Raw genomic sequence first — 115343 nt, forward strand, 5'->3', positions numbered from 1 at the left:
AATCACTCGGCGGTATCGAAACCAATTTATCGGAAGGGGCTTATAACGACGGCAAGCTTGATCTTGTAATCGTTGACGAAGTGAATTTGACGACGATCCGTGATGTCATCTTACAAAAAATCGGCTTAGCGACGGAACCGTCGTTTACGCATGTTTTGACAAGCGGCTTCACTCTGAAAACCGATTCTCCGAAAGTCATTGATACGGATGGAGAAAAGGCGATGCATTCGCCGATTGAGGTCAAAGTATTACCGGAATATTTAAAGATGTACAGTGGTCGAATCGATACATTAGTTTGAGGATATCCGTCAATTGAAATGATTCTGATCGAAGTCCACCATACGGACTTCGATTTTTTTAGCTGAAAAATATTTTAATTTACTGCGAATATGCGGTTATGCTTTGACGCTTTAAAGAAAATGTTTGATAAAGGATGACTTCCCGTACGAACTTTTGTACAATGGAAAAGTATTTTTGAAAAGGAGGTCGAGTGCCATGAAAGGAAATGCATGGGCTTCGAAGATTGGATTTATTTTAGCAGCAGCTGGATCAGCGATTGGACTAGGTGCCATTTGGAAGTTTCCCTATACGACGGGAACAAACGGGGGTGGGGCATTTTTATTATTATTTTTAGCCTTTACGCTCTTGCTTGGATTACCGGTCTTGATTGCAGAGTTCTTAATCGGTCGGACGAGTGGAAAAACAGCATTACAGGCTTTTTCAGAGCTTGGTCATAAAAAATATACGTTTATTGGTTGGCTCGGTGTCATCGCTTGTTTTCTGTTGCTCTCATTTTACAGTGTCATCGGTGGATGGGTACTGATCTATATTGTTCTAGGGTTTTCCGGTAATTTAACCGCGATGAGCGGAGCAGATTTAGGTGAATTATTTGCCACGGTTTCTAGTTCTCCAGGCTATGCCATTACGGGTCAGTTGATCTTCTTGCTCATTACGTGTGTGATCGTCTTACGCGGAGTACAAGCCGGGATTGAAAAAATGAGTAAAATCATGATGCCGTTACTATTTCTGTGTTTCATCATTCTAGTCATCCGTTCGTTGACGCTTGAAGGAGCAGGGGCAGGCGTCCGCTTCTTTATCGAACCGGACTTTGCGGCCTTAAACCGGACATCAGTCCTCAGTGCTTTAGGACAAGCGTTCTTCTCGCTTTCATTGGGGGTATCGGCTATGTTGACCTATGCTTCTTACATGAAAGAAAGAGGACAAATTAATCGATCCGCTATCTGGATCGTTTCGTTAAATGTGATTGTCTCATTGCTTGCTGGATTCGCCATTTTCCCGGCTGTTTTCGCATCGGGTCTCGATCCTGCGGAAGGACCGTCCTTGTTGTTCATCGTCTTACCGACGGTGTTTAGTCAAATTCAGTTTGGTTCACTGTTCTTGGTCCTGTTTTTCCTCTTGTTTGCTTTTGCATCAATCACTTCTTCGATTGCCATGCTTGAAGTAGTTGTCTCCGCTATTACCGACCGCAAAGAAACAGCGACGTTTCGAGATAAGAAACGCAATACGATTATTGCTACAGTGTTAATTGGTGTGATTGGTATTCCGTCTGCTCTTTCGTTTGGTTTAGCATCTGACATCACGTGGATGGATAAAACGATTTTCGATTGGATGGACTTTACCGTTTCAAATATCCTCATGCCGATTGGTGCATTGTTGATTTCATTTTTTGCCGGATTTAAATTGGACCGTACCTTGGTTGAACAAGAACTTGTGACGAGTCCGATGATGAAAAAAATACTTCCATTCTGGCGTTTTAGTATTTGTTATCTGAGTCCAGTCGCGATTTTGATTATCTTGGTTTGGCCGCTGTTCGGTTCTTAAGCGGCATATAGCGGCTACCTTACTTCTGTAAAAAAAGTTCGTCTGCAATTTTTTTGTGGACGGATTTTTTTGTTGCCGGTAAGATTGCAGAAATCAAACTTGAGGCGGATGTAACGGGTAATAGATTATGGTGAAATAAGAAATACAGAGGACTAACATTTCGCTAAAACGGGAAACTTTTTGTTATATGATTCGTAATGGTAAGATATAAGTAATAAATGACTAACTTGAAGACAGATAGAGGAACAATCAAAAGGGGTGGTGATGAGATGAAGTCTTCTACATGGTGGGTCCTTGGTTCAATCGGTCTGATGTTTGTATTTCTTCAGGTGGCGGATGCCTTGAATTTTTCCGGCATCTTCATTGCATTAGGTCTTTGGTTCATCTGGAGCGGCTATCGTGCTAAACCGGGTAAACGGTATCGGACTGAACGGAAATCAACAGAATTAAAACGAAAAAACGTTAAAAAGAAACTGCTACTCGATGATGAAGACGAGTTTGTCGGGAGCGTCATCTTAAAGCCGGAACAAGCAACACGCAGATTTGATGAAACAGATGATTTAGAGCTTCAGGTCTTACAACGAACAGTCGAAGAAGGATTTGTCAAACTTCAATCCTTTGATCAAATCATTCCGACGATTCGTGATAGTGAAATCCGATCCGAAATGCGGATCGTTTCCCGTGAAGCCCACGTCTTGTTTGAAGAGCTATTTACGGCGCCACGTGAAGTCAAAAAAGTCCGTGATTTCTTTACATTCTATTTGGATTCCTTGCTCTCGATTTCGGAAAAATTTGCGGATCTCGAACGACGGGGGGCGCAAGTTCAAATGGAGACACGAGAACAATTACAATCCAACCTAAAACTCATCGCTGAAAAATTAAAACAACAGCAATCACTGTTGTTAGAAGGCGATACGGTAGACCTAGAACGTGAATTGCTGACGATTGAGAAGGTTTTGGCACAAGAGTCAGAACAACGAAAACAGGAGGAGAGTTATAAACATGACCCATTCTGATAACAATAGCTGGCAACAATGGCCGGAAGAAGAATCAACGACACAACCGACGATTTCAGATCCGTCTGTTGATCTGAATCTTGCAGAAACTTCATCTATACCGGTCCGACCAGTCGAAGACATGATTCCGAGTGACGTTCCGGCCGAACAACGCCAAAAAATTGAACGGTTGCTTCAAGTCATCGATTTAAAAAAATCAGATGCCGTCATGCAGTACGGGGCACCGGTTCAACGCGAATTATCACAGTTTTCAGATCAAGTGTTGAGTGAAGTGAAAATGAAAGACGGCGGCGATGCTGGAAAACTCTTGTCGGATTTAATGCAGCGTGTGCGTCAGATGGACCCGGACACGTTACAAGAAAAGAAGAGTTTTTGGTCAAATGTTCCTGTCATTGGTCGAGCGAAGAAAAAAGCAGAAACGTACTTTTTACAGTATGAAAAAATGAGTGCTTACCTTGAAGAAGTCGTTCACAATTTGGATCGTTCAAAATTCGGTTTGATGAAGGATATTACGTTGCTTGACCAAATGTATCAAAAAAATAAGCGGTACTTCGAAGAACTGAATCTCTACATTGCGGCAGGAGAAACAAAAGTTGCACACGTCAGAGAACATGAAATCGAACCGTTGCGCATGGAAGTCGAACGCTCACAGGATCAGACCCGGTTACAGGAGTTGAATGACATGATTCAACTGGCTGATCGGTTCGAAAAGAAAATTCATGATTTAAAACTATCACGGACGATCAGTCTTCAAATGGCTCCACAAATCCGTGTGATTCAACAAAACAATCAAATCTTAGCGGAAAAGATTGAATCAGCGGTCGTCAATACGATTCCGCTCTGGAAAAACCAAGTGGTTCTTTCGCTGAGTCTATCGCGGCAAAAAACAGCCTTACAGATGCAAAAGGATGTCACGAATACGACCAATCAATTATTGGAACAAAATTCACGGCTCCTAAAAGATTCATCCATCGAGATTGCAGAAGAAAATGAAAAAGGAATCGTATCGGTCGAATCCTTGAAAGTGGCGCATCAAAACCTGATCGAAACGTTGGATGAAACGTTACGGATTCAACAGGACGGAAAACAAAAACGTCGTGATGCGGAACATGAGCTCGAACGAATGGAAAATGAATTGAAACAAAAAGTCATGGAAGTAGCTTCAAAAAATCGTGAATTACCAAACCGCCCTTACTAAGGAACACATTTATGTGTTCCTTAGTGGTTTATTCAAAAGGAGAGACGGATCATGAAAAAACAACATCAATGGGATACAACATGGCTTTTGTTTGCAAGGATGATGGCGGATCGGCATTCGAAATGTGCTTCAAAGTCCGTTGCCTGTGTCATTGTCAAAGATGAAAAACCGATATCAATCGGAATTAACGGAACACCCAGTCAACATGTGAACTGCAATGAAATTTATTTAAAACAAGATAATATTCTGTATAAAGCCGCAGCAGAAGGACGTAACCAGGAGCAGTCTGACGCTGTATCTATCGTACATAACGGTCAAGTATTTTTCCGCTGTGACAATCAAGAAGAACACCACGAGTGGTCGAAGATGAACGAGATCCACGCTGAAATCAATGCGTTAGGAAAACTTGCAGCAGACTCGACCAGCGCCCGGCATGCGACAGCATACGTAACCCACAGTCCTTGTCATGCCTGCAGTTTAGCCTTGATTGCCTCGAAAATTGATCGTGTCGTCTATTCGACGGGTTACGAATATGGGGATGGATTGAAGCTGATGCGACAAAGTGGGATTGAAGTTCTTCATCGTCCATTAACAGAAGAATATTTTCTTGAAAGAATTTTCGATAAAGACTTGTAAACGCTTCCATCGCATTGTATTATGAAATTAAGCATTGCCATGGTAATTATTCACTCTTCCATTCGGGATAACTTCAATCGAGGTTATCCCACTTTTTTTTGAAAAATAAATTGACATATTTCCAATATTCTGCAATGATGTATATAGAATATGACGAAGCGGAATGCCGCATTTTCATTAGAAATATCCATCAAGGAGCTGGAATGCCAGGTCGTTGAAAAAAAGTCCTGACTCATTTGAGTCAGGACTTTTTGTGTGGTTAGTGCAGGATAGCCCAAGAAGTCTGAAGCCGTTCGGCTCGAACGAACACCTTTTTGGCCGTCGCGCCAGCTAAAACGGTCATTAAACGTTGGCAAAGAATATCCGCTTGTGTTTGGTGCAGAAATAATTGTTGGATGAAGCGCGAGAAGACGACGTCATTGGTTGCAAGTTGCCGTTTAAGTGTCGCGTTGGACATCCGATTGATTTCATCCGCATCGAAACCCGCTCCCGGATTAAATGAGGAGATAATCAACAGCTTAACAGGGACAGCATCAAGTGATAAACCAAGTGCTTTAACCTGTTGGCATGCTAAGACCATTTCTTGATAAATGAGTTGATGTAATAAACAAGGATCCTTCAGAACAAGCGGATCATAAATCGAAACGGCTTGACGAAGTTGTTCACGTGTTACGGTAGATGGATCCGACTCCAGTCCTGAAACTTGAACCGTATCATAACAAGTCGATAATGAAAAAATCATCCGGTAATCCTCCTTATCATGGATAATTTGTCTTCACTTGTCATTTTAAATCATAAATGAAGCGCTTACAATGAATGTTTTAACGTATGCAGGAATAGAGAAGATTTGTTATCATGAAAGGCAGAGTAAATGAGAGGAGTGTTGACGATGATTCGATTATTTAAAGCCATTCCAGAGCTTGAGATGCCGGTTTATAGCGGAGAAGACTATCCACTTGAAGGAACCGAGACGGCGACAGGATTTCTGATTTCCAATCATGTTCCTGGAGAACAGGTGGAAGAAACCCTGCTCGTCGCATCGGCTGAAATTAAAATAAGCCAGACAGGTCGTGAATGGTTACAATTTACCTTCAACTCTCCGAGTGGTACATGTAAAGGGAAACAATGGTTGAATCAGGGAACAGCGGAAGAAGCAATGCGTCCATACCTTGAAACAGGTATCGTTCATGTCGTTGCCAAAGTGGAAGAATATCCTGTTGATTCAGGTAATAAATCATTGACCGTCCAGCGGGTGAAAGCCGTTCACAATCAATCGGGCACGGCATTTTTACCACAAATGCCTACTGGCGAGTCTGCAAGCGGCTACCGGGATCAATTGATTGGTCTGATTGGCAAGATGGAGGCACCGCTCCGGCAAGTGGCACATCGTGTGTTATCGTCATATTGGGAAGATTTCTCGACCCGTCCAGCGGCTTTGTATCATCATCATGCCTATATCGGCGGTCTGTTGAAGCATACGACCTGTATGATGACGATTGGTTTTGGAATCTGTCAATCGGAACGTCCGGACTTGACGCTTTTACAATGTATTCAAGAAGCCGAGGCGGATCATAAAAACGATTTGTTCCAAGCGAGTGAACGGGACATGCGTCAGTTTGCCTGGGATGACAGTTTTGATGCCTTGTATCAGGCAGCACGATCGATTGCATTATTAAACGACCGTCCACACCAGGATGAATTACTGTTGGGGATTTTGTTGCATGATATCGGAAAAATCTTTGAATATACCCATCTCGGAGCGAGCAACGACCGCTTTTCCCGCTTGGTCCAAGTGGAACCGGCCGATGAAAAGCTGTCCGGTATTACCTTAGATCCGAACGGTGTGTTAGTGGGACACATGCCTTATGGATGTTTTGTCCTGGAACAAGCGTTACAAAAAGAAGCAGTCCGCCTACCGGTTGATCAGTACCACCGGTTGATGCATATGATTTTATCCCATCATGGCAAAAAAGAGTGGGGATCAAGCGTCACCCCGCAGACGACAGACGCCTGGTATTTACATGCCATTGATTTACTGGATGCACGAAAAGAAAAATGGCGGCAGTCGCAGTTAACATAAGGAGTGAACACATGTCAGCACGTATTCAAACATCCCTTGTCACAGGTTTTTTAGGGGCAGGGAAAACAACATTATTGAACCGGATTGTTGCGAATCCGATTGAAAAAGTAGCATTACTCGTCAACGAAGTCGGCGCCGTAAACATCGATGAAGCGCTCATCGAACGAAGTGATGAAGAGGTCATCGAACTGACCAATGGTTGCATCTGCTGTTCGATTCGTGGTGATTTGCGGGATGCGTTACTCCGGATTGCTAAAAAAAGACGTGACGGTGAGATGGCCTTTGATCGTTTAATTGTTGAAACGACAGGGATTGCCGATCCGGGTCCTATCTTACAAACGTTTTACTTTGAACCGGCGGTCGAACAACAGTATCAAATATCGAGTGTCATTACGGTCGTCGATGCCTATCAACTGGAACGACAATTGACATTTGAAGAAAATGTCCGTCAAATCGGCTTTGCGGACACTTTATTGTTAAATAAAACCGATTTGATTTCGGCAGACGAGGTCACGGCGGCAGTCAAACGGATATCCGAACTGAATCCAACGGCGTTGATTCTACCGACCATCGAATCGGACACGCCGATTCAACAGTTATTCGAAACGTTTCATTTTCCAAAGCAGGAAGAAGAACGGTTGGCACAACAAACTGACGGTTTACAGAAAGCGGCGGAGTCCTTCACAGCGTTGACGATTACAGAACAAGTTCCGTTGCACCGTCAACGCTTTGGTGCCGTTTTGCGAGAAATTCTTGAAGCATATGCCGAAGATTTATACCGCTATAAAGGAATCCTTTATTTTTCGGATACGGATCGAAAAATCATTTTACAAGGAACTGGTATGATTTACGGAACGGCAACACGTGGTGAATTTGAAGGACTAAAACAAACAACGCTGGTTTTCATCGGAAAAAATTTAGATGAACAAGCGATTCGAAAAGGTATAAAGGCGGCGAGAGAACATGGTTGAACTATATTTTGACGGAGCAGTCCGTCCCTCGAATGATGATGCGGCAGTCGGGATTTTTTGCAAAAATTCAGAAGGTCAGGTCATCGAACGGACGTTTAGAATTACGGCTGAGAATAATCACGAAGCTGAATTTCAGGCATTTTTAAAAGCTGTCGAATTAGCGGAAGAATTATTGGCACAAGGGGAAAGTGTATTTTCTTTCCGTACGGATTCAGAAGCCGTTTCGTTGGCAGTTGAACGCGAGTTTGCCAAAAACAAGCGGATTCAAATCTATTTTGATCCGGCATTTGAGCGGTTTTCCCTTCTACCGCTTGCGTTCGTCAAGTGGATTCCACGGTCAGAAAATAAAGCCGACCGTGTAGCAAAAGATGCGTTAAATGAATATTGATCTAAAAAACTGACCGGGTCTCTGAGACCGGTCAGTTTTTTGGTAGAGACGTTTCGTCGACAGGTTCCTCCAGTCGTTCGATTAAGATTTGGTCAATCCGTCGACCATCCAAGTCGACGACTTCGAACCGGTAGCCGTCGCTCGTGACATGACTTCCTCTTACCGGAAATTCGCCGAGCAGATATAAGACGAGTCCAGCCACCGTATGATAACTATTTTTTTCTTCGCCTGGTAAGTCTGTTTTAATACCGAGGACACGCTTTAAATCATCAATATGCAGTAAGCCATCCGCCAAGTAAGACCCGTCCGCCCGTTGCACCAGTTCCGGCTCCTCTTCGACAGTCGAGATTTCACCGACGAATGCTTCGAGAATATCAAACAACGTAATCATTCCTAAAAAGCCGCCGTACTCGTCCAGTACAAAAGCAATCGAGACCGTTTCTTTCCGCATCCGTTCGAGCAAGACAGTTGCTTGTAATTGTTTTGGAACAATGAGCGGTGTGTGGATCAAAGATTCAATGGCAACAATCGGTTGATCAGTAGCCAGAATTTCCTTCGCATCGATGTATCCGACAAAGTGATCCAAATCACCATGACCAACGGGAAGGTTCCGGTGTTTTGCGCTGCGTAAGTCAGCTAGAATCTGTTCCGGTGAATCTGTCAGATCAATCCATTCCGTCACCGTCCGCGGCTCCATTAATTCATATGCCAGCTGATCATGGAAAGCAAATACCCGCGAGACTTGTTCCGCTTCTGACATGGCGAATGTTCCTTCCTTCGTCCCACGAATCAATAACTGTTTGACCTCGTCTTCGGTCTCATCTTCCGTTTGAAGCCGATCGAGCCCAATCATCCGAAAGATGATACTTGTTGATTTACTTAAGATGAAGATGAACGGTTTTAATAGACTCGAGAATAAACGCATCGGTTGTGCCAAGACCATCGTGACACGCTCCGGACTGACGAGGGCGATACGTTTCGGGACCAGTTCACCGACGACCAGCGATAAATAAGTGATGATAGTGACGACGATGATATAGCCGATCGTACTGGCGTAAGGTGCCAACCACTCAAAACGGGCGAGCCAGTCAATTAACGGAGCGGATAAAGCAGCACCGCCAAAGGCCCCGTTGATGATGCCAATCAAGGTAATGCCGACTTGAACGGTCGACAGCAAATCCGTCGGACGTTCCAAAAAGTCGAGGGCTATTTGAGCGGATTTTTTTCCGTCGTCCGCATATTGTTGCAGCTTGGATTTTTTGGAGGACAGTAAAGCCAGTTCCGTCATCGCAAATACTCCGTTCGCCAGAATTAAAAGTAAAACAATTGTTAAGTTAATCAACCACATCAAGCATTCACTCCTTTTCGTTGAACTACCCCCACCTACGCTACGCTAAGAGGTGGAGGATTCCTGAGTTATCCGACCTATCGGTCGAAAAATGATCAGGCTAACCCCGTCGTCCCGACGGTTGAAGAAGCTAAGAGGCGTTCAGCTTCTTGTTTGAGATTCAGTCCTGCGTTCACATCTCGGTCATGATGGATCCCGCAACTCGGGCATGTCCATTCTCGCAAGCCGAGATGTTTCACGTCCTTGTGTTGATGACCGCAACTCGAGCAGAGTTGGCTCGAAGCGAAGGTCTTGCCGACCTTCACGACGGTTTTCCCGTACCAGCCCGCCTTGTATTCCAACATGCGGAAGAACTCCGACCAGCTGACGTCCGAGATGGACTTGCTCCACTTGCGGTTCTTCTGCATGTTCTTCACCTGCAAAGTCTCGATGCCGATGACGTCGTGGTTTTGGACAATCTCGATCGATACCTTGTGCAGGAAGTCGGTTCGCTTGTTGGCAATCTTCTCGTGGATGCGGGCGACCTTCCGCTTCTGCTTCTGATAGTTCTTCGACTCGGAAAGTTTCACTTTCCTGTTCAATGCGATGCGTTGACGACGAGACAACTTACGCTGTTCGCGCGCCAGCTTTTTCTCGAGCGAACGGAAGTAACGGTCGTTCTTGTATATCGTGCCGTCTGACAGGGTGGCAAAGTTCTTGAGTCCGACATCGACGCCGACGGATGAACCGGTCTTCGGCAGTTCGTTAATTTCCTGCTCGACGAGCAGGGAGACGAAATATTTCCCTGAAGCGTTGCGTCGAATCGTGGCGTTCAAGATACGGCCTGTGATCTGTTTTGAATGGGCGAAACGTACCCATTTCAACTTTGGAAGTTTGAGCTTGTTTCCGACGATTGACACTGCAGGAAGCTGATTTTTGCCTTGGATGTTGGTCTTGTACGATTGGACGGGATTACGCTTCGACTTGAATCGAGGACGTTTGTTCTGCTTGTTGAAGAAGCGGTCAAACGCATCGGCAAGATGTTTGACGCTGATCTGAACAGATGTGCTATCGACTTCCTTCAACCAGTCGAACTCCTGCTTCAACAAAGGAAGCTCTTTGGAACAAGAGCCGTAGGACAGTCCTTTTCCAGTGGTCTTGTACCTTTCATCCCACTTCGCCAGGAAGTGGTTGAAGACGAAGCGCGAACACCCGATCGTCTTCGCGATCAGAATTTCCTGCTCTTTTGTCGGGTAGATTCTGAATTTGTAGGCCTTGTGTTTCAACACCATTTTTCACCTTCTTCAAAGGAAATATACCCTGAAAGTAAGCTGGCGATTCATCTCCCACTTTCACTTCGTTTAGAAGTGGGCGTATTCTCGCCTGATTTTTGATAACAAACTATTCCCCAAACTGGCCTCTATCATTCCCATTCGTGACGGTTTCCGTTAAACTATTAATGTATCAGCAGATAAAGGGGGAAATTAGCATGGAATACCGTTTAGAACACGACACGATGGGGGAAATTCGTGTCCCGGAAGCACAAGAATGGGGAGCACAAACACAACGGAGCTTGGAAAACTTTAAGATTGGAACAGAAAAAATGCCGATTGAAATCATTCGGGCATTTGCGGTTCTCAAAAAAGGAGCGGCTTTAGCCAATCGTGATTTAGGTGTCCTGGATCAAGAGAAAGCCGAAGTGATTGCCGAAGTATGTGACGAAATCATCGCCGGACAATTCGACGCAGAATTTCCACTGGTCGTTTGGCAAACCGGATCCGGTACACAGTCGAACATGAACGTCAATGAAGTCGTCGCACGTGTCGCGACACGGAAACTTGCCGAACGGGGAAGCAAGCAAGTCATTCATCCAAATGACGATGTCAACAAATCACAGAGTTCGAACGATACATATCCGACCGCGATGCATATCGCAGCGAAAACGATTGTCATCGATCAACTGTTGCCAGCGATTGATGCCATCCATGCGACGCTCGACGAGAAAGCAAAAGCCTTCTCAGACATCGTTAAAATTGGCCGGACACATTTACAGGACGCAACACCAATCACACTGGGACAAGAAATCAGTGGGTGGGTCCGTATGTTACAGCTTTCGAAAAAGATGATTGAGTTGACGTTAGAGCCATTGACGGAGCTAGCCATTGGCGGGACTGCAGTCGGAACCGGAATCAATGCCCATCCGGAATTCGGAGACCGGGCAGCTGAGAAAATGAGTGAAGAAACCGGGAAATCATTTGTCAGCGCTGAAAATAAGTTCCATGCCTTAACGAGCCATGATCAACTGGTCTTTTCTCATGGCGCCATCAAGGCGCTTGCAATGGATGCGATGAAAATCGCTAACGATGTCCGCTGGTTGGCATCAGGTCCTCGTGCCGGAATTGGCGAAATTACGATTCCAGAGAATGAACCGGGGAGTTCCATCATGCCTGGAAAAGTCAACCCGACACAAAGTGAGGCACTGACGATGGTTGCAGCCCAGGTTCTTGGGAATGATGCGACAATCGGATTTGCAGCAAGCCAAGGGAACTTTGAATTGAATGTCTTTAAACCGGTCATCATGTATAACTATATCCAGTCGGTTCGTTTGTTGACGGATGCCCTGCATTCCTTTAATGACCACTGTGCGGTCGGAATCGAGCCGGAACAGACCGTCATCGCGGAAAACGTCGAACGTTCGTTGATGCTTGTAACGGCACTCAATCCACATATCGGATATGAAAACGCAGCTCGGATTGCTAAAGCTGCGCATAAAGAGGGTACAACTTTAAAAGAGGCTGCACTCGCAACCGGTTTATTGACAGAAGAACAGTACGATCAATGGATTGTTCCAGCTGACATGGTTCATCCGAACTTAAAAGCATAATCGAAAACGAGGGTCTTCCCTCGTTTTCTTTTCAGTCGAACGGATGAATTCGGCTGTATAGAAAGAGAGGGAAGACTTGTGGAAACAACAAAAAAACAAATTGAAAAACAAATCGATCAAACGATTCTGATGGTCGAACGTTTACTCCGGATGGATTCGGTCCCGAAGTCGGAGTTACTTGTTTTCGCACAGTGGCTCAACCGGTTTAGCGAACACGATCAAGCGGAATTTTTCGAACGGCAGACCGCACGCTGGGTGAATGAGTTAGACAGTGTGATAGAAGAAGTGACGCATGATCAGATCTTGACGCTGCTCGCACCGGTCATCGATCATCTGTCAGAACGGGGACGGAAAAAAGTTGTCCGAAAAGAAATGATTCTTTCAGTCACAAAACGATTTTTAGATAATATTCAATGGAAAAAAGCATTGGAACACGAACGATATATGACCCGTTTCTTTGGCTCAATCGAAGATACATTAGAAGTCGGGTACGATTTGCATGTCGATGCGATGTTGATTGACTACGAAATCATCCGAATGACGGATGATGCATTGATTGTGAAGTTGTTTAAAAAATTGGAAGCATCGTTTATTCCGCTGATTTTGATTGGACCAAATGACCCGGCTGTCCGTCAGGCTTGTTATGCGCTCGGGACAGACGACTATTGGGATGAAACCGTCGGAATCGATGAACGTAAAATTCGCCTGAAGCGTTTGCTACGAAAATTACGAACGGTTTCTTCTTCGATTTTAGTTGATGAATTGACAGGAGCCTTTAACCGGAAGTACCTTCAAAATGCTTACCGAAGACGGACATCCCGGTTAGAACGTGATCATCAATTGTTTGCTTTGGCCATCTTTGATTTAGATCACTTTAAACGGATCAATGATTTGCATGGTCATCCAACGGGAGATCTTGTGTTGACTGAGCTGGCTGCCTTGACGAAACAAGCCCTTCGACAAGACGACGAATTGATTCGGTTCGGTGGAGAAGAATTCATGGTGTTGTTTAGCGCGGATGATTCGAATCATGCTACAGAAATGATGGAGAAAGTTCGGGCTCGGATTGAACGTCATACATTTCCAAATGGATTGAAAGTAACGGTTTCAATCGGATTAACGGTCATTGATGATGTAATGATGGATTTAGAGGAAATGACGTCTGAAGCGGACGAAGCGCTTTATCAGGCCAAACGAAATGGCAGAAATCAGGTTATAGTCTATGCAATGGCAACTGTTAAAGAGAAAGTGAAGGCCGTCATTAAAATCGAAAAGGCGATTCTTCCATCCCTTTCGCGTATAGAAATCCCGATTCATCCGAAATATGATTTTGATCTCGTAGCTGACGATCAAAAAACATCCGGCTCGATTCAATTATATGTAATGCCGCTTGAACAACTGGCAGCATCAAATTTTAAGCGTGTCGATGAATGGAAGCAAACACGAGATAAAATCATTGACGTGATCGCAATTGCCGACGAAGAAAGTCAATTGCTTGGACAAGCGCTTGAACGGGGGGTTACGGATTATTGTTTGTCTCCTCTCGATCCACATCAAGTAGAAGAACAAATTCGACAATGGGTAATTCGTCTTCCGTGACGTCAGTAAACTAAAAGACACCTCGACTTTTTAAAAGTCGAGGTGTCTTTTTAAAACGGCTTTTGAAAACAAAAGGATATTAATGAAGAGGACGATCAAATTGTTTAATTGTAAAGGCTTCTGAATGTTGTGGGTCAACGGGATGGAACGTCTCGGACGAACAAACGAAGTCATCCGGGATCTCGGGATAATAAACATCCCCTTCGATGATGGCATCGATTTCCGTCGCATAAATCCGCTTGGAAAGAGGCAGTGTTTGTTGGAACAGTTCGCCACCGCCAATCAAAAAGACTTCCTCTGCCGACTCTGCAAAAGCAGCCAGTCCGTCTAAATCATGCCAGATGGTAATTCCTTCTGCATGGAAATTTGGATCACGCGTAATGACGATATTTTCGCGACCCGGTAATGGACGACCAATCGACAGAAATGTTTTTCGGCCCATGATGACCGGTTTGCCGTAGGTCGTTTTCTTGAAATGGGCCAAATCAGCGGGGAGATGCCACGGCATCTCGTTATCCCGACCAATGATCCGGTTTTTTGTATAGGCAACGATATGCGAAATCATACGGCGACGACTCCTTTAATATGCGGATCAGGATCGTATCCTTCAATGATGATATCGTCAAACGTAAAGTCTTCAATGCGTTCTACTTCCCGGGCAAAACGAATCGTCGGTAAAGGTTTTGGATTCCGGCTCAATTGGAGATTGACTTGATCCAAGTGATTCGAATAAATATGGGCATCGCCTAAGGTATGAACAAAATCGCCGACCTCGAGTTTACACACATGAGCAATCATATGGGTCAACAAGGCATAGGAAGCAATATTGAACGGTACACCTAGGAAGACATCGGCTGACCGCTGATAGAGCTGACAAGAAAGTTTCCCATCTGCTACGTAAAATTGGAACAACAGATGGCAAGGCGGTAAAGCCATCTCCTCCAGTTGACCCGGATTCCAAGCACTGACAATCAAACGACGTGAGTCCGGATTCACTTTGATCTGTTCAATGACGTCCGCTAATTGATCGACTGTCGTTCCATCCGATTTAGGGAACGAACGCCATTGGGCACCATAGACCGGTCCGAGATTGCCGTCTTCGTCAGCCCACTCATTCCAAATGCGGACACCATGTTCTTGCAGATAGGAAATGTTGGTTTCACCGGAGATAAACCAAATCAATTCATGAATGATGGACTTCATATGTAACTTCTTCGTCGTTACCATTGGAAAACCATCTTGTAACGGAAACCGCATTTGATGACCAAAAATACTGATGGTGCCGGTTCCCGTCCGATCTTCTTTTTTGATGCCATGCGTTAAGATTTCCTGACAAAGTTGATGATACTGTTTCATGAATAATGTCCCCCTATTAAAGCTATCTTCCTATTGTAGCCGAACCCCCTGGACCGAATCAACCGTTGGAAGAGGTCGGAAGATGGCGCCGGAACAAATAACTGAACAGACCAAACAATGGCACGATGTCCCGCCAGCCAAGGCGTCCGTCTTGTCGCGCCCGTATTCTGTGTAACATGAACAGCTGTAAAATATAAAACATCACCAAATCGACAGTCATCGTCCGAACGAATTGATTTGTCATGAAATAGACTTGGAAAATAGACCAGTCTGAACGTGCTAAAGCTAACCAGATGATGACGGCTGACAGAACAGCCAGCAGTGCGACAACGTAAGGGATGAACTTCCGACGTCGAAACGGCAAAAACGTTTGACGCGGGATGGCGAGTGCTAGATACGGCATGAGGATAAATGATCCTAACGCAAAGGCGCCAAAACTTGCTAACATCGGGGAAGGTTTCAAGAAGCGTTTTTCATCTAAAAAGAGCATGAAAAAGGCTGCTGGATAGATACCAAGTAATGTGAATAAACTGAGTGCAGACGTATCAAACTGGCTTTGATCAAACCGTAAAAAGGATAGGAGAAAACCGGAAGGAAAGACTCTGTTATTCCCAAACAGTAAGATGAAGACAATGGCGATAGCCCAAACTAGAAACAATAAGTAACGACGATACATGTTGGTACGCCTCCTCTCATAAATCATTTTCCTCAATCGGAAAAATTCAAACGTGAAACGCTAAGTCCAGTATACCGGAATCCGGATGAGGGTATCCTCTTGTTTTGATTACAATATTCGTGATACGCTAACGATGAAATAAATGGAAGCGCTTTTATCAGAAGGTGCAATCGCTTGCATAAATTGTTCACAAGAGGAGTCGATTAATCACATGGAACGTAAATGGTGGCATGACAGTGTAGTCTATCAAATTTATCCGCGCAGTTTCAATGATTCAAACGGAGATGGAATCGGAGATCTTGTCGGTATCATTGAAAAACTGGATTACTTAAAAGAACTTGGAATTGATGTCATTTGGCTGAGCCCTGTCTATGACTCACCAAATGATGATAACGGGTACGATATCCGGGATTATGAGGCTATCATGGCCGAATTCGGAACGATGGCAGACTTTGATCGTCTACTCGATCAGGCGCATGAGCGGGGTATCAAAATCGTCATGGATCTTGTGGTCAATCATTCTTCGGACGAGCATGCCTGGTTTGCAGAGTCACGAAAGAGTAAGGACAATCCATACCGGGACTATTACATTTGGAGAAGCGCCAATGAAGACGGTACGTTGCCGAACAACTGGGGATCTATTTTTTCCGGACCGGCTTGGGAACTAGATGAAACGACAAATGAATACTACTTACATCTATTCTCTAAAAAACAACCCGATCTCAACTGGGAAAATGAAAAACTCCGTCAAGAAGTCTACCGGATGATCACCCGCTGGTTGGACCGTGGGATTGACGGCTTCCGGATGGACGTCATCAACTTAATCTCGAAGACACCGGGTCTTCCGGATGCGACGGTTCCTCCCGGTGCTTTATACGGGGACGGCGGACAACATTATATTAACGGACCAAGAATTCATGAATTTTTAAAAGAAATGAATGATGCTTCTTTCGGTAATTATGATGTCTTGACGGTTGGCGAAATGCCGGGGGCGACAACTGACGACGCCATTCTTTATACAGATCCGGAACGAAAAGAAGTTAACATGGTCTTTACATTTGAACATATGGACTTGGATTCCGGCCCCGGTGGCAAATGGGATGTCCAACCGTTCAATCTTCAAAAACTAAAAGAAAACTTCACGAAATGGCAAGTCGCCTTACACGAAAAAGGCTGGAACTCGCTATACTGGAATAATCACGACCAGCCACGGGTTGTTAGTCGCTTCGGAAATGATACGATGTATCGCGTCGAATCCGCTAAAATGTTAGCGACCCTGCTTCACTTGTTAAAAGGAACACCTTACATTTATCAAGGGGAAGAAATCGGTATGACGAACGTTGCCTTTGAATCGATTGAGGAATATGAGGATATCGAAATTCGGAATATGTGGAAAGAGCGGACCGATCAAGGGGCTTCACCGGCAGAGTTACTGCGCGCTGTCCATGTGAAAGGGCGAGATAATGCGCGGACACCGATTCAATGGGATGCGACCGAGCACGGCGGCTTTACGACAGGAACACCATGGTTGAAGGTCAATCCAAACTATCCATTGATTAACGTCGAACAAGCTTTGGCAGATCCCGATTCAATTTTCTATTACTATAAACAGCTGATTGCGTTACGTCATCAGCACGATTTAATCGTATACGGCGAATATGCGTTGATTTTAGAAGATGAGACTGATGTCTATGCCTATACCAGAACGTATGAAAATGAAACATGGTACATTTACTGCTCATTCAGTAAAGAAGAAGTAACGATTCCATTGTCACACGATACCTCTGATTCAGTCATCGGTAATTACAACGAATCTCCAATGGTCTCGAAAGAAGAGTTAGTCCTTCGACCATATGAGGCGATCGTCTACCGGACGGTCCAGTAAAAAAGACCAACTTCTATAAAAGAAGAATGAAAATAAGGATGGCGGACATAAAATCCGCCATCCTTATTTTTAGTTGTTGAAGTCCGCTTGTTAAACAAAGGCAGAGAAGGAACTTCTGTTTCCAGGAACTTCGATTTCAAAGTAAAACACATGTCATTCAAGAGGTCGTTTTAACGAATTGTTTGATTGTGTCTATAATCTGTTGTTGCTCGTCTTTGGTCGTTTCGAGTCGTATACCATACAAACGCTGAGCATCAAGCCATTTTTCATGTAAAATAAGTCCGTTCAACTTCAAAGGTTCGAGACCGCGTATAAGAGAAAACTCGACGACAATTGACATCGCACGATCAATCGGTAGTTTCAGCGGCGTTGCAATGGCCATACCACTAGGTGAAATATTATGAATTTTCATCAATCCAACCGGTGTCTGCCGTCCATCTTTGACAAGATAAAATTCACCAGCAATCGGTTCATCGAAATGATACCGGAATGATTCGTTGCGTTTGACTTTCAAGATGAACACCTCCTGATTTCCATTATCCGTTAAAAGAGGACAATCTTCTAGAGAAATGTTGAAAATCAGGAAGGTGATTGTATCAAGCTGCTACATCCTTAGATGGAGTGGTCGGATGAATACGTTTAGCAATATACATGAAGGGAGTTGCGACCCAGGCAATAACAAATTTAGCGAGATAAGTGGTAATGAAAATCTGCCACCAGATATCAAACGGTAAATTATGAAAAGCGATCGCACAAAACGTCAATGTATCAATCAATTGGCTGAGGACCGTCGAGCCAGTTGTGCGTAACCAAAGTTTCTTTTCTCCGGTCTTTTGACGGATTTTTGAATAGATAAAAACATCAAACAATTGCGATACAAGATAAGCAGACAAGCTTCCAAGCGCAATCCAAGGAAGTAAACCAAATAAGAGGTTCAAAGAACTCGACATGTCTTTCGCCAGTGTGTCATTAAGTGGCGTATACAATAAGCTGTATTGCATCAATAATGTTGTCGTAATCAACGAGAAAAAGCCCATATAGACGCCTTGACGTGCTACTTTCTTCCCGTATTTTTCATTTAAGATATCGGTTGCCAAGTAACAACTCCCGTAGACGACGTTCCCTAATGTGAAAATATAAGAATATAGTTCAACTTGTTGTGTGACTTGGATATTGGCAATGATCGTCGCGATAGCAATCCACATCATCAGACCGGTTTTGCCAAACAGACGATAACTGAGTAATAATAATCCCATCGTAATTAAGATGGAAGGAAACCATAACCATTCGTTCATGTGAGAACTCCTTTCTGAATCATACAAACCAGAATTTTACGCTTTTTTTGGATTTATGTCAAAAAAAAACCGACGCCTGGCTGCGTCGGTCGAACTTCAAGGGCGTTGTAAAGAGTAACGTTTACGCCGACCCTTACTGAAATAATCGTCTTGTTTGACGAATCCGTTCGTCTTTAAAATCTGAGAAGCGATCTCTTGATGGGGAGACGTCGGTAAGACGCGGGCGCGTACTTCATAAACAGCCAATACATCTGATTGCTCGAGTGCCTGTTGTACAGCCTTCGTTCCAAAACCTCGTCCGCTGTATGAGTCGAATATCATCAAATCAAGTTGGAAATAATGTCCCATCTTTAATAAGAGCACACGACCGATCAGTTGTTCGTCGACGAGAAGATCAAAGTAGAAATCTTCGGCATAACTGTGTTCAACAGAATCGAAGGCGCGCTCGACCCCGAGCTCATGGTCGTATCCTTGAATTTCCTGACGAGATAATCCGTAAGCCTGTTCGCCGTACTTTAAAAAATGTTCGAATTCAGTCTGATCTACATGACGTAGTGTCCGACGTTTTAAATCCATGACGGTGTCCTCCTCTGATCGCAATTCACTCTGCTCATTTATTATAGCGACTTCGGGAAACAAATTGCAAAAGATAGCTGGAGTGAGGACTAGAGAAGTCAGTAACGGTAGGGAAGCGAAAAAGTAAGTTGTAAACGGATTGTGATTGTTTCAATTAGTGATGAATATGGTAAAGTAATGATGTAGACATATGTATGCTGGAAGGGGTTGGAAAATGTGTTCACAGAACGGGATGGAATCAAATTACGCTTAGAACAAATCGAACGCTTATATTCTGATTTGAATCGGGAAGCGAAACAATTGACGGAGCGGTTACGCCAACTTGATGAACAAGGTGACGAAGTCCGTCACGATCTTGCATTAAATAAAGAAGATCGCGACCACTTGAAATCAAGTATCGATGAGACATTGCAGGCGTTGTTACAACGGACGACTGTTGATGCCAAAGTCGAACAGGAAAAACAAGAAGATTTAATTTCTAAAAAAGCACTCATCGAAGACATCGAAGGGTTATTGAAGAAAAAGAAATAAGCTAGCCTGCGCTAGCTTATTTTTTTCTGGGAGTGAAACGGATTGGATAAACAAAAAGTTGTATTGACGACATGCTTAAGACTGACTGATGATGTGAGGACCAGATTACAGCGGCTTTCTGAAACGGAACAAACCATCGACTTCGAAGTCATCGAACGAAAAAAACTGAGTCTGCCAGCACTTCATGATCAGTATCAGCGTTCCATCCTTGTCGTGGATAAAAATCGATTGGAATATTATCCGCAAGGAGCGGATAGTTCTTTTTTCTTTCATCCGTCTAGTGCAGTTTTTCGAATTAAACAATTTGACCGCAACGGTCATGATCCATTAATTACGATTGCCCGTTTGCAAGAGGGAATGACCGTCCTTGACTGTACGTTAGGCTTAGGGGCGGACGCAATCGTCATGAGTCATGCGGTCGGACGGTCGGGTCAAGTCATCGGTCTAGAAAGCAACCCGGTGACAGCCTTGATCGTAAGGGAAGGGTTGCAGCAGTGGATTGAAGGATACGAACCAATCGTTGACGCGATGCGTCACATCGAAGTTCAATTGGCAGAACACTTAACGTATCTCAAAAAATGTGATAGCAAGACGGTGGACGTTATTTATTTTGATCCGATGTTTGAAAAAACCGTTTCGGAATCAACGCATCTAGACGGACTGCGACAACTGGCAAACTATGAACCGTTGACTGAACAAGTAGTAGCCGAAGCCAAGCGTGTCGCACGACAAAGAATCGTCTTAAAAGCTCATTTTGAAAGTGATTTATTTGAACGGTACGGATTTGAGCGGACGAAACGAAAATCATCCAAACTGCATTATGGCGTCCTTGAATTATGATGACAAGAAACCCCTCTGAGTCAGACTCAAAGGGGTTTTACTTATTGGTTGAAATTATTCGACTGCTTCTTTTAATTCTTCTTCCATATCGTCAAATTTCTCTTGAACCGATTCAACCGGTTGTTTCGTCAAGAGACTGACGACGACCGTGAAGAGTAAGCTCGTGAAGAATCCAGGTACCATCTCGTAAAGTGTCGTACTGAGACCGAACTGGACCCAAAGAATGACAGTGATGGCACCGGACAACATACCGGCTAAGGCACCTTGTTTCGTCATCCGTTTCCAGTAAAGCGAAAGCAGGATGATTGGACCAAAGGCTGAACCAAAACCAGCCCAAGCATAACCGACCAGTGATAAAATCGTAGCTGACGGATTCCAGGCTAAAACGGAACCGATGACAGCGATGACCAATACGGCAATCCGTCCGGTCAAGACCAACTGTTTATCTGTCGCTTTTTTGTTTAAGAACGTTTTATAAAAATCTTCTGTTAAAGCACTTGATGTGACGAGCAACTGCGACGAAATCGTTGACATGATGGCGGCAAGAATCGCTGCCATCAGGAATCCTGTAATGTAAGGATGGAATAAGACATCAGAGAAACGGATGAATACGGTCTCCGGATCGCCCAGTCCATTGCCTTGCCCTTCAAAATAAGCAATCCCGACAAGTCCTGTCATCATGGCACCAAGAATCGAGATAAACATCCAACCAATCCCGATACGGCGTGCTTTTTTCAAATCTTTGACCGAACGAATGGCCATAAAACGAACAATGATGTGCGGTTGTCCGAAATAACCAAGTCCCCAGGCTAGGAATCCGATGATTCCGAGGAACGTTGTGCCTTTTAATGGATCAAACAATGTAGGATCCAGGTTTTCTGCATAGTTGTAGGCACCATCGATGCCACCGACGTCCGTTAAGGCAACGACCGGCACGAGGACAAGGGCGATGAACATGATACAACCCTGGACGAAGTCGGTCCAACTGACTGCGAGAAAGCCACCAAACAGTGTATAGGCGACGACGACCGCAATCGTCAAGAGCATACCATAATGATAATCAAAGCCGAATGAGCTTTCAAACAATTTACCGCCAGAGACGATACCAGCTGATGTGTAGAAGGTGAAGAAAACGATAATGACGACTGCAGAAACGGTCCGTAAAATACGTGAAGTATCTTTGAAACGATTTTCTAAGAAGTCGGGAATCGTAATTGAATCATTGGCCATTTCCGTATAAAGACGAAAACGTGGCGCTAAAATCAAATAGTTAACGTAACAACCAATCAATAAACCTAAAGCGAGCCATAAAGCGGATACACCAGTTGCGTACATGGCACCGGGTAATCCCATCAACATCCAGCCACTCATATCGGATGCTCCGGCGGATAGAGCTGTGACACCTGGCCCTAAATCTCGACCACCTAACATGTAATCTTCTGTGTTTGTCGTTCGCTTGTATGCAATGTAGCCGATGGCAAGCATCATGACTAGATACAAGCTGATTGAAATCCATTCCTGCGTCATAAAATAAATCCTCCAATTAAACTTTTTTTGCGCTGTTCATGCATTTGTCAAAATAAGCACAATCGATTTGTTCCCCACCTTACAGGGTCTAAAACGACAACGCAAGTCTTCAAAATGTCTAAAAAAGTGGCTTCAACCCTCATCTGTCAAGGGGTTGGGACGTTTTTAGTCCCTCTAAAAGTTTAAACTTTCTGATTTTGGTTGTGACAATGTAACAAGAAAGAAAAACTACTGAAATGAAAAGCAGACTAAAAAAAGATATAATTAAAAATTTGTTTGCATAAAAAAACGATCCAAGTGATATAAAAATCACTTGAATCGCAGGCGTAAACGTAACTTAATCTGTAAAGACAATCGTCTGGTAAGCCGTTTGAAGACGGTCAAGAGCTTCGTCCAACTGACTGCGCGGGCATCCGAAATTCAGGCGTTCAAACGTCGAAGCATTTTTTCCGAACGGTTGTCCGTGTGTCAGGGCAAGCCCGGCCTGCTCGACTAACCAGTCAGCCCGCTCTTTCGAATCAAAAGGAAGAGCGGCACAGTCAATCCAAAGCAAGAAAGTGGCGTCCGGTGTTACGACGGTGAGACGAGGCATTTCCGTCTGAATCCTTTGTATGGCATAGTTACGGTTCTCCTCAAGGTAAACCAACAACTCCTGTAACCAATGCTCACTTTCCGGGTCCTCATAAGCAGCAATGATGGCCGTTGCCGCAAAAGCATTCGGATGCACGAAGTTCGCCTGCTGCACCTGCTCGATTTTAAGACGTAAGTCAGCGTTCGGTACAATCAGATAAGAAGCATACAGTCCCGGGATATTGAATGTTTTAGACGGAGCACTGACTAGTATTACCTGATCGTAATCAAACGCGATAATCGGATGATGCGTTACATTTGAAAACAGCAAGTCGGCATGGATTTCATCCGACAAGACGTAGACGCCGTATTGTTTAGCAAGTGCGACCAGTCGTTTCAATTCATCGAAGCTGAACACGCGACCGGTCGGGTTATGCGGATTACATAAAATGATCATGCGTGCTGTCTTCATCTGTTGTTCGAGCAATGTAAAGTCGATTTCATACCGGTCATTCTGTAAACCAAGTGGATTTTCGACTAAACGTCGTCCGTTCGCTTCTATGACGTGATGGAAAGGCGGATAGACAGGAGTCTGGATGATGATTTCATCGTTTTCTTCGGTCAGGGCCAATACGCTGTGCGCAAGTGCAGGAACGACGCCGCTGGAATAGAGGATCGTCGCCGGATCGACCGATTGATAATAACGTTTGTCAAACCAATGCTGAATGGCATGTTTTGCTTTTTCTTCAAACAGAGAATAACCAAAGTTGCCGCTTGCTGCCCGTCTTGTCAAAGCTTTTGTTATCGAGTCGGCAGGGCGGACATCCATATCTGCCACCCACATCGGAATCAGTTGATCCGATCCGAACAGTTGTTTCAAACCATCCCATTTGGCGGACCCGGTTTGTCTTTTCTCCAACACTTCATCAAACATATGCTCATTCATTTTGTTCAGTCCTTTCGATATAAACTTAACTCTATCTTCACAGTACCGAACGGGTCTCAATTCGGCAAGTTAGAAAAATAGAGGTTTTAAACAAAGGACGCATGGGAAAACTCAATATCGTACACAAAAAAAAGGACGGGGTGGATTTTATGTTACATTCAAAAGTGTTAGTAGGACGATCACCAGAAGAACTCGAAGAACGACTTAATCATTTCTTTGAGGAAAATGGTGTCGGTTCAAATTCAATCATCACACTTAAATTCTCGACATTCGTCGCATCGAAAGCGGATGAACATTATTCTGTGTTGATTGTCTTTGATAACTCATTAACTAAAACAGTCCTTTAATGCATCGTCAAAACAGTTAGGGGAGCAGAGTTTCCCTTAACTGCTTTTTTTGTATTTTCCTGAAAAAGTTGATATTCATTTAGGCTTACGTTATACTAATATTAGAAAAAACAGGCTTCCGTAGGTTAATGGCAGACCTCAGCAATGGTAATGCTGCAGTGCGAGTTCGATTCTCGCCGGAAGCATCAAAATAAACAGGTCTTCCGTCACAAGTCAATCACTTGAACGGAGGACCTGTTTTTTGTTTAAAACAGGGACTGATCTTGAAGGAGACATCCATGAATCAATTAAATGTTTCGATTGGCAACGAAATTAAGCGGATCCGACAAGAACGGAATTGGACACAAGCCGAACTGTGCCAGGGAATTTGTAGTCAGGCAGAAATCAGTAAAATCGAGAATGGACGAAATTCACCAACGGTTGATTTATTACAACAAATCGCGGATCGACTTGAGATACCTGTTTCTTTCTTACTTGAAAACCAAAAGCAGCAAGAAAGTGTAAAAAAAATAGATCATATATTGCTGCAATTAACTAGAGAAGGAAGTTATGAACAGATTCGGTTGTATGATATTACTACCGATGATAGATTTGACGAGACAATGATCTTGCTCAAATATTATCAGATTATCAGCGAATACCGTTTGAATAATTTTGACCACAGGACGACATCTGTTCAGCTTTCTCGATTAATTGAATATTATGATATTAAATACAATTATCCGGATTTGTATTTAAGAGTAAAAATGGCAATAGCTATTTTGTACGCAGAAAATCAGGAGTATAAACAAGCTGAAAAGCTATATAAAGAGTTAGAAGAGACACATTTTGATTTTAGTAATGAAAAAGTGATCGAACAGCAGTTGAAAGTTATATATAATCATGCAAAACTATTGTTTAAAATCGGGGACTATGAAGAGAGTCTAAATGTTGCATCAAAAGGTATTCATTCTAGTGTGCTTTTAAAGAATACTTCTTATATCGCACATCTTCATTATCAAATGGGGGAAGTCTTAGAAGCAATATATGGAGATAGTGAAGAAACCCGTCAAAGTTATGTTATCGCATATGAATTATTTACGGCATTTCATATGAATCGATATGCAAATATTGTTAGAGAAGTAAAACGAAATTTCTTTTTGCCAATAGGATGAATATTGATTATAAAGGGCTGTTTAAAAAATGACTTCACTTTCAAATTCAATCGGAAATCAATTAAGACGAATCCGTCTTGAACAACAACTGACACAAAAAGAAGTTTGCCAAAATATTTGTAGTCAAGCAGAATTAAGTAAAATTGAACAAGGAAAAGTATCCGCGACGGTTGATACGATTCAAAAAATCGCTAACCGATTAAATGTCTCAATGTTACAATTATTCGAGGAAGACACACAGGCGATATCGTTTCAAAAATACGATCATGAGTGGACGCAACTTTTTCGCAATCAAAAATTTGATGCTGTTATTGATTCTGTCAAAGAAATTTTTTCTGCTCCGATAAATACTTCGATATATCTACTTGCTAAATATTTTGAATTGATTGCATTAGAAGGTAAAAAATCTTTAGATTATCGATCCTGTATTTCGGAGTTATCATTTCTAGCAGATCAAGAAGAAGTGTGGTACGAGTCACCATTAATGTATGTAAGAATTAAGTTAGCAATTGCAAACTACTATTATTTGAACCATCAGTTTGTACATTCAAGAAAGATTTACGAAGCAATACTAGCGATGGATTACAATACGGAAGAATTTAAAAACTTACGAATTAAAATCTTATATAACCATGCGCAACAATTATTTTTTCAAGGGGACTATCAAGAAGGGGTGAAAGTGACGGAACTAGGTATATCTGAAAGCATAGACCGAAAGAATTCTTCTTTTTTAGGGCATTTTTATTATCAACGTGCTAATTTTAAAGAAAAATTAAATTTTGATCTGCAAACAGTAAAAGATGATTATTCGATGTCGTATACTTTGTTTACTGCATTTAACTTAGATCGTTACGTCGAGATTGTTGAAAAAGGAAGAAATGATTATTTATTGTTTAAGTTCTTATAAGGTTTTATCAAGGGAGACAGTTAATGAATTCACTACCTGTATCAATTGGAAATGAAATCAAGCGCATTCGTAAACAAAAAAAAATGACACAAAAAGAATTGTGTGACGGGATATGTAGTCAGGCAGAAATCAGCAAGATTGAAAATGGACGGAACTCACCAACAATTGACTTGTTACAACAAATCGCTAAACGCTTACGTATTCCGATGTCGATGTTATTTCGCGATCAATATAAAAGTGAGGAATTCCGTGAATGTGACCGACTTCTTACAAGTTTATTCCGAAGCCAACAATTTGATGAGTTAATAAATCAAATTGAGCAAATAAGAAGTCAGTCAACAAACAAGGAAATCTTACTCCTGTTGGAGTATTTTGAAATAGTATGCAATGAACGTACTAAAAAATTAGATTTTCGATCGAGTATCTCCCAATTAGCACATTTAACGGATACGGCAGAAGTTTGGTTTGAATCACCTCAAATGTATCTGCGGATCAAGATGGCGATTGCAAATTTTTATTTTGAAAACAAACAATTTGTTCATTCGGAAAGTGTTTTTGAAGACGTCTTACGTCTGAAATTTGATACGATTGAATTAAAGAAAGCCAGAATTAAAATCATTTACAACCACGCCCAGCAACTGTCATTTCAAAAGAATTATGAAAAAGGTCTACAAGTAGTAGCGACTGGAATTCAGGAAAGCCTTGCTTTGGATGATGCTTCGTTCTTGGGACATTTTTATTTTCAACGCGGTTATTTCACTAAAAAAACAAATGGTACCATGGATGATATTAAGCGAGATTTTACACTTTCCTATAGTCTGTTTAAAGCCTTTGAGATGCCAAGTTACGAACAACTTGTCATAGATAGCCATGAAGAGTTTTTACTGTACAGATTTTAAAATGTTTCCCCGGCCTTCTCACATGCGGAGAGGGCTTTTTTGACGAGTTCCTCCGCGCGGTCCGGATACTGTTGGTGTCCTTCTAAAATGATGGTCTGAACATCTTCAATGCCGAAGAAACGGAGTATGTCGAGCATGTAGCGAACGGCATGCTCGGAATCCGCTTTATCTGCAGTCGAGTAGTCCCCGCCGCGTGAATGCAACAACAATACTTGTTTTCCCTTCACCAATCCGATCGACCCTTCTGCTGTATAACGGAATGTCTGACCTGCTTGCGCAAGATAATCCATATAGTTATGAAGGGGTGCCGGGACGGTCAGGTTCCACATCGGGAAAGAGAAAACGATTTTGTCCGACTCGAGAAACCCGGTCAGATACTCTTGTAATTTGTCGAGCGGGACATGTTCATCGGTCTCTACGATTTCCCCGCGAAACAGTTTGGCGGCAGCAGTTGCGAGACGTAAATCAAAAAACGGTAACCGTTCCTCGAATAAATTTAATACAACGACTTCATCGTCCGGATGATGTGTCCGGTAACGCGATAAAAAGGCTTCATTCATGTGGGAGCTGATTCCTTTCGTTTGATGTGTACTATCATTCGCTTCGATAAATAACAGACGGCCCATGACATAACACTCCTTTCGATCTTTATTAGTCAAGTACCCGATTAAAGACTTCTTTAGACCTGACACGAACACCACTGAAGCAGTTGGCTTCCTGGCCTTAAATTCTGTGATGAATGAAAAGCAAACTGATGGAGTATTTAGGTTTTAATTCCAACTTAAGAAGGAAAAGGAAAGAATGAATTTACGGAAAAGAGGGGATGATATGAAGGCGCATACCCGTCCTTCATCGGAAAATCTTCACTATCATCGCGAAGTAAAAGCAAATTACCGGCTGTTCGGGATGATTATTTTTGTGCTGACGAGTTGTGGTTCCCTTTTATATGTTTTTTCAAGCAGTATGAGCCGAACCGGGCTGGATTGGTCTATCGGATGGCGTGCCCTTATAATTTTCAGTGTGGGAGGAATTCAGTTTTTGATTGGGAAAAGTGATTTGACTGATCGTTGGAAACCGCATGTGATGTCGAGCGTCTTCTTATTAATCCCTTTCATCAACTATCCGTATATCAATAATGGGGCACAGACGGTTTGGGCAGCCTCGCTACTATTCGTCTTGACGTCCTTAGTCGTCATCAATCGAACGATGTTACTGTATGCGACGGGGATCAGTATCCTGTCCCTGTTGTATGTCTGGTTAAAAGCACCGACAGGCACATCGGTTTTTAGTTCAACCGATCATATCGCACGCATTGGATTGATTCTTATCGCGACACTGATTAGTCTGTTGATCCATAGGCAATATGTTACGCGCTTGGAACGAAATATCGACTACTTGAAACGATTAAAGGAACAAGCCTTCTTCGATTCGGTCACGGAACTGGCGAATCGGTCCTTTTTTGTCATTGAAACAGAGAAAAAAGCAGTGACAGGAGATATTATCTGTCTGATCGACCTGGATGACTTCAAGACAGTCAATGACGCTTTCGGTTACCGGACGGGAGACAGGACGCTTCATATTATCGGAAAACGGTTGATGACACGTTTTTCTGATTGCATCGTCGCAAAAGCGAGTGGAAGTGCCTTTTTATTACACGCGACATCTTCGCAACCGGATCGATTATGCGATGAGATTTTAGCGAGTATTTCTGAACGTGTCCAGATTGATTTTAAGCAAATCAATGTGACGGCGAGTATCGGGGTTTCATTCGTCAACGGAGAATCGATTGATCACGTCATCAATGATGCCGAGATTGCTTTATTTACGGCAAAATCAAATCGGAAAAATACGTTCGCCATCACGGATCAAGTAACTCAAAATGAACGTAAACGAGCAATGCAGTTGACGCGTGACTTATATGATGCCGATCTTGACCGCGATTTCTTTGTCTTGTTTCAGCCACAAGTCAATTCTGGTAATCATCGCATCACGGGAGCGGAAACTTTAGTCCGCTGGAATCATCCGAAATATGGGCTGATTTCACCACTGGAATTCATTCCATTGGCAGAACGGACGCGATTCATCGAGACACTTGGAGGATGGGTAATGCGTAAAGCCTGCCTGCAAGGACAGAAATGGTTAGACCAAGGACGAAAACCAATAACGATTGCCGTCAATGTTTCGCCTTGGCAGTTGCGACAAGAAGACTTTACCGAAAAGGTTTTGGAGATTCTACGAACGACCGGTTTTCCGCCCTACTTATTGGAGATTGAAATGACGGAACATATCTTTATTGAGGGAACGGTACAAATCATTGAAACCTTAAATGAGTTGCACCTCCATGGAATCCGGATTGCGCTTGACGATTTCGGGACAGGATTTTCGTCGATGCAAACCCTCGTCGAATTACCTTTCGATCAGTTAAAAATTCCGAAAGAGATTGTTCGTGCTGCAATCGATTCGGAAGAAAAACGAGCTATCGTCGAAATGATCATCCAACTAGGAAATCGTTTGAAGATGACGATTGTCGCAGAAGGAATTGAAGGAATGGAAGAAGCGGAACTCTTGACAGAACTAGGGTGTCAGACGCTTCAAGGTTATTTATTCCATAAGCCGCTGGAAGCATTATCTGTTGAACCATTACTCGACCAAGAAGCCTAATACAAAAGCTCAACCATGTTTCACTTTCGTCACGTGACGTCTGCGAAAACGGTTGAGCTTTTGCATGTTATAAATAGCGGGCGAAATGACGTTCGAGCATTTCTTGTCCGGCAGCGATGACGGCACAGATACCCCAGTAGATAAAGGCGATGACAAAATAAACTGTCATGTAGTCGAACTCCCGTCCACCGACAATCTTCGCCCGTTGGAAAATCTCCGGGACCGTAATCATGGCGGCAAGCGAAGAGGCTTTGACCAAATCAAGAAGAACGTTTGACAGCGGAGGAATCGCCAGTCGAACAGCCTGAGGCAAGATGATTCCTGTGAACACACGGTATCTGGAAAGTCCGAGCGATTGTGCGGCCTCCTGTTGACCGCGGTCCACCGATAAGAGTGATGACCGAATGATTTCAGCCATATAGGCGGCACTGTTCAAACTAAAACCGGCAATGGCAGCCGTCAATGCATCCAGTTGAATGTTTATAACCGGCAAACCAAAATAAAACATGAATAATAAGACAAGAATCGGAACACCACGCATGAATGAAATATAGAGAGTGGCAATTGCTCGTAACAGACGTGATGTGGATAAACGAGCCAAAGCAAGTAACAAACCGAGACCAAGGCCAATCACCATGCTGAGCAACGAGATCCAAAGTGTATGACCGAGACCACCTAAGATATAGGGAAAGGCTTCTCGTGCTAATTCTGGATTAAAGACGGACCGCCATTCAATCTCAAAGAAGCTGTTCAATTCACGTCAACGAGCGTCGTCTTGATGTCAGGCATTTTCGAGACGTCTTTATTGGCATAGAATGTCTTCGACAGTTTAGCAAGCGTCCCATCTTTCTTCATCTTGTCGATTTCAGCATTGATGTTCGACTGTAACTCTTTGTTGTCTAAATCCATGATGAGTCCGACCTGACTTGGATTGTAGGCGATATCAGGGTGAATCGTAATGTCGAAATCTTTAAAGAAATCGACAGCCAGGCTCTGCAGGTAATAATCGTTTAAGATGACATCTGTCCGTCCGTTCGAGACATCACGCAAATATTGATCATTCGTCGCATTATCATAAGTGACTTCTTTTGCACCAAATTTCTTGGCCACTTGCATGTAAGTCGTCGTTGCTTCTCCGGCTGCTTTTTTACCTTTTAAATCTTCGAGGGATTTAATGCCAGATAAATCACTTTTACGGACAATCGCCGTCCCATACGTATATTTGTATGGTTTAGAGAAGGCAAACTTTCCTTTACGTTCATCCGTAATCGTAATGTCGTTGGCTGCTAAATCCACTTGACCGGTGTTCACGCTTGTCAGCATACCGTCAAAAGACATTTCTTTAAATGCTACTTTTAAATCAAGACGTTTAGCGATTTCTTTGACGACTTCGACATCAAATCCGGTTAATTTATTACTTTTTTCTTCATGGAATGAGGTCGGATAAAGTGTACCAGCCGTTGCTACGGTCAAGGTTCCTTCTTTTTTAATTTTATCGTATGCGGTCATTTGTTTTTCTTCCTGACCACATGCACTAAGGACCAGGGCAGTTCCTGCAATCAAGAGACCCGTCCATTTCACAGAGTTTTTCATCGTTTAAATTCTCCTTTTCCTAACAAGCACTGATAATTTACTTTCTATTTAAAAATACCACGGAAAAAGGAATTGGCGCAAAAATGAATAGTCTCTTGAAAAATATTTTATTCAAAAAAATTATTCATCTATATGTAAGCGTTATCATCATGATGATACGGTCTATCAAGGAGTTGGAGTGGTTAATTTTTGGAAATATACATAGTAGCGAATAAACATAAAAAAGTGTAAAGTATATTTTAACAGAATATACAGAAAATTTTGAACGGTTAGGAGCGTGGTAATATGTCATTTCATCAAATACCGCAACGGCAAGGACTTTATGATCCGAGACAGGAACACGATGCATGTGGAATCGGAGTTTATGCTCATCGGACCGGACGAGCAAGTCATGAAATCGTTCAAAACGCCTTGAAGATGTTGTGTCAGATGGAACATCGGGGGGGACAAGGGAGTGATGCGAAAACAGGCGACGGAGCCGGCATCCTCACGCAAATACCGGATCGTCTCTTCCGCCAAACGTTACGAAATATCAACTTACCGCAAAGTGGGGACTACGGGGTAATGATGATGTTTTTACCTCGAGAAGACCGGTTACGTCAACGATTGGAACGTGTTTTGGAATCGATCATCTTATCGGAAGGACAACGGTTGATTGAGTGGCGAACTGTCCCGGTTACGAACACGGTCATCGGAGATAAAGCACGTCAAACGGAACCTGTCATCCGCCAATGTTTTATCGAAGCGAAGAACGTGGAGGGATTAGCGTTCGAGCGGACATTGTTCTTGATTCGTCGACTGTTTGAGCGAGAGGCGGAGCAACACGGCATTGAACAATACGTCTTAAGCAGCTCAAGCGAGACGATCGTCTACAAAGGGCTTGTAACGACGGATCAACTCGGTTTGTATTTCGATGATCTGCAGGATGAACGGTATCAGTCCGGTTTCGCAATCGTCCACTCGAGATTCAGTACGAACACGTTTCCGAGTTGGAAACGCGCCCATCCCAACCGCTATTTAATCCATAACGGAGAAATCAATACATTACAAGGGAACGTTCGGGCGATGCGGAGCCGGGAAAACGGGTTGGCCAAGACGACATACGGTCGTCGGGCGAAGGATGTGTTACCGATTTTGGACGAATCGGGCAGTGATTCCTCGATGCTTGATAATGCGTTTGAGTTTTTATATCTATCCGGATTGACGTTGGCGGAAACGGCATTGATGCTCGTGCCGGAACCGTTTGAACATGCAGAAGTCCGCCCGGCAAAACGGGCCTATTACGAATACCACAGCAGCATGATGGAACCGTGGGATGGTCCGTCAGCGATCGTCTTCACGAACGGGAAACAGATTGGTGCGACACTCGACCGCAATGGTCTGCGACCTGCTCGGTATATGATGATGCGGGACGGTCATTTTATGTTATCTTCCGAATCCGGTGTTCTACCGATTGCGGAACACGATATTTTATTTAAGAAACGCCTTGTTCCGGGAGAATTGTTACTTCTTGATTTTGCATCTGGTCAATTGATTTCAGATGAAGAGGTCAAGCGTGAACTCGCGATGCGTCATCCGTATGCCGAGTGGTTGGCGGAAGAGATGATTTCTTTACCGACGGACGTTAATACGGAAGAGGTATCGAATCTCGGAACGTTACAACGATTATTTGGTTACACACGGGAAGACATCGATCAATATTTGATTCCGTTGGTGGAAGAAAAAAAAGACCCGTTAGGTGCGATGGGAACGGATATCCCGCTTGCAGTCCTAAGTGAACGACCGCAATCACTGTTCCGGTATTTTAAACAATTATTCGCACAGGTGACGAATCCGCCGATTGATGCGTTGCGGGAACAAATCGTCACTTCGACGATGACATGGCTCGGTCAGCAAGGGGAATTGCTGACACCGAACCGGCAAAATTGCCGCCGGATTCGTCTCGCATCACCGGTTCTCACGCCAACGGAAGCAACGGCTTTAAAGCAGACGAAACTCGTTCATAAGACGCTTTCGACGGTATTTGACGGTCCGCTCGCGGAAGCACTCGAGGCGTTACTCGAGCAGGCTGTCCATGCTGTCCGGGGTGGCTGTGAACTGTTGATTCTTTCCGACCGGAATGTCCGGCCAGGTGCTGTCCCGATGCCGATTCTTCTCGCTACGAGTGCCGTTCATCATCATTTGATTCGGGAAGGTCTACGAACGAAAGTCAGTTTGATCATCGAAGGTGGCGAAGTCCGGGAAGTCCATCATTTTGCTGCCTTGGTCGGATACGGAGCAGATGCCATTCATCCTTATCTTGTCTACGCGACGTTACAGGATGCAATTGCCGAAACAATGCCGGACTATACGGAGCGATACCGGTCCGCGGTGACGGAGGGTGTGGTCAAAGTCATGTCCAAAATGGGCATTTCGACGGTATTCAGTTACCGGGGTGCACAAATTTTTGAGGCTGTTGGTATTTCCGAACAGGTCATCGACCGTTACTTCACCGGAACCGTTTCGCAACTCGACGGTTTGACCCTACCATTGATTGAACAAGAAGCTCTTCGTCAACACGAAGAGGGAATCAAACGGACACGCCTCGAGTCCGGCAGTGTCTTCCGCTATCGGCACGACGGAGAACATCATGCGTTTAATCCGGCGACGATTCATTTGTTACAACATGCGTGCCGGACCGGCCGGTATGACTTGTTCAAAATGTATTCATCCCGGATCCAGGAAGAACCGGCGACGTTTTTGCGTCATCTGATGTCTTTCCGGGAAACGGCACCGATTCCACTTGAAGAAGTGGAACCTGTCAGTGAAATCGTCAAATATTTCAAGACGGGTGCGATGTCTTACGGTTCACTATCCAAAGAGGCGCACGAGACATTAGCGATTGCGATGAACCGGCTCGGCGGGAAAAGCAACAGCGGTGAAGGCGGCGAAGAAGAGGACCGGTATCATTTGGATGAAAACGGTGACTCCCGGATGAGCCGGATCAAACAGATTGCGTCAGGACGATTCGGTGTCACGAGTGATTACCTCGTCCATGCCGACGAACTGCAAATCAAGGTTGCGCAAGGAGCGAAGCCCGGAGAGGGCGGGCAGCTGCCGGGAGAAAAGGTGTATCCGTGGATTGCCCGTGTCCGTGCCTCGACACCGGGTGTCGGATTAATTTCACCTCCGCCTCACCATGATATTTACTCAATCGAGGATTTGGCGCAGTTGATTCATGACTTGAAACGCGCGAATGATCGGGCGCGGATCAGTGTCAAACTGGTCGCAAAAGGCGGTGTCGGAACGATTGCTGCCGGCGTCGCCAAAGGGTTGGCCGATGTCATCGTCATCAGCGGTCACGATGGCGGGACCGGCGCTTCACCGAAAACCAGTATCCAACATACGGGTTTACCATGGGAACTGGGCTTGGCCGAAACGCACCAGACGTTGGCCTTAAACGGATTACGGGACCGTGTCGTTCTGGAAACGGACGGAAAGTTATTGACGGGACGCGATGTCATCATCGCTGCGATGCTCGGTGCCAATGAATACGGCTTTGCCACGGCACCATTAATTGCCGTCGGCTGCATCATGATGCGGGCCTGCCACCTCGATACGTGTCCGGTCGGTGTTGCGACACAAGATCCGAAATTGCGTGAGAAATTTACAGGATCGGCGGATCATGTTGTACATTTCATGGAATTTGTCGCCGAAGAAGTCCGTGAATATTTAGCACAACTCGGTGTGAGACGTTTAGCCGATTTAGTTGGTCGGACGGACCTGTTACAAACATCGGACCGGTTAAAGACACATTGGAAGGCATCCAGTCTCGATTTATCCCGTTTGTTCGTCATGCCGGGATATTCAGCAGAAAACCGGCAGTTCCAAGAGCATCACGTCTCGGCTTCCTTTGACGGACGTGAACTGGAAACTGTCATCACGGATCAATCCTTCGTGGAACAACAAACCTTCAGCTTCCCGGTTACGAACACGGACCGGGCAATTGGGACGAACACCGGATCACGCTTGACGCGACTCTACGGAGCGATGGGTCTTCCGACGGATCGTCTGACACTGAATCTGACAGGTTCTGCCGGTCAAAGTCTTGGGGCGTATATTCCACGCGGCATGACATTGAATGTGTCAGGAGATGCCAACGACTATGTCGGCAAGGGATTATCAGGGGGTGTCATCGCCGTTCGTCCGCAAGCAAAATCGAGTTTTGTCTCTTCGGATCAGGTCATCATCGGAAATGTCGCACTGTACGGGGCGACAAGCGGCGAACTTTACGTCAATGGTCAAGCGGGGGAACGATTTGCTGTCCGGAACAGCGGGGCAACGGCAGTCGTTGAAGGGATTGGAAACCATGGTCTCGAGTATATGACGGGCGGAAGTGTCGTCATCCTGGGCGATGTCGGACTGAATTTTGCAGCCGGAATGTCAGGTGGTGTCGCGTATGTCTTACCAAAAGACGTCATACGTTTTAAGGCCCGGATCAATCGGGAACTCGTCGTGACGGGAGCCGTTTCTGATCCGGAAGAGGCAACGCGGTTAAAAACATTCATTGAACGGCATGTCGCGCGGACGAACAGTGAACAAGGTCATGCCATCCTGGCAAACTGGGATCATGTCCTCAGCTCGTTCATCCGTGTCATTCCGACGACCTACCAAGCTGTGACGACTTTGATGGCAGGCTACGCGCAACAGGGGCACAATACGGAAGAAGCGATGTTGCTGGCATTCGAGACGCATATTGGACGCGGAACAGGAGGGAAAAAATGAAGAGACGGGATCAATTCATGAACGTTCCTCGCCAGGCAGGCAAGGAACGTGACAGCAGGGAACGAGTCGGAGATTTTAATGAGTACAAAGAACGTTTTTCTGAAGCGGAAGCGTCGGAGCAGGCCAGCCGTTGTATGGATTGCGGGACACCGTTTTGCCATGTTGGTGAGACATATGGACAAGTCAAAATCGGTTGTCCGGTCTACAACTTAATTCCCGAGTGGAATGTACTCGTCGAACAAGGGAATTTCCATGAAGCTCTTCAGCGGCTCCAAGAGACAAATAACTTTCCGGAATTCACAGGCCGGGTCTGTCCCGCGCCTTGTGAAGGATCGTGTACGCTTTCCATCAACGAACCTGCCGTCACAATCAAGCACATCGAACGGACCATCATCGATATCGGTTTTGAAAAAGGATGGGTCCAACCACGTATTCCGTCGGTCAGAAGTCAACACCGGATTGCAATCGTCGGTTCAGGGCCGGCCGGCTTAGCGGCAGCCGATCAATTGAACCAAGCGGGGCATCACGTGACGGTGTTTGAACGCGAAGATCAAATTGGCGGATTATTGACATATGGGATTCCGGCGATGAAACTCTCGAAAGAGATTGTCGCCCGTCGTGTCCTCCTGCTTGAGACGGAAGGGATCACGTTCAAAACCGGTGTCAACATCGGTCTTGATCTATCACTGGATCAGCTGGAAGCCGATTACGATGCCGTCATCCTCTGTGTCGGCGCAACCGAACCACGAAAAATACAAGACGCGCCGAGTCAAGGTGTCGGATACGCAATGGATTATTTGACGAGCGCGACGCGGCAACTTCTGACAGGACAATCGTTAATCGACCTGCATGATACACGAGGAAAAGATGTCCTCGTCATCGGAGGCGGTGACACGGGAGCGGACTGTGTGGCGACGGCACTGCGGCAAGGCTGTCGATCCGTCGTCCAGTTCGGGAAACACGAGATGCCGGGTTCGGAACGGACACCGGACAACATGTGGCCGGATACACCGAATCTGTACAGCCTCGATTATGGTTATGAGGAAGCGCTTGTTCAATTCGGCCGTGATCCACGAGAATACTTGATTGCGATTGAGCGTTACACGACGGATGAAGTCGGACGATTAACCGGCGTTTGGACGATTCATAATGAAAAAATCCGCCATGCCGACGGACAGATTGAGTTTCAGAAGCTTCCCGGCACCGAAAAATATTATCCGGTCGATACGATGTTGATTGCAATCGGGTTCAGCGGCGTCGAGCAGGATGTGTTACGGCACTTACCGGTTGAGACACGAAACGGCAAGATAAAAACGCAGTCGTACGCGACTGACCGACCGGGTGTATTTGCTGCCGGCGATGCCCGGCGTGGTCAGTCCTTGATTGTTTGGGCCATCCGGGAAGGACGGGAAGTCGCTGAAAAAGTTGAGCAACATCTCTTGACCTTGCACCAGCAAACCGGTTAAACGGTACTAAAAATCAAAAAACGTTCGAGACTCCTCTCAGGGAGATTCGAACGTTTTTTGGTTTGTCATGAATGTTGGACAATCTAAAAAAAAGAAAATCGATAAACCGGTTTATCTTCTACCCATTTAGAAGCGCTTTCAGCTAGGATGAAAGAGGAGGAGTGATCAGGATGGATGCAATCAATATTATTTTTGTCTGCGAATCAGGGTTGGTCAGCAGTGTCATGGGGGCAAAAGTCTTACGGGATCGATTACAAAAAGAACGGCTGCACGTGACTGTCGAGACGTGCCGGGCGAAAGAAATTCCGAGGGGTACCAATTTTTTAATCGGACCCCGACAAATCGTATCCCATCTCCAACTGGATTCCGCGTGTCGGGTATTTGCCGTCGATCATCTGTTGGCAGCGGCGTCCTATGATGATTTAATTGACACCATTAGAAACGAGTTGATGCAAAGTGACTGATTTTACGGCCCGTGAGCGGGAAATCTTATTTTATTTACTGACGAAATCAGAACCGGTTCAAATTCAGGAAATCGCAGAGGCACTCGAAACCTCGGAACGAACGATTCAACGGGAACGTGAGCGGCTCGGACAAACAGTAGCGCCGTTCCGACTAGAAATGATTTACGTCCGGGGACGGGGCTTACAGTTGAGTGGCGATGAGGGGCATAAGCGGGAACTTCGTGAAGCGTTACTGTTATCGCATCGCCAGTTACCTTCGGCGGAAGATCGGCAGGTTGAACTCGCATATCGCCTCTTACAAGAGCAAGGAATGATCAAACTGCAGGCTTTGGCACATGCCATGTACATCGCTCCGAGTACCATCAGTCAAGATTTGGAACGGATTGATGAATGGTTTTGTCAGTATGCGCTGGAGTTAAAACGTAAAAAAGGATTAGGAGCGGAAGTCATCGGTGAAGAAATCAGCAAACGACGGCTGATGGTATCGTTGATTTTCACCCAATGGGATGTTTTGTCCTTTTATCGCTTTCTTCAGGGGCATATCGATCAACTGCCTCATTTACTTCATACCCAACAGAGGGAGTGGATTGAGGCGATTAATCAATCGTATGCCGTCATTGCTCCTTTGACGAAACAACAGGATATCAGTGATCGCCTTCTGATGCGGGCGGCGCTGAGTTTAGCGGTTCAAGCAATCCGGATGGACCAGTTTCCGATGGTCTATGAACTGAAAGCTTATCCGCTCGAAGTCCTGCATCATGTCGATACGCTTCAACGACGGTTGCCGTATGCCTTATCGATTGCCGAGCGGCAGTGGATTTCTGAGGAATTACGGAATTTTCAACAAGATCAGCTGGAGACCAGCGAAGAGTTGGTCATTCGATTACGTGTCAAACGACTCATCGAACAAGTCTCTTTATTGTATGGAGAAGCATTTATGGAAGACCAGGCACTCGAACACGGTTTAGTCAGCCACATCATGTCATATACGAAACAAAACATCGTTAACCCGTCCTATGTCATTAAACAAATCGAACGGGAGTATCCTCGTTTGTTTGATGCTGTCAAACAAGCGGCTGAATTCGTCTTCAACGATCAAACGTTTGCGGATTATGACTTAGCGTTCTGGGTGATGCATTTTGGTGCCGTTTTAAGTAAACCGTTACCGAAAACGCCCTATCGTGTTCTTGTCGTCTGTTCGGCGGGACTGGGGTCATCTAAATTATTGATGAACCGGTTACGGCAAGAATTTACTGAACTGGAGCAAGTCGAAAGTTCGTCCCTCTTTGGAATCGGCCGTCTCCAGTTGAAGGATTACGATTTCGTGTTATCGACGGTGCCGTTACCGGATATTAGTCAACCGCATCTGCTCGTGAACCCCTTACTGCCAAAGGAAGAGGTTGATCGAATCCGGAAATTGCTCGTTTCCTTACCTAAATCCTTTCAATCCGCTCCCCGTAAGGAGTCATCAGGCTGGCTGGATTTGTCCCGATTGGAAGAATTGGTCAAGACGGCAAGGCAATTAAGTGACGCCTTTTCCATTGAAACGATTTCCGCACAGACAGAAGGGTTAGAAGAAATTCTCCTCGAAATCAGCAACGGACTGGTCGATAAAAACGTGACCTCATCGGCCGTTCAGTTGTCGGCGCAACTGTTACGACGTCATGAAATGTCCGGACTCGGGATTCCAGGAACACGACTGGCCTTGTTCCACGGCCGCGATCATTCCATTCACCGGGGAGGATTCTTCATCTATGAGCTCGAGCAACCGGTTGAGCTGCTCGGGATGGATCAAGCGATTCAACCGGTCGAACGGATTTTAGTTCTGGCAGCACCGGAAGAAGCGACGGATCAGCTGTTGCAACTACTGAGTTCGATTAGTGGCGCCATCATTGAAAATGATGCGCAAACCCACCAATTCGAGTACGGGGATGTCCATCAACTCGAGCAGGTCTTGAACCGGACGTTCCGGAAAGTCATTGAAAGAGAATTGGAGACGATCGAGCAAACGATTGATTTTTCATTGTGACCGCAAATCGGAAGAACCATTCGTTGATACGGATGGTTCTTTTAGTCTTGTCCAAGAAGGCTGCCAAAACGTGAACTAGGAAAGATTGAGTAAGCGTTTCCAAAGCGCATACAATAAGGGCATAGCAAAGCACTTATCATACGATGCAAACGAAATGGAGGGTACACCAATGACAACAACACAAGCAGGAAAGCGCGGATTGCGTGTCCAGGTTCAACGGTTCGGAAGTTTCCTCAGCGGGATGGTCATGCCAAACATCGGCGCATTCATCGCCTGGGGAATCATTACGGCGTTATTCATTCCAACCGGGTGGGCACCGAATAAAAGTCTGGCAGAATTAGTCGGTCCGACGATCACGTATCTGTTACCGCTGCTGATTGGATTTACCGGCGGGAAATTGATGCATGATGTCCGGGGAGGAGTCGTCGGGGCACTGGCGACGATGGGCGTCATCGTCGGAACCGAAATCCCGATGTTCCTTGGCGCAATGGTCATGGGACCACTTGGTGGATTTACGATTAAGAAATTTGATCAGCTGATTGAAGGGAAAATCAAACCGGGTCTTGAGATGCTCGTCAACAACTTCTCGGTCGGGATTATCGGCGGTTTGTTGATGATCGGCGGATTTAAACTGTTCGGACCACTGATGACAGGACTGGACGATATCATGGCAGCGGCAGTCGGAGCCATTGTCAGTGCACACCTGTTACCGCTCGCCAGTCTGTTCATTGAACCGGCTAAAATCTTGTTCCTGAACAATGCAATCAACCACGGGATTTTAAGTCCGCTCGGGTTGGATCAAGTCAGTGAAGCCGGAAAATCGGTTCTGTTTTTACTCGAAGCCAATCCAGGTCCTGGTTTCGGTTTGTTACTTGCATATTCGGTCTTCGGTTCCGGAGCAGCGAAAAAGACGGCTCCAGGGGCAGCATTCATCCAATTCATCGGCGGGATTCATGAAATTTACTTCCCGTATGTATTGATGAAACCCGTCCTCTTGCTCGCGATGATTGCCGGAGGAATGAGCGGTATCCTAACATTCGTCTTATTTGATGTCGGTCTTGTCGCACCTGCTTCACCGGGAAGCATCATTGCGGTCCTCGCGATGGCATCCCGCGGTTCATATATCGGACTCGTTGCCGGAATCCTAATTTCCGCATCGGTGACATTCGTCGTATCAGCAGTCTTACTGAAAACAAGCAAAGCAAAAGAAACATCACTTGAAGAAGCGACGGCTAATGTCAGCGCGATGAAAGGCAAGAATTCAATTGCTTCCTCGCTCGTCTCTGCTGAATCGGCCACTTCGTTAGCAGAAGTAGAACACATCATTTTTGCCTGCGATGCCGGAATGGGATCGAGTGCGATGGGCGCATCCGTCTTACGTAACAAAATCAATAAAGCCGGACTGCCGATCAAAGTGACGAACACGTCAATCAGTCAACTTCCGAAAGATGCCGAGTTCATCATTACGCACCAGGATTTGACGCAACGGGCGAAGGAACAAGTGCCGCAAGCCGAACACCGTTCCGTCGAAAACTTCTTGAATGCGGGTTACTATGATCAACTGGTTCATGAAATCGAAACTGCACGAAATAAAATTTCTTAAAAAAATAGACAGGAGTGGATGAATGATGGCAACAGCGATGAAACTAGAAAAAGAGATGGTTTTACTAAATCAACATTTTAGTACAGATGAGGAAGCGATTGAAGCAGCTGGAGCGTTACTTGTCAATCACGGCTACGTCCGTCCGAACTATATCGAATCGATGAAAACCCGGCACCGGTTGTCGACGGTTTATATCGGAAACCATGTCGCAATTCCGCATGGCACGGAAGAGGCAAAAGAAGAAGTCCTGAAAACGGGATTATCGATTCTGCAAGTTCCGAACGGCGTGTCGTTCGGAACAGAACAGGCGAAGCTGATTATCGGTATCGCGGGTATCGGCGACGAACACCTTGAACTGCTTTCGCACATTGCCATCATCTGTTCGGACGAAGACAATGTCGAACGGTTGGTCGAAGCGGAGACGGCCGAAGAAATGATTCAATTGCTGTCTGTGGAGGTGTAAGGCATGAAAGCGATTCATTTTGGAGCAGGAAACATTGGTCGGGGATTCATTGGCTTACAACTGGTTAAATCGGGTTATGATGTCTGTTTCATTGACGTCAACGCCGAAGTCGTCGAAGCGTTAAAGTCACGCCGGGCGTATACGGTTGGCTATGCGGCAGAAGATGCGGCGGTAGAAGAGGTATCAAACGTGACCGCCCTGAATAGTCAGACCGAAGCCGAGCGGGTGATTGAAGCGATCGCCACAGCAGATGTTGTAACGACAGCAGTCGGGCCGACTTTGCTAGCGAAAATCGCTCCATTACTGGCTGAGGGAATCAAACGGCGGGGGACAATGAAAAATGTATATGTCATCGCTTGTGAAAACATGATTGAGGGATCCAGTCATTTGCAGCAAGAAGTGATGCACCATCTCGATATGATACCGAGCAACGTCTTTTTCCCGAATGCCGCCGTCGACCGGATCGTTCCGTTACAACACCATGACGATCCGTTATATGTCGAAGTCGAACCGTTTTTCGAATGGGTCATTGAGACGAAGGCATTACCGGACGGTTATCCGGTGTTCGAAGGGGTAACATACGTCGCGGACATCATACCGTTCATCGAACGAAAGTTATTCACCGTCAACACCGGCCACGCAATCGCTTCATACCTCGGTGCTCTATTTGGAAAAGAGACGATTGCCGAAAGTCTGCAAGACGTCCGTGTCCGACGCGGCGTACAGACTGCTTTATACGAGACCGGCTGGCTGTTGCTTGAAAAATACGGCTTTGATCCAAAAGATCACAGTGCATATATCCAGAAAAACATTAAACGATTTGAAAATCCTCGGATTCATGATGAAATCGTCCGGGTTGCCCGTTCGCCGATCCGTAAACTCGGACCACGCGACCGCCTGGTCAAACCGGCTCGTGAATTAATGGACCGCGGTATCGAAGCGAATGGGTTAGCCCAAGGGATTGCAGCCGCCTTAACCTATTCCGATCCAAATGATTCGGAATCTTCTGAATTAAATACTTTTATTGAAGAACATGGAATTCGACAGACGGTCACAACCTATCTTGGTCTGGAAGCGGAAGAACGTCTCAGTCAATTGATTGTCAGTCAATATGAACAGATGCATCCGATGAGTGATTCGATTGCATGATCGAGTTCGACTTCAACCAGTCCCGTTTTTACGGAGACTGGTTTTTTCTTGTATGAGGACATGAGAATTCTGCGGAAGCATTATAAACCTCCGCCTACTGTTGAAATTTCCAAATCTTTAACATAAATCAGTAGCTTTGTGTATAACAGATTTAGAATATTCGTTATCGAATATTTTTTGTGGTTTTTGCGATGTACGCTATAGAAACGGAACTATTCTCCGATCCGATTCTTAGTTAAGAGAAGGTGGAATTATGCAAAATTACAAAGTGAACGTATATATGGCAAAAGGCACACGATTAAAATCCAATCATTCTTTAACAGCCAAACACTTGATTTATACCAGTCAGTTTTCTTCACATACACCGGTTGAACTGCTTCATCAATTGCTGTTAAATCGTCTGAGACTTGAACAGGAACAGAATCAACACTTGTTGATGTATACGCTCGAAGTCAACACGGTCGTCGACCAATACGTCATCGATGTCCGTCTTTCTTCTGAGGGGGATGTGTCGGAAACAATGGAACGCGGACTGATTGAATTAATTGAACGAGAAGAAGTGAGACATATTCAAGCGCTCGAAATCGGAAAACCGGATTATGCCGAATTTGCTCATTTGGTCTTGCATGTCAAACCGGGAGCTCTCCGTGTCGATCAAGAAAAAATGCAGCGCATCTTCGATGGGTCTGGTGTCAACGGTCAAATCATTTTACAAAAAGAGCGGATTGACAGCCGGGAACCATGCCATTCAATTCAATTGTTGATCGGTGGGATGGAGAAGAGTTTATACAGTCTATCGCATTACCAACTAGATCCGCTGTTCCGGAAGTATGGTTTAGTCATCCAGTCCTTGAATCTGTTACCGTTTGATTTGTTTTTAATTCGTGATAAAGTGGCGATGTTATCGTCTGCTGACGCTACACGGTTGTGGATTGATGACATTACGACTTCTAAAAACGGTAGAAGCCACCAAATTTGCTTTAAGGACGGCCAAGAATTCATGACGGTCATCTGTGATTTACACGGTTCGATTCGTTCTTATAAATGTTCTTAAGACAGTCTTTGACGTTTAACATGGTTTCATTTCGGTTAAATCCTTTAGAGAAGAAACTGAAGCTAAAGAATTGGAGATGAAGGATATGTTATCAGAAAAGCAAATTGAGACATTTAAAACACGTTTGTTGAAAGAAAAAAATAAAACGGAGACGAACATCGAAAATCGTGAAGTAGATTATGATACGGGTGAACTGTCGAGCTACGATAACCACCCAGGCGATTCAGGAGACGAGCTGTTTTTGCGTGAACGTGATCAAGCAATGACGGATATGCAGGAAGAAATGTTATCAGACGTCGATTTAGCGTTAAAAGCAATTGAAGATGGAACGTACGGTGTATGTAAAGTATGCGGAAAAGATATTGAAATCGAACGTCTCGACATCATTCCAGAAACGTTGTTATGCATTGAAGATGCAAAAAAAGAAGAAGAAAAGGTCGGAAACGATCCGATGTCCCGTCCGAGCGAAGAAGCGGTTCTCGATCCGTCCGTCACGGCAACCGGCAAAGATATCGACGGTGCAACCGATGGATTCAGTAAAGTCGGTGAATTCGGAAACTCGGACACACCTTCAGACAAAGAAGACGGCATTGATCCGACGCGCTAAGTCAAATCATCAACACGTCCATCCAATTCAGGATGACGTGTTTTTTACTGTAATAAATTCCAAATAAAAATATCGGAAAATTTTGACTTTTTCTAAACATTTGGTACGATAGGAACGAGAAGAGATTTCGATAGGAGTAAAATGAAAGCGGATACATGAGGTAGCTTCTCGTCGATTGACCATTTTATTTGAGGGAGGAACAATCAGATGATTTATGAGATTCCAAACACGCAAGGGTCAAAGGTACAGTACAAGGATCGTTATGAAAATTTCATTAACGGAAAGTGGACGGCACCGGTCGGAGGAGAATATTTTGAAAACGTAACACCGATTACCGGGAAAGTGCTGTGTCAAGTTGCTCGTTCCGGGAAAGAAGATATTGAATTGGCACTAGACGCGGCGCATGCGGCTAAAGACGCGTGGGGTAAGACATCGGTTGCAGAACGGTCGAACATCTTAAACAAGATTGCGAATCGAATGGAAGAGAATCTGGAGATGCTTGCTTATGCGGAAACACTCGAAAACGGTAAAGCCGTACGCGAGACGCTGAATGCCGATCTTCCGCTCGCTATTGATCATTTCCGATACTTTGCAGGGGTCATCCGGGCGCAAGAAGGATCAATCGGGGAACTCGACAACGATACGGTCGCCTATCATTTCCATGAGCCGCTTGGCGTCGTCGGTCAAATCATCCCGTGGAACTTCCCGATTCTGATGGCTGTCTGGAAACTGGCACCGGCCCTTGCGGCAGGAAACTGTGTCGTCTTGAAACCGGCAGAACAAACACCAGCGAGTATTCTGTTGCTGACAGAGCTGATTGAAGATTTATTACCTCCGGGTGTGTTGAATATCGTCAACGGTTTTGGACTCGAAGCCGGAAAACCGCTCGCCTCGAGCAAACGGATCGCTAAAATTGCCTTCACGGGTGAGACGACGACAGGACGGCTCATCATGCAGTATGCATCTCAAAATATCATCCCGGTTACACTCGAGCTCGGCGGGAAATCACCGAATATCTTCTTTGCCGACATCATGGATGCCGATGATGCCTTTTTCGATAAAGCAATTGAAGGATTGTTGATGTTTGCCTTGAACCAAGGGGAAGTTTGTACGTGTCCTTCACGTGCCTTGATTGAAGAATCGATTTACGAGCCATTCATGGAACGTGTACTCGACCGCGTCAAAGCCATCAAACTCGGAAATCCGCTGGATGGTGACGTCATGATGGGTGCCCAGGCGTCTAGTGAACAAATGGAAAAAATCTTATCGTATCTTGAAATCGGGAAATCCGAAGGGGCAGAATGTCTGATTGGCGGCGAACGGAATCACCTTGACGGTGATTTGGCGGATGGTTATTATATCCAGCCGACAATTTTCAAAGGACACAACAAAATGCGAATTTTCCAAGAAGAGATTTTTGGTCCTGTCCTATCGGTCACGACGTTTAAAACAGAAGAAGAAGCACTGCAAATTGCAAATGACACACTGTACGGATTAGGTGCAGGGGTCTGGACGCGTGATATGAACCGGGCATACCGTTTCGGACGGGCGATTGAAGCAGGACGGGTCTGGACAAACTGTTACCACCAGTATCCGGCACACGCAGCATTCGGCGGTTACAAAATGTCAGGAATCGGTCGTGAAAACCATAAAATGATGCTCAACCATTACCAACGGACAAAAAACCTTCTCGTTAGTTACAGCCCGGATAAACTTGGTTTCTTCTAATCGAAGAAAGGATGTGGCGACATGGTCGAACGTGTACTTGCGACCGATGCCGGCTTGGAGTTGATTGAACAGCTGAAAGCAAAACACGGACCGTTGATGTTTCATCAATCGGGTGGATGTTGCGACGGCAGCTCCCCGATGTGTTTTGCGGAAGGCGATTTATTTTTAGGCGATCAAGATTTATTGATTGGTACAATCGGTGGTTGTCCGTTTTATATTCATGAGGATCAGTATGAATATTGGAAACATACACAACTGATCATTGATGTCGTCAATGGTCGAGGCGGAATGTTTTCTTTAGAAGGTGTCGAGGGAAAACGATTTTTGACACGTTCTCGCGCTTTCACGACTGAAGAATATGCAGAACTCGCGGCATCAACCAACTCATGAATCAGTAAATAGCACCTCGCTCGAATGTTTAAGGAATCACCCTTAAACATTCGAGCTGAAGGTGTTTTTTTCTGTCGTAACAAGCCGAAAGAGAGGTCACGTTTTATTTATAGGCGGCGTCACGTTATAATTGAAAGATATTTTACAAAAAAGAGGAGGGTGAAATATGACAACCTTTCAAGAGTTGACGTCAATTGAAGACGTAAGGGACTTTTATCTTCAAAAATCGGCGAGTTTCATTTATATTTCCAGTCCGGGGTGTGGCGTTTGTGCCTCGCTGTTTCCGCAAATTGAACCGATTATAGCAAATCATCCCGAATTTCGGTCTGGCCATGTCGACTTGAGTACAGTCCCGGAAATTGTCGGAGAATTTTCTGTATTTACCGCGCCTTCTTTGTTGTTTTTTGTTCAAGGAAAAGAATTACATCGGGAATCCCGGATCGTTCCAATCGAACCGTTTACCCGGAAAGTCGAACAACTCAGCCGATTGGTGGCATCGATGAACTGAAAAATCCAACATCGTCAGGAGGAAACAATCATGCGCTATCCCTTTTTAGGCTGGACCGGTCAAACAATCGGTGTGACGGCCCCGTCTTCCGGAGTACCGGAAAACTTACATGCAATGCTCGAAGAAGCAACGTTGCGTCTGCAGGATCGACAAATGGCAGTTACGATCGGACAAACGGTTCGGACGCAACATCAGGCGGAAAGTGCTCCAGCTCAAACACGAGCGGATGAATTGAATGAGATGCTGCAAAACCCGGAAATCGATGCAATCCTTCCACCTTTTGGAGGGGAACGGGCGATTGATGTATTACCGTTTTTGGATTTCGGACGAATCCCGGTAAAATGGTTGCTTGGCTATTCGGATATTAGTACGGTCCTGTTTGCCATCACAGTCAAGACGGGCATCGCGACAGCCCATGGACCGAATTTTGTTGACATGCGTAGCGAAGAATGGGATGAAACGACGACAGCCTGGCGGCGAGTGCTGGCGACGCCTGCCGGAGGGACCGTCACACAGTGGACATCTGATCTGTATCAAACTAAATGGAACCATTCAGAACGACCGGACCGTTATATGTATCATCTCGATGCGACGACAGAGTGGAAAACACTGGATCCGACACAAAAACAAGCATCCGGGCGGTTGCTTGGCGGATGTCTTGAGACAATTCGTCATCTCGTCGGGACACCGTATGGAGACGTGGCCACGTTTCAGGTAAACCAGATGAACGAAGAACCGATTCTGTGGTACTTCGAAGTATCGGAAGCAAGTGCTACCGACGTTCACCGTTCATTGATGCAGATGTATCTCGCCGGCTGGTTCGCGCAGTCATCTGGAATCGTGTTTGGACGAACGGCAGCCGGACGGACGGTTGAGGAATATTCGATCCTAGATGTCTATGAGACGTTTAAAAGACTGTTGGACATTCCGGTGTTTTATGATCTAGACATCGGACACCAGCCGCCGCAAATGACACTCGTCAATGGAGCATCAGCAACCATCACGATTCAAGGAAAAGATTCTAGATTAGACATGACGTTTGATTAATCTAGAAGAGGAGGACAGATATGGCGAGTCGGAAGTTTCAATCGTTAGCAGCGTATAAACGGGTGCACATCAATCCGGAAACACGTCGAATGACCTTACCCGAACCATTTTATGATGCGTTACAGTTAAAAGATGAACTGATGCTGGCCCAAGTCGGTCAGGTGTTGATTATCCGCAATCCGCTAGAAATGGTAACGACGGAAACGGATTTGCTGTCGGACATCGTCGATGAAGGCTTCACGGGACAAGAATTAGTTCAGGAATTTGCTTACCGAAAGGCCCAACACGAACATCGTCTGCGGCAACAAATTTTACAAGAAGAAGATGCCGAGTCTTCGGCACAATTACAAATTGATCTATAAGAGCAGATGAGGAGTGGGAAGCAATGCGAACACGAACAAAAATCGGCTTAGGCGTAATCGGTTCAGGAATGCTCGCGGCGAGTTATTATTTTTATGAAATGGCAATTGCGACCAACCCAAAACCCTTTTTATCCAATAACCGTGATCTAAGCGACGAGATGGTCCGCCTGATGCAACCCGGTCAAACATGGATCAAAGAACAGCCGCTGGAGCTGATTGAAGTAAAGGCGCATGATGGATTAACGTTGCGCGGGCATTACTTACCGCCGCTTGTTCCATCCGACCGTGTCGTCATTTTAGTGCATGGATACGGTGGAGTCGGAACAGACTTAGCCGGATTTGCATATCTGTATCATCAAGCCGGTTTCCACGTCATGATGCCGGACAACCGCGGACATGGAAAAAGTGACGGGAATTACATTGGGTTTGGTTGGCATGACCGGGAGGATTGTCTTCGGTGGACCGAGTACCTGGTGGCCCGTCTTGGACAAGAAAGTGCGATTTTCTTACATGGTGTCTCGATGGGGGGCGCGACCGTTCTGATGACAAGTGGTGAAGTTTTACCCCCGCAAATCAAAGGAATTATCTCTGATTGTGCCTATACGTCGGTCAATGCGGTCCTTGCCTATCAAATGAAACGGATGTATCGTCTGCCACATTTTCCATTTTTGACGATGACCAGCATTTTGACGAAAATGAAAGCAGGTTATTTTTTTAGTGAAGCTTCTGCACTCAAACAAGTGAAGCGGGCGACAGTTCCGATTCTGTTTTTACACGGCGGTGCGGATACGTTCGTTCCAACTTCGATGGTCTATGAATTGTATCAAGCCTGCCCGACAGAAAAAGAATTGGTCGTCATTCCGAATGCCGCCCATGCGATGGCGTATTTCGAAGATCCGGACACATATGATGCGGTCGTCGAAAAATTTGTCCGGCGGATTTTAGGCGAACCGATGGAACGCGTGTAAAAAAAATGTATGAAACCGTTGACATGAAAACCGCTATTTAGTATTCTAATAACATAAATAGAAGTCGTCGTGGCGGAACTGGTAGACGCGCTAGACTCAGAATCTAGTGGTGGCAACACCGTGGAGGTTCAAGTCCTCTCGGCGGCATTTGTAAGTGAAAATAGGAGTACTCTTCGCTAGAAGGGTGCTCTTATTTTTTTGTGAAAAAAACTTTTGATTCATGACCTTAACAAGTTTGTTCGTAAAATTTGAATTTTTCTGATAAAATATGTGTTAAGGAAAAGATTTTAAGGAAATTACAAGGGAGAAGGCATTTGTCTTCAAGAGAGGAGTAACAACATGAAAAAGCATTTATCGGTTTTATTTTTACTGCTCAGCTGTTTAATGGTATTGAGTGCGTGCAGTATCGGATCACAAGATGAGGTCTCGAAGGACAAGACGTACAAGGTCGGAATCGATGTCACGTATCCACCGTTTGAATATAAAGACGGGGACACATACAAGGGAATCGATATCGATCTCATCAAAGCCATTGCAAAGGATCAAGGGTTTAAAATCAAGTTTGAAGCAATGGACTTCAGCGGAATCATTCCAGCTCTTCAAGCGAACCAGTTGGATGTTGCAATTGCCGGTATGAGTATCACACCGGAACGGAAAAAAGTCGTGACGTTCTCAGATCCTTACTTCAAAGCCGGATTGATTTTAGTCGTCAAAGATGACAACAATAAAATTAAATCGGTCGATGATTTGAAAGGACAGAAAGTAGCTGTCAAAAAGGGAACGACAGGTGCAAAATATGCGACGGACAATGCAGATAAACTCGGTATCACAGTTACGCAATTCAATGACAGTCCAGCGATGTTCCAAGAAGTCAAAAACGGAAATGCTGCGGCATTGATTGAAGATTATCCGGTCATCTCGTATGCGAACAAACAACAAAATCTTGGTCTGAAGCTCGTCGGAGACCGTTTGAATGGTGATAATTACGGAATCGCCGTCTTAAAAGGTGAAAACGAAGAGCTGATGAAAAAAATCAACAAAGGATTGGCTAACCTGAAAGAAAGCGGCGAGTACGATAAGATCGTCGATACGTATTTGAAATAAGCCATTTGAACGAATGACAAGGGAGTTGAGTCACTGATGGAAGTCGCAAAAACGGCGTTTCCGTTTTTCCTCGAAGGGTTACAGATTACCCTTTATATCTTTATCATCGCGGTCATCGTCGGATTTTTAATCGGCTTGATCGTCGCATTGATGCGTTTATCACCACTAAAGATTTTAAACGGTATTGCCATCGTCTACATTGATGTTATTCGGGGAACCCCGTTTATTGTCCAATTGTTCTTTATTTATTTTGGACTCAATTCACTCGAGTGGTTGTCCATGGACCGGATGTATGCCGGAATTCTGACAGTTGCGATCAACGCCGGAGCCTATTTCGCTGAAATTATCCGGGCAGGGATTCAATCGATTGATAAAGGTCAAACCGAAGCTTCGCGATCACTCGGGATGACGGGACGTCAAACAATGACGCAAATCATTTTGCCGCAAGCATTCCGCCGAATGTTGCCAACGATTACAAATCAATCGATCATCAGCTTAAAAGATACATCGTTACTCTCGATCATCGGCATTGCGGATTTGACGCAACAGGGACAAGTGCAACAGGCGACGACGTTTGAGCCGTTCATCGTTTGGACGGTTGTCGGTCTGATGTACTTCGTCGTCATCTATCTCCTTTCATTGTTAGGGAAATTCTTGGAACGGAGGTTTACACTGCGATGAGTATCATTGAAGTTAAACAATTGAAAAAGTCATTTGGTTCAAACGAAGTGTTAAAGGATATTTCGGTTGAGATTCAAGAAAAAGAAGTGGTATGTGTCATCGGTCCTTCAGGGTCCGGGAAAAGTACATTTCTCCGCTGTTTAAACCGACTCGAAGATATTACAGGAGGGACCGTGATCGTCGATACACACGACATCACGGATTCGAAAGTCGATATCAATAAAGTACGGGAAGAAGTCGGGATGGTGTTTCAGCACTTCAACTTGTTTCCGCATAAGACGGTGCTCGAGAACGTGACGCTTGCACCGATGAAGGTCCGGAAAACAGATAAAAATCAAGCAAAACAGCGGGCTTTTGAATTGCTGGATAAAGTCGGATTGCGCGAAAAAGCGGATAATTATCCGGGTGAACTGTCCGGTGGTCAAAAACAACGGGTCGCCATTGCCCGTGCTCTTGCCATGAATCCAAAAATCATGTTGTTCGACGAGCCGACCTCTGCGCTTGATCCAGAGATGGTCGGAGATGTTCTTGCCGTCATGAAGCAATTGGCACTTGAAGGAATGACGATGATTGTCGTCACGCACGAGATGGGATTTGCCCGTGAAGTTGGTGACCGGGTACTTTTCATGGACGGTGGTTTCATCGTCGAAGAAAACATCCCGAGTTTATTGTTTGATGCTCCACAACACGAACGGACCCAGTCTTTTTTAAGTAAAGTCCTGTAATTTATGAAATCGAGCAGGAATGACCTTCAGGAAGGTCATTCCTGCTCTTTTTTGATGAAAACATCAGTTTTCGCCTAGAGATGTTTCAATCATAAAGAACACAGGGTACAGTCATAAGAAAAACTTATACATTTATGACTGAGAAATTGGGAATTCGAAACGCACTAACCTAAAAGAAGTAGTAATATAATAACTAAGGCAAACACTTTTGACATACAGGCCTTCGTTAAGAGTTGTGTTCGCACTGGAAGGAACATGACAATTACCGAATTTTTATGTCATACGATTTGAAAGCGCTAACAGGTAGAGAGCTGGAAAAGTACAGATTTTTTGTACAAAGGGTGAAATGAATGAAACGGGGGGAACCGTACATGGCAAGCCGGGAACAGGAAACATTTTATGGACCAAACCTTGGATACATCATTGAATTGTATGAACGCTTTTTAGAAGATGCTTCTTCTGTTGATGAAGAAACACGGGCCTATTTCGAGCAAAATGGTGCTCCGGTCGCAGAATCAGTGACTCAGCAACCGATCGAAACGGGAGATTTCGAAAAGTATTTGTCAGCGAGTCGCTTAGCGGATCAAATTCGAGCGAAAGGTCACCTTGCGGCTGACATCTATCCGCTGAAAGATCATCCGCGGGAAACAGAACTGCTCGAACTTCGTCAGTTCGGATTGACAGAAGCCGATTTACGCGGCATGCCGGTCACGCTCGTTTGTCCGGAGCCACCGGGACATCTGTCGGATGCCTATGAAGGGATCGAGCATTTAAAAGCCCAGTACACAGGGGCTGCGGCTGTTGAATTCCAACATGTCGACGATTTGGAAGAAAAGAAATGGTTACGCCAAAAAATTGAACAAGGTGCGTTGACGGCACGTTTATCAATTGAACAAAAAAAGCAGCTCTTTAAAAGATTGGCTGAGACGGAATTATTTGAAAAATACCTCCATAAGACGTATGTCGGACAGAAACGGTTCTCGATTGAAGGACTCGATGCGATGGTCCCATTGCTCGATACGATCGTTGGACATCTGATTGCGAATGGGTCGGAAACGATTAACATCGGAATGGCGCATCGGGGACGATTAAATGTCTTAGCGCACGTTTTAGGCAAACCGTATGAAATGATTTTTGCAGAATTCCAACACGCGCCAAACCATGACTTGGTTCCTTCGGAAGGTTCGATCGGGATCACATATGGTTGGACAGGGGACGTGAAATATCATTTAGGGTTGAACCGGAAAATGGAGCAACAATCGAGTAACGTCCGGATGACGCTTGCCAACAACCCGTCTCACCTCGAGTTCGTCGATCCTGTCGTTGAAGGATTCACACGGGCAGCGCAAGATGACCGTTCGCAAAAAGGGGCACCTCGTCAGGAGCAGGGAAAAGCCGCTGCCATCCTCATTCATGGAGATGCCGCCTTCCCGGGGCAAGGAATCGTCGCTGAAACGTTGAACCTGACGAATTTGAAAGGATATAACACAGGCGGAACGATTCATATCATTGCCAATAATACGATCGGCTTTACGACGGAACCGACGGATTCACGGTCGACCCGTTATTCAAGTGATTTGGCGAAAGGGTATGAAATTCCGATTTTCCACGTCAATGCAGATGAGCCGGAAAGTTGTTTAGCCGTAGCATTGCTTGCCAGCGAATACCGGGCGACATTCAACAAAGACGTCTTGATTGATTTGATCGGATACCGTCGTTTCGGACATAACGAGATGGACGAGCCGATGAATACCAACCCTGTACTCTATGATTTAATCCATAAGCATGATTCAGCACGTGTCTTATATGCGAAACAACTGGTTGAACAAGGGGATGTCTCAAAAGAAGATGTCACGACAATTGAAACGGACATCAATGACATGATGAAAGCGGCTCGTGAGAAGGTCCCGAATGTCGAAAAAGAGTACGGTGGAGTCATGCCGGATGTCGTCTTCAAGGGCGTTCCTCACGTCGAAACCGGTGTCGCAGTTGAAAAATTGACGGCTTACAACGAACAGTTGCTCGAATGGCCAAGTGGATTCAGTGTTTTCCATAAACTTGAAAAAGTGTTGAAACGCCGGACCGATGCGTTGACGACGAAAAACGGCATCGACTGGGGTCATGCGGAAACATTGGCATTTGCTTCGATTCTTTCCGATGGCACGCCGATTCGACTCAGTGGTCAAGATTCGGAGCGGGGGACGTTTGCACAACGAAACATCAATCTGAATGATGTGAAGACAGGCAAATCGTTTTCACCGATGCACAGCTTGACTTCAGCAACAGCATCGTTTGCCGTTTACAACAGTCCGTTATCAGAAGCGGGTGTTCTCGGATTCGAATACGGCTATAACGTCTTTGCACCGGAAACACTTGTTTTATGGGAAGCGCAGTACGGTGACTTTGCGAACTCCGGTCAAGTCATCTTTGATCAGTTCATCTCGGCAAGCCGTGCCAAATGGGGACAGACATCTGGACTTGTCATGCTGTTACCGCATGGTTATGAAGGACAAGGACCGGAGCATTCCAGTGCCCGTCTCGAACGTTTCTTGACACTGTCAGGTGAGAAGAACTGGACGGTCGCTAATGTCTCAAGTGCAGCCCAGTATTTCCATCTGCTTCGCCGTCAAGCTGCGATTCTTGGGAAAGAAGAAGTACGTCCGCTTGTCGTCATGACGCCGAAAAGCTTACTCCGTCATCCACTCGCAACCTCTGATTTATCCGAACTGACAGACGGTTCATTCAAACGAATCGTCGAACAAAACGGACTGGGACAATCACCGGAACAAGTTGAACGGATCGTCTTCTGTAGCGGTAAGGTCGCGATTGACTTAGCAGAAGCTGTCTCGAAATCAGACGATGATTTCAACTGGTTACACATCGTCCGGATTGAAGAAATCTATCCGTTCCCGGCTAAGCAGTTAAATGCTTTGCTCGAACGTTATCCGAACGTCAGTGAATTTGTCTGGGTTCAGGAAGAACCGAAAAACATGGGCGCTTGGACATACATCGAACCACGTCTTGAATCGGTTGCCATCAATGGGATTACAACTGTTCGTTACATCGGTCGTCGTCGACGTTCGAGTACGGCGGAAGGTGATCCGACTGGCCACAAAGTCGAACAAGCGCGGATTCTAACAGAAGCCTTGACACGAACGACAGTCGATCAACCAAGCACGTCGGCTACTTCCGAAACAAATGTCTAATCTAAAATCAAGTGGGGTCAAACACGAAAAGTCTTAGGGGGACGAATTAACATGGAAATCAAAGTGCCAGAACTTGCAGAATCGATTACAGAAGGTACAGTCGCATCATGGTTAAAACAACCAGGCGATCAGGTAGAAAAAGGGGAAGCCATCGTCGAACTGGAGACAGATAAAGTCAACATCGAAGTACCGTCAGACGAAGCCGGAATCCTGTCTGAAGTAATGGCTGCTGAAGGTGATACAGTCCGCGTCGGAGAAACGATTGCGATCATTACAGCAGGTGGAGAAGTGACACAACCGACAGAAGCAGCTCCGGCACCTGAACAGAAAGAAGCACCTGTTGCACAAGAACCGAAAAAGGAACAACCGGCAGCCGTCGCAGCAACAGAAGCTACGTCACGTGCCGATCGTCCAATCGCTTCACCTGCTGCCCGGAAAATGGCACGTGAAAAAGGAATTGATTTAGCACAGGTGGCGACACAAGATCCACTCGGTCGCATTCGCGTGCAGGACGTCGCGACATTTGAAGTCGCACCACGCGAACAGGCAAAAGCACCACAAGCTCCGGCACCGAAAACAGCACCGCCTGCTGCTCCGGGGAAACCGGAAGAACGGATTAAAATGTCGCGTCGCCGTAAAACGATTGCGAACCGTTTAGTAGAAGTGCAACAAACAGCAGCCATGTTAACGACGTTCAATGAAATTGATATGTCTGCCGTTATGTCGTTACGGAAACGCCGTCAAGAAAAATTCGTTAAGGACAATGAAGTTAAACTCGGTTTCATGTCGTTCTTCACGAAGGCAGCTGTCGCCGCTTTGAAAAAGATGCCATATTTGAATGCCGAAATTCAAGGGGACGAAATCGTCCTTAAGAAATTCTACGATATCGGAATTGCGGTTTCCGCACCAGACGGTCTGGTTGTACCTGTCGTTCGTGACGCCGATAAAAAGAATTTTGGTGAAATCGAAAAAGACATCATCAATCTTGCGGTCAAAGCGCGGGATAATAAACTCGGACTATCTGATTTGACAGGTGGAACATTTACGATTACAAACGGCGGAACGTTTGGTTCATTGATGTCGACACCGATCCTGAACGGACCACAGGTCGCGATTCTCGGGATGCATGCAATCAATCTTCGTCCCGTTGCGATTGATGCAGAACGGATGGCCAATCGTCCGATGATGTATGTCGCGCTTTCATATGATCACCGGATCGTTGACGGGAAAGAAGCCGTGACGTTCTTGAAGCACATCAAAGATTTGCTCGAAGATCCTGAATCATTGATTTTTGAAGCATAAGTCGATTTGATAAAGAGGCGTTCTTCCTACGATAGGGAGAACGCCTCTTTTCGTCTCTTCAGATAAGCTGGTGATTCGTTTGATTACAAGTCTGTCATCGATTCTAAAAACTTCTTCACCTCAACTATATGTTTCCTTCACAGTCGTCACGTAAGATTCAGTCTGTAAGTTACTTTTAAGGGGGAAATACAACATGATGAAACAGATTGGCGTTACCGTACTTACAGGAGCAATAGCCGCAACTAGTTTCGGGAGTATCGACGCTTCGGCACATGCAAAACATGATCTACTCGACCCAAATCATGTCGTTAACATTGCCCACCGAGGTGCTTCCGGGTATGCACCGGAACATACGATGACAGCGTATCAACTGAGCCATAAAAAATTAAAAGCCGACTACATCGAAATCGATTTGCAGATGACGAAGGACGGTCAATTGATTGCGATGCACGATGAGACGGTCGATCGGACGACAAACGGAACAGGTGCCGTCAAAGACAAGACATTAGCTGAAATCAAACGCCTCGATGCGGGGAGTTGGTTCAATACAGCGAATCCTGATTATGCGAAGGCTGAATATAAGGGACTCCAAGTTCCAACGCTCGATGAAATTTTTGATAAATATGGCAAACATGCGAACTATTATATTGAAACAAAATCACCTGAAGTTTACCCGGGAATGGAAGAAAAACTACTGAAAACATTAAAAGATCATGGTTTATCCAGTGACCGTGTTAAACCGGGACAAGTCATGATTCAATCGTTCAGTCAAGCAAGTCTATTAAAAGTTAAAGCACTTGATGAAGGTTTTCCACTCGTCCAGCTGATGGAAGCACCAACAGTCCAATCAATCACGCCTAAGGCACTTGACGAAATTCAGACATACGCAGTCGGAATCGGTCCCTCATTTAAAGGACTGACGCGCGAAAATACGGCAATGATTCGGGAACGTGGTCTGTTGCTTCACCCCTACACGGTGAACGAGAAAGTCGACATGGAACGGATGCTCGATTATGGAGTGACGGGAGTTTTTACGAACTATGCGGATCGTTTCAACGAAGTATTACATGACATGAAAAAGAAATGAATCGTTTAAAAGTCAGTTTCCTATTCAGGAAATTGGCTTTTTTTGTTTAAACGACATCTAAATCCATCTCCGTTACGTATACTGATAAAAGCACATCCTTTATTTTCGATTAATATCGAACATGATACGATGAAACAGCAGTGTGAAATGGGATTTACAACTGGTTCCATGAACAGGGAATGGAGAGGAAAGAAATGCGAATCACTCAATATACAGACTATGGACTCCGAGTTCTGATTTATTTAGGTCTTCACCGGGAAGAAGTGACACCGATGCCGGCCATTGCCAATCATTACGGTATATCTTCCAATCATTTGATGAAAGTCACGCAACAATTGACGAAGCTTGGTTACGTGGAGTCGACACGTGGACGGACAGGTGGACTCCGATTGATTCGTGATCCGGAAGAAATCAATATCGGAAAAGTCGTTCGTGAGATGGAGCCGATGGATATCGTCGAATGTTTTTCGGCAGACGGTCATTGTGTCATCGAACCGCAATGTCATCTTAAAGGGATTCTCGGTCGTGCCTTACGCGCATTCATCCGCGAATTAGAACAACATACATTAGCCGAATTACTGAAAAACCCATATGAAATGAATTTGTTATTTGCAAAAACGGATGCGAACCCTTCACGTTAAGTGAACGGTAGCATCCGTTTTTTAATCGACTAACTGGATAAGTGATCTTATTTTAATTTTGGGGTGGGTCGCTTTTTAGGAGCAACGTGTTCCGGGTTTTTGGCAAGGTCATCTTGAACGGATCCTTTCCATAGCGGAACATCACTGTAATATGCGGCACGGGCAATTAAATGTCCGCCGATTGGTGCCGTAATCAGAACGAACAGGATTCCGAGCAGGACGCGGGAGGAGAAAACTCCATCTTCTACGACGAAATAGATGATGACACCGATGAGGATACTCATGACACCGAGTGTCGCGCTCTTAGAAGCAGCATGGGCACGCGTATAGAGGTCAGGCAAGCGGATAAGGCCAAGTGCCGTCACAAGGCTGAAGAACGCCCCGATCAATGCAAAGGCGGCTACGAAAATATCACTGATTGCGGTCACGTTCGATGATCTCTCCTTTCTCAATGAATTTAGAGAAGGCGACGGTCCCGATGAAGGCCAAAATCCCAATCAATAAAATGACTTCAAGATAGTCACTTGTCCGAAGGATGATGGATACGAGACCGACGACGGAAATCAAGCTGATGCCAATCGAGTCGAGGGCGATGACCCGGTCAGCAACGGATGGTCCTTTGATGACGCGATAAAATAAACCGAGCATGGACAGAAAGACGCCTCCTAAGGCAATGAATAATATCGTCTCTAACATCAGCGGCTCACCTCCAAGATGGCTTTCTCAAAACTGTTTCGGATCGAGGCGACGGCATCCTCCGCCTCCGGCATGTGCAAGGCATGAATGTACAACGTCTTGTTATCATCCGAAATATCGACGACCAATGTGCCCGGTGTCAAGGTAATCAGCATCGATAGCAATGTGATTTGCCAATTGTGTTCGAGTTCTGTTTCATAGGCAAAGATACCAGGCTTAATGTCGAGGCGCGGTTTCAGGATGATGGACAGCACCTGAAGGTTCGCAACAATAAGTTCATATAAAAAGCGAATGAACAGTCGGATCAAGGCGATGAACGGTCCAAGATAAAACCGGCTGCTGAAACCCCGCCGCATCGCAAACATCGCAATCAAACCTAATAAATAGCCGATGATAAACGATGACGTCGAGAAGGAGTTAGCAAGAAACATCCAGAGGAACGCAAGCAAAATGTTGAGTAATAACTGAAATGGCATGGATTAATCCTCCTTCAGTACAGCTTGAATATAGATTGAGGGATCGACAAGTGGATCGACCGCTTGCGCGATGAACGGTCGGACCGCTTCCGTCCCGACACCGTACAAAACGGTAATCGCAACCAACACGAGCGCCGGTGCAAGTAATTGTTTCATCAGGTGACGTTTCGGACCACTGTAGGTTTTCGGTGTTCCCCAAAATCCGCGGATGAAAATCTGCATCACGGAATAGAGCACGAGCAGGCTTGAAATCAAGACGATGAACGGACCAACTAAATCCCCGGCTTCAAAACCGCCCCGGACGATAAGAAGTTTTCCGATGAAACCGCTGAGTGGGGGAATTCCGGCGAGTGACAACGCAGCGATGAAATACGTCCATCCGAGTAAGGGATAGTCTTTGATCATTCCGCCCATGTCTTTTAGGCGACTTGATCCGGCAATACCGATCATGACGCCGATCAACAAGAACAAGGCAGCCTTGATCAACATGTCGTGGATCAGGTAGAATACTGCTCCTTCAAGTGACTGACGGGTCATGACGGAAACACCGTATAAAATGACACCGACCGCGACGATGATGTTGTAGATTAAGATCTGTTTCACGTCGCGTGTCGCCAGTGCACCGATGACACCGATGACGATTGTTGCCAGTGCAAGCCAACCGAGAATTTGGTGCGTGAACTCTTGCTGATGCGAGAAGAACAGGCTGTATGTCCGTAAGATACCGTAGACGCCGACTTTCGTCAGTAATGCACCAAACAGCGCGAGAACGGGTGTCGGAGGCACTTGGTACGAGCCGGGAAGCCAGAAGTACAACGGAAAGATGGCTCCCTTTAGTCCAAAGACAATCAAAAACAGAACCGCGATGACACTGAGGATACCGGGCTGGTTGATGTCTGTGATTTTTTGTGAAATATCGGCCATGCTCAGAGAACCGATAATCCCGTATAAAAAGGCGACGGTCATGACGAACAAGGCGGATGAAATGACGTTAATCAGCAAATATTTCAGTGACTCCCGCAATTGAGCCGGTTTTCCGCCAAGGACGATCAGGACGTAAGACGAAATCAAAAAGACTTCGAAAAAGACGAACATGTTGAAAATATCACCTGTCGTGAAGGCACCATTCACACCGACGACTAAAAACTGGACGGCAATGTAATAATAAAACCGTTGATGCAGATCCGACAAATAATAGATCGAATACCAGACGACAAAAAAGACAAGTAAGCTGGTCGTCAGGACAAGCAGGGCCGATAACATATCCGATACGAGAGTGATACCGAACGGAGCCGGCCAACTGCCGAGTGTGACGGTCAGAATGCCGTCTTGGCGGACACGGTAAACGAGATAAACTGCTGCAACGATGGTCAAAAAGGTCGAAATGAGCGAAAAGGTCCGTTGCAGACGGAGCCGATTCGGAAACAGCATCAAGATGACGCCGGTAATCAGCGGAATTAAAAGCGGTAGTAACGGTAAATTAATCATGCGTATCGGTTCCTTTCATTTCCTCCAGATTATCTGTTCCTAGTTCCTGATAAGCCCGATAAGCAAGTACGAGGAAAAATGCGGTCACCCCAAAGCTGATGACGATGGCCGTCAAGACGAGTGCTTGCGGTAGTGGGTCCGTATACTGGGTGACACCGTCTTTGATGACGGGAGCGGCACCTGTCTTCAGACCGCCCATCGTCATGACGAGCAAATGAGCGGCGTGACTGAGTAGGCCGGTTCCAATGATGATCCGTAAGATACTTTTTGAAAGAATGAGATAAACGGCACACATCGTCAGGATGCCTGCAGCAATCGCCATGATGATTTCCATGTGTTAATCACTCTCCCCAATCGTTTGAATAATCGTCATCGTCACACCGACGACGACAAGATACACCCCTAAATCGAACAGCATTGCCGTGTGTAAAGACGTTTTTCCGAACAACGGTAAATTGAAATAGTCGTGGGCATGTGTAAAAAATGGTTTGTTGAACAACAGGGCACCTGACGCCGTCAGGACGGAAATCAACATCCCGATGGCGGTCATCTGTTTATAATCGACGGGCAGGATTTGCCGAAGCGTCTTAATATCAAAGGCAAGCAAAATCAAGACGAGCGCGGAAGCTGTCACAAGACCGCCGACGAAGCCGCCGCCCGGTGTGTAATGACCGGCAAAGAACAGGTAGACGGCAAACAAAAAGATGATGAACGTAATGAATGTCGTGGCAGATTCCAAGATGACATCATTCGTATGTTTTTTGATCGGATTTTTCATTTGTCGATTCCTCCTGTCTTCCGGAAATTAATCATCGCGTAAATACCAAGACCGGCAATTGCTAGTACACTAATCTCGAACAACGTATCAAAACCACGGAAGTCGACGAGGATGACGTTGACCATGTTACCACCAGCGGCTAAGTCAGCCACGTTGTCGATGTAATACTGGGCAATCGAAGCGAATGAGCGTTGGCTGAGCGAAGCGAGTGCGACCAACGTGACGCTTAACCCGACGAGTGCCGAGATGGCGGCATTGCCGAGTTTAAACTTAATTCGTTCCTCTTTCCGGCTGATTTCCGGCATATGATAAAACACAAGCAGGAACAGGGCGACGGATACCGTTTCGATGACGAGTTGCGTCAAGGCCAAGTCCGGTGCCCGGAATAAGACGAAGAACAGGGCGACCGTATATCCGACGACACCAAGCAGAATGATTGATGTCAAACGGGACCGAGCAAATGTAATCGATAAGGCGCTCCCGACGAGGACGAGGACTAAGACGACTTCATAGGTGTGAACCGTACTGAGTGGATTCACATCAAACCGGAAGGCATCAAGGAAATAGAGACTCGATAAAACCAAGACGACGATGAAACCGAAGATGTAGACCAAGTAAGACCGCATGTAGCCGGTCATGACGGTATCGTGGATAGCAGATGAAGTTCGCTCACCCCGACGCAATAAGGTGTCATACTGATGGTTGAGTGAAATCTGTTTTGGCATCCGATGATACAGCGAACGCCATTTCGGTAAGGTCAGGAATAAAATCGTACCGACTGAGATGATCAGAACGGTTAAAAACAGTTCCAAGTTGAACCCGTGCCAGAGCTTGATTTCAACCGGAATCGATCCACCGCTTGCCACCACCTTCGGTAAAATCGCTTCAGCAGCCGGACGAATCAACGTATTCGATAACAGGTTCGGGAACAAGCCGATCAAGACAACCAATGAAACGAGGAAGAGTGGCGGAATCAACATGCCAATCGGTGCTTCATGCGGTTTTTTCGGCAACTTGTCGATTTGTCTTGGACCGAGGAACGTCCGGTAAACAATTAAGATACTGTAGACAAACGTAAAGATGCTACCGATGACCGCAACGAAAGGGAACAAGAGACCGAATGTATCCAGATGGAATAATCCTGACTCCGATACTTCGAGCACACCGGTCAAAAACATTTCCTTACTTAAGAAACCATTGAACGGCGGCACACCCGCCATCGATAACGTCCCGATCGTCGCAATCGTAAACGTCACCGGCATCAGTTGTGATAAACCGCCAAGTTTTCGAATATCACGTGTACCGGTTTCGTGATCGACGATTCCTGCCATCATAAAGAGACTGCCTTTAAAGGTAGCATGGTTGATCAGGTGGAAGACCGCTGCGACCGTTGCGGCTGTATAGAGACTATCCGGTAAGGCTTCGACTTGTAACGCAGCAGCTCCGAGTCCGAGCAATGACATGATCAGACCGAGTTGTGAAATGGTGGAATACGCTAAAATGGCTTTTAAATCGACCTGTTTGACGGCATTCAATGATCCCCAGAAGAGTGTGAACATTCCGACAGACGAAACCAGATAAAACCAGAGCGGTGTTTCAGCAAAGATTGGACTCATCCGGGCCACGAGATAGAGTCCGGCTTTGACCATCGTTGCCGAATGCAGGTAAGCACTGACCGGGGTCGGAGCCTCCATCGCATCCGGTAACCAGATATGAAACGGGAACTGAGCCGATTTTGTAAAAGCTGCCAGTAAAAACAGGACAAGCGACACGGTGAAAAGCGGATCATTTGAATAGGTTCCGACCGTTGCCAGTGATTCCCGGATACTAAACGAACCGGACAGCAGTGACAGCAGGGAAATCCCGCCAAGCATCGACAAACCACCGAAAACGGTGATGAGCATCGACTTTTGGGCGCCGTAACGGGAGCGTTCGCGTTCGTACCAATAACCGATCAAGAGGAAGGACGAAATCGATGTCAATTCCCAGAACAGATACATGACGATCATGTTGTCGGATAAGACGATTCCGAGCATCGCCGTCATGAAGAGAAGCAGGTAGACATAAAAATTATGAAGGGCTTCTTTTTTGGCATCGAGATAATAGATGGAATACAGCACGACGAGCGAACCGATGCCGGTAATCAACAACGCAAACAACAAACCAAGACCGTCGACGTAAGCGATAAAGTTGATATCGAGTGAAGGAATCCATTTCATCGTCGCGACTACTGTCTTTCCGGCCATCGTCTGGCTGAGGAACTGACTGAAGTAAGCAACGAGCGTCAGTGGAACAAGCAGGACGAACCAGCCTGTGTGCACCGTTCGAATCTTTTTATACAGTAATGGAATGAAGAGACTTACAAGTAACGGCAACAAGATTGCCAAATGAAGCAATGACACATGATTCCCTCCTTTTCATATCGTTCATTTCATCGAAAAAATGAAAGAAGGACGTAGTACGCAAGCGAGCAGTCGTGCTTGTGACGTGTCCTTTTTAATCCAATCATTCGATTCTGATGAAGCATCTGTTAAAAGTATAACGTAGATTTCGGCTCTCTGCATGACCCGAACCTTTTTGAGGTAGCGCAGGAAAGCAGTTTTTGAGTAAATTATTAAATATGTAGGAACACGGCAGAAAAACATGAAAAAAAGTCCGAAAAAAATTTTTTAAGGCGGCTAAACATTGATTACAATCATCTTTTTCAGGGAAAACCATCTAAGTGTAAAAAATTCAGCGGACAGAGGGTGTCGTCATGAAAAAGTCATTTAAACAAGGGTTAGTTATTGGTGGAATCGCAGCATTATCTGCGTTAGTCATTAAGCGTTATAAGCAAGCAGGAGATTCATCAGAAGGGTTTAGTGATCCAACTGCACTTGATCGTCAACCAAGTGTCGACGCAAAAAAAGATGAAACAGAAGTCGGATTAACGCAACTCGATTCGATTCATCGGGCAGATTGGCAAGCTAATGGTTTTCCGCAAACTCACGCTGAACTAGAGCGCCTGGAAAAAGAAGAAAATCAGTAAAAAACACGCTCTCATCTGAGAGCGTGTTGTCATGTAAAGAATTAAGCGCTTGTCGAAACAAGTGCTTGAATTCGTTCGCTGTGTGCAGCATAGGAAGAAAGATGTTCGAATTGATGGAGTGTAAGAGTCGTCATCCGACTGTGACCGGTGCTAGATTCAAGAAACAGGTACGCTTCATTTTGATCTTGACCACCACCGTCAAAACGAATTTTTGCTGTAATCGTTCGTCCATCACTCGCTAGCATATAGATATCGTAACCGCCGAAATCGACTCGGTTGAAGCGGTTGGCTTCGCTTACGATTCGTTTAAAAGTTTCTATTAATGAATATGACATGCTGTTTCCTCCTTATGTGAAAAACACGTGACCTAACAAGCAATCACCAATCAGTATCGATTATGTCTTTTCCCATTAAATAGAAGAAATAAACCTTTTAAAAGAATCTTTTTTTGTAAATAAGTTTTAATTGCTATGAAACGCGTTTCATACTTTATGATAAACCACGTCAGCGCGTGACTATCGCAAACGATGGGCGTCAGCTGAGTAGTGGTGGTGGAGTCCAGTCTTTTTCTAAACAGATGCCTTAAAACGCATCAAGTGTAGCTAACAATGGAATACACAAAAAGGAGTCGGACTTAAATCCAACTCCTTTTCGTGTGTAAAAACCGGTATTAAAGCCAATTTGTTAATGAATCGATGGTCAAAGTTCGACGTTATGATAGACTTGTTGCACATCTTCCAAGTCTTCCAACGCATCAATCATTTTTTCGAACTGTTGGACGTCTTCGTCAGATAACGTCACTTCGTTTTGTGCGAGCATGACCAGTTCAGCGACTGAGAAGTCAGTGATTCCTGCCTCTTTCAGCGTTTCTTGAACGGCATGGAACTGTTCCGGTTCAGCGTAAATGATAACAGACTCTTCTTCTTCCAAAATATCACGGACATCGATGTCCGCTTCCATCATCAGTTCAAGAACATCGTCTGCTGTTTTACCTTCAAAAGCAAAGATGGCTGTCGCATCAAACATGTAAGCGACCGATCCGCTGACGCCCATGTTTCCGCCGTTTTTACCAAAAGCGGCCCGAACGTCTGAAGCTGTCCGATTAACGTTGTTTGTCAGTGTCTCGACGATGACCATTGACCCGCTTGGTCCAAATCCTTCGTAACGTAAAACGTCAAAGTTTTCTTCCGCGCCGCCTTTTGCTTTTTCGATGGCACGATCGACGATGGCGCGGGGGACACTGTACGTCTTAGCGCGCTCGAGAACCACCTTTAACGCCTGGTTTGATTCAGGATCCGGCTCGCCTTGTTTAGCGGCAACATAAATCTCCCGGCCAAACTTCGCATAGACGCGACTTGTATTTTTGTCTTTCGACGCCTTTTTTTCTTTAATGTTATTCCATTTACGACCCATCAGAATCCACTCGCTTTCACATGACTTCGATTTAGTTAGGAACTTACTGGTTCCTTCTGCCTCATCAGTATACCGCATAAGCGGTTGATTTCTAAACTGAAAAGATAGTGAAACACGTGTTTTTTCGCGAATAACGTTTACATCTGGTCTGAAATCGGGAAGTAACAGAAGATGAAATCTAGTGTGTGAGAGGAGATGGACTATGAATAAAGCAGCTGTGTTTCACCGTGCCCTGTCTCCGTATGTCTATACGTACGATCGAGATACGGTTCATATCCGCCTAATGTCGGCAAGGGGAGACGCGGATCGTGTCGAATTGATTCACGGGGATCCTTATGAATGGGATGCGGAAAAAGAAGAAGATCGGGATTGGAACTTTGACCCGAATAAAGAAAAATTTTGGAAAACGGCTACTGCAGAGATGACGTTCGCGGGATCGGATGCGACACACGATTTTTGGTTTATCGCGATTCAGCCGAAAAAGAAGCGGGTCCGTTACGGTTTCAGAGTTCATGCAAGCGGTGAATCCGCCGTTTACACCGAACGTGGATGGTACGATGAGGTGCCGCTTGATCACCCGGGCTACTATTTTGCCGTTCCGTATATGAATGCGGTTGACGTATTTGACGCTCCGGCGTGGGTGAAAGATACAGTCTGGTATCAAATTTTTCCGGATCGGTTCGCGAACGGGGATTTAACGAATGATCGTCCGGACACGACTCCGTGGGGAGCAGAGGCACCAGCCTTTGATAATCATTTCGGAGGCGATTTTCAAGGGGTGATTGATCATATCGATTACTTAAAAGCACTCGGTATTACCGGCATTTATTTTTGTCCGGTCTTTGTTGCACCGTCTAACCATAAATACGATACCCTGGATTATTTACGTCTCGACCCGAGTTTCGGGACAGAAGAAAAGTTTCGGGAAATGGTTCAATTGCTTCATCAAAATGGCATTCGGATTTTACTGGATGCGGTCTTTAATCACGTCAGTGTCGATCATCCGGCATTTCAAGACGTTTTAGCTCATGGGAAAAAGTCGCAGTATGCAAATTGGTTTATGATTGATTCATTCCCGGTCCAATCGACACCTGTACCGAACTATGAAGTGTTTGCTTTTGAAAGCAATATGCCGAAACTCAATACGGCGCACCCGGATGTAAAAGATTATTTATTAAAAGTAGGCCGTTACTGGGTAGAAGAGTTCGAGGTCGATGGATGGCGACTGGACGTCGCGAGTGAAGTGGACCATGCTTTTTGGCGCGAATTCCGACGGGAAGTGCGGGCTGCCAATCCGGAAGCATATATTGTCGGGGAGTGTTGGACGGATTCGCAAGGGTGGCTGCTCGGTGATCAGTTTGATGCTGTCATGAACTACGGATTGACGGAAGCCTTTTTAACATTTTTTGCGACGAACGAGAGTGTTGCCTCTGAATTCAGTCATGCTGTCGTAAGGAATTTAAACAGTAACACAATGAATGTCAACGAAGTGATGTTTAACTTAATTGATTCCCACGATACACCTCGTGCCTTAACACGGGCAAACGGAGACCGGAATCGGATGAAATTATTGATGTTATCGCTGTTGACGTTCACGGGAAGTCCGGTCATCTACTATGGCGATGAGATTGGCTTGACGGGTGGTCAGGATCCGGATAACCGGAAGTGTATGGTCTGGGATCCAGCCGAACAAGATACGGAGCTCTTGGCGTATATTACACGGTTGGTTGATTTAAGGAAGCAACATCCGGGGCTTGCCAATGCCAGCGGCTATCAGTTCGAACAATTGAATGACGCGTCGGCAAGTTTCCTCATTCGTCGTCAGTCTGGTGAAGCGACTTATCTGATTTTGTTTAACAATGGTTTGGAAGACGTCCATTTTGATTTGACGGAACCAACCGTTGATTTGATTGACGGACAACGTTATACAAAATCGGTCACTGTAGGCGGGGTGTCCGGGAAAATTCTCCAATTAGAACAAGTATAATTTAACAAAAAAGCGTGGCTGACTCAAAAGCCGCTTTCTACACAAAAAAGGGTGACAGATTACAATCTGTCACCCTTTTTGATTTGACTATAAAAATTCAGAAAAACGGATGAATGAGCAGGCCACTTCTTAATTTGGGTTCGAACCAGGTCGATTTCGGCGGCATGACTTCACCGGCATCAGCGACTGCCATCAGCTCGGTTAAGCTTGTTGGATGGAGATGAAACGCAACAGCCATTGTGCCTTGATCGACGAGTTGCTCAAGCCCGGCATAACCTCTGACACCACCGACGAACTGAATCCGTGCATCCGTCCGGGGATCTTCGATTCCGAGGAAGGGCGTTAACAATTCATCCTGAAGAATCGCGACATCAAGGTCCTCCTTGACGGAGGGACGGTTTTTCTCATAATCGAGTGTGTACCAAGTCTGCTTCACATACATTTCAAACCGATGTTTTTTTGTTTCTGTCGCGCGTCCCTCGGTAATGGCGAACCGCTTGCTGATTCTTTCGAGCAGGTCATCGACAGACTGACCGTACAAATCTTCGACAACGCGATGGTAACCTTGGATGTTCAATTGATCACTTGAAAAAGAGACGGCGAGAAACAGTCCGGCATCCTCGTGAGGATTCAATCGCGCGACTTGTGAGGCTGCTTCCGCCCGGTGGTGTCCATCAGCGATATACAGATGATCATGACGGGCGAACTGACTGCCGATCGTCATCATGGCATCACGGTCCGTGACTTTATAGATGGTATGCTCAATCCCGTCTTCCGCTGTAAATTGATAGAGCGGGGATTGTTTGGTCTGTTCCGAGACCACTCGATTCAGTTCATCATCCGGATGATGGGCCAGTAAAATCGGACCGGTATGAGCAGCAAGCGACTGAACGTGCCGGACGCGGTCCCGTTCTTTATCAGGTCGTGTGAATTCATGTTTCCGGATGATGCCTTGGTCGTAATCCGTGACAGAGACACAGCCGACAAAACCGGTCTGCGTATGCTCACCGTCTGTCAGGCGATAGAGATAATAACTCTCGACATCATCTGTTGTGAGAATACCCCGTTCCATCGCCTCCTTGAAATGAAGAGCGGCTTGTTCGTAAACACGGGGATCATGGTCATCAATCAAGTCCGGTAACGTCACTTCTGCTTTATCGATCCGCAAGAAAGAAAGCGGACGTCGGCGGACTTCCACCCGTCCCTCCGCCCGATTGAAAACATCGTACGGGAGGGAAGAAAACGCTTCTGCATATTTAGGATCAGGGCGCAAAGCGTGGAAAGGTTCAAAAGTAGGCATGATCATCGCTCCTTAAAGTAGTCTTGTTTTTAACACACCGGGAATGGTATTTAATTGTTGTAATGAGATTGCTTCATCCAAATGGTTATCGATATCGATGATCGTGTAGGCGATACCATCCTTGCTGCCATTGATCATGTTGGCGATGTTGATTTGTTCTGTCGCAAGGACGGAAGCGATTTGACCGACCATGTTCGGGATGTTCTGATGCGCGATCGTGATACGTCGTTTACCGGAATAGGGTAACTCGACGGACGGGAAATTGACTGCGTTCCGGATATTACCGGTTTCGAGGAACAGCTTTAATTGATCGACAGCCATGATGGCACAATTTTCTTCGGCTTCCGCTGTCGACGCACCGATGTGCGGCAACGGAGTGACACGAGGCAGAGAGAGAATGAAGGCATTCGGGAAATCAGTGACATAGTTGGCCAGACGGCCGGACTTCAAGACAGTGGCCAAAGCCTGTTCGTCGATTAATTCGCCGCGGGAGAAATTAAGCAAGGTTGCCCCTTGTTTGATTTTCCCAAGCAGCCGTTCATCAAGCAGATGTTGGGTCGCGTCAATCAATGGCAGATGCAACGTAATGTAATCGCTTGTCGCGAGCAACTCTTCAAGGTTGGTGACACGGTGCACTTGATTCGAGACACGCCATGCCGATTCTACAGACATGTGGGGATCGTAGCCGGAAACCGTCATACCGAGTTCGTGAAGCGTATTCGCTAAACTCGCTCCGATGGCGCCAAGGCCGACGATGCCGATTCGTTTCCCGAGTAATTCGGTACCGGCAAATTGTTTTTTATTCGCTTCAATCCGCTCCGGGATATCCGGTCCGCGCAGATTGTTTGTCCACAAGATGCTCGGAATTAATTTCCGGGCAGTCAAGAACAGGCTTGCGATGACAAGCTCTTTGACGGCATTGGCATTCGCACCAGGAGTCGAGAAAACGGGAATACCCCGATTCGCCAATTGATCGAGCGGGATGTTATTGACACCGACGCCGGCACGGGCGACAGCTTTCAAGGAAGTTGGAAATTTCATGCCGTGTAAGTCTTTGCTGCGGACAAGAAAGGCATCCGCTGTTTCGATGTCTTGTTTAACGACATATTGATCGGTGAAGCGCTTTAATCCTTTTTCAGACACGTCATTCCAAAGTTGTACATGATACATTTAACGTTCCCCCTGTTCGAATCGTTGTAAGATGGCGATAAGGGCATCGACGCCTGCGGTTGGCATCGCGTTATAGAGACTTGCGCGCATTCCTCCGACAGAACGATGTCCTTTTAAATTCACGAGCTGATGACGTTCTGCAAATTGCAGAAATTGTTTATCCAAATCCGTTTGACCGGTAGTAAAAGGAATGTTCATTCGGCTCCGGTCCGGTAAGGCGACGTGATTTGAAAACAGGACGGATTGGTCCAAGTACGCATAGAGGGAAGCGGCTTGCCGGTGATTACGCGCGACGACCGTATCGAATCCCTGCTCCTTGATCCATTCGAGGACCAGTTTCGTCAAATAGATGCTGTATGTGGGCGGTGTATTGTAAAGTGAATGATGGGTAGCGTGTGTATCGTACCGCAAATAGGAACCTAAGCGGTCCGGCGTACGCTGTAACAGCTTATCTTTTATGATGACAAGCGTCATTCCGGCTGATCCGAGATTCTTTTGAGCCCCCGCATAAATTACGTCAAACTGACTGACATCAATCGGTTCCGATAAGATAGAGGAAGAGAAGTCGGCTACTAATGGAACATCGACTTGTGGGACTTCGGTAAAAGTCGTCCCTTCAAGCGTATTGTTCCATGTGATATGCAGATAATCCGCCTCAGAACGGATGGGACCGGTCGGAATCGAACGATAGCTGTCCTCTTTAGATGAAGCAACGATGTTTGTCTTTACAAAAGCCTGGGCATCCTGCATCGCTTTTTGTGACCAGCTGCCCGTATCGATGAAGTCCACGTGACGCCGATCCGTTGCTAAGTTCAGCGGTAACATGGAAAACTGAAGTGTCGCACCGCCTTGTAAAAACAAGACACGGTAATGATCCGGAATCTGTAAGAGTTCCCGAAGCAGAGCCTCTGTATCCTGAAGGATGTTTTCAAACAAGGTGGAACGATGACTTAATTCCAAAACGGATTGTCCAGAACCTTGGTAATTCAGAAGCTCTGATTGAGCTTTAAGTAAAACAGGTACCGGTAGGACTGCCGGACCAGCTGAAAAGTTAAAAACCGTCATCACATTCCGCCTCCAATAATTTTCAGAAAATATTCACAACTAAAGTGTAACGGAATGAAAACAGTTAATCAAACTTCATTTCAAATGGAACTTGAACTTTTCAGAACAGAGGGGAAGAATCGTTCAACAGAAAAAGACCAGTTCTCCTGTAGAGAGACTGATCTGATCGATGTATCTGAAGAAGGTATTGAATTCAAGACGGGTCAAGCGGCGTAAGTTGGTGAAAGTGCCATTTCCAGCCCTCGTTCGTCCAGTGATAAAGTGAAACGCTCCGGAAGCGACCGACGTACATGCTGCGACCGTATGAGAAATGATCTTCCACGATTTCCTGCACCAGGGCCGTCGTGTCGAAGACTTCGACCACCATCGACTCGCTGAGTTGATCGCTCCATTGGATTTGATCCGGGTCGACATAATGATCGAGATACGTCTCGGCATCGAACTGCCGGCCTTGTCCATCAACAAAAGAAAAATCGGGTGATAACAACTGATGCATCTCTTTTCGGTTGCCCTGCATCAAATAAGCATGTCGATTTGTCAGGAGAAGCTGAAGCTGTTCATGTTTAGCTGAAGTTTCCATGAGAATCATCCTTTCGTTCTTACATGAATGATGAGATTTCAAAAGATAAAACAAAAAAAGACTCTGCAACAGCAGAGTCTTGGAAAATTAAAGTTTAGTAACGTTAGTTGCTTGCGGTCCGCGTTGGCCTTCTTCAACTTCAAACGAAACTTCTTGACCTTCGTCAAGTGATTTGAAACCGTCTGTTTGGATAGCTGAGAAGTGAACGAAAACGTCGTCGCCGCTTTCACGTTCGATGAAGCCAAAACCTTTTTCTGCGTTAAACCATTTTACTTTACCTTGTTCCATGTGTGTTGCCTCCTGCGTATGACTAAGTCACACTGATTATTACTACTGTGATCAATTTCATCGAGTCGAAAGTGTAAACTTTGTATCTCCACCGAACAACAATAATTACTTAATAATATAACATGGTCTCTAAGAAAAAGGAAGTAATAAACAAAATAAATGATATCTCGCCTAAAATTTATCAGAATCCATTAAGTAATGGAGCGTTAAAAGGAATTGGCGTCTCGTGGTCCGAATACATGAATCTAAGTAAATAAGTAGAAGGATTCAGTCAATTGTTTATCCGACCGGTTCACGTTGAGACCTGGCTTGTTTCACTGCACTGATTAAATAACCATGAATCGATGCGTATCGTTTAGGATTTGTCCAGACATCATGGAAAATTTGTTTTAGAGTAAGTTGGATGCGCCGTTCATCGGACAACATTCGTGTTAATAACAGATATAACGATTTTTCATACCGGTCATATAACAATTCGAGAGCGTATCTATTTTTTAGTTCGATTTGTTGGAATAACTCTTTATCAGTTCGCATGCTCTCCTCCTTGTAGTCGTTTACATCTTATTTTGTAAACACTTTGTTACTTGTTTGTTGTTGTAATTTTCCCGATAAAAAAAATATCAAACACCTTAACTCTTTGATATTAAGATATTTAAGGAATAAGTTAGTCACAAAGAAGGAGAATGACGCCATGAATTCGATTTATTTACGTGTGTATACGAAAGAAGACGCACAGGCATTGCTCGATCTCAGCATTCGAAACCAAGGACATTTTGAATATTGGATGCCGGTCAAACCCCCAAAAGATACCTATACGTTGCCGAAACAACTTGAGCGAATTCAACAGTTGGAAGAGAACCAAAAAGCAGACCGTTCGTATGCGTTCGGGATATTTTTAACAGAAACGAATCAACTGGTCGGAGAAGTGTCTGCGGCGTTCGTCGAACGTTTCCCGACAGAGACGTGTATGATCGGGTATCAACTTGATCAGCAGTATAACGGGCAAGGGATCATGTCAATAGCTGTCCGCCAAGCTGCGCGTCTCTTGTTCGATGAGTACCAGTTCCACCGTTTGCGGGCCGAAGTCATGCCTGAGAATATCGGATCGATCCGCGTCTTGGAAAAAGTAGGATTCAGACAGGAAGGGGTCGCAAAAAAGAGTTTGTTCATTAACGGTGCCTGGGAAGACTTCGTATTGTTTGCACTATTAAAAGAAGAACTCGATTAAAAGAAGAACTCGAATGAAGAGAAACGCTTGAGTACAGTCTTTTAGTCATACATCAGGATTGTCAAAGGAGAAAGATTTATGCCCATGTCGACTTATTACCAGAATCTGCGTCAAAAAATAGGAAATCAATTGTTGTTCACGCCGTCTGTCGGTGCAATTATCCGCGATGCTTCCGGGCGAATCTTATTCCAAGATCCGGGAGGTCCATTCTGGAGCCTTCCGGCGGGCGCGATCGAACCGGGCGAGCCGCCGGCAAAAGCGGTAATCCGTGAAGTATATGAAGAAACTGGATTGATTGTCCGTCCGGTCCGCCTGATCGGCTGTTTTGGAGGAGAGGCGTTTCGCCTGACCTACCCGGATCAAAACCAGGTGGAGTATATCGCCTTTATTTTTGCGTGTGATGTGTTGGAAGGAACGTTAACAGCGATTGACGGAGAATCCAAACAACTGTGTTATTTTGACAGGAAAGATCGTCCACCCTTAGCGTTTCCTTATCCCGAGCATATTTTTGAAACAGGAACGAAAAGTAGCTTTTTTGAATGGGAAGAAGCATGGATTGATCAATTAAAGATGGAATACTCTATAAAAGACGAACATTAAAAGTTTTTTGAATAAAAAAATATGCTTTTTAGTGATTTTATTTTGACAAGCTTCCTAATGTTCGATATAGTATCCAAGTACGAACGTTACTATTTAATTAATAAAAAATATTCGTTATTTGGGGTGCTAGTGATGGATGTAGTTTTTGATTATGAAGATATTCAATTAATTCCTGCAAAATCAATCGTAGGAAGCCGGTCGGAATGTGATACGACGGTTGAGTTTGGTGGACGACGCTTTAAGTTACCGGTCGTTCCGGCCAATATGCAGACGATCATTGACGAAAAAATTGCGACTTATTTGGCAGAGAACGGTTACTTTTACATCATGCATCGTTTCGAGCCCGAAACACGACTGGATTTTGTCCGGTCGATGCAAAAACGCCATTTGATTGCATCAATCAGTGTTGGCGTAAAAGCGGAAGAATATACATTCGTCGAGACGTTGGCACAAGAAGGCTTGACGCCAGAATATATCACGATTGACATCGCTCATGGTCATTCGGAAGCGGTCATTCGGATGATCCAACATATCAAACTGCTGTTACCGGACAGTTTTGTTATTGCTGGAAACGTCGGGACACCGGAAGCCGTTCGTGAATTGGAACACGCAGGAGCAGACGCGACAAAAGTTGGAATTGGTCCAGGTAAAGTATGTATTACGAAAATTAAAACGGGATTTGGTACGGGAGGCTGGCAATTGGCGGCATTAAGATGGTGTGCCAAAGCTGCCAGTAAACCAATTATCGCTGATGGCGGTATCCGGACCCACGGCGACATTGCAAAATCGGTTCGTTTTGGGGCGACGATGGTGATGATCGGTTCACTGTTTGCGGGACACGAAGAGTCTCCAGGTGAGACGCACGAAGTTGATGGATTACGCGTTAAAGAATATTTTGGTTCGGCGTCCGAGTTTCAAAAAGGTGAAAAAAAGAACGTCGAAGGAAAAAAAGTGTTTGTTGAACATAAAGGCAGCTTGTCAGAGACGTTGATTGAAATGGAGCAAGATTTACAGTCTGCGATTTCGTACGCGGGCGGTAACAAACTGCAAGCAATCAGGACTGTCGATTATGTGGTCGTCAAAAATTCAATTTTTAACGGCGATAAAGTGTATTAAGCTGGAGAAAGCGGCATCCTTACAAGGTGTCGCTTCTTTTTTTATTTCATTGAGAGCGCTTACTTGAAAGTGGAAAGGGTAAAGAGAATGGTGCATATTTTCAGAAAAATCCATTTAAAGGAGTGCTTTGAAGTGAGACTGGAAACGACGACTTACTTAGTAGACAAGTTTTCTGCTGTCCGCAATCAAACCTTAGCATTGATCGAACCGCTCGAACCGGAGGATTTTATTATTCAAGCCAGCCCGGATGTCAGCCCGCCGAAATGGCATATCGCGCATACCACATGGTTTTTTGAGCGGATGATCCTCCAGGAATATGATGACCAGTATACAGTGTTTCATCCAAAGTATAACTATTTGTTCAATTCCTACTATAATTCGATTGGACCTTACCAACCGCGTCACCAACGAGGTGTTCTGTCTCGGCCAACCGTCGAGGAAATACTTGCTTACCGAATGCATGTGGACAAAGCAATCTTGTCCCTGTTGCAACAAAAGCGAGAAACTCCCGTTCAGCAAAAACTGGAGCAACTGATTGAAATGGGGCTACAACATGAACAGCAACATCAGGAATTAATCTTGATGGACGTTAAGTACAACTTTTTTGCTAACCCCTTACTGCCTGCTTATCAAAATAAAACAGAACCTGAACGTACTTTTGGCGTTGACGGTTCACCGACATTTAAACGGTTTGAAGGAGGACTCGTTGAAATCGGTCATGATGGTCAAGGGTTTGCCTTTGATAATGAAAATCCAGTCCACAAAACCTGGCTCAACCCGTTTGAGTTGGCAAGCCGACCGGTCACCAACCGTGAGTTTCTGGCCTTCGTCGAAGCAGGCGGGTATGAACAGTCAGAGCATTGGTTGTCTGACGGGTTTCATGTCGTTAATCAACAAAGTTGGAAAGCACCTTTGTACTGGATGAAAAACGAACAAGGTGAGTGGTCCGTCTTTACATTAAACGGAATCAAACCGTTACACTTGGACGAACCTGTTTGTCATGTCAGTTTTTATGAAGCCGACGCCTACAGCCGCTGGTGTGGAAAACGATTACCGACCGAAGCGGAGTGGGAGTACGTCGGACGGCAGGTTGAACAACGAGGAAATATGATGGGAGAAGGGTCCTACCATCCTCGACCTGTCAGTTCTGATCTGCAAGAGATGACCGGCCTGTTCGGTGATGTCTGGGAATGGACTGCGAGTGCCTATGCACCGTATCCGGGAAGCCGGCCGCTAGAAGGCGCGTTAGGGGAATACAATGCGAAATTCATGTGTAACCAGATGGTGCTACGAGGAGGGGCATGCGTAACGCCGGATGATCATATCCGCGAGACGTACCGTAATTTCTTTCCTCCGGATAAACGTTGGCAGTTCAGTGGTTTTCGGTTGGCAGGTGACCTTTAAATGAGTCAGCAGGTCAAAAGTTATGACATGTATACGAATCAACACAATATGCGTCAGGAAGTGTTGTACGGGTTATCGCAAGACAAGAAGACGCTCCAGGCAAAATATTTTTATGATCAAAGAGGGTCTGAATTATTCGAGCAAATTACACAACAACCGGAATATTATTTGACGAGAACGGAACTCGAGATTTTATCGCAGCATCAAGTGGCGATTGCCGATTGTATCGGACCGGTCCATACGCTGATTGAGTATGGAAGCGGCAGCAGTCGGAAAATCAAAAGTCTGCTCAGCTCATTACATCAGTTGGAGGCATATATGCCAATTGATATTTCCAAAGAGTTTTTGATTCAGTCCGCGCATCAACTTTCGCAAGACTATCCGACTTTGGATATCAAAGCCGTATGTGGTGATTATTCGACGCCACTGGTTCTGCCGATTGAAGACAAGCTAAAAAAAGTGATTTTCTTTCCCGGCTCAACCATCGGCAATTTTGATCCCGACGAGGCCGCTGCTTTTTTGAGTCGTTCGTGTCAACTGCTAGAAAAGGGTGACGGATTTTTGATCGGTATTGATACAAAAAAAGAGGTGACGGTCCTACACGACGCCTATAACGATAAGGCGGGTGTGACGGCGCAGTTCAATTTGAACATTTTAAAGCATATCAATGAATCACTTGACGGAACGTTTGACCTGACATGGTTCGAACATGTTGCGTTTTATAATGAAGTGCTTGGCCGGATTGAGATGCATCTGAGAAGTCGGATTGATCAACTGGTGACCGTCGCGGATCAGACATTTAGCTTTAAACAAGGTGAAACCATCCATACGGAAAATTCCTATAAATACAGTGTGGATGACTTTCAAGTGTTGGCCAGACAAAATGGATTTACTCCGGTCACATGTTTTACGGATCGAAATCAATATTTTAGTGTCCATTATCTAGAAAAGACATGATGACAAAGAAACGACCATCCAATGGCGGATGGTCGTTTCTTTGTCAGCTCAGTCGGCTTCCGTCCGGAATCGGGTGCTCCGGGCAGACCAACACGGGCATGAGCTGATCGAGAGAACCTAACTCGAGAATACGACCGGACGAGCCGACGACGAGTCCTGGGACGTTCAGAGCGACAAGTGCTTGTTTACCGATGATTTCTTCGTATTCAAAACGTGTTTCTTTCCAATCGAGGAACAAGGACTGTTGAAATTCTAAGAAATCGATCAGCAGTAACAGTAAAGCGGGTTCTTCGTCCGAAGTCCGGAGCGAACGAATTGTACCGACACGAATGTCGAGAGATTCCAGCTGATCAAGAGTCACGAAAGGTTTGATCGGATGCACATTCAACTCTCCTTTGATATCTCGAATATAGAACGTTTGTTCTTATTTATTAGCGGGTATAGACTATCAAGAAGGTAAAAGTTCGTTCGTTGTTTGCTCATTGAGGTAAATAATCCTCCAGATTGATATCGAGTTCTTGCCCTAACGCTAACTTCGCTAATTCACGCCCCAGATAGGGACCAATCGTTAAGCCGGAGGCTCCAAGTCCGTTAGCGACCAGTACATTCGGATGAGTCGCGAGTCGTCCGATGATCGGTAAGGAAGTACTGGTATAAGGACGAAGTCCGACACGCATCTCATTGATTTTCGAGTCTTCCAGTGCAGGTGCAACCGGCAAGGCACGTGTCAATAAAGCATGCATGCCCTTGACGGTCGGTTGGAGGTTATAGTCAAGTTGTTTCTCATGCGTGGAGCCGAGCGCCAATTTTCCATCCTCAATCGATACAAGATACAGTCCACGTTGCCCCATGATGACGGGCCATTGTTGTGTTTGTTCCGCCGTGATGTCCAGATGGAGAATCTGCCCTTTTTCAGGACGGATGTCAAGTTCAAGATGCAACGGTTTCAGTAACTCATTGACCCAGACACCTGCCGTCAAGATGATTTGCTCCGCGTAATGCATTTCATCATCAATTTGGACACCCTTCACTTGACCGTCCACGACGATTAACGCGGCATCTGCTTCGACCACCTTCGCCTGCTGTTTGAGGGCGCCGCGTTCTAGTGCAGCGCGTAACGCACGTCCGTCAACTCGTGCTCCGCCGGAAACGAATAATGCATCTTCCACATATTCAATCAACGGAAACATCTGTTGCACACGATCAGCAGTCAAACGCTCGATTTGCTGAATCGCCGGCGCCTCGGGAAAACGATTTTCAGCAATGACCTGCATTTTTTCGATTTTTGATGTTTCGTGTAAAGCGATTGCGCCTACTTTTTGATAGCCGGTCGTCGTCTCACCAAGTGCCTCGAGTTCCGGAATCAAGGTGTCATAATAATGAGCACCGTTATTGGCTAATCGATACCAAGCCTTGTTCCGACGTTGCGTCATCCAAGGACAAATAATTCCTGCTGCGACGTGCGTAGCACGACCCGCTTCCTTCCGGTCAACCAACAAGACGGATGCGCCTTCTTTCGCTAAATGATATGCGGTTGAGGTGCCGAGAATACCTGCCCCGATCACGATATGGCTGTACATGCTTTTCATCTCATTTCTAAAATAATCTAATTCAAGTGTAAAGAAAAAAACGGCAAAGAACAAATACGAGTAAACGGCTGAAAACAGCACATTCAAATATGGGGAATGATGGGAAAGTAAAACTATTCATTAATATGTTTCGTATACTGAATATAAACCGATATTTCACACGAAATATACGATTAGAAATGGCCGAATGAGGAAACATACCCTTATAGGCATTAGATCCCGACATCATCGACTCGAACATGTAGTCACCATTGAAGGAGGGGAAGGCAATGAACATTAGTCGCGCCATCGTACGCAAACGCTACACGGATCACACTTTGTTTTATTCTGCCATCCTAATTTGGAAGTTGCTCTTCTTCCTACCCTTGCTCATGTACGTCAACAGTGGGTCGGACAACATTTTTCGTCTTTATTTTGTACCGTATTTGACGGTCATCGTTTTATTTCGTGTCATGACCTATTTTGCCACGTATAAAGCGTCCTTCATGGAGATGACCGAGATGGGATTATCCGTCTTTTTGATCATTGCTGATTTTTATTTAATCGCGTTGTTTGATGTCCCCTTACCGTTTGGTATGATTATCATGCTGTTATCGATTTTACACTTTACAGCTGCTTTCAGTCGGTTCCGTTGGTTCCGCCGTCGTTTATGGTTGAATCGTCATTTAGAGATTTTAAATTTTTTGACCGATCACGGGGAGACACCAATCAAGATTGCTGTCGTCTCGGAGGATGAGATGCTTGTAACGACAAAAAGTGGTAAAGAATTTACGTATCGTCATGTCTATTGGAATGGTTTTTACTTCGAACGGGGATAAAGGGAAAGACTGTAGTGCTTGATTAAGTCTACAGTCTTTTTTTTATGGAAATGAAAGCGGATGTTTGCGATACTAAGTGAACAAACCGTAATGAAAAGAAGGTGAATGTTCATGATACGCTGTCTTCTAGTGACGAACGATCATCAAGTTTTAGTGGATGATGATTTGGAACGTCTTCACGCACCAAACGTCAGATGGTATTTTGTCGATTTTGATCAGCCGACGGAGCAGGAAAAACAACAGCTGGTGTCCGCATTTGATTTTCACCCGCTGGCCCTTGAAGATTGTTTTCAATACTTACAGCGTCCAAAGTTAGAATATTACGACGGATACAGCTTTTTTGTGTTGCATGCCCTGGATACGGAGTCACTAAAAGGAAAAGAAATTAACCTGTTCGCCAATGAGAACTATGTCGTTTCTTACCACGAGGAGCCTTCAAGTGAAATTGATGTCGTGTTCCAAGCTTTTCAACGGATACATAATAAACCCGAACAGTGGGCGATCGAGATCGTTCATAAAATCATGGATAAAATCGTCGATGGTTATTTTCCGATCGTCCATGCGTTAGAAGACAAGATTTTTGCACTGGAAGGACGGTATGAACAGCGGGGGAATGATAAACGGATCATGGAAGAGATATTTGAGATTCGATCCGATTTGTTAGTAGTCGCCAGGACCATCTTGCCGATGCGGGATTTGTTGTACCGGGTCGTTGAATCCCGCCGGCTTGCGATTCACGCCAACAAAAAAGCGTTTTTCCAAGATATTTATGATCATCTACTTAAACTTAATGAAATGATTGAATATAACCGGGAGATGACGTCTGAATTCCGGGATAATTTCATTTCGCTCAACTCATATCGGATGAACAATATCATGAAGACGTTAACGATTTTCACGACCATTTTCATGCCTTTAACTTTCATCGCCGGAATCTATGGGATGAATTTTGAACATATGCCGGAACTGACGACGCGATTCGGGTATTTCTTCACATTAGGAGGAATGGGAGTCATTGCGATGGGGATGATCCTGTATTTCAGAAAAAATCATTGGTTTGATGAGTAAGAGGGGGAAGTCGAGTGGACATTCGGCAATTGACATTTTTTACGACCATCGTAGATCATGCGTATAATCTAACACGGGCTTCCAAGTATCTTCATATTTCGCAACCGGCGCTCAGTCAACTGGTACGGGAATTTGAAGAGATGGAACAAGTGGAGTTGTTTTTGCGTCATCACGGACGATTGACCGGTCTGACAGACGCCGGACAACAATTTTATGAGGATGCGCTGAGTGTCCTGCACGGACATCAACAAATGATGGAACATCTTCACGAACGGTCACGTGTCATACGAGGGAAAGTCCGGTTGGGGATTCCACCGGTCATTTTGCCCGTCCTTTTTTCGCAACTGATTCCGAAATTAATGGCGGAACATCCCGGCATTGAGCTGGAAATCATCGAAGAAGGAGCTTTTGAATTGAAGCGTCGCCTGCTGCTCGAAGAACTGGACTTGGCGATTTTAATTGAACCGGGAGAATCCTATGGCATAGAACGCTATCGATTAATCGAGGATGAGGTCGTCGTCGCGGTGAGGCCAAGCCATCCGTTAAGCCAAACCAAAAGTGTATCTTACCGTGACCTGGCAGAGGAACCTTTGGTCATTCTCAATGATAGTTTCATGTTGCACCATCAGATTTTATCCCAGTTCCGGCATGTGCAAGTCGAACCACACATCTTTTTTACTTCCGGTGCTTGGGACTTATTGATTGGGATGGTACAAGAACTCGACGTCGTGTCGATTTTACCAGAACCGATTCTCCGATTTCATCATGCAGAGGATATCCGGATTTTACCGTTTGACCCTCCGATGTTATGGGATGTTTCGTTAAATCATTTAGCAGGGGTCGAGCAACGTCCGCTCGTGCGTCACGTCCAGGACTATGTCTTACATTACTTTAAATCCTATTGGCCGCATCCATCCGATCGTGGCGCAAACATTAAAAAGAACCCGGACCAGCCACCTCTTTTGTAAGAAGTGGATCTGATTCGGGTTCTTTGTGTAGTAATGGATCCGCTTATTGAGAAAAATTAAACGGTTTGATCCAGTTGGCTGATGCTCGAGTAAGCGTGTTTGAACTGTTCCAGATGGTCCGTCGTCGCTAAACTGCTTCGCTCCATCTCGATTTGTTTTTGTAACGTTCCAGATAATGCTGTATACATCTCGTCGAGCAAACGGGCGACGTGTTGCTGCGCGAGTTCGCGTAATCGCTGCTCTTCCGTTTCAAGATAAGATGTCGCATCCGGTTTCGTCAACTGCATTAATGCGTCTTTCAATTGTTCTTTTTCATTCCGTTCAAAAAAGGCTTTCGGATTACGGAAATACTGTTTGACGGACTGGTAAGGTGCCGCATCCTGGAAAGGACCTTCAAAATGGACGGACGTCATCGCCGGTGCTTCGAATGGAGAAAGTTGGAAAGAAGGGTTCAACTTCGTCGCATACCGCTCTTCTTCCTGGAAACGTTGAAGGAGAGCTGTTTTGATCCAACCGTCAATCCGGAAATGTGTCACGCGTAATTCCTGTTCAAAATCATATTTCAAAAAGCCAAGTAGTTCGACCAAGGCTTCGTGCAGGGCTTGCTGCTTTGTGGCGTTCGCGAAGCGGACGGGATGATACGCTTCTTTAAAGAAATCAGGGAAACGGTAATAGATCCGTTGATTGACATGATGTAACAGTTCATGGATTTCAGCAAATAAGGCATGACGGAGTAAATCGGTCCGCCGGTCTAAAAAATGTGCTTCGATCGTCTGACTCAAGTCATCCAGTTCGTCAAGCCGTGTCTCTTTTCGCACGATATTGAATTCGGTCTGTTCCATCAATTGACGTAATCGGTGGACGGTTTTCTCCGTTTCCTCCGACAACACTTGAACGGCCAATCCTTTAAGGTCCCGTTCCAGGAATTGATGGAAGGAAGATTCGAAGACAGGTAAACCTGAGTCGAGCTCGCGGTCCGTCTGCTTTTCTGCTAATGCGTGAAGGCTCGAGACACCAAACAGACGAGGCGATCGAATACCAAACCGTTGTAATTCAGTCTCGACATATTGCAGGACCGCTTGTTTTTCAATGTCATTTTGTGCCAGGTCAATCGCATTAACGATGAAGAACATTTTGTCCAGTTCAAACGCATCTTTGACACGACCAAGCTGAATCAGAAACTCACGGTCGGCGCGGGCGAAGGCGTGATTGAAATACGTCACGAATAAGATGGCGTCCGCATCCTTGATATAGTCAAAGGCAACATCTGTATGACGGGCATTGATGGAATCGGCACCCGGTGTATCGACAAGTGTAATTCCGAGACGGGTCAACGGACTATCGAAGTACAAGTCGATCACATCGACAAAGCAACTGAGATGCTCTTTTGCGACATACTCCGTGAACGTCGGTTGATCGACCGTTTGTATCGTTCCGACGAAGGACGAAACAGACGGATAACCTATTAAAAAAGCACGTAAAAAAGATGTATCCCGCAATGTGTGGTCCGGTTGTGATTCAATCCAATGTGCGGCTTCCTGCAAGGAAGTGATCGTGACGTCAAAAGCCTGAAGAAGGTCATTTATTTCGTTGACGAGTTCCTGTTCCGTCTTAAAGCGGATCGTCGCAGTACCGTGCGGATGTGCCGAACTGACCGGATTAATCCGGTTGATCGAAGCGGTCGTCGGATTAGGCGAGACAGGCAAAACCGGTTGTCCGAGTAACGCATTGCAAAACGACGACTTGCCGGCACTGAACGCACCAAACAAAGCAATCGTAAACGTACTGGAGGAGACACGTTTCAGTTTGTCTTGCAAATAAGCGACCGTATCTTCAAATCCGGAAACGGATGATAAAATCGTTTGAATCTGTTGTATGTCTTCCAGCGAATAAGCCCGTGTCTCCTCGACGCCGTTTGAAAAAGTTGCTTCCGTAGTAACGGCAACTTCCTCGAGTACTTCCTGCGGCTGGAACGGGACTAACGCTTGCTCGGCTTGAAGCAGATCCTGCTGCCATTTCAAGACCTGTTGTCGAGCAGCTTCTAGTTGTTTATTCGTCGGCGCGTCCGCTTGCTCAAGATACGTCTTGAGCAATTGCCGGTAGTCAGCTTCGGTTTTCAACAAATCACATTTTTGACGTAAAGTTGTTTGTTCCGTCAGCAAGTCCTGTTTGACGCTGCCATCTGTTTGTTCCAGCTCTGCTCGAATGCCATCACGCCAGCGGTTCGTCTCTTTCGTATACCAGTCAGCCGTGAGACTGACGACACGATTCGTAAACTGGAGGACCGATTCACCGGTAATCGTGATACCTTCCTGGACGGCATCCTCGATGACACGGAGCGGCGGATCAAGTGGATAGGTGTCAATCTGCATCGTGTGCCGATCGGACAAAATGCCGGCTTCCGCTAAAGATTGTTTCATCAATTTCCGCAGATGTAAGGCGATTTCGGATGTCGTGACGGAGTGGTATGCCCGCATGAGATCTTCCGCCACCTGTTGCTGGGTGGTCTGCGTCTTTTTGGCACTTCTGAAAAATCCGACTTTAAAGGATGCTTGTCGTGTTTCTAAAAAGGTTCGCATTTTCTCACGAAGCTCAAACGGCATCAATGTCGCATTTCGCAACAAACTTTCCCGGTGCTGTGAAAAACGGCTGACCCACTGTTCTGGTGCCATCAGTTCGAGTTGCAAATCGAGCTGATGCAGCTGTTCAAACAACGCTTCGGATTGTTGCCGCTCTGACGGAGTTATTCCTTCTTCCGTCGACTGGACAGCTTCTTCGATGCGTGTTTCGAGATACGTCACATGTTCGGCATGTAAGGATTCCAGTGTCGTGGCAGCTGATTGCAACAGTTTCGGTTGGACGTCACGGATGCTTTGATCGACGAGCTGTTTGACTGTAAGAAAATCATTTTCTGGATGATCCGCTTCCCGTAAGCTCGTAAAGAAGATTCCTTTTGGTTCGACGCCATGGGCTGCAAATGACTGGATGACCGAACGTTTAAAGGCGGCAAACGATAGTTCACTGGACTGGTGTTTGTCGATTTGATTGACAATCAAATACAATTCAGGCACGGAAGTCAACAATTCGCGTGTGACGGTGAAGTTCAATTCGGACTGGACATGGTTATAGTCCATGACGTAAAAAATCATGTCCGCTAAGTGTAAGGCGGACTCCGTGGAAATCCGGTGGGCGTCATCGACGGAATCGACACCTGGCGTATCCATTAAGACAAGTCCTTCCGGTAAGTTTGAGCCGGCATGAGTGATATCAATTCGTTCGACGGTGCCGTCACGTCCTAAGGTCTCAAGATGCGGTAAGTCGGTCGCGGCCAACTGGACGGCAGGACGATCATGAAAATGGACGATGGCGGCATCTTGCTCTTCCCGACGTAATGTGACGATATTGGCACTGGTCGGAATCGGACTGGTCGGTAAAATCGACTCTCCCGTCAAGGCATTGATCATGCTTGATTTCCCAGCCGAAAAATGGCCGGCGAAAGCAATCGTAAATTCACGTTTTAATAGTTTCGCTGAAAATTTATTTAATTTGTCGAGTCGCAGTTGATCCGACGAGGGTTGAATCAATGTCGTGAGAAGCGCTGTCGCTTCAATGTGATTTGTTAACCGTTCTTCGAATGAGCGCATGCCTGTGAAACCCCTTTCTTACAATCCAGTTTCAGTGTATCACGCTTATTTTGGTTCCGTCATCTGTTCATCGGTAAGTTCTGCAAACGGGCTGGAAAAGAGACGTCAAGACTTACGGATTCCGCGAAAACGGTATACGATGAAACAAGAGTCATATCCGATCAACACGTCGGCAACCGACAATGCATCATGGACATAAAAAAAGATTGAATTCCTGAGAAATAAGGAATTCAATCCGCTGGATGGTAAAGATTTTTCTGAAACATCAGCCGTTCGTCTCAGGGACAATCATTTCCGATTCGTCCGGAGATTGTTCCGTTGTCTGCATCAAGCGAAGAAGATGAAGTTTGAACAGATACATGACGAGTAAATGGATATTGGCTTGTGTTGATTTGTAAATGATCCACGGTAAGGCCGGTACATATTCATGAATGGCGATTAGACATTCCTGGGAACCGGGAATTTGCCGGAATTCGATTCGGCCTTTGCTGCCTTCCTGAACTTGGGCAAACAATCCGCCGGAAATCCGGTACGTCGCTTGTTCAGCATCTTGGAACGGTTCTTTTGTCAATTCGAGTAATGGGGAATCAAGGAACGGCACTTGAATCCGTACGATGGTCTCATTCGCAATGCTTGAAGTCAGGAATGGTTTGGCGAAAGAGGAAAGCCACGATACATAGTTATCGGCTGCCCAGTTGGCATCGCGACCTTCCGGCAGGCGGACGCGCTGAACGGAGCGCACATCAAGCGCTTCCTCTTTTTGAGAAGAACGGCCCGACTGTTTCTTCTGGTTCTTTTCTTCCTGCTCTTCTTTTAACGCCATGCGGACAGATTCCTCAAACGTGATTTTTCCGTCGCTGATGCCGTCGACCATCTTATCTGGGTCTGCGACCATCTCATGAACCATACTCTCGACGAGAGGATAAACCGTCTCTTTTGGTTCGCCGGAAACTAATGTCACCCAAAGGCGTGATAGTTTGACGGTCATCAAAGGGATGTCAAACGTCGGTTGGTGTTTCCCCATGACTTCTGCTGTTTTTAAGATCATTTCCTTATACGTCATCGATTCCGGACCACCGATATCGATGGCACGGTCTTTCAGGTCCTCACGTCCGACGCTTGCTCCAAGCGCATGAATGACATCCGGCAATGCAACGGGATGTGTCTGATTCCGTGTCCATTCTGGTAACAACATGACAGGGAGTCGTTTGACGAGCTTCGATAAAATCGGGAAGGAAGATCCTTTTGGTCCGACAATCAAAGCGGCACGGATCGTCGTTACCGGTGTTCCATAAGCACCGAGAACACGTTCGACTTCCAAACGGCTTTTTAAGTGACGGGACAAGTCTTCGGTCTCCTCCGGAATGATGCCACTTAAATAGACAATTTGTTGAATACCGTTTTCTTTGGCGGCGCGGGCGTAGTTGTCGGCTAAAATCAAATCCATGTCTTCAAATGACCCTTGTGTCAATTTAGCGGACGGCATCATGGAATGGACTAGATAGATGGCGATGTCTGCCCCTTTCAATCCGTCGATTGTATCATTTAGTGAAAACAAGTCACACGAGCGCCATTCGACATGGGATTCGTCGTCCTTATCGTCCCCGTTTCGTGACAAGGCGATGACATCATATTTTTTCTTGAGTTCGTTTAAGAGATTGTGTCCGATATATCCAGTTGCACCTGCAAGTGCAAGTCGTTTACGTGTTTGAGTCATGTATTTTCCCCCTCGATTAACGTTACCTGTTGGATTTACCCGAATCAATCCGTTCGTAATCCCTTCAGATGTTTTCATGAGATAACAGGCTTGATGCGTGAAAAACAGGGGAAAAGAAAAAGAGATCAAAATGAGTGAAGACGAGTTATCGATTTCCAGGTACATAATACTTACTTTTTAATTTAAGGAGAGGACGAAGATGAATGCAGTCTGTTTCTTAGATGACCAACACAATAAGCGGTATCAGATGATTTTAAAACGTTTGAGTACACGGAATCGGGCGAAGACTCCGTTTCAGGCGATCCTGTTTTTGGCAACGGGGAATTTACAGTTGATGCAATTGTTCAGTGATTATTTTTTCCCGGAAACGGGTGAGTTTTTTTATCAGGAAATGTTGGCCGAACCAATCAATGACCGGATGATCGACGTGGAGCGTCAGCTTCTGGTGCAACTGTATAACGGTCGTACGACGTTGACCGTGATCGAAATCATCGATCAGTTGAATCCGAAAGAGTTAAAGTTGGTACTCGGAGCTATTCAGGTCCGGATGTTTGGAACAGACGAAGAAATTGGTCATCGTCAAACGTGACGGGATTTTGAAAGAAAAGGGGCTGAATCAGCCTCTTTTTTGTCATTAGGAAAAGCAAAGAAAAAAGAATAAAAGAAAAATCATTAAAAAATGTTTGTGACATAAGCTTATTATCATAAAACGGTATCCGAATAAAAGCTAAGCTTGTTTATTAAGATTTGATTGAAGAGACGGATCACTGGAAATAAGATGTAAGTAACAGGAAATGGACAGTGGTTCAACTGAAATTTCTGACTGAGATGTGAGAGGAGTGGACGTATGCAACTCAAACAATCGATTTACTTTCATTCACCGATTTTTCTTCAAAATATCTTAACGACGATTTATGGGCGCATGCTGTATCAGGAACGATATGGTCCGGTCTATCAGAAACGGTTACAAGAACTAAAGGAAAAAGAACGTTTTCGGACGAATGCGCAAGTGGAACAGTTGAAGCGTCTGAATCAATTTCTGCTGTTTTGTCAGACCTACAGTCCGTATTATAAAGAGCTGTTTGAGCAACACCGGATCAGCTTACCACTCCAGACGTTGGACGAATTAAAGCAAATTCCGGTGTTGAGCAAGGAAATCCTCCGGACACGCAATGCAGACGTTCATGCTAAAATCCGGGCCCCTATCCTTGGGAAAACGGGCGGGACGACGGGAAAGTCGATTCAAGTCCATTACACAAAGGAAGATATGCAAATCCGGATGGCGCATCTCGACTATTTTAAGTGGACACATGGAATCGAACGCGGCATGCGACGCGCCAGCTTCACGGGTCAGACACTGGCTGCAGAATCACAGAAAGCACCGGTATATTGGCGGATGAATAAAGCGATTAATCAGATGTTGTTTACGATCAAAAACATTAACCCTCAAACGGCAACCTTGTACATTGAACAATTGAACCGGTTTAACCCGGAATCAATTGATGGCTTACCTTCAGGCATGATTGAAGTAGCCCGTCATGCAAAAAAATACAATATTCCGTGTACGTTCCGACCAAAGGCAATTTTCCCGACGGCTGAGATGATGACGCCTGCAGAACGCCAATTGATTGAAGAAGTTTTTCATGCGCCGATATTTGATCAGTATGCCTCATCCGAAGGGGCTCCAATCGTTGCGGAATGTCGTTACGGCAAAAAACATCTGCATTATGAAATGGGCATCATCGAGGTCGAAGCAGACGGTCAGATTCTCGTGACAAGTTTTGATACCCACGGGACTCCGCTCGTCCGGTATCGTGTCGGGGATCGAATGACGTTAAGTGAATCGACATGCCAATGTGGCCATGCCGGTCCGGTCATCGCGTCGATTGACGGACGGGGACGAAGTTTTATCCAACTGAAAGACGGTCATCGGATTTTCGAGGGAGAACTGGCCGGGATCGTTCGTGCCTTCCCGAACTGTATCGAACGGGTCCAGTATATTCAATCGGACAAAGAAGAAGTCGTCATGTTATATGTACCCGACGAACGCTGTTTTAAAGAAGAACATGAAAAAGAACTGTATTTCGTCTTAAAACGTTTGTTTGGCGGACAAATGGAAGTGTTGCTACGAGCCGTACCGGAAATTCCGAAAGAAATCAGTGGAAAAACATTATTAATCAAACAATTGTTGCCGGAAAAGAGTTGACAATTCAAAAAAAAGAACTGGCAGATTACCCTTCATTTTCAAAAAGGTAATCTGCTTTTTAATTATTTTTCAAAAAAAGCGATACTTTACCAAAGAAGGAGCATCATTAAAATGGAAGTCGAATGCGGTAGATTTTGTCATGTGATTGTCAGAATGAAGACGTAATCTGAATGTATTAGGAAAATACTCAATGAAATATCGAGTCGTTGTTCGAAAGGACGTGCGCAGATGGGAATCAAAGAGCAAGTCTATCTGTATTCACCGGTGTTCATGCAAAATCTTCTAATCACCCTGTATGGCTATCGACTTCAACGGGAACGGTATGGACCGGCGTACCAAAGACGATTTCAGGAATTAGCGGACAAATTGGAAAAGCCAATCGATGTAGAACTGGAGCAATTGACACGTCTTAATACGTTTTTGCTGTTTTCCCAGCAACATAGCGCCTATTACAACACGCTGTTTAAAGACTTGAATCTGCAACTGCCTTTTCAAACGTTAACGGAACTTCGGCAGATCCCGTCACTTGAAAAAGAAACGTTACGGCAACAAATCGAATCGATTCGCACGGATCTCGATGCACCGATTCTCGGGAAAACAGGCGGGACGACAGGGAAGTCAATCCAAGTCCGGTATACGAAAGAAGACATGCAGGTCCGGATGGCGCATCTCGATTTTTTTAAAGCGACCCACGGTGTCCAAAAGGGCATGCGACGAATCAGTTTTACAGCACAGGCGCTCGTTTCGGAACGGCAACAAAAACCCGTCTACTGGCGGATGAATCATGCACTGAATCAAATGCTGTTTACCGTCAAGAAACTCAGTCCTGAAACGATGACAGCTTATTTGCAGGCAATCGACCGGTTTGATCCGGAATCGATTGACGGGTTGCCGTCAGCGATGATTGAGCTGGCCTACCATGCCAAACGAATCGGGATGGAATTGCAGTGCCGGCCGCGCGCCATTTTCCCGACGGCTGAGATGATGACCGCGACGGAACGAAAATTGATTGAAGACGTTTTCCATGCGCCTGTCTTTGATCAATATGCGTCATCGGAAGGAGCTCCGATCGTTTCCGAATGCCGTTTCGGGAATAAACATCTGCATTACGAGATGGGAATCATCGAAATCGAACCGGACGGACAAATCCTTGTGACAAGCTTTGATACACACGGGACTCCGCTCGTCCGGTACCGGGTAGGTGATCGCATGACGAGCAGCGGACAAACCTGTTCCTGCGGTCATCACGGTCCCGTGATTGATTCGATTGATGGTCGGGGCCGAGGCTATATCGTTAAACAAAATGGTCAAAAGGTTTTTGAAGGTCAGCTGTCGAGTTTGGTCAAAGCGTTACCGAACAGTGTCGAGCGAGTCCAATATATCCAAAACAGTGAACGGGACATCACGTTTTTATATATTCCGGACCGGACCCGCTTTTTATCGGAGCACGAGGAACAATTGTATCGGTTTTTAAAAACCTTACTCGGCGCTGAGATGAACGTCTCGTTACGTGCCGTCGACAACATCCCGCGGGAAGTCAGCGGAAAGACGCTTCTTGTCAAACAGTTGATGTAAATGAAACACGGATCCAAGTGAGGATCCGTGTTTTTGTTGGATATTTTTTATGAGGTATGGAATTTTTTTCAATTGTTGTAGTATAAAAAGAGAAGGCATAAAAACTACACTGTAATATAAAGGAGAGATACATATGTTATTTCATTATCATCTTTGGACACCGTTCGTGGAGGAAACAGAACGGTTTTATCAACAGCTTGGTTTTCAGGTGACACAACGGATCGGTAAAATTGAGGGAGCATTCACCTCGTTTGATCCTCCGCTCCACTGGGATGATTTCCGCGAGCAACGGATTTTGTTTCGGATCATTGAGATGAAACGCGGAGCGATCAACATTACGTTTGGTCACGGAAAAAAGGTGATGTTTGATCATATCGGATTCCTCGTAACGGAAGCCGACCGACTGCAGATCCTCGACCGGGCGGAAGGTTTAGGATTGACGGTTCAGGCAAACGAACGCCGGACGTTCATTGGAACACCGTTTGGTTTCCGGATTGAATTGCAGACCCATCCGGATGCAGTCCAATCCCAAACAGGCGACCAGCTCCTGCAGCTTGGAATCGCGACACCGACACTGGGTCTTGAGCCGTTGTTGTCTCAATTACTTGCTCGACCGGTTCCTGAAATTACGACGTCTGCAGCGGAACGGATGCATGTCAGACAGGCTGTGTTTTCCGGAATGCCTGCGCTGCCCGAGCAAGATCCAAACGGTCTCGAAGTCCGGACCGTGAGTCCGCTCACGTCAATCAGCGGACGGATACTTGACGAAGACCTTTAAAGGCGTCGTGTCTGTCAGCAAACGCTCGAAACATCCGACTAAATCTTGGGCTGAGACCGTTTGTTCAAACAACTGCTCGAGGAGCGGAACATGTGGTGCCGTCTTGAAAAACCATACGGCATGTTCTTGGTAATCCCATCCGTCACTCGAACCGACAAGCCGCAATTCCTTCTCGTAAAAGGCGGGCGTCAATGACAATGTCTCGTGATTCCCGTCTGAAAGAATGCAGAGCTGTCCATGGGGAGAAAGCTTTTCCTGTAATAAGGCGAAAGCGTCCTGTCGTGCGGAACATTCCAGTGCATGTGTAAACGTCTCATCCGTGTCTGATTATGAAGCATGCGCCCCGAGTGACAGCGAAAGCGATGTCCGGATCGGATCAGGATCGGAGACGACAATCCGGTCGACATGATAGTAGTGACGCAGATAGAAAACGGTCAGCAGTCCGATGACACCCATTCCGGTCACTAAAACCGAGTCCGTCGGTTTGGGGGCCAGTTTGCGGACACCTTTCGCAGCGTCGCACGATAAGATGTTCAACAAGGCGAGTTTGGGGGACACACCGTCCGGAACAGGAATGGCTTTGGCTTCCTCGACGAGTGCGATATCCTGATGACCGTAAAAGGCAAGCAGACAGTCGCCGACTTGAAACCGGGTGACCTGATTTCCGACGGCAATGACGGTGGCGTAGCTTTCGTAGCCGGTCTCTTTCGGATAGACAGGAGCCGGATCGGTCGGATCGTCGCCCCGGACTTCCGGCAGTTCAGCCCCGATGCTGATTGCACCGGCAATCGTCCGGACAAGCAATTCGTGCGCCTGCACCGGAGGAAGATGATGTCTGGTCCAGGTGACAGACCGGGCTGCCATGACCTGTAATCGTTTTTGGTACATAAAAATCTCTCTTTTCTGAAAACATAAATCTTCTTTCTGTAGTATAAGGTAAAAAATCCCTTATCCAAATAAAAATATGACAATTTTGTAAGGTGGAAACTGCTCGGACGGCGTCAGTTTACGAACAAGTCTGTGTTATCCTGAAAAAAAGACAGAAACAAAAAAAGGACGTGACCCCCATCGAACGAATCGAAATGTCTATTCATCGCGGATTAGTGGAGTTAAAAAATTTGGATAAACGGATTCAAAAAGCACAGTCGAAATCGTTTATCGGTGTGCAGAACGGCAGTCAGGCGCCGGCAGGATATCCTTCAGTCGTGACGTTTGCGGAAGAAGCGAAAGCCAACCTGCAGTCGATTCGGGATTTGATGGAGCGGCGGAATCGGATCAAGTCTGCGATCACGGCGTCGAATGCTGTGACGGTCGTCCGTATTAACGGTCGTGAGATGACCGTTGCGGAGGCGATTGACCGGCGGGATGCCGGGCTTGTCTATGAACGGCAATTGTTGCAGACTTTACGGGAGCAACTGCGGCAAGTCGAACAGACCATCGAGACAGAGCGGCAAGATGTCGTACGGCGGGCAGACAGCCACATCGAGGCAACGTACGGTTCCCGGGAAAAAGGGAATGCGGACGAGATGGAAAAATCACGTCGACTGTTCATCGAGCGCCTGGAGCCGAAATTGATTGATCCGTCGAACTTGCGCCAGGTCATCGCTGAACTTGATGAGACAATCGATACCTTTGAAACGGAAGTCGATTTTACATTGTCGGAAAGCAATACCGTAACGAAAATTTTTGCGTGATGACGATTCCCTGTTAGTCTGATATTCCTGTGACCAAACACGCCGGTTTTGTGCGATAACAAAACAATCCGTGCTTCGGCACCTCGCACCGGTTCCATCGAGAACCGGAAGTGAAAGTTCAATGTTCACAGCTCAAGGAACAACGAACAAAGCTGAACGCTCAGAGCATGAAAGTTAAACCTTCAACGAGCAAAGAGTGATCAAATCCACGATTCAACGGGATAAGAGAGGATTTGTTTGCTGCCTCTGGGAGTACCGCGTGGCTGGGCTGACAGGGAACCTACATAAAAAAACGTTGACCGGAGAGGATGGAGAGGTGTGTTGAATCTGTATTTGACTGTACTTGACATGCCGAACCTCGCGCTGGCATCATTTGTCATCGGACTCGTTTTGACCGTGAAGTACGGACGACTGTTCGTCCGGCGGGATATTCCGGGATCCGGTAAACGAATGGCGGCTGTCCTGTATACGGGCTGTCTGTTCGGTTTGAGCAGTATCGTTCTGCTGTATATATGACGAATGAACCTTTTTTGAACGGAGTCATCCGTTTCAAAGAAGGTTTTTTTGGTTGCGGCACGAAGGACATATAAACAGATCTGCCAGTTGAAGTGAAAAAAGGAGGAACTGAAAATGGATGGATTATTAAAACGTCGAATCGGGGCGGGCGTCGTCGATGTACTTGTCCAGGGAATCGTTTCCGGTGTGCTTGAGAAAACAGTATTGAAACGTATCAAGAACAAGGCAGTACATGCCCTGATTACGGAACCGGCCGTTAACTGTTTCATCGAGACGGTCCAATTGTCGACGGGGAGCGGGCAAACCGTCGGACAACGCCTGTTTCGGATTCAAGTCGTCAGCGAGAACGGACAACCGCTTGCCGTGAAACAGATTGCGAAACGGATTGTGTACCGTGAAACGATTGCTTCGGTTAAAGCCTGGAAAAACCGGAAAGTATATCTGCGAGACGGATCGATCCTGCCGGAGGATGAATTTGCCGGGACCCGGGTCATCCGGAAAATCAACTAGGATCGCCGGTGGACCCGTAAAACAAATCAAACGGAGGAGGATGACAGATGCGCAGTCTGCTGTCCTCCTCTTGTTGTGAAATCAATACGTCGTGCTGAACGAATAAGTCGTCTCGTGAAAATAGGGAATTTGACTGTTTATGAGAGATGACAGAAGGAAAGCGGTTGAATCAAAACAAATACCGGAGAAGGAAGTCTCGGCGTGATGCGCTGCTCCAGAGAAAACAAAGCCGGGTTGGGAAGTTCCGATTGTCATCCAGCGGCCGCTTACTGCTTCGTGAACAGAGATGACCGGTTGTTGATGAAATAAAAAATAGGTGTCGCCAGGAGACCGTGAAAACATCTTGTCTAAAAAGAAACGGTGCAGACGACGACCTAACCGAAAATCAAAGGGGGTTCCTTTCGTCTGTTGCAAGCAGGGATTAATCGACAGCGCCGGTACGGGGTGGATGAAAGCAGAACAGGCAAACTTTAAATCATGTTGTGTAATACTGTCCTTTAAATTACCGCTTAAATTAAAGAAAATAGGAAGCGACAAAGAGAGGCGAAGCGGCTGGTTAGTCGTCGCCGCATAACGGAGAATCAATTGATTGCTGTTAGTCAGCAGATAAAGAATGTCGATTGTGATCACCTGTCCATCGACAGCCATTTCCGCCGACAGACGAAGTCCGGATTCTTGTATTGCCGAGCACTTTTCAGCTGTGAATGAAAGCTCGTGTAATACCAGATCGGTTTCGTAAACGGAACCGGACGACGTATCGTACAGCCGGCCGGATAAACCGGGAGGAATCACAGGAACCGTTGCCAAAGAACAGTCGAATATAATGTCTTCGGAATGACCATTCCGGTCAGGCACCATCAAACGTTCAATGCTTCCTCCTTTGCTTGCAATCTCGACTTCCATTCCCCGATCATTGTTCAAACGATATCGTGTCGACCGTTCTTTTTGTGAATTCATACGGGCCTGCAATGTCTTTCCTCCTCTTTTCGCGTGAAGTAAAACGTATTTTAACGGTATAATACAGATACACCAATCAAATCAGTAAGATTATTTCCTTTTACTTTACCATATGTAAAGTATTTAAATCTAAAAATTTACTAATTTTTTTTACTTAAAATAATTCAAAAAAGAGGAGAATGCATGATGGCGACGATCAAAGATATTGCAAAGGAAGTGGGCTGTTCGATTTCAACGGTATCGCGGGTCTTGAATAATGACCCGACGTTATCAGTGGGAGACGAGACGAGAGCCCGGATTTTTGAAGTGGCGGAAGAAATCGGATACCGGAAAAAAACACTGAAAACACTTGTGAAGAACATCGCGTTTTTATATTGGCTGACCGATAACGAAGAGCTCGAAGATGTCTATTTTCAAACGATGCGGGTGGAAGTCGAAAAAAAAGCACGGGAAAACAACATTGAATTGACGACCTACAAACTCGAAGGCGGGATTGAAAAAATCCCGCTGGATATCGACGGGTTCATTGCCGTCGGTTCATTCATGAACCGAGAGCTGGAATATTTGAGAGAATTGACACCGCATGGCGTATTTATCGACTCTACACCGGATCCCGCGCATTACGATTCGGTTCGTCCGGATCTTGCGCAAATCACCCGTCAGGCAGTTGAAGTGCTGGTGGAGCAAGGTCACGAAAAGATTGGTTTTATCGGCGGCACGTACCATAACCTCGATACGGACACGGAAGAGATGGATGGACGAGAGCGGGCGTTTCGTCAAACGATGGAAGAACGTGACTTGTTGCGGGAAGACTTCATCTTTTGCCGGCGGGGATTTTCGGTCGACAACGGATATTACTTAATGAATCAAGCGGTCGAACAACTCGGGGAAGAGTTGCCGACAGCGTTTTATGTAGCGGCGGATCCGATTGCGGTCGGTTGTTTACAAGTTTTGAATGAGCAGCAGATTGAGATTCCGAAACGGGTCAGTCTGATTAGTGTCAATGATACAAGTATTTCGAAATATGTGTCGCCGCCTCTGACGACGTTCCATATTGACCTCGAGGAGATTTGTCAAAATGCGATTCAACTTTTACTGGAACGTGTGTTAAAGAAACGAAACATTGTCAAGACGGTCTATATCGGCGCGGAATTGATTACTCGTAAAAGCACTTTGTAAATAAATTTAGTAAAATATTTTACTAAATTTATTTACAAAGTTTTCTTGTGGTGCTATATTTTGATTATTAAAGCGCTTACAAAAAGTGTTTTGATCTTTTCAGAATATGACTCACAGGAGGGAAAAGAAGATGAAGAAAACCATTACATATATGACTGTCCTGAGTAGTCTGGCATTGACGGCCTCGCTCGCGGCGTGTGGTCCCGGGGAAGAAGCGCAGGGAAACAAGGAACAATCATCAAACAAAGAAGCGAAGCTGATTGTCTGGGAAGACATTGAAAAAGGCGAAGGAATCAAAGACATCGTTTCAAAATTCGAACGGGACAACGATGTGGACGTAAAGGTCATCGAAAAACCGTACGCCAAGCAAATCGAGGATTTACGACTAGATGGTCCGGCCGGTACGGGTCCTGATTTGTTGACGATGCCGGGGGATCAGATTGGCACGGCGGTAACGGAAGGAATCATTAAAGAGATAGATGTCCCGAAAGAGGTCCAGTCGATTTATACCGATGTCGCCCTTGATTCACAAAAAGTGGAGGGGAAACTCTACGGTGTCCCGAAAGCAGTGGAAACAACGGTTTTATACTACAACAAAAAACTGGTCTCAGAAGAGAAGTTACCGAAAACCCTGGAAGAGTGGTACACCTTATCGAAAAAGACGACAACCGGGCAATCGTTCGGATTCCTCGCTTTATTTGATCAAATCTATTACGCCCAAAGTGTCTTAAGTGGATATGGCGGTTATATTTTCAAGCAAGATGATGAAGGGAAATACCAGACAAAAGAAGTCGGACTTGCGAATACCGGAGCCATCGAAGGCGCGTCCTATATTCAAAAGTTCTATAAGGAAAAATTATTCCCGGCAGGCATCATCGGTGAGCAGGGCATCAACGTTCTTGAGTCCTTATTTACGGAAGGGAAGGCAGCCGCCATCATCTCCGGTCCCTGGAATGTCGAGCCCTTTACGAAAGCAGGCATTGATTTCGGCATCACGAAACTGCCGGAATTGGAAAACGGAAAAAACATGAGTTCCTTCATCGGTGTCAAAAGTTATAATGTCAGCGCTTACTCAAAGCAATCGGAAATGGCGAACAAGCTGGCGCTTTACCTGACGAATGCGGAAAACTCAAAAAAACGTTTTGAAATCACAAAAGAAGTCCCGGCCGTCAGTGCGTTGGCTCAGGATCCGGCCGTAACGAAAAGTCCGGCCGCACAGGCAGTAGCCGAACAATCGAAATTTTCCGAGTTGACACCTAACATCCCTGAAATGAATGAAGTCTGGAAGCCGGTCGATGCCGCCCTTCAAACGATTGCGACCGGGAAAGCGGAACCGGCAGCCGCGATGAAACAGGCCGTCAAAACGATCGATGGGCAAATCGAAGCGAAACACGGAGCGAAGTAAGAACGCTTCATGTGATACGACCAGACAGTCGGAGATTCTAGTAAAGAGGTGAAGGACGTGCAACACCGGAAAATTGGGTTGATGTTATCGATCATTCCAGGACTTGGCCAATTGTATCACCGGCAATGGATCAAAGGCGGCCTCCTGCTTGTAGTCAGTATTGCCTTTTGGATAGCGTTCGCCGATTTGCTCAACATGGGACTATGGGGAATCGTGACGCTCGGAACAGAAGTACCCCGCGACAACTCGATTTTTTTGTTGGCACAAGGCATCATCGCAATCATCGTTTTGTTATTTGGGATCGGTCTTTATGTATTTAATTTACGGGACGCCTACCGCAATGGGCAAAAGCGGGACCAAGGCGTCCGACCGGATTCTTTGTGGTCGGATTATCGGAATTTAATGAACCAAGGTTATCCCTATTTAGTCAGTGGACCTTCGTTGTTTCTGTTGATATTTGCCGTGATCTTTCCCATTTTGTTCAGTTTCGCCTTGGCGTTTACGAATTATGATTTGTACCATTCCCCGCCTGCCAAACTGGCGGATTGGGTTGGATTTTCTACCTTTGCTCAAATCTTCACAGTTGATATTTGGCGGTCGACGTTCTTTGATGTGTTGTCCTGGACCGTTATCTGGACCTTGGTCGCCTCGACGTTACAAGTGTCGCTCGGTATCTGGATGGCAGTCCTCGTCAACCAAAAAGAGGTCCGGTTCAAACGGGTCATCCGGACGATTTTTGTCCTACCGTGGGCGGTACCGGGATTTGTGACGATTCTTGTTTTTGCCGGTCTCTTTAATGACAGTTTTGGTGCCGTCAACATGGATATCCTGTCTCTGTTCGGAATCGATCCCGTCCCGTGGCTGACCGATGAAAAATGGACACGGGTCGCGCTCGTCTTTATGCAGGGATGGCTCGGATTCCCGTATGTCTTTTTAGTGACGACGGGTGTCCTGCAATCGATTCCTGATGATTTATACGAAGCAGCAACGATTGACGGCGCTTCGATTTTTGCGAAGTTTCGACATATTACGATGCCGATGGTACTGATTGCGATGTCGCCGATTATCATTACCCAGTTCACATTCAATTTTAATAACTTTAATATCATCTATCTCTTTAACGGGGGCGGACCGTCCGTACCGGGTTCCAATGCCGGTGGAACGGATATTCTCGTCTCCTGGATATATAAATTGACGATGCAGTCCGGTCAATACGCGTTAGCTGCCGCTTTGACGATCCTGCTTTCGATTTTTGTCATCGCGATTGCGTTATGGCAGTTTAGACGAACGAATGCCTTTAAGGAAGGAGCGTGATCGGGATGGCGACACGTAACATGACACGGACGGTTCGTCTGACGCTGACCTATTTGATTCTGCTGTTCGTTGCGACCTGCATCATCTATCCCCTCTTGTGGACGATTGGGGCGAGCTTTAATCCGGGTAACAGTTTAGTCAGCACATCGATCATTCCAAAAAATCCAACACTTGATCATTACCGGGAATTATTTGCCGGAAAAGAAAGTCTGCAATACGGTCGTTGGTATATGAACTCGTTAAAAATCAGTCTCTTTACGATGCTCGGAACGGTTGTCAGCGTTTCTTTTACAGCCTATGCTTTTTCAAGATTTCGCTTCAAAGGACGCCAGCAAGCCCTGACGTTGTTTTTGCTGTTACAGATGATTCCGCAGTTTTCCGCATTGATTGCCCTGTTCGTTTTGGCTCAGATGCTCGGTATGATGAACAGTCACTGGCTGCTGATTCTGTTGTATATCGGCGGTCAGATTCCGATGAATACCTACTTGATGAAAGGATATATGGATTCAATTCCGGTCGATCTCGATGAGAGTGCCAAACTTGACGGAGCGGGTCACACGCGGATTTTCATCCAAATTATTTTACCGCTCTGTCGTCCGATGCTTGCCGTGGTCGCGATGAACGGATTTACGGGACCGCTCGGGGATTTCGTACTTGCTTCGACGATTTTACGGACGCAGGAAGCGTATACGTTGCCGATTGGTCTGTTTAATCTCGTCAATGAAGCAATGGGTGCAAGCTATACGACATTTGCCGCCGGAGCGATTTTGATCAGCATCCCGGTCGCAGTTCTGTTTGTCCTGCTGCAAAAACATTTTGTGTCCGGGCTAACGGCCGGGGGAACAAAAGGGTAAGAGAGAAAGAGATACGAAATAGAGGATTAAGGGAGAGGCTTAAAAAATGAGACAAACGATTTATACGACGAAAGCCAGACATCTGTTGCACGGCGGGGACTACAATCCGGATCAATGGCTCGACGTACCGGACGTCCTGCAGGAAGATTTACGGTTGATGCGTCTTGCGCATACGAATACGTATTCCATCGGCATCTTTGCCTGGAGTGCGCTCGAGCCGACCGAAAATCAGTTCACGTTCGAGTGGCTCGACCGGATCATCGACGATATTCATGCGAACGGCGGACAGGTCATCCTGGCAACACCGAGCGGGGCACGTCCGGCCTGGTTATCGCAAGCGTACCCGGAAGTGCTGCGTGTCGACGAATGCCGTGTCAGACAGCTTCATGGCGGGCGTCATAACCACTGTCTGACGTCACCGGTGTACCGTGAAAAAACACAACGGATCAATCGCTTGTTGGCCGAACGGTACGGGAATCATCCAGCGCTATTGATGTGGCACGTTTCGAATGAATACGGCGGCGACTGCCATTGTTCGCTCTGTCAGGAAGCTTTTCGTGACTGGCTGAAAGTGAAGTATGAGACGCTCGATGCGCTGAATGCTTGCTGGTGGAGTGCCTTTTGGAGTCATACGTTTGACGATTGGTCGCAAATCGAATCGCCGTCACCGATCGGCGAAAGCATGGTCCATGGTCTGAATCTGGACTGGAAACGGTTTGTGACCGATCAGACGATTTCGTTTTTTGAACAAGAAAGTGTCCCCCTGCGCGAATTGACACCGGATCTTCCGGTCACCACCAATTTCATGGCGGATACCGAAGATCTGATTCCGTTCCGGGCCCTTGACTACAGTCGATTCGCGAAGAATGTCGATGTCGTCAGTTGGGATGCCTATCCGACCTGGCACAATGACTGGGAAACAACAGCCAATTTAGCGATGAAGGTCGGGTTCATCAATGACTTGTTCCGGAGTTTGAAGCAGCAATCGTTTCTCTTGATGGAATCGACGCCGAGTGCCGTCAATTGGCATCCCGTCAACAAAGCCAAACGCCCGGGCATGCACCTGTTGTCCTCGATGCAAATGATTGCCCATGGTTCCGACAGCGTGCTGTACTTCCAGTGGCGGAAATCCCGCGGCTCGTCAGAAAAGTTCCACGGGGCGGTCGTCGACCATGACCGGTCGGAAGAGAACCGGGTGTTTCAGGAAGTCGCCCAAGTCGGACGAACCCTCGAGCAACTCGGCGCCGTCGTCGGTACGACGCGTCCGGCAGAGGTCGGGATTCTTTACGACTGGGAAAATAACTGGGCATTAAATGATGCGCAAGGGTTCGCAAACGATACGAAACAGTATCCGCAAACGCTGCAAGAGCACTACCGTTTCTTTTACGAACAGGATATCCCGGTCGATGTCATCACGAAAGAACAGCCATTTGATGCTTACAAACTGTTGATCGTGCCGATGCTGTATCTGGTCAGTGCGGCGACCTTGGAACGGCTACAACGATTTGTCGAGCATGGGGGAACGTTGGTCACGACATACATGACCGGTCTCGTCGATGAACATGATTTGGCGTATGCCGGATGGCCGGATGAACTGAAGACGATCTTTGGCCTGATACCGGCAGAGACGGACACGCTGTATCCGAGCGATCGCAATCACGTGATGTTTAACGGGAAACGGTATGAACTGCAGGATTATGCGACGGTCATCCAGGTCGATTCAGCAGAAGTCGTTGGCACCTATACGGATGACTTTTATCAACAGACACCGGCCGTGACCAAAAATCAGTATGGACAAGGTGTCGCCTGGTATATCGGCGGACGACTCGAGGCAACGTTTCAACGTGACTTGTATACGATGTTAACGGATCGGTTAAACATCAAGGCACCTTTCGACACGACGCATACGGCAGAAGTATCGATTCAAGTGCGCCGTGGACAGAAGGCGGACTACGGGTTCATCCTGAACTTTTCCGAAGTCGAGCAAACGGTTGAACTGTTCGAGCCGTTGCTTGAGTCTGCAACACAAACGGAAATCAGCGGTCAGCTGATGCTTAAACCGTATGAAGTCAAGATCGTTGAACGGAAGAAAACATGAATGCAATACAAAACGGCTTTTTAGACAGAGATATGTTCTGTCCGAAAAGCCGTTTTTTGGATGTGTCCGTTAAAAGGTTGTGTCCTCTTGCGGACGGCTCATCCATTCGAGCAATGTTTTAGCCGGACGCGACAGGATTGCTTGTTTTTTCCAAATCAAGTAGGTGTTGGCAGTGAGCGCCGGCGTAAGCGGAACGAAAATGAGTTCACTTCCACTTGTGTTGATGATGCGGTCGAGACACACGGCATGACCGATTCCTTCCTTGACGAGGAGCGAAGCATTAAACAGCAGGTTGTAGGTTCCGACGATGTGGACCGTGTCCCAATCCAAACCGGTCCGTTCGGCAAACGTCCGGTTTCCTTGGAGTTGTTCCGAAACGATTAACGGAAGGTCCCGCACGTCGTCTGCCATTACCGTCGCCTGTTGACCGAGCGGATGATCGCGCCGTGTCAAAATGCCCCATTGATCCGTTTGATCAAGTTTCAGGTGATGATAAGCGTTGACATCAAACGGCTCAATGACCAGTCCGAAATCAAGAATCCCTTTATCGAGCTTATCGAGGATATCTTGACCGTTCCCGCTGTGAATCCGAATCGTGACGTCCGGATGCCGCAACTGCATCTGTTTGAACGACCGGATGACCGGTAACAGGCTTTCCGTCTCGCCGCCACCGATGTAAAGTTCACCACGCAATGTTTCCTGTGTCGCGAGGTTCGTGACGATTTTATCTGCCAGCGTCACAAGTTCACGCGCACGTTCCGCCAGATAATATCCGCTTTCTGTCAGGACGATGCCTCCTGGTGTCCGGTCGAACAACGGACCGGTTTCGTCTTCCAACCGTTGCAACTGACGGGACAGAGCGGGCTGTGAAATCCGAAGAATCCGTGCCGCCCGGGTGATGTTTTTTTCCTCGACGACTGCTAAAAAGTATCTTAATTGTTGAATTTCCATGGGGTCCTCCTATGCGTTTTGGTTATGGTATATGATTTTATATTAGCATTAGACATGAAGTGTGAATACTCGTAACCTTGTAGACAAGCAACAACTAAGAGGAGGAATACAAATGAACACACCACTAGATAAAGTCATTGTCATCATGGGCGCGTCAAGCGGGATCGGCGAAGCGACTGCACGTCTGCTCGCATCACGCGGAGCCAAATTAATGCTCGCCGCCCGGCGGCTCGAGCGGTTAGAAGCCATTCGGAAAGCGTATCCCGAGGCGGATATTCAAATCAAACAGGCGGACGTCACTGAGTTCGATCAAGTTGAAGCTGTCGTACAGGAAGCAAAAGCAGTCTACGGCCGGATTGATGTTCTCTTCAACAACGCCGGCATCATGCCGACTGCTCCACTTGCGGCTGGACACCGGGAGGACTGGAAAAACATGCTCGACATCAACGTGATGGGCGTCTTGAACGGAATTGCCGCGACACTGCCGATCATGGGACAGCAACAGGCCGGGCATATCATTGCGACAGATTCGGTCGCGGGACATGTCGTTTATCCGGAATCAGCGGTCTATTGCGGAACGAAGTTTGCCGTCCGGGCGATTATGGAAGGATTACGTCAGGAGCAACGCGAAAATAATGTCAAATCGACGATTATTTCACCGGGTGCCGTCCAAACGGAACTGTATACGACGATCAGAGATCAAGCAACAGGCGAGTCGCTCCGGCAAGCGCAACAAGAGTGGGGATTAACGAGCGAAGATGTCGCCCAAGCCGTGCTATATGCCATTGATACACCGGACCGTGTCTCAATCAGTAACTTAATCATCCGGCCGACACAACAACAAGTGTGATGCTGATGGAATCATCAACACTTCTTCAACAGATTCAAAATCGACTGATTGAGGCGGACGATCCCCTGCTCGAGCAGATTCATGCCATACAGCGGGGCGGAGAGCGGCTGCTCCACCGGTTGAATCAGCAGTTGTTGTCACCAATGGAGTTTCGCGAGACGCTGGGTGAACTGATTGGTCAGCCCGTTGATGAGAGTGTGGTCGTCTTACCCCCGTTTTATACAGACTTCGGGCGACATATCTCACTCGGGAAAGACATCTTCATCAATCGTGGAGTCATGTTGACGGATCTCGGTTCAATTCAAATCGATGATCACGTGCTGATCGGTCCGTTTGCGAAGCTGTTGACCGTCAATCATCCCGTCAGTCCGTCCAAGCGACGGGGACTGTCCGTCAAACCGATTCATCTGAAACGAAATGCCTGGGTTGGAGCGGGGGCAACGATCCTGCCAGGTGTCACGATCGGCGAAAATGCAATCGTTGCGGCGGACGCGACCGTGACGAAAGATGTGCCGGACTTGGCGATTGTCGCCGGAACCCCGGCGCGGATCATCCGTTATATCGATGAATCGGAGGACTGATATGAAGCGTCGAGTCGGGGCTGTCATCGTTCTCCTTTCGCTTGGACTGGCAGGTTGCGGTCCGTCGATTCCGATTTCGACAGAAGTCAAACAAGAGGTTGAGGAGAGAGATACCATGAACATCAACGTCAACGGTCAGGTCGCTTCAATCCAATTGGAAGACAATGCGACAACAAAAGCTTTAGTGGCGGAAGCTCCGTTTACGATTCAAATGGATGATTTACACCGGAATGAAAAATATCATTATTTCGACAAGTCGTTTCCGACGCAGCCCCAAGCAATCCAGTCGATTGAAGCCGGAGACGTACTGCTGTATCAAAATAATTGTCTGGTGATTTTTTATCAAGCGGCTGAACCGGTTGTTCCGTATACGCGGATTGGAAAAATCCATCATTTTCAGGATATTCAGCCGTCGTTCGGTAACGAGTCTGTTTCCGTTCAGTGGTATGAAAGAGAGGGAGGACAATTATGACAAAATCGAAGACACCTGTAGAATATCCTTTTCAACGGGGAGAAAAAAATGAAGCGTTTGCGGCCTATTTCACGGGACAAAGTTATCTCCATCCGTTAGTCAATGATCCAAAACTTGAAATTGTGGTTGGACAGGTGACCTTTGAGCCGGGTTGTCGCAACCATTGGCACATTCATCGAGGAGGATACCAAATCTTACTCGTGACAGACGGAGAAGGGTGGTATCAAGAGATGGGGAAGCCGGCCCGTCTGTTGCGAAGCGGCGATACGGTCGTCACCCATGACGGCGTCAAACATTGGCACGGGGCGACGTCAGACAGCTGGCTTTCGCACCTCACCATCACGGCAGGGACACCGGAATGGCTGGAACCGGTTGCGGAACAGGAATACGACGTGCTGAAGAAATAAAGTAAAACGAGGTCTATGCTCAGTCCGTCATCTGGACTAGAGCGTAGACCTCGTTGTCGTTTGGAGTGGGGAAATTAAAACGAACTTCCGAGTGTCCAGAAGGAATCACCCAGTTGCTGCATCAGTTCGTTGGCCCGGCTTTCGATGCTTTCCGGTAACGTCGCTTGACTAAAGTAGGCCAAATCAAGACTTTCTCCGTCAAGCATCGCAAGCGTCCCCGTGACGTTTTGGGCATGATAGAGATGAATGACACCGTGCACTTCATCGCCGTTCGGGTACTGGTAGTAAAAGCGAGGACCAGAGAAGACACCGATCAGTTCCAGTTGATTTGTATGTAATCCAGTCTCTTCCTGCAGTTCACGGATGGCGACTTCTTCGAGCGTTTCGCCGAGTTCCATCGATCCGCCTGGCAGTCCCCAGTCGAGCGTATCGGACCGGTGTTGGAACAAAACTTCCTGCTGGTCATTTGTCACAAGGACGGTAGCGCCGACACTGATGATCGGACGACTGCCGATATGTTGCCGTAATTCTGAGATGTATCCCACTTAAATCAATCCTTTCTTTTTTCAACGTTTTGATAATATGGGTGTTTACCGTGCGAATCCGCCTTCGGCATGGATGACTTGACCAGTGATCCAGGCCGCGTCTTCACTGACAAGAAACGCAATCGTCCGGGCAGCGTCCTCCGGTGTCCCGATCCGTCCGAACGGAAACTGCGGTATCAGGTGGGTCCGGATGTCATCCGTCATCCAGGTCGAATCGGTTGGTCCGAGATCCTGACCGGATGTCAAATTGACGATTCGCCCATCCTGCAAACCCGCCTCGGCAAACGTCCGCGCGAACAACGTCGACAACAGGACGGTACTTCGGACATTGACGGCGTAATGGGCATCGAGCGACGAGACGTCAAGCGTGGTGAGATCCGTTTGTGTCGAATGCGCGGCATTGTTGATCAGGACGGACGGGGTGCCGAGAGTCGAGCACGTATGCGCAAGCACACGTTCTGCAGCATTCGGCGCCGACAGGTCAATTTCGAGCGCCTCGCTTTGAAAACCGTTTACCGCCAGTTCTGCTTGGAACGTCTTGATCCATTCGAGATCCGCCTTCCAATATGTAAAACAAATCGTCATCCCTTCGGCTGCGAGCTTCCGGCAAATGGCTGTGCCGATATCACGCGGGTGGCTTGCACCGGTGACGAGGGCGATCCGGGGAGTATGTGACATAACAGCGCCTCCAGTTCAACTAAGTATATGCTTGTTCATCTTACCGCTCCCGAAGGAACAACGTCTAGAGAAAAGAGGGATTTTTTTACAAAAAAGACAAGAGGTCTTGATTTTCAAGTGATATGATGGGATATGAGGTGGTCGAACATGACAGAACGTAAATATGCCGCCCGATCATCGTGGAAGCGGATCGTAAAACGGCATTACCGGGAACGGTATCTTGAGACGACATCGTTTACGGGATACGTGACCCGGCTTGATCTTATCGAAGTAACGCATCCGTTATTGGTTCGTTATTCGGAGCAGGAGATTCAGATTGTTGGCGACGGTTATTCCTGGCTCCAACAGTTTCCGGCAGGGCAGAAGCACGTCGTCACGACGATGTTCAATGCACACGGACAGGTTGTTCAATCGTACATCGATATTTGTCTTCGACATGGGCGGGATACGACCGGGATTTTCTGGGACGATTTATTTTTGGATCTGGTTTTGTTGCCGTCCGGCGAGTGCCTGATTTTGGATGCGGATGAGTTGGAGACGGCGCGGGAAACAGGATTGGTCAATCAGGACCAGTACGCGTCAGCGTGGATGGAAGTCGAGATGTTGCAACATCAAATCAGGACGAAAGAGCTGTTGTTCCAACCGCTAGCCCGTGTGCACCATGATTTACTGAATGAAGCGTGACTAAAAGAACCCCATCCCGTTGATTAGATAGATCGTCAACAGGATGGGGAATTTGAAGTGATTGCAGTCTCGCGAGATACGTCTAAACGATTTTGTTATGGTTATTATAGAGGACAAACAGAACGATACTGATGACGGCTAAGGCGACCACGATGAGCGCCATCATGATGGTTCATCTCCTTTTTTCTACTGCAACACGATAAATTCCGTTAGTTATCTTTACCCGAAAATCAGCAAAATGAGTAAGTTGTCTGAAGAAATCTGTTACCAAATGGAGACAACTGATAAGAAGTCGTCTCTTAATCGTCAAGGAGGACATCAATATGAAACAGGCGTATATCTTTGATATGGACGGCACGTTATTTCAAACGAACCGGATTCTTGGTCATGCGCTGGAGGATGTCTTTGCTTTCCTGCGTGAACAGGGTCGGTGGACGAAAGAGACGCCGCTCGCCGAATATCGGGCGATCATGGGCGTACCGTTGCCGGAAGTCTGGCGGACGTTGTTGCCGGCACATACGGAGGCGGACCGGGCGCAGGCCAATCAAATCTTTCAAGACGCATTGATCCGCCATATTGAACAGGGGCATGGTGCCTTGTATCCGGGGGCGGAAGAAGTACTGGCTGCGTTACAGGCAAACGGACATGCTGTGTATATCGCGAGTAACGGCTGGGAAGTATATGTAGCGGCCATCGTTCGGCAGTATTCACTTGACCGTTGGCTCGACGGTGTCTACAGCATCGAAGACGTTTCCTCGTCGCAAAAAAGTGATCTGGTTGCGCATATCTTGTCGCATCATCGGTTAAAGGAAACGGTTGTCGTCGGAGACCGGATATCTGATTTTCAGGCGGCTAAAGTCAACGGGTTACCGGCAATCGGCTGCCGGTTCGATTTCTCAAACGAAGCCGAGCTGGCACAGGCCGATGCCGTCGTTGAGGATTTGCGGGAAATCGTTCAGATTGATATCACGGCAATGACTACATGAAGTCTTGAATACAGTAAAACCGGTGTTGCCTTCCAAAGATGAAGGCGACACCGGTTTTATTTCGTCGGATCGGTGTTTCTAGAACAGACCCGTCCACAGGCCGGACAGTCCGAAGACGGAATCGGTTGGAGCAGCCTTTTGCATCAAGCGGATGTCACGCACAGCGAACGTATCGAAAATCGACCGCAGTGCCGAGACCGCCGTTTAGACTCCGTTACCGGTAGACATCCCAGTCGGTCTAAGCCTGCATTCAGGGACGACCCGTCTTATAATCAAATCACTAAATAAAAAGAAGTTTCAATTCTTGCCTGACAAATTGTAAAAGAACAATACAATACGGGTAGCAAGGTTTGAAACATAAATGAAAGATGATTTGATTATGAAAGAAATTAAAGAAGTAGCCATCTATTTACGTTTAAGTCGTGACGAAGAAAAAGTAGGAGTTGAAGAAATTCTCAAAAATCACTGGAACACATTAGGGGGTTTATGCAAAAAGAACGGGTGGCACTTTACTACATATCAATTCGTCGGCGAGATGTTGGATCAGGCTATCGTGAAACTTAATCGAGATGGACGACCACCGATCCTCCATTCTGATCAAGGGTTGCACTATCAATATCGTTCGTTCACCAGAACACTCCAAGAGCATGGCATCACCCAAAGTATGTCCCGAAAGGGAAACTGTCTCGATAACGCAGCTATGGAGAGTTTCTTCGCCTTGCTCAAGTCTGAACTTCTCTATCTTAAGAAGTTCGACGATATGAATCATTTCAAATGTGAACTTGAACGCTACATCGATTACTATAATCATCGTCGTATCAAGATAAAATTAAAACACCTGAGCCCGGTAGAATACCGGACCCAGGTGCTTGAGGTCGCATAGTAAATTATTTATTGTCTAACTTTTTTGGTTCAGTTCATATGCCTAGGCGTTTTTAGTGATGTTTAATTTTTATTAGTCAATTTGTTTCTTATAATAATTTCAGCCTTGAATTCTACAACTTGTTGAATGAGCGTATTTATTACATCTGCAGTGTCTTTACAATCAATTGACCCACTTTGAGCATTTGTAACTTTATATGCCTTCAAATCATTGTTTAATTCAAGACGATACTCAAATCTTTTTCATACAAAAAATGAATTTTGCCGTTTTTTTGATTATACAAATTTTCTTGGGAAATACGGTAATTGTTTTGCTTAAAATAACTTTCAGCAATTGCGATGACCATTTCTAATAATTTCTTTTGTGATTCAATGTTAGTGTTTGTCATAATAATAATTCCTCCTGTTTTTTGATTACAGGCCTATTATATTGAAGTTTTTCAAAATGTCAGGAAGGAAATAATAAAACACCAACCCGAAGGAATGCTAAAAAATAAGTGGACTGACTTGAATGATACCCAGTAAAGATTTTAATTCTTCTTCTGGCATTTTCTCAATTAGTTCTTTGTATCGGTGTTGATTCGGCAATAATACAGTAGCTTTTTTAATATCAAAATGAAATTCGTCAACTGGCATACGCCATTCTCGTTCATGAGTCCAATCAATTATATTATCTTTAGTTGAGATATTGAAATCGACAATACGCCAATGCTCCTCAGGTGGCAATATCTTTTTTGCAATTTCTTTTTCTTCATACAGCACAGGTCGACCACCATTTTGAAATACGTAAGTTTTTGGAAATGCTACGCCCACGTAAGTATAACGTATTTTTCCTCCAAGCTCATCATGATACATATTTTCATGAGCAACATTTTGAACGATGCCAGAAATAGGAGCATCTTGAAAACATACTGCTTTTCTATTTCCAGTTATGAATCCCGATTCTGTAGTACTCCCATTGATTTTTCCTTCTTTTAAAATCTTTAATAAACGGTCCAAAGCATTAGTTGTAACTTTTCCATTTTCATCAAGCTCAGCTTTTGTTAAGTGATAAACAAAACCGCTAATATCAGTTCGTGATTGTATTCGTCTTTGCCATTTATCAACGTTGAATCCCATAATCAAACCTCCCGAATAATATCATTCAATTATATCAAAATTGGAAAATGTTAGAAATATAAAAAGCGCCCCAAATGGAGTACTTTACCGATACCTCATAAGATGTTTTACATTCTCATCTGAAATAAAAGGTTTCTCTATTTTAAGTTTAGCCATCAAATCGCTCGTAGCTTCTTGATTGAGATAAAACAATTGATGAAGGATATAGGCTTTCGCTTCATCGTTGTATTCTTTTGCAATAGCTGCATTTCGTTTCACGCCATCGACCTTAGAAATAGAGTTATTTTCTAAGTTGTTGAAAAAATAGTCGTAACTGTTTATACCAAGATTGTTTGTATGATTCTTCATTTCTAGAATCTGTTCAATAGTCATTTTCATGTAATCACTCCTTTTTTTATTAAGTATAACTGTTATGGGAAATTTTTATGAATCATCGAAAATAAAATACTGAAAAAAACATTGGCAACATAATCGAAAACGCTACTGAAGAATACTTCAATAATTTTAATAACAGGCAATTGATGATGAGTTTTTCAACTGAATTGTATGATTTATTTTTTTAAAATTTTGACTACGAGACGTTTGAACGATTGCATAAAAAACATATGGAAGATGTCAAAAAAGTTTATAACAAAGCACTTGATGAAATTGTGGCAAATAACTTACCGGATATGTTCTAAAAAACGGAGGAAAACTAAAATGAAATATAATACAAAAAATAAACTAAGTGAAACATTTGCAAATCGCCTAATCGAAAAACAAAAAGCAGATGCTATAACAGTATCGAAAGTAGGCAAATAATATGAGAAAAGTTGAGAATTTAAACAGAGCATTGAAACTCTTGGAATATCAATCCATAACCTTAGGCAACGAAATTATAGCTGGCTACAACGGTGAAACAATCATCGTTAAAGCAACAGATGATTTATACGTCATTAAAATTGGTTACAACGAAACCGATGTGCTAAGAAAACAAACAGTGAAACGAAAGCTGCATATTTAATTTAAGTAAATTCATTCCATTTTAGTAGATGCAATATGCTAAAATGTTTTTAACATACTATTAATGGAAACGAGGATGAACTAATGATTGAACAAGAAGAATACGGGGAAAGATTCATAGTATTCATTGATATATTAGGTTTTCGTGAACATATTAATAAAACAGTTCAAGACTCTGAATACTTTATCAAATTAAAAGATACCTTAAATTTCATTGCTGATTTAAAAAAAGAAAACGATGCTGAAAAAGAAAGAATGGGAAAAGAAATAACAGTGTTTTCTGATTCTATTGTAATTTCCTATCCAGTAGAACAAAAAGGATCTGCTTTTTTCTTGATTTTAGATGTTGTCCACATTCAATTAGATATGATGCAAAAAGGAATTTTAATGCGTGGAGGATTAACAGTAGGGAAACTTTGTCACAATGACAACATTGTATATGGTCCTGCAATGATAAAAGCTTATGAATTGGAAACAAATGTAGCAATATATCCTCGAGTAGTTGTTAGTCAAAATATACTTGAAATAGCTGCAATCAATGCATCTCCCCAACATACACCAAAAGAAGAGCTTCAATGGGTAATGAGTATGCTTGATATAGACAGAGATGGTCAATTTTATGTAGACTTTTTGAGTCAAGGTCAGGAAGCAAATGATCATGCTACATACATAGATGCTTTATATAATATTAGGAAGCTAATTGTAGATGAATTATCAGATGATCCTAGACCACCTGTTCGAATGAAGTATGAATGGTTAAAAAGTAGATTTAATACAATAGTAGAAAATGTACTGAAAGAAACAGATTTGATAATTGAATAAAGTGATAAACTTTAGAGCCTTCTTAAATGAAAGGCTCTTTTTTGATTTAATTAGAAAATATTACAAGAATTCTCGTCATAGTAGAAAACATCTTAGGGACTTTTAGGATACAGGGCTGTGACCTTTTCACCACCAATCCGATTATTTGAAATTTTGAAAGGTGAGTAGTTGAAAATGCCAATAATTCAAAAATGTAGCAAGTGTGGTGAAAAGTACGAATACGGTAAGAAATGTTCCTGCTATCAATTGCAAAACAAGAAATAAAGAGGCAGCTGTATAAGGAAAAAAGATACTTTCTACTTCGATGGACCTTGGCGAGATTTGCGAGAAGAAAAACTTGTAGGGTTTGGAGTCAATTGTCAAAGATGCTTGATTAAATACAATTTTATTATTACTTACTAAAAATCTTCAAGGACATCATTTAGTACCTCGCAGTAAAAGCAAAGATTCGGAATTGAATCCAAACAAAATTGTAATAATATGTAAATATTGTAACCTTCAATTGAAAGATAGCGGCATTGTTGATTGGGATAGAGCGAAAGAGGAAAGATTAGATATGAATCATTATTTGCAGGAGGAAAATACATGGGAGCAACAACTAAATCTGCTAAACATTTAACTGCAAATGATTTTTCAGAAGCTAAAATACAAGCCTTCAAAAAACAAGAAGAAATTCTTGAAGGCAGTAATGAACGATTGATAAAAGGCCTTGAAGGATTAAATGAAGTAGAGATGAAACGGTTGATTAATCCGAGCGCAAAAAGATGACTCATTGGCAAAAGAAGCAGTTACATCATCTGCCTTAAGTAATAATCATATTCACGATTTAATTGATTTGGCCAATGAATATGAAAATCTAAAAAATACAACCTTGCAATCAAAAAATATGGAGTGGTTGTATACTATGAAATGGCAATGAAAATTTCACCTAACCCTGCAGACAAAATGCGGAAGGATTCATTAAGAGCTATTTAACGCAGCTTATGGGATTAATAAATATCATAAAGAACAATGGGAAGGTTATTTCGCTACTGGACGAATGAAACAAATTGTGAAAAGTGAACAGTCGCTAAACTCGAGGATTTCATCGAGCATTGATTACAATGACTTGTTAAATAGTGAATCATTTAAATTTGCATACGATGTGATAAACGATGAAAGCCAGGCGTATTGGGTAAGTCTACAGGTGAAGAAATTTATTGAAGATTTTACCGTCAATCATTTCAAAGATGATTTCGATTATTACTTTAATGCAGATGTACTCCGAGTTATTGAAGTATTTCTGCGCTTGCTCAATCTTGCCACTGCCAAAGACGTAACATTAATTGGTGATCCCATTATTAATCATGCTAAACCGTTTCAATTCTTCATGTTAATGAACGTATTTGCTTGCGAGAAAAAGAAGAATTTTCGGAAAATCGTTATCAAAAGTTTGTATTGTTTATTCCACGAAAAAACGGCGAAATTTGGTTGATAGCAATTGTTAAGATGCTTGGGTTGATTTTGCTTACGAACGAAAGTGAATTATACTCAGCCAGTAACAATCGAGAGCAGTCCATGAAAATCCGCAAAGAATTTGAAAATATTAGTGGAGTTTCAGTTGCAATCAGTCAGTATTTCAAAATTAATCGTGATGTTATTCGAGCTTTTCATTCAAACAGTTAATTTAAAGTGCTCGCTGGAAAACCGAAAGACGGCTCTTTGCCTTCGATAGCAGCCATTGATGAAAATAGAGATTCAGAACCAAATAATATTAATGCCAGCTCACTAGGAAAAGGAATGTCTGGCTCATTTAAATTACTGTTTTATGTTTCTACTGCATATGCTAAATATCCGAGTGGAATGTCT

Annotated in this window: 116 protein-coding genes, 2 tRNA genes and 1 pseudogene (1 of these 119 running past the window's edge); 77 read left to right on the plus strand and 42 right to left on the minus strand. The window is 45.4% G+C overall.

What is annotated here, in order from left to right; all coding sequences use genetic code 11:
* The 5 genes from P402_RS0107500 to P402_RS0107520 form a co-directional block, all read left to right on the plus strand.
* Positions 1–299: the 3' portion of a diacylglycerol/lipid kinase family protein gene (locus P402_RS0107500; protein ID WP_026828114.1), read on the plus strand. Its footprint begins 586 nt before the window's first position; 299 of the gene's 885 nt are visible here — the last part of the coding sequence; its start codon lies beyond the left edge, outside the window; it ends in the stop codon at positions 297–299.
* Between the two features lie 196 nt (positions 300–495).
* Positions 496–1842: a sodium-dependent transporter gene (locus P402_RS0107505; RefSeq protein ID WP_026828115.1), complete on the plus strand. Its 1347-nt coding sequence runs from the start codon at positions 496–498 to the stop codon at positions 1840–1842.
* Between the two features lie 269 nt (positions 1843–2111).
* The gene (locus tag P402_RS0107510) at positions 2112–2858 is read left to right on the plus strand and encodes a 5-bromo-4-chloroindolyl phosphate hydrolysis family protein (protein WP_026828116.1); all 747 of its coding nucleotides are present in this window, start codon (positions 2112–2114) and stop codon (positions 2856–2858) included.
* On the plus strand, positions 2845–4056 hold the full coding sequence (locus P402_RS0107515) for a toxic anion resistance protein (protein WP_026828117.1): 1212 nt from the start codon (positions 2845–2847) through the stop codon (positions 4054–4056). The genes P402_RS0107510 and P402_RS0107515 overlap by 14 nt, the downstream gene beginning before the upstream one ends.
* Positions 4057–4107: 51 nt before the next feature.
* Positions 4108–4692, plus strand: coding sequence for a deoxycytidylate deaminase (locus P402_RS0107520; RefSeq protein WP_034769857.1), 585 nt, complete (start codon positions 4108–4110; stop codon positions 4690–4692).
* 259 nt (positions 4693–4951) lie between these two features.
* On the opposite strand, the gene P402_RS0107525 is transcribed toward P402_RS0107520, so the two are convergent.
* Positions 4952–5434 (minus strand): hypothetical protein, encoded by a 483-nt coding sequence (locus P402_RS0107525; protein ID WP_026828119.1) that lies wholly within the window; start codon positions 5432–5434, stop codon positions 4952–4954.
* Between the two features lie 147 nt (positions 5435–5581).
* Between P402_RS0107525 and P402_RS16315 the strand changes: the two genes are divergently transcribed.
* From P402_RS16315 to P402_RS0107540, 3 genes are read left to right on the plus strand one after another with little or no spacing between them, the layout of a single operon-like run.
* Entirely contained in the window at positions 5582–6772 is a 1191-nt protein-coding gene (locus tag P402_RS16315; RefSeq protein WP_051525129.1) for an HD domain-containing protein, read from the plus strand.
* A gap of 11 nt (positions 6773–6783) precedes the next feature.
* On the plus strand, positions 6784–7743 hold the full coding sequence (locus P402_RS0107535; RefSeq protein ID WP_026828120.1) for a CobW family GTP-binding protein: 960 nt from the start codon (positions 6784–6786) through the stop codon (positions 7741–7743).
* On the plus strand, positions 7736–8131 hold the full coding sequence (locus tag P402_RS0107540; protein WP_026828121.1) for a ribonuclease HI family protein: 396 nt from the start codon (positions 7736–7738) through the stop codon (positions 8129–8131). Before P402_RS0107535 ends, P402_RS0107540 begins: the two co-directional genes overlap by 8 nt.
* A 31-nt stretch (positions 8132–8162) precedes the next feature.
* Here the strand turns inward: P402_RS0107540 and P402_RS0107545 are convergent, their stop codons facing one another.
* The gene (locus P402_RS0107545) at positions 8163–9479 is read right to left on the minus strand and encodes a hemolysin family protein (protein WP_026828122.1); all 1317 of its coding nucleotides are present in this window, start codon (positions 9477–9479) and stop codon (positions 8163–8165) included.
* A 95-nt stretch (positions 9480–9574) separates the two neighbouring features.
* A complete protein-coding gene (gene tnpB / locus P402_RS0107550) occupies positions 9575–10747 on the minus strand; it encodes an IS200/IS605 family element RNA-guided endonuclease TnpB (RefSeq protein WP_026828123.1) in 1173 nt (390 codons plus the stop codon).
* 200 nt (positions 10748–10947) lie between these two features.
* On the opposite strand from tnpB, the gene fumC reads away from it, so the two are divergent.
* Entirely contained in the window at positions 10948–12342 is a 1395-nt protein-coding gene (fumC, locus tag P402_RS0107555; protein WP_026828124.1) for a class II fumarate hydratase, read from the plus strand.
* Between the two features lie 78 nt (positions 12343–12420).
* Positions 12421–13941, plus strand: a complete 1521-nt coding sequence (locus P402_RS16715) for a diguanylate cyclase (protein ID WP_051525130.1) — start codon at positions 12421–12423, stop codon at positions 13939–13941.
* Between the two features lie 79 nt (positions 13942–14020).
* Here P402_RS16715 and P402_RS0107565 read toward each other — a convergent pair whose 3' ends face one another.
* The 3 genes from P402_RS0107565 to P402_RS0107575 are packed head-to-tail and all read right to left on the minus strand — an operon-like array spanning position 14021 to position 15973.
* Positions 14021–14506, minus strand: a complete 486-nt coding sequence (locus tag P402_RS0107565; RefSeq protein WP_026828125.1) for a dihydrofolate reductase — start codon at positions 14504–14506, stop codon at positions 14021–14023.
* The gene (locus P402_RS0107570; protein WP_026828126.1) at positions 14503–15297 is read right to left on the minus strand and encodes a thymidylate synthase; all 795 of its coding nucleotides are present in this window, start codon (positions 15295–15297) and stop codon (positions 14503–14505) included. The genes P402_RS0107565 and P402_RS0107570 overlap by 4 nt, the downstream gene beginning before the upstream one ends.
* A gap of 58 nt (positions 15298–15355) precedes the next feature.
* Entirely contained in the window at positions 15356–15973 is a 618-nt protein-coding gene (locus tag P402_RS0107575; RefSeq protein WP_026828127.1) for a hypothetical protein, read from the minus strand.
* Positions 15974–16184: 211 nt separating this feature from the next.
* Between P402_RS0107575 and P402_RS0107580 the strand changes: the two genes are divergently transcribed.
* Positions 16185–17858, plus strand: coding sequence for a glycoside hydrolase family 13 protein (locus tag P402_RS0107580; protein WP_026828128.1), 1674 nt, complete (start codon positions 16185–16187; stop codon positions 17856–17858).
* Between the two features lie 157 nt (positions 17859–18015).
* Here the strand turns inward: P402_RS0107580 and P402_RS0107585 are convergent, their stop codons facing one another.
* From P402_RS0107585 to P402_RS0107595, 3 genes are all read right to left on the minus strand, one after another.
* A complete protein-coding gene (locus tag P402_RS0107585; RefSeq protein WP_026828129.1) occupies positions 18016–18372 on the minus strand; it encodes a PilZ domain-containing protein in 357 nt (118 codons plus the stop codon).
* An 82-nt stretch (positions 18373–18454) separates the two neighbouring features.
* Positions 18455–19153, minus strand: a complete 699-nt coding sequence (locus P402_RS0107590; RefSeq protein WP_026828130.1) for a queuosine precursor transporter — start codon at positions 19151–19153, stop codon at positions 18455–18457.
* Between the two features lie 96 nt (positions 19154–19249).
* Positions 19250–19729: a GNAT family N-acetyltransferase gene (locus tag P402_RS0107595; protein ID WP_026828131.1), complete on the minus strand. Its 480-nt coding sequence runs from the start codon at positions 19727–19729 to the stop codon at positions 19250–19252.
* 216 nt (positions 19730–19945) lie between these two features.
* Here P402_RS0107595 and P402_RS0107600 point away from each other — a divergent pair, with 216 nt between their 5' ends.
* Positions 19946–20260: a hypothetical protein gene (locus P402_RS0107600; protein WP_012370605.1), complete on the plus strand. Its 315-nt coding sequence runs from the start codon at positions 19946–19948 to the stop codon at positions 20258–20260.
* Positions 20261–20302: 42 nt separating this feature from the next.
* A complete protein-coding gene (locus P402_RS0107605; RefSeq protein ID WP_026828132.1) occupies positions 20303–21100 on the plus strand; it encodes a class I SAM-dependent methyltransferase in 798 nt (265 codons plus the stop codon).
* Between the two features lie 54 nt (positions 21101–21154).
* On the opposite strand, the gene putP is transcribed toward P402_RS0107605, so the two are convergent.
* Together putP and P402_RS0107615 are read right to left on the minus strand one after the other, a co-directional pair.
* Positions 21155–22627 carry a sodium/proline symporter PutP gene (gene putP, locus P402_RS0107610; protein ID WP_026828133.1) on the minus strand — a complete coding sequence of 491 codons (1473 nt, stop codon included), beginning with the start codon at positions 22625–22627 and terminating at the stop codon, positions 21155–21157.
* A gap of 337 nt (positions 22628–22964) precedes the next feature.
* Entirely contained in the window at positions 22965–24143 is a 1179-nt protein-coding gene (locus P402_RS0107615) for a MalY/PatB family protein (protein ID WP_026828134.1), read from the minus strand.
* Between the two features lie 149 nt (positions 24144–24292).
* Between P402_RS0107615 and P402_RS0107620 the strand changes: the two genes are divergently transcribed.
* The 5 genes from P402_RS0107620 (at position 24293) to P402_RS0107640 (ending at position 27450) form a co-directional block, all read left to right on the plus strand.
* Positions 24293–24490: a hypothetical protein gene (locus P402_RS0107620; protein ID WP_014970552.1), complete on the plus strand. Its 198-nt coding sequence runs from the start codon at positions 24293–24295 to the stop codon at positions 24488–24490.
* Between the two features lie 114 nt (positions 24491–24604).
* Positions 24605–24675, plus strand: a tRNA-Thr gene (locus tag P402_RS0107625).
* A 93-nt stretch (positions 24676–24768) separates the two neighbouring features.
* Complete coding sequence (locus P402_RS0107630; protein WP_026828135.1) at positions 24769–25644, plus strand: helix-turn-helix domain-containing protein; 876 nt, start codon at positions 24769–24771, stop codon at positions 25642–25644.
* 28 nt (positions 25645–25672) lie between these two features.
* Positions 25673–26551 (plus strand): helix-turn-helix domain-containing protein, encoded by an 879-nt coding sequence (locus tag P402_RS0107635; RefSeq protein ID WP_026828136.1) that lies wholly within the window; start codon positions 25673–25675, stop codon positions 26549–26551.
* Between the two features lie 23 nt (positions 26552–26574).
* Positions 26575–27450, plus strand: coding sequence for a helix-turn-helix domain-containing protein (locus tag P402_RS0107640; protein ID WP_026828137.1), 876 nt, complete (start codon positions 26575–26577; stop codon positions 27448–27450).
* Here P402_RS0107640 and P402_RS0107645 read toward each other — a convergent pair.
* Positions 27447–28076: an FMN-dependent NADH-azoreductase gene (locus tag P402_RS0107645; RefSeq protein ID WP_026828138.1), complete on the minus strand. Its 630-nt coding sequence runs from the start codon at positions 28074–28076 to the stop codon at positions 27447–27449. The genes P402_RS0107640 and P402_RS0107645 overlap by 4 nt on opposite strands.
* 412 nt (positions 28077–28488) lie before the next feature.
* Here P402_RS0107645 and P402_RS0107650 point away from each other — a divergent pair, with 412 nt between their 5' ends.
* Entirely contained in the window at positions 28489–30111 is a 1623-nt protein-coding gene (locus P402_RS0107650) for a putative bifunctional diguanylate cyclase/phosphodiesterase (protein ID WP_235188833.1), read from the plus strand.
* 67 nt (positions 30112–30178) lie between these two features.
* On the opposite strand, the gene P402_RS0107655 is transcribed toward P402_RS0107650, so the two are convergent.
* Together P402_RS0107655 and P402_RS0107660 are read right to left on the minus strand one after the other, a co-directional pair.
* Entirely contained in the window at positions 30179–30865 is a 687-nt protein-coding gene (locus P402_RS0107655; RefSeq protein ID WP_026828140.1) for an amino acid ABC transporter permease, read from the minus strand.
* Positions 30862–31704, minus strand: coding sequence for a transporter substrate-binding domain-containing protein (locus P402_RS0107660; protein WP_026828141.1), 843 nt, complete (start codon positions 31702–31704; stop codon positions 30862–30864). Before P402_RS0107660 ends, P402_RS0107655 begins: the two co-directional genes overlap by 4 nt.
* 285 nt (positions 31705–31989) lie before the next feature.
* Between P402_RS0107660 and gltB the strand changes: the two genes are divergently transcribed.
* From gltB to P402_RS0107780, 23 genes are all read left to right on the plus strand, one after another.
* Positions 31990–36468 (plus strand): glutamate synthase large subunit, encoded by a 4479-nt coding sequence (gene gltB / locus P402_RS0107670; RefSeq protein ID WP_026828142.1) that lies wholly within the window; start codon positions 31990–31992, stop codon positions 36466–36468.
* On the plus strand, positions 36465–37934 hold the full coding sequence (locus tag P402_RS0107675) for a glutamate synthase subunit beta (RefSeq protein WP_026828143.1): 1470 nt from the start codon (positions 36465–36467) through the stop codon (positions 37932–37934). Before gltB ends, P402_RS0107675 begins: the two co-directional genes overlap by 4 nt.
* Positions 37935–38104: 170 nt before the next feature.
* On the plus strand, positions 38105–38398 hold the full coding sequence (locus tag P402_RS0107680; RefSeq protein WP_026828144.1) for a hypothetical protein: 294 nt from the start codon (positions 38105–38107) through the stop codon (positions 38396–38398).
* Positions 38391–40427, plus strand: coding sequence for a BglG family transcription antiterminator (locus tag P402_RS0107685; RefSeq protein ID WP_026828145.1), 2037 nt, complete (start codon positions 38391–38393; stop codon positions 40425–40427). The genes P402_RS0107680 and P402_RS0107685 overlap by 8 nt, the downstream gene beginning before the upstream one ends.
* A gap of 169 nt (positions 40428–40596) precedes the next feature.
* A complete protein-coding gene (locus P402_RS0107690; RefSeq protein WP_026828146.1) occupies positions 40597–42030 on the plus strand; it encodes a PTS mannitol transporter subunit IICB in 1434 nt (477 codons plus the stop codon).
* Positions 42031–42055: 25 nt separating this feature from the next.
* A complete protein-coding gene (locus P402_RS0107695; RefSeq protein WP_152538821.1) occupies positions 42056–42493 on the plus strand; it encodes a PTS sugar transporter subunit IIA in 438 nt (145 codons plus the stop codon).
* A gap of 3 nt (positions 42494–42496) precedes the next feature.
* Entirely contained in the window at positions 42497–43642 is a 1146-nt protein-coding gene (locus P402_RS0107700; RefSeq protein WP_026828148.1) for a mannitol-1-phosphate 5-dehydrogenase, read from the plus strand.
* Between the two features lie 268 nt (positions 43643–43910).
* Positions 43911–44696, plus strand: a complete 786-nt coding sequence (locus P402_RS0107705; protein WP_235188834.1) for a hypothetical protein — start codon at positions 43911–43913, stop codon at positions 44694–44696.
* A gap of 85 nt (positions 44697–44781) precedes the next feature.
* A complete protein-coding gene (locus tag P402_RS0107710) occupies positions 44782–45303 on the plus strand; it encodes a TraR/DksA C4-type zinc finger protein (protein ID WP_026828150.1) in 522 nt (173 codons plus the stop codon).
* Positions 45304–45510: 207 nt separating this feature from the next.
* Positions 45511–47031, plus strand: coding sequence for an aldehyde dehydrogenase (gene adh / locus P402_RS0107715; protein ID WP_026828151.1), 1521 nt, complete (start codon positions 45511–45513; stop codon positions 47029–47031).
* A 21-nt stretch (positions 47032–47052) separates the two neighbouring features.
* Positions 47053–47421, plus strand: coding sequence for a DUF779 domain-containing protein (locus tag P402_RS0107720; RefSeq protein ID WP_026828152.1), 369 nt, complete (start codon positions 47053–47055; stop codon positions 47419–47421).
* 166 nt (positions 47422–47587) lie between these two features.
* Complete coding sequence (locus P402_RS0107725) at positions 47588–47929, plus strand: thioredoxin family protein (RefSeq protein WP_026828153.1); 342 nt, start codon at positions 47588–47590, stop codon at positions 47927–47929.
* A 30-nt stretch (positions 47930–47959) separates the two neighbouring features.
* Positions 47960–48976: a S66 family peptidase gene (locus P402_RS0107730; protein WP_051525131.1), complete on the plus strand. Its 1017-nt coding sequence runs from the start codon at positions 47960–47962 to the stop codon at positions 48974–48976.
* 20 nt (positions 48977–48996) lie between these two features.
* Positions 48997–49338 carry a hypothetical protein gene (locus tag P402_RS0107735; RefSeq protein WP_026828155.1) on the plus strand — a complete coding sequence of 114 codons (342 nt, stop codon included), beginning with the start codon at positions 48997–48999 and terminating at the stop codon, positions 49336–49338.
* A 23-nt stretch (positions 49339–49361) separates the two neighbouring features.
* Positions 49362–50306 carry an alpha/beta hydrolase gene (locus P402_RS0107740; protein WP_026828156.1) on the plus strand — a complete coding sequence of 315 codons (945 nt, stop codon included), beginning with the start codon at positions 49362–49364 and terminating at the stop codon, positions 50304–50306.
* Between the two features lie 63 nt (positions 50307–50369).
* A tRNA-Leu gene (locus P402_RS0107745) sits at positions 50370–50453 on the plus strand.
* A gap of 237 nt (positions 50454–50690) precedes the next feature.
* Positions 50691–51410, plus strand: a complete 720-nt coding sequence (locus P402_RS0107750; protein WP_427374459.1) for a transporter substrate-binding domain-containing protein — start codon at positions 50691–50693, stop codon at positions 51408–51410.
* 36 nt (positions 51411–51446) lie between these two features.
* A complete protein-coding gene (locus P402_RS0107755) occupies positions 51447–52091 on the plus strand; it encodes an amino acid ABC transporter permease (protein WP_026828158.1) in 645 nt (214 codons plus the stop codon).
* Positions 52088–52816, plus strand: a complete 729-nt coding sequence (locus tag P402_RS0107760) for an amino acid ABC transporter ATP-binding protein (RefSeq protein ID WP_026828159.1) — start codon at positions 52088–52090, stop codon at positions 52814–52816. Before P402_RS0107755 ends, P402_RS0107760 begins: the two co-directional genes overlap by 4 nt.
* A gap of 350 nt (positions 52817–53166) precedes the next feature.
* A complete protein-coding gene (locus tag P402_RS0107765; protein ID WP_034769860.1) occupies positions 53167–56022 on the plus strand; it encodes a 2-oxoglutarate dehydrogenase E1 component in 2856 nt (951 codons plus the stop codon).
* Positions 56023–56073: 51 nt separating this feature from the next.
* Positions 56074–57324, plus strand: coding sequence for a 2-oxoglutarate dehydrogenase complex dihydrolipoyllysine-residue succinyltransferase (gene odhB, locus P402_RS0107770; RefSeq protein WP_034769862.1), 1251 nt, complete (start codon positions 56074–56076; stop codon positions 57322–57324).
* Positions 57325–57517: 193 nt separating this feature from the next.
* On the plus strand, positions 57518–58411 hold the full coding sequence (locus P402_RS0107775) for a glycerophosphodiester phosphodiesterase (RefSeq protein WP_026828162.1): 894 nt from the start codon (positions 57518–57520) through the stop codon (positions 58409–58411).
* 194 nt (positions 58412–58605) lie between these two features.
* Positions 58606–59052 carry an RrF2 family transcriptional regulator gene (locus tag P402_RS0107780; protein ID WP_026828163.1) on the plus strand — a complete coding sequence of 149 codons (447 nt, stop codon included), beginning with the start codon at positions 58606–58608 and terminating at the stop codon, positions 59050–59052.
* A gap of 47 nt (positions 59053–59099) precedes the next feature.
* On the opposite strand, the gene mnhG is transcribed toward P402_RS0107780, so the two are convergent.
* The 7 genes from mnhG to P402_RS0107815 are packed head-to-tail and all read right to left on the minus strand — an operon-like array spanning position 59100 to position 64892.
* Positions 59100–59480, minus strand: coding sequence for a monovalent cation/H(+) antiporter subunit G (gene mnhG / locus P402_RS0107785; protein ID WP_026828164.1), 381 nt, complete (start codon positions 59478–59480; stop codon positions 59100–59102).
* Positions 59464–59748: a Na(+)/H(+) antiporter subunit F1 gene (locus P402_RS0107790; protein WP_014970528.1), complete on the minus strand. Its 285-nt coding sequence runs from the start codon at positions 59746–59748 to the stop codon at positions 59464–59466. Before P402_RS0107790 ends, mnhG begins: the two co-directional genes overlap by 17 nt.
* Positions 59748–60224, minus strand: a complete 477-nt coding sequence (locus P402_RS0107795; protein ID WP_026828165.1) for a Na+/H+ antiporter subunit E — start codon at positions 60222–60224, stop codon at positions 59748–59750. The genes P402_RS0107790 and P402_RS0107795 overlap by 1 nt, the downstream gene beginning before the upstream one ends.
* Positions 60225–60227: 3 nt before the next feature.
* Positions 60228–61712, minus strand: a complete 1485-nt coding sequence (locus P402_RS0107800; RefSeq protein ID WP_026828166.1) for a Na+/H+ antiporter subunit D — start codon at positions 61710–61712, stop codon at positions 60228–60230.
* Positions 61705–62046: a Na(+)/H(+) antiporter subunit C gene (locus P402_RS0107805; RefSeq protein WP_014970525.1), complete on the minus strand. Its 342-nt coding sequence runs from the start codon at positions 62044–62046 to the stop codon at positions 61705–61707. Before P402_RS0107805 ends, P402_RS0107800 begins: the two co-directional genes overlap by 8 nt.
* A 3-nt stretch (positions 62047–62049) precedes the next feature.
* Entirely contained in the window at positions 62050–62490 is a 441-nt protein-coding gene (locus P402_RS0107810) for a Na(+)/H(+) antiporter subunit B (protein WP_034769866.1), read from the minus strand.
* Positions 62487–64892 carry a Na+/H+ antiporter subunit A gene (locus P402_RS0107815; RefSeq protein WP_026828168.1) on the minus strand — a complete coding sequence of 802 codons (2406 nt, stop codon included), beginning with the start codon at positions 64890–64892 and terminating at the stop codon, positions 62487–62489. The genes P402_RS0107810 and P402_RS0107815 overlap by 4 nt, the downstream gene beginning before the upstream one ends.
* Positions 64893–65245: 353 nt before the next feature.
* On the opposite strand from P402_RS0107815, the gene P402_RS0107820 reads away from it, so the two are divergent.
* Positions 65246–65518: a hypothetical protein gene (locus P402_RS0107820; RefSeq protein WP_026828169.1), complete on the plus strand. Its 273-nt coding sequence runs from the start codon at positions 65246–65248 to the stop codon at positions 65516–65518.
* A 41-nt stretch (positions 65519–65559) separates the two neighbouring features.
* Here the strand turns inward: P402_RS0107820 and P402_RS0107825 are convergent, their stop codons facing one another.
* Entirely contained in the window at positions 65560–65853 is a 294-nt protein-coding gene (locus tag P402_RS0107825; RefSeq protein ID WP_026828170.1) for a hypothetical protein, read from the minus strand.
* A gap of 364 nt (positions 65854–66217) precedes the next feature.
* Complete coding sequence (locus tag P402_RS0107830) at positions 66218–66931, minus strand: YebC/PmpR family DNA-binding transcriptional regulator (RefSeq protein WP_026828171.1); 714 nt, start codon at positions 66929–66931, stop codon at positions 66218–66220.
* Positions 66932–67133: 202 nt separating this feature from the next.
* Here P402_RS0107830 and P402_RS0107835 point away from each other — a divergent pair, with 202 nt between their 5' ends.
* Entirely contained in the window at positions 67134–68918 is a 1785-nt protein-coding gene (locus tag P402_RS0107835) for a glycoside hydrolase family 13 protein (RefSeq protein WP_026828172.1), read from the plus strand.
* 97 nt (positions 68919–69015) lie between these two features.
* On the opposite strand, the gene P402_RS0107840 is transcribed toward P402_RS0107835, so the two are convergent.
* The 6 genes from P402_RS0107840 to P402_RS0107865 form a co-directional block, all read right to left on the minus strand.
* Positions 69016–70218 (minus strand): DUF1015 domain-containing protein, encoded by a 1203-nt coding sequence (locus P402_RS0107840; RefSeq protein WP_026828173.1) that lies wholly within the window; start codon positions 70216–70218, stop codon positions 69016–69018.
* Between the two features lie 12 nt (positions 70219–70230).
* On the minus strand, positions 70231–71388 hold the full coding sequence (locus P402_RS0107845; RefSeq protein WP_026828174.1) for a phosphoglycerate dehydrogenase: 1158 nt from the start codon (positions 71386–71388) through the stop codon (positions 70231–70233).
* Positions 71389–72453: a 3-phosphoserine/phosphohydroxythreonine transaminase gene (gene serC, locus P402_RS0107850; protein WP_026828175.1), complete on the minus strand. Its 1065-nt coding sequence runs from the start codon at positions 72451–72453 to the stop codon at positions 71389–71391.
* A 193-nt stretch (positions 72454–72646) separates the two neighbouring features.
* On the minus strand, positions 72647–73033 hold the full coding sequence (locus tag P402_RS0107855) for a nuclear transport factor 2 family protein (RefSeq protein ID WP_026828176.1): 387 nt from the start codon (positions 73031–73033) through the stop codon (positions 72647–72649).
* Positions 73034–73120: 87 nt separating this feature from the next.
* The gene (locus tag P402_RS0107860) at positions 73121–73321 is read right to left on the minus strand and encodes a cold-shock protein (RefSeq protein WP_012370557.1); all 201 of its coding nucleotides are present in this window, start codon (positions 73319–73321) and stop codon (positions 73121–73123) included.
* Between the two features lie 279 nt (positions 73322–73600).
* The gene (locus P402_RS0107865) at positions 73601–73855 is read right to left on the minus strand and encodes a hypothetical protein (RefSeq protein ID WP_026828177.1); all 255 of its coding nucleotides are present in this window, start codon (positions 73853–73855) and stop codon (positions 73601–73603) included.
* Positions 73856–74012: 157 nt separating this feature from the next.
* On the opposite strand from P402_RS0107865, the gene P402_RS0107870 reads away from it, so the two are divergent.
* The 5 genes from P402_RS0107870 to egtD all read left to right on the plus strand — a co-directional run bounded on the left by P402_RS0107870 (position 74013) and on the right by egtD (position 78626).
* On the plus strand, positions 74013–74549 hold the full coding sequence (locus P402_RS0107870) for a GNAT family N-acetyltransferase (RefSeq protein ID WP_026828178.1): 537 nt from the start codon (positions 74013–74015) through the stop codon (positions 74547–74549).
* 78 nt (positions 74550–74627) lie between these two features.
* Positions 74628–75149, plus strand: a complete 522-nt coding sequence (locus tag P402_RS16325; RefSeq protein ID WP_081776620.1) for an NUDIX hydrolase — start codon at positions 74628–74630, stop codon at positions 75147–75149.
* A 132-nt stretch (positions 75150–75281) separates the two neighbouring features.
* Entirely contained in the window at positions 75282–76265 is a 984-nt protein-coding gene (guaC, locus tag P402_RS0107880; RefSeq protein ID WP_034769871.1) for a GMP reductase, read from the plus strand.
* A gap of 132 nt (positions 76266–76397) precedes the next feature.
* Entirely contained in the window at positions 76398–77669 is a 1272-nt protein-coding gene (gene egtB, locus P402_RS0107885; RefSeq protein WP_026828180.1) for an ergothioneine biosynthesis protein EgtB, read from the plus strand.
* On the plus strand, positions 77670–78626 hold the full coding sequence (gene egtD / locus P402_RS0107890; RefSeq protein WP_026828181.1) for an L-histidine N(alpha)-methyltransferase: 957 nt from the start codon (positions 77670–77672) through the stop codon (positions 78624–78626).
* Positions 78627–78669: 43 nt separating this feature from the next.
* On the opposite strand, the gene P402_RS0107895 is transcribed toward egtD, so the two are convergent.
* The gene (locus tag P402_RS0107895) at positions 78670–79008 is read right to left on the minus strand and encodes a hypothetical protein (protein ID WP_026828182.1); all 339 of its coding nucleotides are present in this window, start codon (positions 79006–79008) and stop codon (positions 78670–78672) included.
* A gap of 97 nt (positions 79009–79105) precedes the next feature.
* Positions 79106–80206: an NAD(P)/FAD-dependent oxidoreductase gene (locus P402_RS0107900; RefSeq protein ID WP_026828183.1), complete on the minus strand. Its 1101-nt coding sequence runs from the start codon at positions 80204–80206 to the stop codon at positions 79106–79108.
* Between the two features lie 278 nt (positions 80207–80484).
* Here P402_RS0107900 and P402_RS0107905 point away from each other — a divergent pair, with 278 nt between their 5' ends.
* The 3 genes from P402_RS0107905 to P402_RS16330 all read left to right on the plus strand — a co-directional run bounded on the left by P402_RS0107905 (position 80485) and on the right by P402_RS16330 (position 83069).
* Positions 80485–81033 (plus strand): hypothetical protein, encoded by a 549-nt coding sequence (locus P402_RS0107905; RefSeq protein WP_026828184.1) that lies wholly within the window; start codon positions 80485–80487, stop codon positions 81031–81033.
* A gap of 111 nt (positions 81034–81144) precedes the next feature.
* Entirely contained in the window at positions 81145–82101 is a 957-nt protein-coding gene (corA, locus tag P402_RS0107910; protein ID WP_026828185.1) for a magnesium/cobalt transporter CorA, read from the plus strand.
* Positions 82102–82115: 14 nt separating this feature from the next.
* A complete protein-coding gene (locus P402_RS16330) occupies positions 82116–83069 on the plus strand; it encodes a LysR family transcriptional regulator (protein ID WP_051525132.1) in 954 nt (317 codons plus the stop codon).
* 56 nt (positions 83070–83125) lie between these two features.
* Here the strand turns inward: P402_RS16330 and P402_RS0107920 are convergent, their stop codons facing one another.
* Both P402_RS0107920 and P402_RS0107925 read right to left on the minus strand, forming a co-directional pair.
* Positions 83126–86713 carry a dynamin family protein gene (locus P402_RS0107920; protein ID WP_026828186.1) on the minus strand — a complete coding sequence of 1196 codons (3588 nt, stop codon included), beginning with the start codon at positions 86711–86713 and terminating at the stop codon, positions 83126–83128.
* Between the two features lie 265 nt (positions 86714–86978).
* Positions 86979–88430 (minus strand): NAD(P)H-binding protein, encoded by a 1452-nt coding sequence (locus tag P402_RS0107925; protein ID WP_026828187.1) that lies wholly within the window; start codon positions 88428–88430, stop codon positions 86979–86981.
* Between the two features lie 199 nt (positions 88431–88629).
* On the opposite strand from P402_RS0107925, the gene P402_RS0107930 reads away from it, so the two are divergent.
* The 4 genes from P402_RS0107930 to P402_RS0107945 all read left to right on the plus strand — a co-directional run bounded on the left by P402_RS0107930 (position 88630) and on the right by P402_RS0107945 (position 92989).
* The gene (locus tag P402_RS0107930; RefSeq protein ID WP_026828188.1) at positions 88630–89019 is read left to right on the plus strand and encodes a hypothetical protein; all 390 of its coding nucleotides are present in this window, start codon (positions 88630–88632) and stop codon (positions 89017–89019) included.
* A 258-nt stretch (positions 89020–89277) separates the two neighbouring features.
* A complete protein-coding gene (locus P402_RS0107935) occupies positions 89278–90636 on the plus strand; it encodes a phenylacetate--CoA ligase family protein (protein WP_026828189.1) in 1359 nt (452 codons plus the stop codon).
* A gap of 228 nt (positions 90637–90864) precedes the next feature.
* Positions 90865–92211, plus strand: coding sequence for a phenylacetate--CoA ligase family protein (locus tag P402_RS0107940; protein ID WP_026828190.1), 1347 nt, complete (start codon positions 90865–90867; stop codon positions 92209–92211).
* A gap of 133 nt (positions 92212–92344) precedes the next feature.
* Positions 92345–92989, plus strand: coding sequence for a VOC family protein (locus P402_RS0107945; RefSeq protein WP_026828191.1), 645 nt, complete (start codon positions 92345–92347; stop codon positions 92987–92989).
* Here P402_RS0107945 and P402_RS16720 read toward each other — a convergent pair.
* Both P402_RS16720 and P402_RS16725 read right to left on the minus strand, forming a co-directional pair.
* A complete protein-coding gene (locus P402_RS16720; RefSeq protein ID WP_051525133.1) occupies positions 92954–93187 on the minus strand; it encodes a hypothetical protein in 234 nt (77 codons plus the stop codon). The genes P402_RS0107945 and P402_RS16720 overlap by 36 nt on opposite strands.
* Before the next feature lie 129 nt (positions 93188–93316).
* Positions 93317–93877, minus strand: coding sequence for a hypothetical protein (locus tag P402_RS16725; RefSeq protein ID WP_051525134.1), 561 nt, complete (start codon positions 93875–93877; stop codon positions 93317–93319).
* A 194-nt stretch (positions 93878–94071) separates the two neighbouring features.
* Here P402_RS16725 and P402_RS0107955 point away from each other — a divergent pair, with 194 nt between their 5' ends.
* The 3 genes from P402_RS0107955 to P402_RS0107965 all read left to right on the plus strand — a co-directional run bounded on the left by P402_RS0107955 (position 94072) and on the right by P402_RS0107965 (position 95709).
* Entirely contained in the window at positions 94072–94683 is a 612-nt protein-coding gene (locus P402_RS0107955; protein WP_034770201.1) for a hypothetical protein, read from the plus strand.
* Between the two features lie 318 nt (positions 94684–95001).
* The gene (locus P402_RS0107960) at positions 95002–95199 is read left to right on the plus strand and encodes a hypothetical protein (RefSeq protein WP_026828193.1); all 198 of its coding nucleotides are present in this window, start codon (positions 95002–95004) and stop codon (positions 95197–95199) included.
* A 114-nt stretch (positions 95200–95313) separates the two neighbouring features.
* On the plus strand, positions 95314–95709 hold the full coding sequence (locus tag P402_RS0107965; protein ID WP_026828194.1) for an RDD family protein: 396 nt from the start codon (positions 95314–95316) through the stop codon (positions 95707–95709).
* 81 nt (positions 95710–95790) lie between these two features.
* Here P402_RS0107965 and P402_RS0107970 read toward each other — a convergent pair whose 3' ends face one another.
* Entirely contained in the window at positions 95791–96666 is an 876-nt protein-coding gene (locus P402_RS0107970) for an aldose epimerase family protein (RefSeq protein WP_152538823.1), read from the minus strand.
* A gap of 186 nt (positions 96667–96852) precedes the next feature.
* Here P402_RS0107970 and P402_RS0107975 point away from each other — a divergent pair, with 186 nt between their 5' ends.
* The 5 genes from P402_RS0107975 (at position 96853) to P402_RS0107995 (ending at position 103516) form a co-directional block, all read left to right on the plus strand.
* Positions 96853–97845 (plus strand): LacI family DNA-binding transcriptional regulator, encoded by a 993-nt coding sequence (locus P402_RS0107975; protein WP_026828196.1) that lies wholly within the window; start codon positions 96853–96855, stop codon positions 97843–97845.
* Positions 97846–97975: 130 nt separating this feature from the next.
* Positions 97976–99250 (plus strand): sugar ABC transporter substrate-binding protein, encoded by a 1275-nt coding sequence (locus tag P402_RS0107980; RefSeq protein ID WP_026828197.1) that lies wholly within the window; start codon positions 97976–97978, stop codon positions 99248–99250.
* A 57-nt stretch (positions 99251–99307) separates the two neighbouring features.
* Positions 99308–100564 (plus strand): carbohydrate ABC transporter permease, encoded by a 1257-nt coding sequence (locus P402_RS0107985; protein WP_026828198.1) that lies wholly within the window; start codon positions 99308–99310, stop codon positions 100562–100564.
* A gap of 5 nt (positions 100565–100569) precedes the next feature.
* Positions 100570–101418, plus strand: coding sequence for a sugar ABC transporter permease (locus tag P402_RS0107990; RefSeq protein WP_026828199.1), 849 nt, complete (start codon positions 100570–100572; stop codon positions 101416–101418).
* 46 nt (positions 101419–101464) lie between these two features.
* Positions 101465–103516 carry a beta-galactosidase gene (locus tag P402_RS0107995; RefSeq protein WP_026828200.1) on the plus strand — a complete coding sequence of 684 codons (2052 nt, stop codon included), beginning with the start codon at positions 101465–101467 and terminating at the stop codon, positions 103514–103516.
* Positions 103517–103585: 69 nt separating this feature from the next.
* Here P402_RS0107995 and P402_RS0108000 read toward each other — a convergent pair whose 3' ends face one another.
* The gene (locus P402_RS0108000; RefSeq protein ID WP_026828201.1) at positions 103586–104467 is read right to left on the minus strand and encodes a LysR family transcriptional regulator; all 882 of its coding nucleotides are present in this window, start codon (positions 104465–104467) and stop codon (positions 103586–103588) included.
* A 112-nt stretch (positions 104468–104579) separates the two neighbouring features.
* Between P402_RS0108000 and P402_RS0108005 the strand changes: the two genes are divergently transcribed.
* The 4 genes from P402_RS0108005 to P402_RS0108020 are packed head-to-tail and all read left to right on the plus strand — an operon-like array spanning position 104580 to position 106777.
* Positions 104580–105317, plus strand: a complete 738-nt coding sequence (locus P402_RS0108005) for an SDR family oxidoreductase (RefSeq protein WP_026828202.1) — start codon at positions 104580–104582, stop codon at positions 105315–105317.
* Positions 105318–105322: 5 nt separating this feature from the next.
* Positions 105323–105898, plus strand: coding sequence for a sugar O-acetyltransferase (locus P402_RS0108010; RefSeq protein WP_026828203.1), 576 nt, complete (start codon positions 105323–105325; stop codon positions 105896–105898).
* A 1-nt stretch (position 105899) separates the two neighbouring features.
* The gene (locus P402_RS0108015) at positions 105900–106370 is read left to right on the plus strand and encodes a cyclophilin-like fold protein (protein ID WP_026828204.1); all 471 of its coding nucleotides are present in this window, start codon (positions 105900–105902) and stop codon (positions 106368–106370) included.
* A complete protein-coding gene (locus P402_RS0108020) occupies positions 106367–106777 on the plus strand; it encodes a cupin domain-containing protein (RefSeq protein ID WP_026828205.1) in 411 nt (136 codons plus the stop codon). Before P402_RS0108015 ends, P402_RS0108020 begins: the two co-directional genes overlap by 4 nt.
* Before the next feature lie 74 nt (positions 106778–106851).
* Here the strand turns inward: P402_RS0108020 and P402_RS0108025 are convergent, their stop codons facing one another.
* A complete protein-coding gene (locus P402_RS0108025) occupies positions 106852–107322 on the minus strand; it encodes an NUDIX hydrolase (protein ID WP_026828206.1) in 471 nt (156 codons plus the stop codon).
* A 45-nt stretch (positions 107323–107367) separates the two neighbouring features.
* Positions 107368–108000: an SDR family oxidoreductase gene (locus tag P402_RS0108030; RefSeq protein WP_026828207.1), complete on the minus strand. Its 633-nt coding sequence runs from the start codon at positions 107998–108000 to the stop codon at positions 107368–107370.
* 147 nt (positions 108001–108147) lie between these two features.
* Here P402_RS0108030 and P402_RS0108035 point away from each other — a divergent pair, with 147 nt between their 5' ends.
* From P402_RS0108035 to P402_RS16340, 3 genes and pseudogenes are all read left to right on the plus strand, one after another.
* Entirely contained in the window at positions 108148–108684 is a 537-nt protein-coding gene (locus tag P402_RS0108035) for a DUF402 domain-containing protein (RefSeq protein WP_026828208.1), read from the plus strand.
* Positions 108685–109007: 323 nt separating this feature from the next.
* On the plus strand, positions 109008–109670 hold the full coding sequence (locus P402_RS0108045) for an HAD hydrolase-like protein (protein ID WP_026828209.1): 663 nt from the start codon (positions 109008–109010) through the stop codon (positions 109668–109670).
* A gap of 514 nt (positions 109671–110184) precedes the next feature.
* A pseudogene (locus P402_RS16340) lies at positions 110185–110553 on the plus strand (transposase); the annotation flags it as partial.
* A 214-nt stretch (positions 110554–110767) separates the two neighbouring features.
* Here the strand turns inward: P402_RS16340 and P402_RS16995 are convergent.
* From P402_RS16995 to P402_RS0108065, 3 genes are all read right to left on the minus strand, one after another.
* On the minus strand, positions 110768–110941 hold the full coding sequence (locus P402_RS16995; protein ID WP_160168610.1) for a hypothetical protein: 174 nt from the start codon (positions 110939–110941) through the stop codon (positions 110768–110770).
* 97 nt (positions 110942–111038) lie between these two features.
* Positions 111039–111671 (minus strand): hypothetical protein, encoded by a 633-nt coding sequence (locus P402_RS0108060; RefSeq protein ID WP_026828210.1) that lies wholly within the window; start codon positions 111669–111671, stop codon positions 111039–111041.
* An 84-nt stretch (positions 111672–111755) separates the two neighbouring features.
* The gene (locus P402_RS0108065) at positions 111756–112049 is read right to left on the minus strand and encodes a hypothetical protein (protein ID WP_026828211.1); all 294 of its coding nucleotides are present in this window, start codon (positions 112047–112049) and stop codon (positions 111756–111758) included.
* A gap of 424 nt (positions 112050–112473) precedes the next feature.
* Here P402_RS0108065 and P402_RS0108080 point away from each other — a divergent pair, with 424 nt between their 5' ends.
* From P402_RS0108080 to P402_RS0108095, 6 genes are all read left to right on the plus strand, one after another.
* The gene (locus tag P402_RS0108080) at positions 112474–112674 is read left to right on the plus strand and encodes a hypothetical protein (RefSeq protein ID WP_026828212.1); all 201 of its coding nucleotides are present in this window, start codon (positions 112474–112476) and stop codon (positions 112672–112674) included.
* An 83-nt stretch (positions 112675–112757) separates the two neighbouring features.
* Positions 112758–113495, plus strand: coding sequence for a hypothetical protein (locus tag P402_RS0108085; protein ID WP_026828213.1), 738 nt, complete (start codon positions 112758–112760; stop codon positions 113493–113495).
* A gap of 382 nt (positions 113496–113877) precedes the next feature.
* Entirely contained in the window at positions 113878–114114 is a 237-nt protein-coding gene (locus P402_RS17240; protein WP_152538844.1) for an HNH endonuclease, read from the plus strand.
* The gene (locus tag P402_RS0108090) at positions 114081–114263 is read left to right on the plus strand and encodes a hypothetical protein (protein WP_026828214.1); all 183 of its coding nucleotides are present in this window, start codon (positions 114081–114083) and stop codon (positions 114261–114263) included. The genes P402_RS17240 and P402_RS0108090 overlap by 34 nt, the downstream gene beginning before the upstream one ends.
* A 4-nt stretch (positions 114264–114267) precedes the next feature.
* Positions 114268–114414, plus strand: coding sequence for a hypothetical protein (locus P402_RS17155; protein WP_235188835.1), 147 nt, complete (start codon positions 114268–114270; stop codon positions 114412–114414).
* Between the two features lie 120 nt (positions 114415–114534).
* Complete coding sequence (locus tag P402_RS0108095) at positions 114535–114969, plus strand: hypothetical protein (RefSeq protein WP_026828215.1); 435 nt, start codon at positions 114535–114537, stop codon at positions 114967–114969.
* Positions 114970–115343: the final 374 nt, after the last annotated feature.

It is taken from the genome of Exiguobacterium sibiricum 7-3 (assembly GCF_000620865.1).
GTDB classification, from domain to species: domain Bacteria; phylum Bacillota; class Bacilli; order Exiguobacteriales; family Exiguobacteriaceae; genus Exiguobacterium_A; species Exiguobacterium_A sibiricum_A.

Bases quoted from the DNA above. Each gene is read 5' to 3' on its own strand.
- P402_RS0108085 (WP_026828213.1), top strand. From the start codon at position 112,758: ATGATTGAACAAGAAGAATACGGGGAAAGATTCATAGTATTCATTGAT.
- P402_RS0107765 (WP_034769860.1), top strand. From the start codon at position 53,167: ATGAAACGGGGGGAACCGTACATGGCAAGCCGGGAACAGGAAACATTT.
- P402_RS0107720 (WP_026828152.1), top strand. From the start codon at position 47,053: ATGGTCGAACGTGTACTTGCGACCGATGCCGGCTTGGAGTTGATTGAA.
- P402_RS0107640 (WP_026828137.1), top strand. From the start codon at position 26,575: ATGAATTCACTACCTGTATCAATTGGAAATGAAATCAAGCGCATTCGT.
- P402_RS0107510 (WP_026828116.1), top strand. From the start codon at position 2,112: ATGAAGTCTTCTACATGGTGGGTCCTTGGTTCAATCGGTCTGATGTTT.
- P402_RS0107620 (WP_014970552.1), top strand. From the start codon at position 24,293: ATGTTACATTCAAAAGTGTTAGTAGGACGATCACCAGAAGAACTCGAA.
- P402_RS0107700 (WP_026828148.1), top strand. From the start codon at position 42,497: ATGAAAGCGATTCATTTTGGAGCAGGAAACATTGGTCGGGGATTCATT.
- P402_RS0107735 (WP_026828155.1), top strand. From the start codon at position 48,997: ATGGCGAGTCGGAAGTTTCAATCGTTAGCAGCGTATAAACGGGTGCAC.
- P402_RS0107805 (WP_014970525.1), bottom strand. From the start codon at position 62,046: ATGGAAATCATCATGGCGATTGCTGCAGGCATCCTGACGATGTGTGCC.
- P402_RS0107660 (WP_026828141.1), bottom strand. From the start codon at position 31,704: ATGAAAAACTCTGTGAAATGGACGGGTCTCTTGATTGCAGGAACTGCC.
- P402_RS0107845 (WP_026828174.1), bottom strand. From the start codon at position 71,388: ATGTATCATGTACAACTTTGGAATGACGTGTCTGAAAAAGGATTAAAG.
- P402_RS0107760 (WP_026828159.1), top strand. From the start codon at position 52,088: ATGAGTATCATTGAAGTTAAACAATTGAAAAAGTCATTTGGTTCAAAC.
- P402_RS0107970 (WP_152538823.1), bottom strand. From the start codon at position 96,666: ATGAATTCACAAAAAGAACGGTCGACACGATATCGTTTGAACAATGAT.
- P402_RS0107675 (WP_026828143.1), top strand. From the start codon at position 36,465: ATGAAGAGACGGGATCAATTCATGAACGTTCCTCGCCAGGCAGGCAAG.
- P402_RS0107830 (WP_026828171.1), bottom strand. From the start codon at position 66,931: ATGGGTCGTAAATGGAATAACATTAAAGAAAAAAAGGCGTCGAAAGAC.
- P402_RS0107905 (WP_026828184.1), top strand. From the start codon at position 80,485: ATGAACATTAGTCGCGCCATCGTACGCAAACGCTACACGGATCACACT.
- P402_RS0107955 (WP_034770201.1), top strand. From the start codon at position 94,072: ATGTCTATTCATCGCGGATTAGTGGAGTTAAAAAATTTGGATAAACGG.
- P402_RS0108065 (WP_026828211.1), bottom strand. From the start codon at position 112,049: ATGAAAATGACTATTGAACAGATTCTAGAAATGAAGAATCATACAAAC.
- P402_RS0107990 (WP_026828199.1), top strand. From the start codon at position 100,570: ATGGCGACACGTAACATGACACGGACGGTTCGTCTGACGCTGACCTAT.
- P402_RS0108060 (WP_026828210.1), bottom strand. From the start codon at position 111,671: ATGGGATTCAACGTTGATAAATGGCAAAGACGAATACAATCACGAACT.
- P402_RS0107755 (WP_026828158.1), top strand. From the start codon at position 51,447: ATGGAAGTCGCAAAAACGGCGTTTCCGTTTTTCCTCGAAGGGTTACAG.
- adh (WP_026828151.1), top strand. From the start codon at position 45,511: ATGATTTATGAGATTCCAAACACGCAAGGGTCAAAGGTACAGTACAAG.
- P402_RS0107975 (WP_026828196.1), top strand. From the start codon at position 96,853: ATGGCGACGATCAAAGATATTGCAAAGGAAGTGGGCTGTTCGATTTCA.
- P402_RS16325 (WP_081776620.1), top strand. From the start codon at position 74,628: ATGCCCATGTCGACTTATTACCAGAATCTGCGTCAAAAAATAGGAAAT.
- P402_RS0107920 (WP_026828186.1), bottom strand. From the start codon at position 86,713: ATGCGCTCATTCGAAGAACGGTTAACAAATCACATTGAAGCGACAGCG.
- P402_RS0107775 (WP_026828162.1), top strand. From the start codon at position 57,518: ATGATGAAACAGATTGGCGTTACCGTACTTACAGGAGCAATAGCCGCA.
- P402_RS0107615 (WP_026828134.1), bottom strand. From the start codon at position 24,143: ATGAATGAGCATATGTTTGATGAAGTGTTGGAGAAAAGACAAACCGGG.
- P402_RS0107820 (WP_026828169.1), top strand. From the start codon at position 65,246: ATGAAAAAGTCATTTAAACAAGGGTTAGTTATTGGTGGAATCGCAGCA.
- P402_RS0108090 (WP_026828214.1), top strand. From the start codon at position 114,081: ATGGGAGCAACAACTAAATCTGCTAAACATTTAACTGCAAATGATTTT.
- guaC (WP_034769871.1), top strand. From the start codon at position 75,282: ATGGATGTAGTTTTTGATTATGAAGATATTCAATTAATTCCTGCAAAA.
- P402_RS0108000 (WP_026828201.1), bottom strand. From the start codon at position 104,467: ATGGAAATTCAACAATTAAGATACTTTTTAGCAGTCGTCGAGGAAAAA.
- P402_RS0108035 (WP_026828208.1), top strand. From the start codon at position 108,148: ATGACAGAACGTAAATATGCCGCCCGATCATCGTGGAAGCGGATCGTA.
- P402_RS0108010 (WP_026828203.1), top strand. From the start codon at position 105,323: ATGGAATCATCAACACTTCTTCAACAGATTCAAAATCGACTGATTGAG.
- P402_RS0108045 (WP_026828209.1), top strand. From the start codon at position 109,008: ATGAAACAGGCGTATATCTTTGATATGGACGGCACGTTATTTCAAACG.
- P402_RS0107580 (WP_026828128.1), top strand. From the start codon at position 16,185: ATGGAACGTAAATGGTGGCATGACAGTGTAGTCTATCAAATTTATCCG.
- P402_RS0107965 (WP_026828194.1), top strand. From the start codon at position 95,314: ATGGATGGATTATTAAAACGTCGAATCGGGGCGGGCGTCGTCGATGTA.
- odhB (WP_034769862.1), top strand. From the start codon at position 56,074: ATGGAAATCAAAGTGCCAGAACTTGCAGAATCGATTACAGAAGGTACA.
- P402_RS0107725 (WP_026828153.1), top strand. From the start codon at position 47,588: ATGACAACCTTTCAAGAGTTGACGTCAATTGAAGACGTAAGGGACTTT.
- egtD (WP_026828181.1), top strand. From the start codon at position 77,670: ATGAGTCAGCAGGTCAAAAGTTATGACATGTATACGAATCAACACAAT.
- P402_RS0107710 (WP_026828150.1), top strand. From the start codon at position 44,782: ATGTTATCAGAAAAGCAAATTGAGACATTTAAAACACGTTTGTTGAAA.
- P402_RS0107790 (WP_014970528.1), bottom strand. From the start codon at position 59,748: ATGTTAGAGACGATATTATTCATTGCCTTAGGAGGCGTCTTTCTGTCC.
- P402_RS0108095 (WP_026828215.1), top strand. From the start codon at position 114,535: ATGAAACAAATTGTGAAAAGTGAACAGTCGCTAAACTCGAGGATTTCA.
- P402_RS0107870 (WP_026828178.1), top strand. From the start codon at position 74,013: ATGAATTCGATTTATTTACGTGTGTATACGAAAGAAGACGCACAGGCA.
- P402_RS0107940 (WP_026828190.1), top strand. From the start codon at position 90,865: ATGGGAATCAAAGAGCAAGTCTATCTGTATTCACCGGTGTTCATGCAA.
- P402_RS0107800 (WP_026828166.1), bottom strand. From the start codon at position 61,712: ATGATTAATTTACCGTTACTACCGCTTTTAATTCCGCTGATTACCGGC.
- P402_RS0108005 (WP_026828202.1), top strand. From the start codon at position 104,580: ATGAACACACCACTAGATAAAGTCATTGTCATCATGGGCGCGTCAAGC.
- P402_RS0107505 (WP_026828115.1), top strand. From the start codon at position 496: ATGAAAGGAAATGCATGGGCTTCGAAGATTGGATTTATTTTAGCAGCA.
- P402_RS0107945 (WP_026828191.1), top strand. From the start codon at position 92,345: ATGTTATTTCATTATCATCTTTGGACACCGTTCGTGGAGGAAACAGAA.
- P402_RS0107930 (WP_026828188.1), top strand. From the start codon at position 88,630: ATGAATGCAGTCTGTTTCTTAGATGACCAACACAATAAGCGGTATCAG.
- P402_RS0107630 (WP_026828135.1), top strand. From the start codon at position 24,769: ATGAATCAATTAAATGTTTCGATTGGCAACGAAATTAAGCGGATCCGA.
- P402_RS0107865 (WP_026828177.1), bottom strand. From the start codon at position 73,855: ATGCGAACTGATAAAGAGTTATTCCAACAAATCGAACTAAAAAATAGA.
- P402_RS16315 (WP_051525129.1), top strand. From the start codon at position 5,582: ATGATTCGATTATTTAAAGCCATTCCAGAGCTTGAGATGCCGGTTTAT.
- P402_RS0107565 (WP_026828125.1), bottom strand. From the start codon at position 14,506: ATGATTTCGCATATCGTTGCCTATACAAAAAACCGGATCATTGGTCGG.
- P402_RS0107575 (WP_026828127.1), bottom strand. From the start codon at position 15,973: ATGTATCGTCGTTACTTATTGTTTCTAGTTTGGGCTATCGCCATTGTC.
- P402_RS0107680 (WP_026828144.1), top strand. From the start codon at position 38,105: ATGGATGCAATCAATATTATTTTTGTCTGCGAATCAGGGTTGGTCAGC.
- gltB (WP_026828142.1), top strand. From the start codon at position 31,990: ATGTCATTTCATCAAATACCGCAACGGCAAGGACTTTATGATCCGAGA.
- P402_RS0107595 (WP_026828131.1), bottom strand. From the start codon at position 19,729: ATGGATTTAAAACGTCGGACACTACGTCATGTAGATCAGACTGAATTC.
- P402_RS0107780 (WP_026828163.1), top strand. From the start codon at position 58,606: ATGCGAATCACTCAATATACAGACTATGGACTCCGAGTTCTGATTTAT.
- P402_RS0107525 (WP_026828119.1), bottom strand. From the start codon at position 5,434: ATGATTTTTTCATTATCGACTTGTTATGATACGGTTCAAGTTTCAGGA.
- P402_RS0107740 (WP_026828156.1), top strand. From the start codon at position 49,362: ATGCGAACACGAACAAAAATCGGCTTAGGCGTAATCGGTTCAGGAATG.
- P402_RS0107935 (WP_026828189.1), top strand. From the start codon at position 89,278: ATGCAACTCAAACAATCGATTTACTTTCATTCACCGATTTTTCTTCAA.
- P402_RS16725 (WP_051525134.1), bottom strand. From the start codon at position 93,877: ATGTACCAAAAACGATTACAGGTCATGGCAGCCCGGTCTGTCACCTGG.
- P402_RS0107540 (WP_026828121.1), top strand. From the start codon at position 7,736: ATGGTTGAACTATATTTTGACGGAGCAGTCCGTCCCTCGAATGATGAT.
- P402_RS0108030 (WP_026828207.1), bottom strand. From the start codon at position 108,000: ATGTCACATACTCCCCGGATCGCCCTCGTCACCGGTGCAAGCCACCCG.
- P402_RS0107925 (WP_026828187.1), bottom strand. From the start codon at position 88,430: ATGACTCAAACACGTAAACGACTTGCACTTGCAGGTGCAACTGGATAT.
- corA (WP_026828185.1), top strand. From the start codon at position 81,145: ATGATACGCTGTCTTCTAGTGACGAACGATCATCAAGTTTTAGTGGAT.
- P402_RS16995 (WP_160168610.1), bottom strand. From the start codon at position 110,941: ATGACAAACACTAACATTGAATCACAAAAGAAATTATTAGAAATGGTC.
- P402_RS0107825 (WP_026828170.1), bottom strand. From the start codon at position 65,853: ATGTCATATTCATTAATAGAAACTTTTAAACGAATCGTAAGCGAAGCC.
- putP (WP_026828133.1), bottom strand. From the start codon at position 22,627: ATGACGCAGGAATGGATTTCAATCAGCTTGTATCTAGTCATGATGCTT.
- P402_RS0107690 (WP_026828146.1), top strand. From the start codon at position 40,597: ATGACAACAACACAAGCAGGAAAGCGCGGATTGCGTGTCCAGGTTCAA.
- P402_RS0107535 (WP_026828120.1), top strand. From the start codon at position 6,784: ATGTCAGCACGTATTCAAACATCCCTTGTCACAGGTTTTTTAGGGGCA.
- P402_RS0107855 (WP_026828176.1), bottom strand. From the start codon at position 73,033: ATGGAAACTTCAGCTAAACATGAACAGCTTCAGCTTCTCCTGACAAAT.
- P402_RS0108080 (WP_026828212.1), top strand. From the start codon at position 112,474: ATGAGAAAAGTTGAGAATTTAAACAGAGCATTGAAACTCTTGGAATAT.
- P402_RS0107645 (WP_026828138.1), bottom strand. From the start codon at position 28,076: ATGGGCCGTCTGTTATTTATCGAAGCGAATGATAGTACACATCAAACG.
- P402_RS0107635 (WP_026828136.1), top strand. From the start codon at position 25,673: ATGACTTCACTTTCAAATTCAATCGGAAATCAATTAAGACGAATCCGT.
- P402_RS0108015 (WP_026828204.1), top strand. From the start codon at position 105,900: ATGAAGCGTCGAGTCGGGGCTGTCATCGTTCTCCTTTCGCTTGGACTG.
- P402_RS0107545 (WP_026828122.1), bottom strand. From the start codon at position 9,479: ATGTGGTTGATTAACTTAACAATTGTTTTACTTTTAATTCTGGCGAAC.
- P402_RS0107900 (WP_026828183.1), bottom strand. From the start codon at position 80,206: ATGTACAGCCATATCGTGATCGGGGCAGGTATTCTCGGCACCTCAACC.
- P402_RS0107730 (WP_051525131.1), top strand. From the start codon at position 47,960: ATGCGCTATCCCTTTTTAGGCTGGACCGGTCAAACAATCGGTGTGACG.
- P402_RS0108020 (WP_026828205.1), top strand. From the start codon at position 106,367: ATGACAAAATCGAAGACACCTGTAGAATATCCTTTTCAACGGGGAGAA.
- P402_RS0107750 (WP_427374459.1), top strand. From the start codon at position 50,691: ATGGTATTGAGTGCGTGCAGTATCGGATCACAAGATGAGGTCTCGAAG.
- P402_RS0107810 (WP_034769866.1), bottom strand. From the start codon at position 62,490: ATGAAAAATCCGATCAAAAAACATACGAATGATGTCATCTTGGAATCT.
- serC (WP_026828175.1), bottom strand. From the start codon at position 72,453: ATGACGGTTTTTAACTTTTCAGCTGGTCCGGCAGTCCTACCGGTACCT.
- P402_RS0107980 (WP_026828197.1), top strand. From the start codon at position 97,976: ATGAAGAAAACCATTACATATATGACTGTCCTGAGTAGTCTGGCATTG.
- P402_RS0107840 (WP_026828173.1), bottom strand. From the start codon at position 70,218: ATGCCTACTTTTGAACCTTTCCACGCTTTGCGCCCTGATCCTAAATAT.
- P402_RS0107860 (WP_012370557.1), bottom strand. From the start codon at position 73,321: ATGGAACAAGGTAAAGTAAAATGGTTTAACGCAGAAAAAGGTTTTGGC.
- P402_RS0107590 (WP_026828130.1), bottom strand. From the start codon at position 19,153: ATGAACGAATGGTTATGGTTTCCTTCCATCTTAATTACGATGGGATTA.
- P402_RS0107570 (WP_026828126.1), bottom strand. From the start codon at position 15,297: ATGAAACAGTATCATCAACTTTGTCAGGAAATCTTAACGCATGGCATC.
- P402_RS0107695 (WP_152538821.1), top strand. From the start codon at position 42,056: ATGGCAACAGCGATGAAACTAGAAAAAGAGATGGTTTTACTAAATCAA.
- P402_RS0107995 (WP_026828200.1), top strand. From the start codon at position 101,465: ATGAGACAAACGATTTATACGACGAAAGCCAGACATCTGTTGCACGGC.
- P402_RS0107515 (WP_026828117.1), top strand. From the start codon at position 2,845: ATGACCCATTCTGATAACAATAGCTGGCAACAATGGCCGGAAGAAGAA.
- fumC (WP_026828124.1), top strand. From the start codon at position 10,948: ATGGAATACCGTTTAGAACACGACACGATGGGGGAAATTCGTGTCCCG.
- P402_RS0107835 (WP_026828172.1), top strand. From the start codon at position 67,134: ATGAATAAAGCAGCTGTGTTTCACCGTGCCCTGTCTCCGTATGTCTAT.
- P402_RS0107795 (WP_026828165.1), bottom strand. From the start codon at position 60,224: ATGCCATTTCAGTTATTACTCAACATTTTGCTTGCGTTCCTCTGGATG.
- P402_RS0107520 (WP_034769857.1), top strand. From the start codon at position 4,108: ATGAAAAAACAACATCAATGGGATACAACATGGCTTTTGTTTGCAAGG.